Here is a 112,864-nt window from a genome sequence, read left to right as displayed (position 1 = left end):
AGGACGTCCGCGCCGTGGACCAGCGTGCCGCGTTCGACGGAGCGGTGGACGCCGGTGTCGAGCTCGTGCCTCCTCCGGACGGGTACCGGGCCGCCGTGAGCCGAGTTCGGAGCGGGGACCCCGGCGGCCGACAGGAATCTAGTCGAGGTCGGAGCCGGAACAGTCCTGCTCCGCACAGCGTTTGCGGTACTCATACGGCTGTTCCGCCGGTGCCGTCAAAGTCCCGTCAAACAGACCTGAAAGCTCGTCAGAAATCCGTCAATGCGAGCCGGCGGTGGCCGGAGCCGGTCGCAGACTGATCGGTGACGGGGGACGGGCGACCGTCCGTGGCGGGACCTCGGAGGGACCGTGACGATCACGGCTCGCCCAGCGCGGACACCTCGGAAGGGTGGCGCACAGCCGCGACGAACGGCGCTCCTCCCGTCGGAGGGCAGCCCTGGACCACGGCCAGGAGGGCAATCGCGGACGGGCGATCCAGGTCCAAGTCCAGGTCCGGGGCCGCGGTCGCGCCCGAGACAGCGGGCCGTGGCCGCGCGGGCCCCTGGACAACGGCCGTCCACTCGCGGAAAGAGAGTGATGATGTCGCCACAGGATGATCTCCCCTCCATGCCCGAGTGCTCGTCCCGGGAACTCGCGCGAGAGGTCCTCACCCGCTTTGACGCCTACGCCCGGATCCGTGGCGGCCGCGACAGCCTCCTGGCGGCTTCCCGCACCACCGCGCGGCAGGAGCACAGGGCTTTCGACGATCTGGCGGAAGCCGTCGGCCGTTTCCGAAACGCCGTCGGCCGAGGTGCCGGGCGGCTGCCGTCGGGGTGACGCGCCGCCGGCGGCGACCTGCTCGCCGTACACGTGGCCCGCAGCGACGGCCTGGCCGCCGGTGTCCCGCACGCCTCTCTGGCCCGACAGCGGCGGCTGGTGGAGGACCTCGGCGGCAGCTACCACTCCGTCGTCGGGGACGACATCGCCACCGCGCTGGTGGAGTTCGCCCGCGCCGAGAACGCCACCCAGCTGGTCCTCGGCACGAGCCGCCGGGGCCGGCTGGAGCGGTTCGTGACCGGTCCGGGCACGGGGGAGACCCTGACCGAACTGTCCGGCGACATCGACGTCCACCGGGTCACCCACGAGCGCGCCGGCCGCGGCACCCTGCTGCCGTCCCGGCGCCGCACCCCGTCCACCGCCCGGCTGATCGCCGGGCCGGTGACCGGTCCGGTGCTACCGGTGCTGCTCACCGCCGGCCTCGCCCAGGTACGCGGGACGGTCAACCTGACCAGTGAGGAGCTGCTGTTCCTGCTCACGGTGGTCGGCGTGGCCTGCACAGGCGGGGTCGTGTCGGCGCTGATCGCGTCCGTGACGGCGTCCCTGCTGCTGAACTACTGGTTCATCCCGCCCATCGGCGCCTTCACCCTGGACGATCCGGGCCACGGCGGCCGGCCCACCGATTCGGACCCGGGGCGTAAGAGTCCCGTCAAAGGTGCTGGGGCGCCGTAAGGGAGGCGTCAACGACCGCGGAATCCGGCCAGAAGGGCGGTTTCCTCTAGTCGTCCGCTCCAACCCGAACCTCACTCCAGGAGTTCGCGATGGCCGATCTGGCCTTCGTCGTCACCACAGTCGCGGTCTTCGCGCTGGTGGCTCTCGTCGCCAAGGGGGTGACGAAGCTGTGACCGTCGAAAACGCAGTCGGCCTGATCGTGGCCGTCGCCCTGCTGGGCTATCTCATCCTCGCCCTGATCTTCCCGGAGAGGTTCTGAGATCTGACATGGGTCCCGTACTCGCCGGCGTGCTCCCGCTGCTCGCGCTCATAGCCGCGCTGGCCCTCGCCTACGTCCCCCTCGGCAACTACATGGCCAGGGTCTACTCCTCCGACAAGCACTGGCGCGTCGAGAAGTGGATCTACAAGGGCATCGGCGCCGACCCGGACACCGAGATGCGCTGGCCCGCGTACCTGCGCGGCGTGCTCGCCTTCTCGGCCGTGAGCGTCCTCTTCCTCTACCTGCTCCAGCGGCTCCAGGGTCACCTGCCCGGTTCGCTCGGCTTCCAGGCCATCGACCCGGACCAGGCGTTCAAAACTCGGTCCACATCATCAAGGCCGTGAAACCGACCCAGATGGTGGCCATGGTGGCGAGGATCGCGTACCCCTGCTTCACCGAGCCGACCATGACCCCGAAGGTGCGGGTCAGCGCGAACGGGATCACCAGAATCAGAAAGATCTCGAAGAGGTTGGTGAAGGGGGTCGGGTTCTCGAACGGGCGGGCGGAGGCGGCGTTGAAGTAGCCGCCGCCGTTGGTGCCCAGCTCCTTGATGGCCTCCACCGCTTCCGCCAGGTTGGCGAAGACCACGGTCAGCCACAGCCAGGCGCGGCCGCCCGCCAGCCCGACGTGGTCCTGCTCGACGCCTCGGCGGGGCGGTCGTCGGGGCCCGCGCAGACGAGGAGGTCCGGCGCGCGAGGACCGCGCCCACGTCCATCTCCGTGAAGGTGCCGCCCCGGTAGGCCAGTTGCGCGGGGTCAACGCCACCCAGATCGTGCTGGGCGTCTCCCGCCGTAGGAGCTGGCAGTACGTCTTCGGCCCGGGCGTCGGCGCCACGGTCGCCCGTGAATCCGGACCCGACCTCGACGTCCACCTCATCACCCACGACGAGGCAGGCAAGGGGCGGGGACTCCCGGTCGCCCGCAGCGCACGCCTCGGCCGGTCCCGGCTGATCTGGGGCGGGCTGGCCGGCCTGGGCGGCCCGGTCCTGCTGACCTTGCTCCTGAACTGGTACTTCACGCCCCCGGTCCACACCTTCACCATCGCCGACCCGAAGAACATCGTCGCCATCGCGATCTTCGTCGGGGTCGCCGTGTCCGTCGCCTCGGTCGTGGACCTCGCTGCCCGCCGCACCCACCAGGCAGCGCGTCTGAGGGCCGAGTCGGAGATCCTCTCCTTCCTCGCCGGCAACGTCCTGCGCGGCGAGACCAGCCTGGAGGCGCTGCTCGACCGGGTCCGCGAGACCTTCGGCATGGAGTCGGTGGCCCTGCTGGAGCGCGACAGCGACGTGGCCCCGTGGACCTGCGCCGGCAGCGTGGGACCGCAGCCCTGCGCCGATCCCGAGGACGCGGACGTCGACGTACCGGTCGGCGACCACATGGCGCTGGCCCTGACGGGACGCGTACTGCCGGCGGAGGACCGCCGTGTCCTCGCGGCGTTCGCCGCGCAGGCGGTCGTCGTCCTGGACCGCCGGAGGCTGCTGGAGGAGGCGGACCGGGCGCGGGCGCTGGCGGAGGGCAACCGCATCCGCACCGCCCTGCTGGCCGCCGTCAGTCATGACCTGCGCACCCCCCTCGCCGGCATCAAGGCGGCGGTGACGTCCCTGCGCTCGGACGACGTCGAGTGGTCGGAGCAGGACCAGGCGGACCTGCTGGAGGCCATCGAGGAGGGCGCCGACCGACTCGACCACGTCGTCGGCAACCTCCTCGACATGTCCCGTCTCCAGACCGGCACGGTCACCCCGATCATCCGCGAGACCGACCTCGACGAGGTCGTGCCCATGGCGCTCGGAGGTGTGCCCGAGGGCGGCGTGGAACTCGACATCCCGGAGACGCTGCCCATGGTCGACGTCGACCGGGGGCTTCTGGAACGGTCCGTGGCCAACGTCGTCGAGAACGCGGTGAAATACAGTCCGGAGGACACCGCGGTGCTGGTGTCGGCGAGCGTCATCGCGGACCGGGTGGAGGTGCGGGTCGTGGACCGCGGCCCGGGGGTCCCCGACGAGGCCAAGGACCGCATCTTCGAACCCTTCCAGCGCTACGGCGACTCCCCGCGCGGCAACGGGGTCGGCCTCGGGCTCGCGGTCGCCCGCGGCTTCGCCGAGGCCATCGGCGGCACCCTGCACGCCGAGGACACGCCGGGCGGCGGCCTCACCATGGTGCTGAGCCTGCCGAGGGCGGCGAGCCACCTGCCGCCGGGGACGGAGCCGGACGTGTCCGTGACGGCGATCCCGTAGGACGGTCGAGCAGTGCACCACTCGGCGGTATGTGCCGCATGTTCACCACCGCCGCCGAACGCGGCACGATGCCCGTCCCCGCCCCCGCGAAAGCCCCCCGAACGGGTCGTGAGAGGCGCTGTGGGCAGCGTCCAGGATGTATCAGACGTCTTCGGCCGCAATAGTAAGCAGCGGCTCTGCGGACGCGAAGCCCGAGCCCGCATCGCTGGGCTCGAAACTGCGTGCGCACGACCTAGGTTCGTGCGCCCATGGTGACGTGATGAAAAGTTCCCGGCAGGCCAACCGGTTCCGCGTGTCCCGTCGTCGGCTGTTGCTCTCAGTGGTCCGATCCGTGGTGGCCGTGGTCCTGTGGGTCGTCGTCTATTACCTGATGCCGCTGGACCATGGCCTCGACATCGGTGCAGCGATCGCGCTGGTCGTATGTCTCGTGCTTTTCGCGGGCGTGGTCGTCTGGCAGATCCGGGCCGTCACGGCATCCCGGTACCCTCGGCTGCGTGCCATCGAGACGCTGTCCACCGCCGGGCCGGTCTTCCTGGTCATCTTCTCGGCAGCGTATGTGCTCCTGTCGGAGAACCAAGCCGACTCGTTCTCGGAGACGTTGGGGCGCACTGATGCCCTGTATTTCACCGTCACCGTGTTCGCGACGGTGGGTTTCGGGGACATCACCCCGGTGACCGGGACGGCACGGGTCCTGACCATGGTGCAGATGCTGGCCGACCTGATTCTGGTGGGAATGGTCGCGCGGATCCTTCTCGGCGCCGTCCGGATCGCAGAGGACGCCCGGTCGGCCGGCTCCGGAGAACCACCGGACTCTGAAGATCCGGTCGGTGGTGACGCGTAGGAGCCACCCACGTGGGCGGCGTTGAAATGCCTGTACGCGAACGGCGTGTCAGGCTCGGAACAGCGCCTCTCGCATCAGGTGGCGGAGCGTTCCAGGATCGTTGAAAGCGGCCGCTGAGACCATCGAGGAGGTCCGCATCGCGAGGAGGCGATACGCATGCCGGTCGCCAGGACTGGATCCGAGGCCGCGTCACCGCCGGACCCGCTGACGCTCCTTCGGAGCCGCGAGTACCTGGTGCTTCTGGTGATGGCCGCGCTGATCGGCGTGCCGGTGTCCGCGGCGGCGTTCGGCTTCCTCGCACTGGTCGGCGAACTGCAGCCACTGATCTACACGGATCTGCCCAAATCGTTGGGGTTCGACGGAACGCCGCCGTGGTGGCCGCTGCCTCTGCTCGCCGTCGGGGGGCTTCTTGCGGGACTGACGATCCAGTACCTGCCGGGAAAAGGCGGTCATGAGCCGACGGCCGGGTTCAAGGCCACAGGCCCACCCACCCCCATCGAGCTGCCCGGCATCTTTCTCGCCGCCCTGGCGACGCTCTGCTTCGCCGCTGTCCTCGGGCCCGAGTCCCCTCTCCTGGCACTCGGCGCCGGGCTCGCCGCCGGTGCCGTGCGGATGGTCAAACGGAACCCCCCGGAGCAGACGCTCGCGGTGTTGGGCGCGGCCGGCAGTTTCGCGGCCGTCAGCTCGCTGCTGGGATCACCGCTGCTGGGAGCGTTCCTGCTGATGGAAGCATCGGGGTTGGGCGGGCCGATGATGGCGCTGGTCCTGGTGCCCGGCCTGCTGGCCGCAGGCATCGGCGCACTCGTCTTCGTCGGACTGGGATCCTGGACCGGGCTGGGCACGTATTCGCTTGCACTGCACGACGTACCCGAAGCCATGCGCCCGACGGCGGCGGAATTCGGCTGGGCCCTGGTCATCGGACTGTCGGCCGCACTCGTGGGTTTGGGAATCCGATGGCTCGCCGTCCGGCTCAAGACGCACGTCGAGAGGCGACGGGTGCCGGCCACGGTGGTCATGGGCCTGGTCGTGGCGGGGCTGGCGATCGGCTACGCGAAAAGCACCGGCAAGGAAGCGACCGACGTGCTGTATTCGGGGCAGACGGCGCTGGATCCCTTCCTTGCTCACAGCGCCGCGTATTCGGTGGGAGCGTTGTCGCTGCTGGTGTTGTGCAAGTCTCTGGCCTATTGCGCCTCGCTCAGCAGTTTCAGGGGAGGCCCGATCTTTCCCGCGATGTTCGTGGGAGCGGCGGGTGGCATCCTGCTCTCGCATCTGCCGGGGCTGTCCCTGGTCGCGGGCTTCGCGATGGGCATCGGGGCGATGAGCGCCGCAATGCTGAGGCTTCCGCTGGTCTCCGTCCTGCTCGCCACCCTGCTGATCGGGGCGCAGGGGCTCACCGTCATGCCGCTGGTGATCGTCGCGGTCGTGGTCTCGTACGTCGCGACGGCGAAGCTGACGCCTCCTCCGCCAAAGCCCGGGGAGCAACCGGGGCCAGGCCGGCAGTAGCGGTCTTCAGCGGTCTTCACCGTGCCGGCGTTGCCCATCGCAGACGAACCCGGGCGGCCGGGCTGGCCCAGTCGTCGGGAGCGCCGCGAAGGCCAAGCCGGAGAAGGCTGGGCGGATGGCCCGCAAGGCCGCCGAGGCGGTGGCCGCCCTGGAGGAGGATGCCGCGTGATGTGTGTCCAATCCGTGCCAGGGAGCCGCACCTGAAAGGGCCGTCCCGCCGCACTGTTGTGGTGGGGCGGCCCCTGGTGCTGGCCTGGGTGCTCTCCCCGAGGGTTCGCCGCCTGCCCGACGACCGGCCCGTGCTGTTCCGGGCCGACGCGCCCGAACTGTTCGCCCTGGTGGATGAGGTGGCGCGGGCGGTCGGCACCCGTGGCGTGCACGCGATCGCCGTGGACGGGAGCATCAACGCCGGCGTCATGACGTACGGTGTGCGCGGTCGGCGGCTGCTGGTGCTGGGCATGCCGCTGTGGGAGGTCCTGACACCCGGGGAGCGGATCGCGCTGCTCGGCCACGAGCTGGCCCACTACGCCAACGGCGACACCCGCAACGGCCTGGTGGTGGGCACGGCGGTGCGGACCCTGTCCCTCTGGCATCACACCCTCCGGCCGCTTCCGCACCCGTCCGTGATCGAGATGGTTGTCAATGCTCTCTACGTGGTGCCACGCCTGCTGGTCCGGGGGTGCTGGTGCTGCTTGTCCGGCTGACGTCGCGGGCCGGGATGCGGGCCGAGTACCTCGCCGACCGGCTGGCCGCCCGCACCGCTTCCACGCAGGCGGCGGTGGGTCTCATGGACCGGTTGCTCATCACCGAGGCGCTCGGCGTCCTGCTGCGCAGCGAGGCCAGCCGTGCCGCCCTCGGCGGGGCGAGGTCCACCCGGGAGGCCACGGCCCGGGCCGACGAGCTGTGGGGGCTGCTCAGCGCGTACGCGGCATCCGTCCCGGAGCACGAGTACGAACGGCAGCGGCGCGCCGGAGCCCGGCGCGGGCACCAGGTCGACGCCACCCATCCGCCGACCCATCTGCGGCGCGCCTGCCTGCTCGTCGGGGAGCCCGTGGCGGCGGCAGTGGTGCCGCAGGCCCGCCGGACCGAGCGGATCGCCACGGAACTCGCCGCGGCCCGCACCGAGGTGGCCCGGCGCCTGCTGAGGGACGGCCTCGGAGACTGAGGCCCTCGCGGGCCCCTGCCACATCTGGGGGCCTCTCGTTCGGATCACCCGCCAGCCGCCCCTGCATCTGGCACTGCTGTGGCACGGTGACCCCTTCGTCCCGAAGCAACTTGCGCGGGGCTGCCTGCTTGGGCTGGTCCAGCTCTCACCTGCGTTGATGGTCCGCTGACGTCCGTACTCGTCCGTTGTTGTTCGTCAGCGTTGTCACGCAGTTAGACACTCAGCACGCTCCAGACACCTCCGAGACCAGGATGCCTTGGCGGCGGCTCTCATCCGCTCGGGCATGCGACTGACACGGCATGTCTGCCGAGAGGGGACCTGCTGGGCCACTGGCTCGCCAGCGCGTAGACGATCAAAGCTGACAGTAAGGTCGTTCCGGGAACGAACCGATCGACAGGGGGGCCATGTCGGGGCAACTGTTCACGTTGATAGGCGTGCTCGTCGGTGCCGCAGCGTCCTACGGGGGCGGAGCCCTCATGGAAAGGTCGCGCTGGCGTCGCCAACTCTCGACGCGATGGGATGAACGTCGTCTGGAGTCCTACCTCCGGTACGCAGACGCGATCAAGAGATTCACGTCCTTGGCGGGGCGCCTGGCTGCAGGCAAAGGGCTGTTTGATCTTCCCCAGCCGCTCGGACAGGAAGCTGGCTTGACGATGTTGGCTGACGCCGAACTGGAGCGGGGCTACGCGTTCGAGGCCGTCCTCCTCATGGGGGACGCTGAGACCATCTCGGCGGCCAGGGCGCTGCAGCGCCACGCCTGGGTGCTGGAGCAGTTCGCTCGTGATCAGCGCTCGGGAACACCGGAGGACTGGACGCGGGCTTTCAGACAGTTCCAGGAGAAACGTGACATATTCTACCTCACCGCTCGAAAGAGCTTGGGCGTAACCGCGGAGTTTCGCCTGCGGTCCGAGGACCCCGCCGCCCTGGGGACAGACCCGCGGCAGTTGTAGCAGCCGACGGAGTCGCGATGGGCAAGTGATGATCTGTCTTCTTACCCTGGGTCTTGCCGGGGATCTTGGTGACCTGGGTTTTTGCTGGTCAGGGGCGGTGGGCTCATGCGCCTGATGGTGGTCGTTGGTCGTCGTTGGCCACTGTTGAGCGCCCTCGGACGGCCCAGGGGCGGCCCAGGTTCCGCTCGTCGGTCGTCTCTCAGGGCGTCCAATCTGCCTTCAGCATGCGGACGTGTCCGCTCGCGGGGCAGGCGCGGTGGCACTTTGCAGCGTTTGGCCAGCGATACGAACGAACTCGTTGTAGGTCTCGGCTGCGGTTCTGAGGTCACTGCGATATTCGGTGCGCCAGCCGTCTAGCTCCTGCCGTCGTGCTTCCTCCTGACTTGCCGTGAGCAAGTGAGCCTGATCAGGTTCCCAGGCCACAGCATCGCTCCACGAGAACAGCGTCCCAGCAACGCTCTTGATGCGAGTCCTGAGCTCACCTCCGATGTCCTGCACTGACTGTGGCCCCCAGAGCGCCAGCTGACTTATCGCGGCTTCGAGGGCCACGACCGCGGCGCGAATGTCCTGCTTATCGGACTCACTGAGCGGTGTCACTTGCTTCAACTGCTTCGCAGCCGCCACCAAGTCCACTCCGGCCGCCACGTAGAGCTCTACGACTCGCGCGTACAGGGTCTGTCGCTGCTGCCGGACCCAGTGGGCGTGTTCGACGGCACCCTGATCCTGCACCTGCCGCAAGGCGGCCGTTGCTGCCGTCTCTGCTGCTCGCTCGCTACCGCGTGCGCTCATGAGTCCGCCACCGAAGGCTCCCACCACACCTCCGACCGCTGCAGCGGCGCCGGCGATCAATGCTGCTATCCCCTCATCCATCGCCTCATGATCCGCACTGATGGTGCTATATGCAGCAAAACGGCACGGTTGGTTGGCTGGCCGCCCACCATCAGCTTGGGAAGCTAAGGGTATCTAAGGCTGGCTCCGGGCCTGACCTGCGGCGGAGGGATGCAGACGCCTGGTGGACGGTCGACGGGTTCTCCGCTGTTCCTCGTGGTTCTCCGCACGATCTGGCACGCGTCTGGCACGAGTCATTCGTCGTCGCACCGCTCCAAGACCAGGCCTACGGAGCCTTCTTCGAGTCCATTGTTCTCCTCCAGGTGGAGATGAGCGCCGTCCGGTGTGCCGTCCTGGGCGAGTGTGAGGAGGTGGCCGGCCAGGGTCTTCAGCCCGGCTGCGTTGGCCTCGATGACGATCTCTCCGCCCAGGTTGCGGACCTCGATGCGTGAGCCTTCTTCCCACGTGAAGACTCTGGTGGTTCCGTCGGTCACCGCACTCACGTGAGTGGTCATCGACGGAGCAGCGATGGGTTCAGGGGCCATACACCAAGCATCGCGTACTCCAGGTCGGCCGCGACGGCGAGAACTGTACGGCGAGACATGGGTGATGACTTCTTCGTCCCGAACTCTCGGCTGGGAGGTCATCGGGGTCCGATGCGCTGGTCAGCCAGCCATTGGTGGCTGTTGGCGGTTGGCTGCGGTCACGAGGGTGGCTGTACTCCGCTGCTGTACCGCAGCACTCACTGCAGCCGCTCCGCCTGGTCGTACTCGGCTGCCCTGAACGTGGGCCAGTACGTGATCTGGGGCCGGGTGCGCTCGATCATTGCCAACAGAGCCTCACCATGCAGGATGCGCACACCGACCTCGGCGCCTTCTGCGCCTGCAAGATTGTCGACCACGTAGAGGTAGTAGTGCTCAGGGTTCGCCCTGGCGGCCTCCACCTGCCGGTGTTCCAGCGGCAGCGCTTCGCTGCGCGCCGTGCGGCTGAAGGCCTTCACCTCAATCAGGCGAGGCAGACTTTCCACGTCGTACGGGAGGCCCGAGGTACGGACGTCCTTCGGATCGCGGCCAGCGGCTCGTTCCAAGGCCATCACGTGCGTAATTGCGGCCTGCTCTATCTCCCTGTTCCCCACCATGCCTCCAATAGCCAGCCGACCATGGTGCCGTGAAGACCCTCATCTTGGGAAGCTGCGAGCATTTGCGGCCCGTTCGGGTGCTGACCTGGGCGAACGGTCGGGCTGCGGCGCCGGCGGGCTGGACTCCTTTCCCCGTGATTCCCCGCTGTTCCCCGCTCGATCTGGTGCGCTTGTGGTGCGGTCGGGCAACAGGCCATCGCGGGCGGCAGCGGCTTCGCGCCGTCTTCAGCCGACGACAGTCAGCCACGACGGCGGGTGCGCCGACCGACCAGGCGCTCCGGGCCGTCGCTCAAGTCGGCTGGCTCAGTGGTATGCACCCCGATGGCCCAGGTTCCATGCGACGACGTCCAAAACGCGCAGCACGCTCACATCGTCCGGGGCGCATCCCATCAGCGTCTTCCACGTATCCGGCTGCTCGTTTAGGTCGCGCGCCACGGCATCGCCGAGAAGTCGGAGGAACTGCGCCCAGGTGCGCCGGGGCGACTTCTTGATCGGATACCGAGGACCGGGTCCGCAGTAGCAGGCGTAGACCTGGGTGTCGTAGAGCGGCAGGAACAGTGGACGCTTGCGGTGCATGATCTTCATCAGAATCGTTCCGCCCACCCCACGGAGCGGGGCCGGACCGTCGAGCAGGCCGCCGATACGGCGCAATGGCTCCGTGTGCACGCCGGAGGCGACCGCATCCTGCAGCGTGAGCCTTGGTGGGATCGCTGCGAGCACTGCCTCCAGGTCCGGGCGCACAGCTTGGAGGTTCAGGACGGCATGTAGCTTCGGCGTGACGTTCAGCAGCACCGGTGCCAGCAGGTCCCCGTCGTTGAGTTCGTTCGGCCCGCTTCCGGTATCCATCCGGTCGTAGACCGGGAACGCATACGGTCTGCCCTTCGCGGCGACCGCAGCCGCCCGGTTCGCCTCAGCGTCGAAGTACTGCCATATCCACTGCGTGGCTTGGTCCAGCGCCACGCTTCGGCCGCCGACACGCACGGTCTCCCCGCTCATGTCCCTCTCCCTGTGCCGCACATGCGGCAGCGACTCGCGCAAGGGAGTGGTCGCCTCGATATGCCGCTGCTGGGCGTTGCCGTATCAGTCCTCGCCGAACCCGTACCGAATGTTCTCGTGGCCGCACGACGGACAATTGATGTACGCGTGCGAGTTGCTGCCGTCTTCATAGGGAAGATACGACGTGCCGCCCGACAACGACGACTGACACATCTCGCAACTGCTGCCACCGCCCCCGCGGTTGCTCCCATAGCCGTTGAGGTTGCCGTCTTCGATGCGGTACACGACGCCGTCAGCGCACGTCGGACACTCATAGCCTTGACCGTACGTGCCATCGCTCTTCAACGTGCTGCCGCACGATGGACACGACGGTCCTGAGCTACCGCCGATGCCGCTCAACAACTTGCCAAAGATTCCCACCGTTGCCCTCCCCTCATGCGCGCAATACGCACAGTAACGTGGCGATGTCATGAGCCGCGCGGTAAAGCGCCAGGTCGGTGGAACGGCTTTGGGGTGGCGCTGCTTTGGTGCGAGTGATCATGGCCCCGTAAGCTTGCGGCGCGTCGGGCAGTCTGTGGACCTGCGGAGTCATCCGTCAAGTGGCGACCCTCGCCCAGTTCGGCGACCTCAGCGGCTACGCACGGCAGATCCAACGCCTCGGCGGCTGCGAGCGGCGAACGCGCCCCCCGAAGCGGGCCACCCCCCTGCCTGACCCGGACACCGTCCTCGTCCTCTCGCACTGGCGCTTCGCCGGCACCGGTCTGACCGCCGCAGAGACCTGGCTCGCCACCTCGCGACGACCCGACACCCCCGACCCGGAATGAGAACCCACCCATACCTGACGAAGAGCTGCTGACGGTCCCGGACGTCATGGCCCGGCTCAAGCTCGGTCGCTCCACGGTCTACGACCTGATCCGCTCCCGGCGTCTGCCCTCGCTCACCATCGGCCGGTGCCGCCGCATCCCCGCGCGGGCCGTCCGCGAGTACATCACCAACGAACTGGAGGCAGCGGCCTGATGGCTCAGCAGCGCAAGCGGAACCCCAACGGGGCGGGCACCATCACCAAGCGCACTGATGGCCGCTTCCAGTGCGCGGTCTACGTGCTCCAGCCGGACGGCACCCGCGCCCGCAAGTTCGCCTATGGCAAGACGTGGGCTGAGTGCGACGCCAAGCGTCGGGAACTGCTCGACAAGGTGGACCAGGGCGTGCCCGTGCCCACCAAGTCGGCCAAGCTCTCCGAGTGGCTGCCGTACTGGCTGGACAACGTCATCAAGCCTCGGCGCAAGCTCAGCACCTTCGACAAGTACGAAGCGCACGTCTGCCTCTACCTCGTGCCCCTCCTCGGCGCCAAGCGGCTCGAATCCCTCGGCGTCGCCGACGTCCGCCGCTTCCTCGTCCGTCTGGAGAAGGAGACCACCGCCGCAACCGCCAAGGAGGCGAACCGAGTTCTGCGCTCGGCGCTGACCTCCGCCTGTCGTGAGGTACTCATCACGTGCAACGTCGCCAAGCTCGTCGAGCCGCCGCGCACGGACAATCTGGTTTGACCTCGACCTCGACAACCGCGTCCTCCACGTCCGCCAGCAGACCCAGCGTCGTCGCGGCGTCCTCTACGACGACGATCCCAAGAGCCGCCGCCGTCGTGTCGTCCCGCTGCCCGCGCTCTGCATTGCGCCCTTGCGCTGGCACTGGAAGCGGCAGGCAGCGTCTCGGACCAAGGCGGGGGAGACCTGGCAGGAGTTGGGCTATGTCTCCACCACCCGTACCGGCCGTCAGGTCGAGCCGCGGAACGTCTACCGCTCCTTCACCCGTGTAGCCGAGTCCGTCGGCCTCCGCGTGATCCGGCTGCACGACGCCCGGCACGGGTGCGCCACGCTGCTGACCGCTGCCGGGGTTGCTCCCCGCGTCGTGATGGAGATCCTCGGGCACAGCCAGATCAGCATCACCATGGACGTGTACACGCACGTCGTCCAGGACACCCAGCGGGAGGCCATCAGCCACATGGATCGGCTGCTCAAGAGGCGGCCGATCGTGAGTGACCGCCCTCGTTGATGTCAACGGTGGATGTCACCCACCTAGGAACGTTCCTAGGTGGGTGACGAAGGCTAGCTGGGAGCATGCTCCTAGCTGGCCTTTTCCCTTGTGCCCCCGGCAGGATTCGAACCTGCGACACCCGCTTTAGGAGAGCGGTGCTCTATCCCCTGAGCTACGAAGGCGGGGTGGATCGGTGGCAGGCCGGTGTGCGGCTGTGCCACCGTCCACAGTGTAGCGGCTGGTGTCGTCGGCGCCCGAGGGACGCTCGGCGTAGGGGTGGGGCCGGGTGGTCCGGGGTGGGATCGCGAGCCGTTCCGCTAGGGGCCGAGGGGGGCGGAGTGGTCAGCGGGCGGCCAGGATGTCCAGGTAGTGGCGGTTCTGCATGATGCCGAGGATGTTGCCGAAGGGGTCGACGACCGAGGCGCCGACGAAGCCCTCGCCGAACTCGCGGAGCGGCTCGTGGGGGGTGGCGCCCAGGTCCAGGAGGCGGGCCAGGGTGGCCTTGACGTCGTCGACGTGCCAGTAGGTGACCGCGCCGCCGGGCGTGTCGGTGTGGGCGCCCAGGTCCGTCATGAACTTGCTGTCCAGCAGGCCCAGTTCGTGCTGGTAGTCGCCGATGCGGAACTCGGCGTAGCCGGGGCGCTCGAAGTACGGCTCGATGCCGAGGAGTTCGGTGTACCAGCGCTTCGCCGCCTCCAGGTCGGCGGCGTGGAAGCGGACGGTGGTGAGGCCTCGCAGCATCGGTACTCCTTGGTCGAGCGGTGGGGGGATGGGGGGTGTGCGGTACGGGATGAGAGTAGGGGGGATATAGGTCGGGTTCTGTCCTAGATGGGGCCGGAGCGTGTCTTCGGTAGGCAAGTCGAGAAGGAAGGGTGATCGGAGCGGTCCTGTCCGTGCGGTGTTACCTCCGTAATCTTTTTGGAGGTAACAGGCTCACGACTCGCGGAGTCACGGACCCACAAGCCTCACGGGAGGGACCACCCGATGATCACCCTTGCCTCGCGTCACTACTACGAGACCCAACTGCCGCTGTCCGAGGACCCGTTGCTGATCGCGGCCCGGCTCGCGGACTCCGGTCTGCACGAGTCGTACGTCGTCTACGAGAACGGGGGGAGCTGGGCGTACGCGGGTGGGGTGCGGGCCGAGCTGACCCTCGACCGCGACGGGGCCCGGCTCGTGCAGGAGGGGCTGCCGGCGGCCGAGCTGCCGTGGAGCGCCCAGCCGCTGAAGCTGGTCTCCGAGCTGCTCGCCCAGGTCGAGGTGCCGTACTGGCGCGCCTACGGCTGGGCCGCCTTCGAGCTGTCGTACGCCAAGGACGGCGACCGCCGGCACCTCGGGGACCAGCGGCTGATGCACCTCGTCGTGCCGCGCGCCGAGGTCCGGTTCGGGGAGGGGCACGCGCTGCTGCGCGCCGCCGACCAGGAGACGCTCGACGCGCTCGTCAACACCATGATCGAACCCGCCGGGGCGGGGCAGGAGCGGCGGCCCCGGCCGCTCGACGTCCACGCCACCGACGGGACCCGCTACCGGGCCGCCGTACAGGGCGCCGTCGACGACATCAACGCCGGTGAGCTGCACAAGGTCATTCTGTCCAGGGTCGTGGAAGTGCCCGGGGAGACCGATCTGACCGCCACCTACGTCGCCGGGCGGCGCGGGAACAATCCCGCGCGGTCGTTCATGGTCAGTCTCGGCGACGTCGAGGCGATCGGCTTCAGCCCGGAGATCGTCGTCCAGGTCTCCGAGGACGGCCGTGTGGTCAGCCAGCCGCTGGCCGGGACCCGGGCGCTCACCGAGGACCTGCTGGTCAACGAGAGCCTGCGGGCCGACCTGTTCGGCTCGCCGAAGGAGGTCTACGAGCACGCCATCTCGGTCAAGGTCGGCGCGGACGAACTGGTCGACGTGTGCGTCGAGGGGTCCGTCGAGGTCCCCGAGTTCATGGCCGTACGGGAACGGGGCAGCGTGCAGCACCTCGCCTCGCGCGTCGCCGGGAGGCTGGCCCCCGGGCGTGAGGCCTGGGACGCCTTCGGTGCCGTCTTCCCCGCCGTCACCGCCTCCGGTGTGCCCAAGGCGGCGGCCTACGACTCGATCCGCCGCTACGAGACCGAGACCCGCGGGCTGTACAGCGGCGCCGTGCTCACCGTGGACCACTCCGGCGCCATGGACGCGGCCCTGGTGCTGCGCAGCGCCTACCGGCAGGGCGGCCGCACCTGGCTGCGGGCCGGCGCGGGCATCGTCGGACACTCCACGCCGGAGCGGGAGTTCGAGGAGACCTGCGAGAAGCTCGACAGCGTCGCCCGGTTCCTGGTGCCCGCGCAGCCCGGGGACGCGTGATGAGGGTCCCCGGGGACGTGCACCTGGCCGGCATCGGCAGCTGGCTGCCGGAGGCCGTCACCACCCAGGAGGCCGTGGACCGCGGCTGGTACGCCTTCGCCGACCGCGAGGGCTCCGGGATGCGGGCCGTACGGGTCGCCGGGGAGGTGCCCGCCCCGGAGATGGCCGTACGGGCGGGACGGACCGCGCTGCGCCGGGCCGCCGGCGCCGCCGGACTCACGCCGGACGACTACGGGGCCCTGCTGCACGCCGCCACCTACCACCAGGGACCCGACGGGTGGTCCGCGCCGCACTACGTGCTCCGGCACACCCTCGACCGGCCGCTCACCGCCGCCCAGATCGGGCCCGGCTGCCTCGGGATGCTCGCCGCGCTGGAACTCGCCGCGCACCGGCTGACCGCCGACCCGTCCCGGGACGCCGTGCTGATCACCTCCGCCGACAACTTCTCCGCGCCCGTGGTGGACAGGTGGAACTCCTCCAAGCTCTTCCTGCTCGCGGACGGCGGTGCGGCCGCCGTGGTCTCACGGCGGGGCGGGTTCGCCCGGCTGCTGTCCATCGGCTCCGCCTCCGCGCCCGCGCTGGAGGAGATGCACCGCGCCGGCGAGGAGCTCTTCCCGCCCGGCATCACCGTCGGCCGCTCGCTCAACTTCGAGGAACGCAACGCCCATCTGCGCCGCCGGTGGGAGCAGGGGACGGCCGCGCCCGCCGTGCACTTCGGGGACGTGGTCGCCGACACCGTCGACCGGGTCCTGGAGGAGGCCGGCACCAGCCTGGAGAAGGTGACCCGGATCTGCCACACCGGGTACGCGCGCGGCGCGCTGCACAGCATCTACCTCGCCCCGCTGGACGTCGAACCCGCGCTCGGGACCTGGGAGTTCACCCGGGACATCGGGCACGTCGGCGCCGCCGACCCGTTCATCGGCCTGGAGCACCTGTGGGCCCGGGGCGAGGTCGGACCGGGAGACCAGGTGGCGCTGCTCGCCGCCGGGCCCGGCATGGAGGTCGCCTGCGCGGTCGTGGAGATCACCGCCGGGCACCGCGAACAGACGGCGCACCCCGCCGACCGCCCCACAGCCGAGGAGGACCACCGATGATGCTCGAAGGGTGCACGCCCTGGCCCGCCGAGACCGCCGCGCGCTACCGCCGCGCCGGACTGTGGCGGGGCACCGACCTGGGCTCGCTGCCCCGCGCCTGGGCTGACGCGTACGGCTCCGCCACCGCGCTCGTCGCCGGGCGCGAGCGCCTCACCTACGCCGAGCTGGCCGACCGGGTCGACCGCAGGGCCGCCGGGTTCGTCCGCGAGGGGGTGCGGCCGGGGGACCGGATCGTGCTCCAGCTGCCCAACGTCCCGGAGTTCGTGGAGGTCGCCTTCGCGCTGTTCCGGGCCGGTGCCAAGCCGGTGTTCTCGCTCACCTCGCACCGGGCGCAGGAGGTCCGGCACCTGTGCGAGCTGTCCGGGGCGTCCGGGTACGTGGTGCCGGGCCGCTTCCGGGGCTTCGACCACGCCGGCCTCGGGCGACGGCTCGCCGCCGAACTTCCCGCGCTGCGGCGGGTGTTCGTGATGGACGGTACGGGCGTCACGGACGGCGACGACCTCGTCGTACCCCTGGAGCGGGTGACCGCCGACCCGCTGCCGCTGCCCGCCAACGACCCGTCCGACGTCGCCTTCTTCCTGCTGTCGGGCGGTACGACCGCGCTGCCGAAGCTCATTCCGCGCACCCACGACGACTACGCGTACCAGACGCGCACCGTGGCGGCGCTGGCCGGGCTCGGGCCCGGGGCGGTGTACCTGGCCGCGCTGCCCGTGGAGTTCAACTTCACCTGGGGCTGCCCCGGGGTCGTCGGGACGCTGTCGTGCGGGGGCACGGTCGTGCTCGCGCCCGATCCGACCGCAGACGACTGCTTCCGGCTGATCGAGGCCGAGCGCGTCACGCTGACCTCCGTGGTGCCCACCGTGGCACGGCTGTGGCTGGAGGAGGCCCAGTGGACGGACGCGGACCTGTCCAGCCTGCGGGTGCTGCAGATCGGCGGGGCCCGGCTCGAACCGGAGCTGGCCGCGCGGATCACGCCCGAGCTCGGCTGCCGGCTGCAGCAGGTGTTCGGGATGGCCGAGGGGCTGCTCACCATGTCCCGCCCGGACGACGACCCGCACTCGGTGCTGCACACCCAGGGCCGGCCGGTGTCGGACGCCGACGAGGTGCGGATCGTCGATCCGTCGACCGGCGCTCCGGTTCCGGCGGGGCAGGCCGGCGAACTGCTGACCCGGGGTCCGTACACCCTGCGCGGCTACTACCGGGCGCCCGAGCACAACGCCCGCGCCTTCACCGAGGACGGCTTCTACCGCACCGGTGACCTGGCCAGCCTCACCCCCGAGGGCCGGCTGGTCGTCGAGGGGCGGCTCAAGGACGTGGTCATCCGGGGCGGTGACAAGATCGCCGCCGGTGAGGTGGAGGCCCATCTCGTGGCCGTGCCCGGGGTCGCCGCCGCGGCGGTGGTGCCGGTGCCCGACGAGTTCCTCGGCGAGCGGATCTACGCCTTCCTCGTGGGCCGGGGCGAGGAGCCGCCGCCGGAGCTGAGCGTGCTCAAGGCCGCCCTGCAGGGGCGCGGGCTCGCCGACTTCAAGCTGCCGGACCGTGTCGAGTACGTCGCGGACCTGCCGCTCACACCGCTCGGAAAGATCGACAAGAAGGTCCTGTCGGCGGCCGCCGCCGACCCGGCGCGCTCCCGCGACTGGGGTACCTCCCGGGCCGACCGGGCCCCTGTCGCAGCCGCCCCGACACCGACGAGGTGAACCGCCATGACCGTACCCACCGCATCCACCACGACCACGACCGCGACAGTCTCCGGCGCGACGAGGACCGCGTCCGGCGTGACGGCGACGGCTTCCGGCGTGGGCCCCACGGCCGCCGCCGCCGCGACGGCGTCCGCCACGAGCACCGGTGTCCCGACGGCCACGAACCCGACGGCCACGAATCCGACGGCCCTGGCCCCGGCCCCGGAGACGACCGCGTCCGTGGCGAGCACGACGGCGTCCGCCGCGAGCACCGCCGTCCCGACCACCGGGAGCCTCCCAGCCGCCCAGGCCCCGGCCCCGGCTCAGGCCCAGGGCTCGGTCCAGGCCCCGGCCGCGCCCCCCTCCGCCACCCCCTCCTCCGTGGCCAACCCTTCCCGTACCCGTGCGCGGGTGCCGCGTCGTACCGTTCCGCTTTCCGTGGACGAGGTGCGGCGTGATGTGGCCACCGCGATCGGGCAGGCGCCCGAGGCGGTCGACGGGGACGTCAACCTGGTGCATCTCGGGCTCGGTTCGCTGGAGACGATGCTGCTGGTGACGCGGTGGCGCCGGCAGGGCGTGCCCGTCGACTTCGCCGCGCTGACCGCCTCCCCGACCCTGGACGCCTGGCACCGGCACCTCAACGAGGCCTGGGCCGCTCGGGACACGGCGGTGGCGTGATGGGCGCCCTGCTGATCAGAGGCGGGGTGCTCTATCCCGCCGACACCACCGACCGGGTCGTGCCGGACGGCGCGGTGCTCGCCGTGGACGGCGTGATCGTCGCCGCGGGGCCGCGCGCCGAGGTCGAGGCGGCGGTCGAGCCGCACCACCGCGAGGGCGGGCTGCGCACCATCGAGGCCCACGACCGGATGATCCTGCCCGGCTTCGTCAACGCGCACTGGCACGAGATGTTCGCGATGCGCTTCCCCTTCAAGGGGGCGCTGCGGACCGCCTCGGACCGCGACGACAAGCCCGTCTTCATGGCGCTGGGCGGTGACGTGCCGCAGATCTCCGTGGTCTTCGACGCCTTCCACGACCACGTGGACCGGCTCACCCCCGACGAGGCCCTGGCCATCGCCCGCTACTCGATGTGGACCCAGCTGCGCTCCGGCGTCACCGCTCTCGGCGACGTCGGTTCCCTCAACAAGCCGCAGGCGCTGGCCCGGGCGGCGCGGGAGCTCGGGATGCGCCTCACGGTGAGCACCTGGGCCGCCGACGCGGTCTGCGCGCCCGGCGACAGCCGGTTCCGGCGCACCCGTGACACCGACCTCGAACTCCAGCGCGTCGAGGAGCTGCTGGACGCGTGCGAGGCCGATCCGGAGGGTCTTGTCCGGGCCTGGCCGACCTCGGTCTACGGCACCAACATGAGCGACGAACTCGCGGCCGGTTTCGCGGAACTGACCGCGCGCTACGACGTGCCGTTCGCCACCCACGTGGGCGCGCTGCGCAACGAGGCCGACGTGATGCTCGCCTACTACGGGGCCACCCCGGTACGGCGGTTCGCGGAGGCCGGGCTGCTGTCGAAGCGGTTCATGGCGGTGCACTGCGGCTTCGCCGACCCGGGGGAGCGGGCGCTGCTGATCGACGCGGGCGCGCACATCAGCCACTCGCCCGCGAAGTACGGGCAGGCCGGCGAGTCCACGGTCTCCGAGACCCGGGCGATCCCCGAGTTCCGGCGGGCCGGCCTGGACGTGTCGGTGTCCACCGACGGCGCCGCCGTACCGCTGGGCGGCATGCCGGAGGCGATGCGGGCGGTGTGGCAGCTCTACAACGAGATGTACGCCGACCCCACCGAGGTGCTGCCCACCGACGCCCTGGCGATGGCCACCCGGCTGCCCGCCCGGGGTCTGGACCAGGGGGACCGGATCGGCAGCCTGGAGCCCGGCAAGCAGGCCGACCTGCTGCTCGTCCCCGCCGCCGACTGGCGCTACCTGCTCAACCCGCGCCCGCTGGAGGGCTTCCTGTCGCTCGGCGGCTCGATGGACGTGGAGACGGTGATCGTCGGGGGCCGGGTGCTCGTCGAGGACGGCCGGTCCACCGCCCTGGACGAGGACGCCCTGGAGGCGGAGTACCTGGAGGCGCTGGCCTCCTTCACGGTGCGCTGCCTGGGCGTGGACGCCGACGCGGTCGCGGCGAGCCTGCGCCGCCGTACCGAGACGGTCGACCGGCGCCGCCGGGCGGCCGCCGCACACCACACGGGATGGAGGGGACAGTCATGAGCGGCGCACACGCGGCTCTCGACGGCAGGACGGCCCTGGTCACCGGTGCCGCGGGCGGCATCGGGGCGGCGGTGGCCCGGCAGATCGCCGCCGCCGGCGCCGCCGTCGCGGTGCTCGACGCCGACCGGGCCGCTCTCGGGCCGCTGGTGAAGGAGCTGGCGGCGGACGGCGCGCGGGTGCTGGCGCTCACCGCCGACGTGCGCTCCAGCGCCGAGGTGGACGCGGCGGTGGACCGCGCGGAGTCCGAACTCGGTCCGCTGGACTGCCTGGTGAACGCGGCCGGGGTGCTGCGCACCGGTGAGGTCACCGGATACAGCGACGAGGACTGGGACTTCACCTTCGCGGTCAACGCCACCGGTGTCTTCCACGTGAGCCGGGCGGTCGTCGGCCGGATGGTGCCGCGGCGGCGCGGCGCGGTGGTGACCGTCGCCTCCAACTCGGCGGGCGTGCCCCGCTGGAACATGGCGGCCTACGCGGCGTCCAAGGCGGCGGCCACCAGCTTCACCAGGACCCTGGGCCTGGAGGTGGCCCGGTACGGCATCCGCTGCAACGTCGTCGCGCCCGGCTCCACCGAGACCCCGATGCTCACCTCGATGTACCCGGAGGGCGACTTCGCCCGGCCCTCCGTCGACGGCTCGGCCGCCACCTTCCGGGTGGGCATCCCGCTCGGCAAGCTCGCCCGGCCCGAGGACATCGCGCACGCGGTGCTCTTCCTCCTCTCCGAGCAGGCCTCCCACATCACCCTGCACGACCTCGTGGTGGACGGCGGCGCCGCGCTCGGCGCCTGAACCCCCCTTCCGGACTTTGGAGTTGACCATGGCGATCCCTCTCATCGACCCGTATCCCATGCCGGCCGAGGACGAACTCCCGCGCAACACCGCACCCTGGACGGTGGACCCGGCGCGCGCGGTGCTGCTCGTCCACGACCTGCAGAACTACTTCCTCAGCCCCTTCGGACACGGCGACCCCGACGCCGGCGGCCGGCAGCCGCTGACCGATCTCCTCGACCACACCGAGGCGCTGCGCGGGGCGTTCGCCGACGCCGGCGCCCCCGTCGTCTACACCGCCCAGCCCGGCGGCATGACCGATGAACAGCGCGGGCTGCTGAAGGACTTCTGGGGTGCCGGGATGAGCGCGGACGACGAGCACCGCGCCATCCCGGAGCGGATCGCGCCGGCGCCCGGCGACGAGGTGTTCACCAAGTGGCGGCCCAGTGCCTTCTGCCGCACCGACCTGCTGGACCTGCTGCGCCGCACCGGCCGCGACCAGCTGGTGATCTGCGGGGTGTACGCCCACGTCGGCATCCTGATGACCGCGCACGAGGGCTTCTCGCACGACATCCAGACCTTCGTGGTGGGCGACGCGATCGCGGACTTCTCGGCCGAGCGCCACCGGGAGACCCTGGACTACGTCGCCACCCGCTGCTCGGTGACCCTGCCGACGCGGGCCGTGCTGGCGGCGATGGACGGGGGGCGGTCATGACGGCCCATCCGGTCCTGGAACGCATCCTCGGTGCCGACCCGCCGCCGTTCGCCCTGCTGCACCGGCCCGACGCCACCGGGCCCGACCGGATCGACGTGCTGACCGGGCGGGTCGCCGTGCACGAACTGATCGCGGACATCCCGCTCGGCCCCGCCGGGGAGGGGGCCGGGGAGCGGCACGAGGTGCTGGCGCTGCTGCCGTACCGGCAGATCCGCGAGCGCGGGTTCGCCTGCCCGGACGACGGGGCGCCGCTGCTCGCCCTGGCCGTGGACGACCAGGCGGTGCTGCCCCTGGCGGACGTCCTGGAGCGGCTGCCCGACCTGCCGATCGACATGGACGAGGGCCGTTTCGACGCCGACGACGAGGAGTACGCGGCCCGGGTCCGCCGGGTGCTCGCCGAGGAGATCGGCCGGGGCGCCGGCGCCAACTTCGTCCTCAGGCGTACGTTCACGGCGCGCATCGAGGGCTGGTCGGCGCGGACCGCGCTGTCGTTCTTCCGCCGGTTGGCCGGCCGTGCCCCGGGCAGTCACTGGTCGTTCGTGGTGCACACCGGGGACCGCACCTTCGTGGGGGCCTCGCCGGAACGCCATGTGAGCCTGGACGCGGGCCGGATCGTCATGAACCCGATCAGCGGGACGTACCGCTATCCGCCGGGCGGCCCGGATCCGGCCGAGGTGCTCGGCTTTCTCTCCGACCCCAAGGAGGCCAACGAGCTGTACATGGTCCTCGACGAGGAGCTGAAGATGACCGGCCGGGTCTGCGACCTGGGCGGCCGGGTCACCGGGCCGTTCCTGAAGGAGATGGACCGGCTCGCCCACACCGAGTACCTCATCGAGGGGCACAGCTCCCTGGACGTACGGGAGATCCTGCGCGAGACGCTGCTGGCGCCGACCGTGACCGGGGGCCCGCTGGAGAGCGCCTGCGAGGTGATCAGCCGTCACGAGCCGGAGGGGCGCGGCCACTACGCCGGAGTCGCGGCCCTCATCGGACGGGACGCGGCGGGGCGGCGCCGGATGGACTCGGCGATCCTCATCCGCACCGCCGAGGTCGACGCGGCGGGCCGGGTGCGGATCCCGGTGGGCGCCACGCTGGTGCGTGACTCCGATCCGGCGGCCGAGGCCGCGGAGACCCGGGCCAAGGCGGCGGGGCTGATCGAGGCGTTGCGGGCGCCGGCGGGCGGGCGGCCGGGGGCGGCGGGTGAGCGGCGTACGCCGCTGTCCGCGCATCCGGCGGTGCGTGCGGCGCTGGCCGAGCGCAACCGGCCGCTGGCCGGGTTCTGGTTCCGGGACCCGCGGGAGCGGATGCGGCCGGACGCCGCGCTGTCCGGGCGCCGGGTGCTGGTGATCGACGCCGAGGACACCTTCACGCACATGGCGCGCCATCTGCTCCAGGCGCGCGGGCCGTACGTCGATGTCCGCCGCCACGACGAGGAGTTCCGGCTCGGCGACTACGACCTGGTGATCGTGGGGCCCGGGCCCGGTGACCCCCGGGACACGGCCGACCCGAAGATCGCCCGGCTGCGCGGGGTGACCACCGAGCTGCTGCGGCGCGGGATCCCGTTCCTGTCCGTCTGCCTGGGCCACCAGGTGCTCAGCACCCTGCTCGGGCTGCCGCTGGTGCGCCGGACGGTGCCCAGTCAGGGGGTGCAGCGGGTGATCGACTGCTTCGGGCGCAGTGAACCCGTCGGCTTCTACAACACGTTCGCGGCCCACAGCGCGGCCGAGCTGATCGACTGCGCCGACCGGGAGGGCCTGGTCCGGGTGTTCCGTGAGGCGGACGGAGAGGTGCACGCGCTGCGCGGGCCGGGCTTCGCCTCGGTGCAGTTCCATCCCGCGTCGGTGCTGACGCGGCGTGGTCCCGAGCTGCTCGCCGAGCTGATCGCGGACCTGCTCGGAGAGGTAACGGGACCTTATCGGGAGGCCGTTGTCCAGGACGCGATACCGGCATAGCGTTTTCAGTGGTAGCAGGGCCCGGTGCGGCGGGGCCCGGTTCAGGCCGGGCCGCCCGCCGCCCCCGTACCCCCGCGGCCGTCGTCTCCACCTGGTCTCCACCCCTCGTGGTCTCCACCTCTCTTGCCCTCTCCCGCCGCACCACCCCTGGAAGGAACCGTCCGATGCGCTTCGACAACATCTGGATCGCCGGCACCGGAGGCACCCTCGGCGAGTTCGAGCCGGTGGCCGCGGCGGTCGCCGACGGCCGGTACTCGGCCGAGGCCGCCGAGAGCACCGGCATGATCAGCTACGCGCGGGCCACCCAGGCGCCGCCCGAGATGGCGGTGACGGCGGGCCGGCAGGCCGTCAAGGACGCGGTGGAGAAGGGCGCGCGGATCGACACGGACACCGTGCTGCTGCACAGCCACGGCCACTTCCAGGGCATCGACCTGTGGCCCGCGGCCTGCTGGATCGCCCGTGAACTGCTCGGCGAGCACGTCGACTCCACGCCCACGACGGTCAACGCCTGGTCCAACGGCTCGCTCGCCGCGCTCGACGTCGCCGCCTCCACCCTCCTCGCCCGCCCGGACGTGCCGTCCGCGCTGATCACCCTCGCCGACCGCTTCGCGCCCCCCACCGACCGCTTCTACACCTCCCCCGGCATGGTCTTCGGTGACGGCGCCGCCGCCGGCGTGGTCACCCGCGACGCCGGGCGGCTGCGGCTGCGCTCCCTGGTGAGCCGCACCGACACCGTGCTGGAGGGACTCTCCCGGGGCGCCGAGCCGTTCCGCACCTCGCCCGAGGGGCAGCCCGACATGCGGCGCAGGACCCGTGAGTTCCTCGCCTCCGGCGAGGTCTCCCTGCGCGACGTGCACACCCGCGTCGCCGACTGCACGCGGCGGGTGGTCGCCCGCGCCCTGGACGAGGCGGGTGTCGGCGCCGACGGCATCGACTGGTTCCTGACCCCGTTCGTCGGCCGGACCCTGTACCGCGAGAGCTTCGTACGCCCCCTCGGCATCACCCCGCGCAACACCGTCCACGAACTCGGCCTGACCATCGGCCACCTCGGGCCCTGCGACCAGATGTACGGCCTCGACCACCTGCTGCGGAACGACCTGCTCGAGCGCGGCGACCGCATCCTCGTGATCGGCACCGGCATGGGCTTCACCTTCTCCGCGGCGGTCCTCACGGCCGACGGCGTCTGAGCGCCTGCACTCCACGCGTCCGTCCCGACGCGTCCCGCTCGAAAGCGTCCTCCTCGAAGAAACGGATCACGACCATGACCCCCTTTCGTACCGCGAGCGTCGCCCCCCAGCCGACGGCCACCCCGGCGCCCGGTCCGGCCGCGCTGCTGCCCAGCCCGGAGGCCCTGCGCGCCCGGATACCGCTGTCGGCCCTCGCGAAGAAGACCACCGCTCTGACCCGCCGCGACATCGCCCGTGCGCTGAACGGCCAGGACGACCGCCTGGTCGTCGTCACCGGCCCGTGTTCGGTGCACGACCCGGACGCCGCCCTCGGCTACGCGGAGCGCCTGTCCGCGCTGGCCGCCGAGACCCGGGACCAGCTGATCGTCGTCATGCGGGTGTACGTGGAGAAGCCGCGCACCCGGGTCGGCTGGAAGGGGCTGCTCAGCGACCCCCGCCTGGACGGCTCGGACGACCTGCCCAGCGGGCTCGGGCTGGCGCGCGGCCTGATGGCCCAGATCGCCGGCACCGGGCTGCCGGTGGCCTGCGAGTTCCTCGACCCGCTCGTCCCGCACTACCTGGCCGACGCCGTCGCCTGGGGCGCGATCGGTGCCCGCACCGTGCAGAGCCAGGTGCACCGTCAGCTCTCCAGCGGGCTCACCATGCCGATCGGGTTCAAGAACACCACCGACGGCGGGGTCCGGGACGCGGTGGACGCCGTCGTCTCCGCCTCGCGCCCGCACGTCTACCCGGGCATCGCCGGGGACGGCCGGGCCGCCGTCGTCGCGACCAAGGGCAACCCCGACGGCCACGTGGTGCTGCGCGGCGGGGCCGACGGGCCCAACTACGGTCCCGACGAGGTCGCCGCCGCCCTCGCGGAGCTGGCCGCGGCGGGGCTGCCGCAGCAGCTGATCGTCGACGCGAGCCACGGCAACAGCAACAAGGACCACGAGCGGCAGCCGCTCGTCGTCACCGACGTCGCCACCCGGATCGCCGCCGGTGAACGCGGCATCGCCGGCGTCATGATCGAGAGCTTCCTCGCGGCCGGCCGCCAGGACCTCGAACTCGGCCGCACCGACCGCCTCGTCTACGGCCAGAGCGTCACCGACGCCTGCGTGGACTGGCCGACCACAGCCGCCATGATCGACGAGCTGGCCACAGCGGTATCCACCCGCCGCTCACTCACCCCGACGACCCCCTAGGGGGTGTTTCGAAAGTCCCGCACAGCACCCGCGGCGCCCGGCACGCACCCTCGCCGCACCGGCCAAAGACCCAAGTAGCTCCGCTACGAGGGCCTTCGTCCAGCACGCCGAGGGCACGCACCGGACACCGCGGGCACCGCACAGGACTTTCGAAACACCCCCTAGCCCACCCCGACTCCCCGGCCCCCGGCCCCCGGCCCAAAGCCAACCCGGCCGCCGGCCCCCGGCCCACTAGGCCACCCCGGCTCAACGCCCCGCACGGCCACCCCGGGCTCCCGCCCCGCGAGACCCGCCTGGCTCCCGCCCCGCGCGGCGACCCCGCTTCCCGTCCCGCGAGACCCGCGTGGCTCCCGCCCCATGGGGGCAGGCGCGGACCCCGTCAGGGCAGGCCCGGCTCCGACCGGCGAGGCGCGGCGGGCTCCGGCTCCGCGAGGTACGCCCGACCACCGCCCTGCGAACTACGTCCCGACTGCCGCCCTACGAAGGTCACCGGGCCTCCGCCCCGCGAGGCAAGCCTGGCTCCGCCCCGCGAGGTACGCCCGACCACCGCCCCGTGAGGCAAACCCGACCACCACGCGGCGAGGCAGGGGTGCCCCCCCCGGCGAGGCAAGCCCGACCGCCGCCCCCTGAAGTGCGCCCCGTTCCGTGTCCCGTGGGTGTCGCCGGGGTCTTCGCATGGGGGCGGGGCGCTGATCGGCGAGGGATTGTTCGCCCCGTTTTCTTCCGTAGGTCAGAACCCGAGAGGAATCAATGCCGTGGCTGTCACCACGAGTTCGTCCCTGCCCCTGGCGCGTGTCCTGGACGGCGCCCGTACCGGTGAGCTGCACCGGCGTGTCATCGCGGCCCCCGCGGCCGTCGCCGAGCGGGCCGAGGTGTACGGCACGGCCGCGCTGGCCGCGCTCGTGCACCGGTACACCGGAGAGACCGATCTGCTGATAGGCCGCCGGCGGCAGCCGGGCCCGGCCGAGCCGCTCGCGTTGCGCGTGGACGGCCGGACCACCCTCGGCGAGCTGCTGCGGGCCGTGCCCGAGGCCCCCGTCGCGGCGGAGACGGGCACCGGCCGGCCGGCCCACGCCGCCGTCGACACCACCGGCCCCGCGTCCTCGGCGCTCGCCGCGCTCACCCTCTCGGTCACCGGTGACGGTTTCGAACTCGCCCTGGACGGGGACGAGTTCGACGCCACGGCCGCCGACCAGTACGCACGTCACCTGGAGCGGGTGCTCGCCGCGCTGGCGACGGCTCCCGAGGGCACCGTCCGGGACATCGCCCTGCTCACCGAGGAGGAGCTGCACCGCATCCTGGTGGAGTGGAACGACACCGAGGGCCCGGTCGGCCCGGCCTTCTTCCACGAGCTGGTCGCCGAGCACGCCCGCCGCACCCCCGACGCCCTTGCCGTGATCCTGCCCGGCACCCGGCTGACGTACCGCGAACTCGACGGGCGGGCCAACCAGTTGGCGCACCGCCTGGCCGCCCGCGGGGTGCGCCCCGGGAACCGGGTCGGGGTCTGCTTCCCGCGCGGCGCCGAGAGCCTGATCGCCCAGCTGGCCTGCTTCAAGCTGGCCTGCGCGGCGATCCTGCTGGACAGCGACTTCCCCGCCGACCGCGTCCGCTACATGATCGAGGACGCCTCCGCCGCCGTCGTGCTGACCCTCGCCGCCCACGTGGACAAGGTCGGCGGACTCGCCCCGGTCCTCGCCCTGGACACGGACGACTGGCGCACCGAGCCGGACACCGAGGTCAGCGAGCCGGTCGACGCCGACGACCTGATCCACATCTGCTACACCTCCGGCTCCACCGGCGCCCCCAAGGCCGTCATGGTCCGCTTCGGCGCCGCCCGCAACCTGATCCACAGCATGGCCGAGCTGACCGGCACCACCGGCGCCTCCCAGGGCACCTGGCTGGCCGCCCCCGGCTACGGCATGATCGAGGTCGAGTGCTTCCCGGTGCTCGCCCGCGGCGGCACCGTGCACATCCCCGACGTCTCGGTGGTCTCCTCCGAGCACCGTCTGCAGGAGTGGTTCCTGCGCGAGGGCATCACCACCACCCTGCTGATGAAGCCGATGGCCGAGCGGCTGTGGCGCCTGGAGTGGCCCGAGGACACCCCGCTGGAGAACATCCGGGTCTGCGGCGAGCGCATCCAGTCCTGGCCCCCGGCCGGCCTGCCGTTCCGGCTGATCAACCTGTACGGCTCCGCCGAGGCCACCGTCGTCGCCAGCTGCGACATCACCGGACTCGGCGAGCGCCTCGGCGCACCGGGCCGCGCCCGCCGGCTCCCGCCCATCGGCCGCCCCACCACCAACGTCACCACGTACGTCCTCGACGAGGAGCTGCGCCCGCTGCCGCCGGGCCTCGTCGGCGAGCTGTGCATCGCCGGCGTCAGCCTCTCGGCCGGCTACCTGGGCCGCCCGGAGGCCACCGCCGAGAAGTGGATCACCAACCCGATCGACCCGGCCCGCCACCCGGTCATGTACCGCACGGGCGACCTGGCCCGGTACTGGCCGGACGGCAGCATCGAGATCGTCGGCCGCACCGACAACCAGGTGAAGGTGCGCGGCAACCGCGTCCACCTCGGCGAGATCGAGGTGGTCCTCACCACCCTGCCCGGCGTCAGCCAGGCCGCGGTCCTCGCCCACCGGGACGGCCAGGGCGACGTCCAGCTGACCGCGTACATCGAGCCCGGCCTGGAACCCGCGCCCTCGGTACGGGACCTGCGCCGCGGCCTGTCCCAGCGGCTGCCGTCCTTCATGGTGCCGGCGGTGTACGTCATCGGCGGCCTGCCCACCAGCGTCAACGGCAAGATCGACCGGGCGGCGCTGCCCGAGCCGCCGCGTTCGCGCCCGGAGCTGGACACCCCGTACCAGGCGCCCGCGGGGGAGCTGGAGGAGGCGCTGCTCGGGCTGTGGACCAAGGTCCTGGAGCTCGACGGGGTGGGCGTCCACGACAACTTCTTCGAGCTGGGCGGCGACTCCCTGCGCGCCGCCAGGCTGACGACCCTGGTGCGCGAGGAGTTCACGGTGGACATCGAGATCGTCGACCTCTTCGACGAGCCGACCGTGGCGCAGATGGCGGCGCTGGTCGCCGCGCGGGTTCCGGCGGCGGCCTGACCCCGTCCCGTGACGCGCGAGTGCCCCGCCGGACCGGCCGGCGGGGCACTCGCGCGTGCGGGGATCACGCGGCGTTCGGCAGCGGCTCCGCCAGCCAGCCGTCGACCGCCGCCATGAAGGCCTCGTGGTGGCCGTACCAGGTGAGGTGGCCGGCGCCCTCGACGGAACGGACCTCCACCCCCTGCCGCCGCAGCGACTCGACCGCCTCCGGGGGCACGAAGCGGCTGGGCTCGGGACGGACCATCAGGGAGGGGACGTGGGCCGGCGGGGCGAACTCCCTCCCGGCGACAGAGGCGAACAGGCTCACCGAGGTGGCCACGTCGAACTGCTCGGCCGCCCGCGCCTCCACCTCCCGGTCGTGCCGCCGCCAGCCCGGTTCCTGCCGGTCGAGGGCGTCGAGCGTACGGCGGGCCTTCGCCTTGGCGTACACCGCGGTGAGCGTCCGCGGATCCGCGTCGAGACGGCTCGGGCCGAAGGGGGTGTCCACGTACACCACCCGGCGCGGGGCGATCCGGTCCAGGGCGGCGGCGAGGACGAAGGCGCCCATCGAGTGACCCATGGCGAGCGCGGGGGCGGCCGGTACCGACGTCGCCAGCGCGGCGGTGAAGTCGTCCAGGCCCGCGTCGGGGAAGGCGGGGGAGTGTCCGTGCCCGGGCAGGTCCACCGCCACCACCCGGTAGCCGCGGGCGGCCAGCGCCGGGCCGATCTCCCACCAGCACTCCGAACTGCTCAGCATTCCGTGGACGAGTACGGCGATCCGGTCGCCCGTGCCCCATTGGCGTAGGTGAAGAGTCATGCCCGGAAGGGTAGTTGCGGGCAATTCCCGGCGGTGGCGGCGGAAATGACGGTTGATTATGAGAACGAGAAGCCGCCGCCCTCGTGGTGAAGGGCGGCGGCTCGCGAATCCTTCCGGGTCTTGCCGGGTGCTTTCCGGGGATTCCCGGTGTTTCCCGGGATCTCCCGGTTTTCGCGGTTCTCTCCGGGGCTCAGCGGCCGGCGGTCGTCTCCAGCTGGTGCAGGATCCTCTTCAGCTGGAGCGCCCGGTTCTGCTCGCCGGCCGCTTTGAGGAGCGGCAGCATCAGCAGGTACCGGCCGGTGCGGTCCAGCCGCCCGAACCGCTCGGCCGCGCCGGGCCGTTCCGCCAGCGCCGCGGTGAGCTCGGCCGGCACCTCGGCGCGGGCCTGTCCCTCGTAGGCCGCGTCCCAGCGGCCGTCGGTCTGGGCGGCCCGGATCTCGGCGAGGCCGGGCTCCCGCATCCGGCCCGCCTCGATCAGCGCCTCGACCTTGCGGATGTTCACCATGGACCAGACGCTGCGCGGCCGGCGGGGGGTGAGCTTCTGCAGGAAGAACGTGTCGTCGTGCGACTGCCGCCGGGCCGGGATCCAGCCGTAGCAGAGGGCCACGTCCAGGGCCTGCGTCGCATTGACGGACGGGATTCCGGACCCCTTTTTGGCGATCTTCAGCCATACTCCCTCGGGGTTTCGGTGATGTTCTGCCAGCCAGTTCTCCAGGGCGTTCTCGTCGGGAAAGTGGATGGTCTCGGCGCCGTCGTTCGAAGGCATGCGGGAGGTCTCCCCGGGTCAGGTGCTGATGAAGTCCGTGGCGCCGTGCAGCCACGACACCGCGTCGTGCAGGTCCTCGGCCGAGTGCCCGGCGAGCAGCGCGTCGCGTTCGGCGGCGCGCGGGCCCGCCGGGTGGTAGAGCTCGCTGCCCATCCAGCGGGCGGTGCGCGTGGTGCGGGCGGTGCGCTCGCGCCGTACGCCGTTGTACTTCTCCAGGCGCTGCGGCACGTCGGCCGGGTCGCAGCGCAGCAGGGTGCCGAGGGCCACCGCGTCCTCCAGGGCCATGCAGGCGCCCTGGGCCGCGTACTGGAGCATCGGGTGCGCCGCGTCGCCGGCCAGCGCGACCCGGCCGTCCACCCAGGTGTCGACGGGGTCGCGGTCGCACAGCACCCAGATCCGCCAGTCGCGGCCCAGCTCCAGCAACTGGCGTGCGCTGTCGGCGAGTCCGCCGAACTCGGCGAGGACCTGGGCGCGGGTGGCGGGGGTGCCGGTGATCTCCCGGCGGGCGCCGTCGTCGCGGGTGGCGGCGAGGTTGAGGTAGTCGCCGCCGCCGATCGGGTAGTGCACGAAGTGCCATCCGGGGCCGGCCCAGAGGGTGACGGCGCGGGCCCGGAGCCGCTCGGGGACCTCGGACATCGGGATGACGGAGCGGTAGATGGTGTGGCCGGAGATGCGCGGCGGGCCGTCGCCGACGAGCTGCTCGCGTACGGCGGAGCGCAGTCCGTCGGCGCCGACGAGCACCTCGGCCGGGAAGCGGTCACCGGCCGCGGTCAGCGCGGTCACCTGCCCGCCCGACTGCTCGTAGCCGGTGACGCGCTGGCCGCCGAGCAGCCGCACTCCGGCGTCCCGGCAGCCGTCGAGGAGCGCCCGGTGCAGGTCCGCGCGGTGCACGACGGCGTACGGGTTGCCGAACCGGGTCCGGTACCCGCCGGTCAGCGGCATCGCCGCGACGCGCCGGCCGGTGGTGCCGTCCATGAAGCGGAGTTCGTCGATGAAGTCGGCGCGGCCGGCCACGGCGTCCCGGACGCCGAGGGCGTCCAGGGCGTGGAAGGCGTTGGGCGCGAGCTGGATGCCGGCGCCGATCTCGCCGAATTCGGGCCGGCTCTCCAGGACGGTCACCCGGTGTCCGCTGCGGGCCTGGCCGAGCGCGACGGCCAGCCCGCCGATGCCGCCGCCCGCGACGAGTGTGTGAGTCATGGCTCGTTCTGGTCCTCTCGCATGCGCCGGCGTGTGCCGGGACGGGGGGACGGCCGGCCCTCGGGGGGTGAGAGGGCCGGCCGCGTCGGGTGGGGTACGGACTACTTGGCGGCCGCCGGCGCCCCCGCGGGAGCGCTCACGCCGTCCGCCGCCGGGGCGGCGGTCTTCGGCGCGGCCTGGGCGACGGCCGTGCCGCGCAGCCCCAGGACCGAGACCGCGACGATGCCGGCCGAGAGGGCGCCGGTGAACCAGAACGCCGACTGGAAGCCGTCGATCGGGATGGCGCGGACGGCGCCGTCCGCCAGGCCGGCCAGGGCCACGCCGACCGCGAGGCACAGGCCGACGCCCAGCTGGCGGCCGGAGTTGTACAGGCCGGAGGCGAGACCCATCTGCGGGCCGCTGACACCGCTGGTGGCGGCGACGGCGGTGGTGATCATCATGACCGTGACGCCCAGGCCGAGCAGGACGCCGCCGGGCAGCACCACCAGCAGGTAGGAGCTGTCGGCGGTGACCTGGGCGAGCAGCGCGGAGCCGGCGGCGAGGAACAGCCCGCCGATGGTCAGCGTGTTGCGGGCGCCCAGCCGCTCGGTGAGGCGGATCACCGGGACGCTGGCGAGGAACACGGTGAACGCCTGCGGGAAGAAGGCGAGGCCGGTCTTGACGGCGGAGTAGCCGAGGACCTGCTGGAGGTAGAGGGTGATGAAGAAGGTCGACACCGACATCACACCGCCGGACAGGAACGCGATGACGTTGCCGGAGGACAGGCTGCGGTTGCGGAAGATCGACAGCGGGACGAGGGGGGCCGGGACCCGGGTCTGGACGATCAGGAACGCGATCAGCAGCACGGTGCCGGCGGTCAGCGAGGCGATGACGGCCGTGGAGTTCCAGCCCTCGTCGGAGGCGACGGTCAGGCCGTAGCTGAACGCGCACATGGCGGAGGTGACGAGGACGGCGCCGGGGATGTCGAGCCGGGTGGCGCGGGTGGTGTGGTGGTCGGCGGCGAGCTTCTTCGCGGCGAGGGCCACCAGGACGATGCCGACCGGCAGGTTGACCAGCATGACGGCACGCCAGCTGATGTACTCGGTGAGCAGCCCGCCGGCCGCCACACCGCCGGAGAAGCCGGCCGAGGAGACCGCGCCGAAGACGCCCATCGCCTTCACCCGCTCCTTGCCCTCCGGGAATCCGGCGGCGATCAGCGCGAGGACGGCCGGGGAGACGGCCGCGGCCGCGAGGCCCTGCAGCGCGCGTGCGGCGACGAGCACGAACGGCTCGGTCGCGAGCCCGCCGACCAGCGAGGCGAGGGTGAAGACGGTGAGTCCGGCGACGAACAGCCGCTTGCGGCCGATGACGTCGCCCGCCCGGCCGCCGAGCAGCAGGAAACCGCCGTAGAAGAGCGCGTAGGCGCCCACGACCCACTGCAGACCGCTGTCGGTGAAGCCGAGGTCACGCTGCATGCCGCCGAGGGCGACGTTCACGATGGCGAAGTCGAGGGCGAGCATGAACTGCGCGGTGCACAGCAGGAGGAGCGGCGGTCGCCCGCCGGTGGTGCCGGCCATGGCATTCCTTTCGAGGGATCAATGGGGGGATGAGGTGGTGCGGTGGTGCGGTGGTCCGGTGATGCGAGATCACGGAGTGGATACCGGTGAACGTGAGTGACCGGTACTGTCTGGGGAATGACAGGAAAATCGCGGGTGCGGCAGCCCGGGGACCGCGAGGTGGCGCCCGGCCGGCTCGCCCTGGTGCAGTCCTTCGTCAACAGCCTCAACGTGGAGTTCGGACCGGACGAGTTCGCCACCGTCGAGGGCTTCACGCGCTGGCTCGGGGAGTACGGCCCGCCAGGCGCCGCGAGCGAGGTCACCGAGGCCGACCGCCGGCGCGCGGTCGAACTCCGCGAGGCGCTCAGGGCGCTGCTGCGGGAGAACAACGGCGGTGAACCCGACCCCGCGGCCCGCGCGGCCGTCGAGCGCCTCGCCGCGCAGCTCCCGCTGGTCCTCGGCTTCGACGCCACCGGCCTGCCCGGTCTCCGGCCCGTCCACGACGGTGCCCGCGGCCTGATGGCACAGGTGCTGGGGATCGTCGTGGAGGCCGCCGGCGAGGGCACCTGGCAGCGGCTGAAGTCCTGCCACGACCACCGCTGCGAGTGGGCGTTCTACGACCGCGCCCGCAACCGCTCCGGCCGCTGGTGCTCCATGGCGGTGTGCGGCACCCGTTCCAAGATGACCGTGTACCGGCAGGGCCTGAAGGCGGCCGCCGCGAGCGGCTGAGCCCGGTCGGCTCACCACGGGCGCGGTCACGGCGCGTACTCCTTGCCCAGGACCAGCCGCGCCACGGTCATCTTCGTGGCCGCCGCGGTGCCGTCGGCGAGCTGGAGACCGATGACGTCCCGCAGCCGCTGCGCCACCGGCCCGTCCTCGCTCCAGCCCAGGTGCCCCATGGTCAGCAGCGCCTGGTGGGTGGCCTCCACGGCCGCCTTCGGCGCCCACCACTTCGCCATGTTCGACGGGATCCGCGGATCCTCGCCCCGGTCCGCCCGGCACAGCGCCTCGTAGGCGACCAGCCGTGCCGCGTGCAGCAGCGTGGTGTGCTCCACCAGCGGGAACGTCACCGACTGGAACCGTCCGAGAGGCTGCCCGAACGCGGTACGGCGGGTGGCGTGGGCGTACGCCTCCTCCAGGGCCGCGTCGCCGACCGCGATCGCCATCAGCGCGATCAGCGCCCGGGAGACGCCGAAGCCGCGCATCACGGCCGTGAAGCCGCCGCCCGGTTCGCCGACCAGCTCGCCCGGCCCGACCCGCAGCCCGTCCAGCACCAGCCGGCCCCGGCCGCCGGCCTTGCAGCCGAGGTCGGTCAGCCGCTCGCGCCGGACCCGGGTGTCGTCCAGGGCGACGTAGAAGGCGCTGATGCCGCGGGCGCCCTCTCCGCCGGTGCGGGCGAAGACCAGGGCGTGGGTGGCGTGCGCGGCGATCATGATCGAGGTCTTCTCGCCGGTCAGCACCCAGCCGTCCCCGTCCGGCCGCGCGGCCATCCGGATCCCGGCCGCGTCCGTGCCGTGGTCCGGCTCCGTCAGCGCCAGCGCGACCACGGCCTCGCCGCGCGCGATCGCCGGCAGCCAGGCCGCCCGCTGCTCGGGCGTGCCGTTGTCGGCGAGGACCCCGCCGATGAGGGCCGCGTTGAGCACCGGGAAGCACACCGACAGATCCGCGGCCGCCAGCCGCTCCAGCGCGATGCCCGCGCTGACCGCGTCCAGGCCGAGGCCGCCGTACTCCCCGGGGATCCGCAGCGCGAACAGGCCGGCGGCGGCCAGGTCCGCGATCAGGTCCGGGCGGTAGGTACCGGAGCGGTCCTGCTCCTGCCGGTGCGGGGCGATCCGGTCGGCGGCGAACTCGGCCACCCGCTTGGCGAGTTCGTCCTGCTGTGCGGTGAACGTGAAGTCCATGGGGCTGTGCTTCCTTCTCTCGGGGCGGGCGTCAGACGGAGGGGCGCCCGGCGGGGGACGGGCCGAGCGGGGCGCGTGGGCCGGACCGGTCGGACAGCAGGTCGCGCAGGACGAATTTCTGGATCTTTCCGGACGGGGTGCGCGGCAGCTCCGGCAGCGGTTCCACCCGCTCCGGCCAGTACGTCTTCGCCATCCCGAGGCCCGCCAGGTGGGCCCGCACGTCCGGGAGTCCGAGGACCGCGCCGTCGGTGACCAGGAAGGCGCAGGCGCGTTCACCGAGCCGCTCGTCCGGGTAGCCGACCACCGCGACGTCCTTGACCGCCGGGTGCCGCAGCAGCGCGCCCTCGACCTCGACGACCGGGATGTTCTCGGCGCCGCGCACGATCATGTCCTTGACCCGCCCGGCGATCCGGATCCCGCCGTGCCCGTCGTCCCGGGCCAGGTCACCGGTGTCGAACCAGCCGTCGGCGGTCACCGAGGCGGCGTAGACCTCCGGCCGGCGGAAGTAGCCCAGGCACTGGGCGGCGCCGCGCACCTGGAGCCGTCCGCTCTCCCCGGGCGCAACCGGGCCGCCCTCCTTGCCGGTGATCCGGACCTCCATGCCCGGCACCGCCGTGCCGTCGCTCTCGGCGGCCCGCAGCGGCGGCTGTCCGGGACGCGTGACGGTGACACAGCCGTTCTCCGTCATGCCCCACAGCGCGTACACCCGGCAGCCGAGCACCACGTCGGCGTCCTCCACCAGCAGCGGGGCGATCGGCGCGCTGCCGGTGGCGAAGCTGCGCAGCGCCGACAGGTCGTGCGGGGCGCGGCGCTGGGCGTCGATCAGATCGGAGAGGAAGGTCGGCGCCCCCATGAAGAACGTCACCCGCTGCTCCTGGAGGATGCCCAGCATCCGTTCCGCGTCCCAGCGGTCCACCTGCACCGCGGTCGCGCCGAGCAGCATCGGCATCACGAAGTTCCACGTGAAACCCGCCTGGTGCGTGGTGGGCGAGCCCATCGCGGTGATCTCGTCCCCGGTCAGCCCGAGCACGTCGGCCTGCGCCCTGTTCATCGCGTACAGGGTGTTGTGGCTGTGCACCACGCCCTTGGGCTCCCCGGTGGTGCCGGAGGTGAACATGATCTGCGCGGGGTCGTCGGGGCCGGCCTCGAGCGCGTCGAGGGAGGCGAGCAGCGCCGGGTCGGGCTCCGGGCCGTAGAGGTCGCGGGTGAAGTCCAGTGCGCCGGCGGTGAGTCCGCCGTCGCCGCCGAGGAGGACCCGGTGGCGCAGGGTGGGCACGGCCGCGGCGACCTCGGCACTCATCTCGTCGTAGGAGAAGCCCCGCACCTCGGCGGCGGCGATGTACACCGGGCTCTCGGTGAGCCGGGTCATGAACTCCACCTCGCGGCGGCGCATGGTCGGCACCACCGGCCCGGCGACCGCGCCGATCCGGGCGGCGGCCAGACAGAGCGCCACCAGCTCCCAGGAGTTGGGCAGTTGCAGGGTCACCACGTCACCGCGCCGCACGCCGAGCCGCAGCAGCCCGACGGCGAGCCGGTCGACCCGGCGGGCCAGCTCGGCGTAGCCCAGCGTCCGGGCGTCAACGCCGGAGTAGCAGACCAGGGCGGGGCGTTCGGGCCGCAGCGCGGCCCAGCGGCGCAGGTCGTGCAGGATCGTCTCGTCCCGCCACCAGCCGGCCGCGCGCCAGGCCTCGGCGCCGTCCACGGCGCCGTACGGCTGTGCTGTCGTCGTCATCGGGAGTCTCCCCGGGTGGTGTCGAGCGCCCGGCGGGCGCGGTCGGCGACGGCGAGCGCGCTGACCCCGCCCTGTTCGAGCAGCAGCCGCTGGCCGCCGGCGACCGGGACGAAGGCGTCCGGCATGGCGATCCGGTGGACCCGGACCGGCCGCACCGCGCTCAGCTCCTCGGCGACGGCGGAACCGAACCCGCCGGCCGCCCAGTGCTCCTCGACCGTGATCACCGTCCGCTGGTCGCCCAGCGCGTCGAGCAGGGCCGGGGTGTCGAGCGGCTTGACGGTGTGCAGATGCAGGACGTTCGCCTCGATGCCGTCCGCCGCGAGCAGCTCGGCCGCCTCCAGCGCGGCCAGGACCGGGTACGGCCCGCAGGCCGCGATCGTGACGTCGGCGCCCCGGCGCAGGATCTGCGCCCTGCCCAGGCGCGGCGGTTCGGCGCCGGCCGGCAGGGCGGGGGTGGCGCCGCGGCCGAGCCGGAGGTAGACCGGTCCGCCGCAGGCGAGGGCCTGGCGCAGCAGTTCCGCCGTCTGGGCGGGGTCGCCGGGCACCACGACGGTCATGTGCGGCAGCACCCGCAGCGTCGCCAGGTCCTCCAGGGCGTGGTGAGTGGGCCCGAGGTGACCGGCCGACACCCCGGAGTGGGTGGCCGCGATCAGCACCGGCAGGTTGTTCAGCGCGATGTCGAGCTTGACGGCCTCCAGCGCGCGGGAGGAGGCGAACGCGGCCATCGTGTTCACCAGCGGGATCCGGCCCTCGCGGGCGAGCCCGGAGGCGGCGCCCATCAGGGTGTGCTCGGCGATCCCGAGGTTGAGGTAGCGGTCGGCGGCGAGACCGAAGTCGACGCCGTTGAACAGCCCGGTGTCGCTGTCGAGCACGACCAGCCGGTCCTCGCGGGGCAGGAGCCGGGCGACGGTGTCGCGGTAGACCTCGCGGGCGGAACGGGTGTCGGCCTGCGGGGCGGCGGGGGCGGGTGCGGCCAGGGTGGTCATCGGCGGGCCTCCGCCTCGGCGCGCAGGGCCTTCAGCAGCTGGAGCTCCTGCCGGCGGCCCAGCCGGGCGTAGTGGCTGCGGGCCTGGCCCTCGATCTGCGGGACGCCCTTGCCCTTGACGGTGTGCGCGATCAGCACGGTCGGCCGGTGCGGGTCGGGGGCCAGGGCCAGCGCGGCGGTGAGCGCCTCGGTGTCGTGGCCGTCGGCCTCCAGGACCCGCCAGCCGAAGGCGCGCCAGCGGTCGGCCAGCGGCTCCAGGGCGGCGACCTTCTCGGTCGAGCCGCTGATCTGCAGACCGTTGCGGTCCACGATCGCGGTGAGCCGGCCCAGCCGGTGCGCGGAGGCCACCGACGCGGCCTCCCACACCGAGCCCTCCTGCAGCTCGCCGTCGCCCATGACGACGAAACAGCGCCGGTCGGACTCCTCCAGCCGGTGCGCCAGGGCGTACCCGACGCCGACGGCCAGCCCGTGTCCGAGGGAGCCGGAGGGCATCTCCACGCCGGGGATCCCGGGATGCGGGTGGGCGGTGAAGTGGCTGCCCGGGCGGGCGTACCCGGCGAGCTCCCCGGCCGGGAAGTAGCCGGCCTCGCACAGGGTCGCGAACAGGCCGATGCCGCCGTGTCCCTTGCTGAGCAGCAGCACGTCCCGCTCGGGCAGTCCCGGGAAGCGCGGGTCGTGCCGCAGCACCCGGAAGTAGAGCACGGCGAGGATCTCCACCAGGGACATCGACCCGCCCAGATGCCCGCCCTCGGGAGAGGCGCACATGGACACGACGTGCTCCCTGATCCGGGTGACGACCTCGGGCAGGTCCGCTTCCCGGCGGGGGTCGTCGGCGGTCGTTGCGGCCGGCGGCGGGGTGCCGCGCAGCAGGGGCGGGCTGCTCATGCCTGGTCCTTTCGGCGGGTGCGGTGGAGACGGTGTCGGGTGGCGTACGGCGGTGAAGGAGGCCGGAGGCCCGCTCAGTTGGGGTGCAGGCCGGTGAACTCCAGGCCGCGTTCCTCCGGTTCGCCGAAGCGGATGTTCATGCACTGCACGGCGTTGCCCGCGCCGCCCTTGACGAGGTTGTCCAGGGCCGCGATCACGGTGACGGTGGAGGCGCCGCGGTCCAGGGCGAAGCCCACGTCGCAGAAGTTGGAGCCGGCCAGGATCTTGGCGTCGGGGAAGCGGTGCATCCCGCGCCGGGCGGCGACGATCCGGACGAAGGGCTCGTCGGCGTACCGGGCCCGGTAGGTGGCGCGCAGGGCACGCTCGTCCACCCCGTCGGCCAGCCCCGCCCGGCACAGCAGCTGCACCCCGCGCACCGCCTCGACGCCGGTCGCCGTCATCCGCACGGTGTGCCCGGTCGCCTGGGCGATCTCGGCCTCGTGCCGGTGCCTGGTGGGGGCGAACACCCGCAGCGCGCCGCTGCGTTCGGCGTGCAGGTTCTCCGAGCCGGCCTTGGCGCCGGAGCCGCTGGACCCGGTACGGGCGTCCACCGTGATGTCGCCCTCGATCAGCTTGTCGCGGGCGAGCGGCTCCAGGGCGAGGATGCCGGCGTTGGCCATGCAGCCGGGCACGGAGATCCGGTCGGCGGTGCGCAGCCGTTCCCGGTGGAACTCGGGGATCCCCGGGGTGAAGCCGTCGATCAGGGCGGGCGCCTCGTGCGGGGTGCCGTAGTAGTCCTCGTAGACGGTCGTGTCGTGCAGCCGGAAGTCGCCGGACAGGTCGACGACGACGTGTGCGGCGGCGAGGTACTCCGGCATCCGCTGCATGGTCTCCCGGTGCGGGGTGGCCAGGAACAGCACGTCGGGGTGGCCGAGCTGGTCGTACGAGGAGAACGTCAGCCGGGTGCGGCCGCGCAGGTTGGGGTGGACGCTGTCCACCGGGCGCCCGCGCAGGGTGCGGGAGACGGCGTTGACGACCTCCACCTGGGGGTGGTTGACGAGCAGGCGGAGCAGTTCCCCGCCGATGTAGCCGGCCGCGCCGACGACGGCTGCCCGGATCATGCCTGTGCCTCCTTGATCAGCAGGGCGGCCATGGCGTCCGCTGCGTCGATGTCCGTGCCGTGGCACTGCTGCAGCCCCCGGAACTCCACCCGGTCGTTGACCTCCAGCACGGTCAGCCGGCCGTCGGGGTCCTGGAGCAGGTCCACCCCGGCGATGTGGGCGCCGACGGCGCCGGCGGCGGCCACGGCGAGCCCGGTGAGCTCGGGGTCGAGGGAGCAGCGCTCGCTGACCGCGCCGCGGGCGACGTTCGTCCGCCACTGGTCGCTGCGGCGGTACGTGGCCCCGACGGCACGGCCGTCCACCACCAGGACGCGGATGTCCCGGTCGGCCTTGGCCACCTCGCGCTGCACGTAGACGATGTGGGACTGCGGGGAGGGCAGCGCGGCCAGGTGCTCCAGGACGGCCGCGGCCATCGCCGGGTCGGTCACCCTCGTCACCAGGCGGCCCCACGAGCCGACCAGCGGCTTGATCACGGCCGGGTAGCCGAACCGCTCCAGGGCCTCCAGGGCCGCCTCGGGGGTCAGCGCCAGGGTGGTCTCGGGGGTCGGCAGGCCGGCGGCGACCAGGGCCGTCGTCGTCTGCCACTTGTCACCGCAGACCGCCGCGGCGGCGGCCGTGTTGAGCACCTTCGTGCCCGTCGACTCCAGGGCGCTCGCCGCGTACAGCGCCCGGTAGTGGCCGACCTCGCGGTTGAGGACGGTCCGCGGGCCGGTCCAGGGCGTGCCCGCCCGGACCGACAGCGCACGGGGGTCGATCTGCTCGCTCGCGACGCCACGCCTCTCCAGCGCTGCCAGGATGCATTTCTCCTCGAAGCGGACCCGCGAGGCGAGTACGCCGAGCCGCGGTGTCGCGGAACTCATCGCCTTGTTCTCCTTCCTGTGTGTCGGAGCTGCCGGTGGTGTCCGGTGGAGGCGGCCCGGGACTACTCGCCCCAGTCCTCCTCGACCTCCGGCGCGAGGACCAGACGGGGCGGCTCGACCGACTCGACCTCGAGTTCGACGGCACACTCCGGGCACTCGAGGATCTCGCCCACCCGCGGGTCGTTCTCCCACGGAACCTCGGCGTCGCATTCGAGGCATTCGGTGACGGTCAGGGTCTGGGACATGGGAATTCCCCTCACTGGATGGAATGGACGGAAGAGGACGGAACAAGACCGACTGTATCCCTGGGAATTCGCTCCGTTCGGCCGCTTTTCATGAGGGGCTCGAATGGGAGTGAACGCGGCTGCTTATCCTCCAGCGGATAGCCCTGCAACGCCTGCCGGAACGCCTTCTCGGCGATACGGGCGAAGTCCTCCGGCACGGCCCCGGGAGCCGTCGCGAGGGTCACCGGCAGCGCGGCCGGCGGCTCGGGCAGGCCCGGGAGCACGGCCCTGGCCAGTCCCCACAGCTCGTCGCCGTTGGCGACCAGGCAGGTCATGCCCAGACCCGCCTTGGCGGCCGAGCGCAGCCCGATCAGCTCGGGGCCCTCGTACGCGATCCGCCAGGGCACGCCCGCCTCGTCGAGGACCTGGCCGACGTGTGCGCGCAGGGTGCACGGTGTGGGGAACAGGGCCAGCGGAAGGGTGTCGCGCTCGCCGATGGCGGGGCGGCCGAACCAGGCCAGGCGCATCCGGCCCAGCTCCACGCGGTCCGTGCCCGGCTCCGGCGGGCCGGCCTGGAGCAGCAGCGCCGCGTCCAGCTGGCCGGTGCCGAGCTGCTGGGCCAGCGCCTCGCTCGCCCCGGTCCGTACCCGCAGCTGCACATGCGGCAGTCCGCGGTTGACCCGGCGCAGGAACTCGGGGAGGACCTCGGCGAGCTGGCTGGTCACGCCCACGGAGAGCAGCACCTGGCCGGCCTCCGGCACGAACCGGGCGACGGCCTCGTCGTTGAGTGCCACCATGCGCCGGGCGTACTCGAGCAGTTCCTCGCCCTGCGGGCTGAGCCGCATCTCGCGCCCCGTGGAGGCGAAGACCGGCCGCTTGATCAGGCCGCTCAGCTGGCGGATCTGCTGGCTGACGGCGGGCTGGGTGATGTGCAGGGCCTCCGCGGCCCGCCGGAATCCCCCGTGCTCGACCACCGCGACCAACGCCCTCAAGCGATTTATCTGCAAGTCGTGACGCATTCTCCCACCCCGTCTTCGGTCGAATTCCTGGCGCTGGCAGCAGCGTAGGACGGGCCTCTTCCGGGCTACCACGGCGCAGCTCACGGGATGGGTATGAGATCTTCATGATCGGCATGTGCAGATCTCCCGAAGGGGTGGGAGACCGGGAATCACCGTGCCTTATTCAGGCCATAAAAAACAGGTGTTGAATTTCTCCCCGCAATGCTTTCGGGAAGCCTACTGTCAATCCGTAACCAAGGCCCTTCGAGAGCTACTCAGGGAGAAGACATGCTGGCAGCCACCGCCTCTTCAGCAGTGACGCAGGGCGTACGGATACAGCTCGCCGATCCCGGTCTGGCCGAGCGCAGCCCGGGCGAGGAGTTCGCCTGGTCGGTGCGCGGGGCCGCGGCCGGCGAGGACCGTGTCGTACCGTTCCGCGCACATCTCCCGGCGGTGTTCCCGCTGTTCGCGACCCGCCCGCGGTACGCCGTCCGGCACCTGCTGAAGACCGCGTCGGTCGCCGACGCCCCGGTGCCGTACGTGCACGAGCCGGCCACGCGTCTCGCCGCCTCCGGCACCTCCTACCGGACCACCCCCGAGGGCTCCTTCACCTCCCGCGTGGAGCACGCCGAGCTGACCGACCTGACGGTGCGGGTGCCGCTGCCCGACGGGCTCCTCGACGAGCCGTCGCTGCTGGCCTCGTTCGTCGACTACCGGGTCCTGGTCCGGCTGTCGGTGGTGGAGAACCAGACCCTGCTGCACGGCAGCGACGACAAGGCCATCACCGGCCTGCTCGACCTGCCGGGCATCCGCCGGGGCGCCCTGGGCGACGACGTGTACGCGGCGATCACCGCGGCGGCCGCGGAGGTGGAGGAGACCGGCGGTTCCTGCGACGGCATCGTCGTCCACCCCTTCACCTACTGGGAGCTGGTGCACGCCGGCGTCCTCGGGCAGCTCGGCGCGGCCGGCATCACCGTCTCCCGCACCCGCATGATCCCGCGCGACCAGATCCTGCTCGGCGACTTCCGCGCCGCGGTCACGCTCCTCGTCCCCGACGTCGCCTCGCTCGCCCTGCTGCGCGGCCAGGGCCCGGACGGCTCCGACGTCGTCGAGGCCACCACCCGCGTCGGCCTCGCCGTCCACCTCCCCCAGCACTTCCTCCTGCTGAGCCGCGGCTGATCCCGCCCGGTCCGCCCACCCGCCGACGAAGGGAACCCCATGTCCGGCCCCCCTGTCCGGGTCCTCTACATCACCGGATGGATGCGCAGCGGCAGCACGCTGCTCGGTAACGTCCTCAACGAGCTGCCCGGTGTGCGGCACATCGGTGAGCTGCACTTCCTGTGGAAGAACGGTGTCCTCGGCGCCGGCACCAACTCCAGCTGCGGCTGCGGGCAGCCGCTGACCGCGTGCCCGCTGTGGGCCGAGGCGCTGGACGCCCTGCCCGCCGGGAACACGCGGGCCACCGCGCACCGGATGCTCGCCCTGCAGCGCGCGCTGATGCGCACCCGGCACACCCGGGACCGGCTCGCCGGGGCACGCGGTGTGCGGCCCGTCGACGCGGGCGTCGCCGAGCTGCTCGACCAGTCGGCCGCCGTCTACCGGCGGATGGCCGCCCACGGCGCCGACCGCATGGTGGTGGACGGCTCCAAGTGCCCGGCGGAGGCCGCGGCCCTGCTCGGCCGGGGCGACCTCGACGTCAAGGTGCTGCACATCGTGCGCGACCCGCGGGCCACCGCCCTGTCCTACCGCAGCGCCAAGGAGTACATCGACCCGATGTCCCCGGCCCGCTCCAGCGGCTACTGGACCGCCTTCAACCTCGCCTCCGAACTCGTCGGCCGGGAAGCGCCGGAGCGCTACCTGCGGATCCGGCACGAGGACCTGTCCAGCCGGCCCCGGGAGACCGTCGCCCAGGTGCTGCGGTTCGCCGGTCTGGACGACGAGGTCCCGGTCGACGCCTTCGGCCGGGTCACCCTCGGCGTCAACCACACCGTCACCGGCAACCCCGACCGGCTGCGGCGCGGGGTGACCCGGATCCGCCCCGACGAGCGCTGGCGCACCGCCCTGTCCGCCGCCGACATCGCCGCCGCGACCGTGCCGGCCCTGCCGCTGCTCGGCCGGTACGGCTATCCGGCGGTCCCCGGCCGGCCCTCCGCAGGCGGCCCCTCCGCCGGCACACCGTCCCCGGCCACGGACCGCGCCGGGGCGCCCGGCCCGGCCGACGCCCCGTCGCACACCGCCGCCCGCCGGGCCACCGTGGTCCGTCCCCTGTGGCCGGGTGAGCTCTGGTGAACCTCGGACTGTCCGGGCGGGCCGCCCTCGTCGCCGCCTCCAGCAGCGGCATCGGACTCGCGGTCGCCAAGGTGCTCGCCGCCGAGGGGGCCGACGTGTCGATCTGCGGCCGTGACCCCGGCCGGCTCGCCGCCGCCCACAAGGAGGTGGACGCCAGTGGCCCCGGCCGGGTGTTCAGCGGCGTGGTGGACCTGCGCGACGAGCACGAGGCCGCCGGCTGGGTGCGGCGGACCGCCGAGGAGTTCGGCGCGCTGCACGTCCTGGTCACCAACTCGGGCGGGGTGCCCTTCGGCCCCGTACAGGACTTCGAGGTCGCCCAGTACCGCGAGGCGGTGAACGACAACCTGCTGCCGCACGTTTCGCTGTCCCTGGCCGCCGCGCCGTACCTGCGGGAGGCCGGCTGGGGCCGGATCGTCATGATCACCTCCGAGTCGGTGCGCCAGCCCCACCCGGGCAGCGGGCTGTCCTCGGTCGCCCGGCTCGGCGTCCTCGGTTTCGCCAAGGGACTCGTCGAGGCCTTCGGCCCGGCGGGCGTCACCGTCAACGTCCTGGCGCCCGGCTTCCACCGCACCCCGATCCTCGACGTCCAGTACGGCGACCGTGTCGAGGAACGGCTCGCCGAGGTCGCCGCCCGGATCCCGCTCGGCCGGATCGGCCGCGCCGAGGACCTGGGCGCCCTGGTCGCCTTCCTCGCCAGCGAACAGGCCTCCTTCGTCACCGGCGGCGTGCTGGTGGCCGACGGCGGCAACACCCGCGGCATCGGCTGAGATCCGACGCACCCGACACCCGAAGGAGTACGCACATGCCCCCGGGAACCGCACCACCCCTGGGAGAAGTCGCCAGCGCCCGCCGGCCGGCGCTCTACGTCGTCAAGCTGGGCAGCGCCACCCTGGCCCACGGCCGGGTCTTCGACGAACTCCTCGCCCTGCGCGCCCGCGGCGCGCGGGTGCTCCTCGTCGCCGGGGGCGCCGCCGGCATCGCCGAGCACTACCGCCGCACCGGCCGCGAGATCCGCACCCTCCTCTCCCGCGGCGGCGACGAGATCCGCTACTGCCCGCCGGAGGAGATGCGGCACATCGTCGCCGCGTACGAGGAGGTCACCCTCCCGCTCGTGGAGGAGGAGCTCACCCGGCGCGGGCTGTCCGTGTTCGCCTCGGTGGCCCGGACCGGCTCGCTGGTGACGGCCAGGGCCAACGGCCCGCTGCGGGTACGGGACGGCGACCGGCTGCGCGTGGTCCGCGACCACCGCGCCGGCACCGTGCACGCCGTGGACGCGCCCCGTGTCACCGCGCTGCTCGACGCCTTCGACGTGGTGTGCCTCTCCCCGCCCGTCGCCGACACCGACGGCGGCACTCCGCTCAACGTCGACGCCGACGTCCTCGCCGCCACCCTGGCCCGCGCCCTGAACGCCGACCATCTGCGTCTGGTGACCGGAACGGCCGGACTGCTCGCCGACCCCGCCGACCCGACCAGCACCCTGCGCCACCTGGGCCGGGGCGACGGCGGGCGGTACGCGCGGGGCCGGATGCGGCAGAAGGTGCGGGCCGCCGAGATCGCCATCGACGGCCCCTCCGACACCGCGATCACCGGCCCGCACACCCTGTCCGCGACCGGCTCCACCCGGTTCTGGGCGGCCACCGAGCCGGCTTCCGACCTGACCCTGCTCTCGCGGAGCGTCCAGGTGTCCTCCGTCTCCCGCGACGAACGGGAACTCGCCGTCCTCCTCGCCGAGTGGTGCGCGGAGAAGGGCATCAAGAGCGAGATCGACGCCGTCGGCAACCTGGTGGCCACCAAGGGCGCGGGCGAGCGCCGGCTGATGATGCTCGGCCACCTCGACACCGTGCCCTACCGGTGGCCGGTGCGCTGGGACGGCGAGACCCTCTCCGGGCGCGGCTCGGTCGACGCCAAGGGGAGCCTGGTGGCGTTCCTGGAGACCCTCGCCGCCTACGACCCGCCGGAGGGCGTCGAGGTGCGGGTGGTCGGCGCCGTCGAGGAGGAGATCACCGCGGCCGGTGCCTTCCACGTCCGCGACAGCTACCCGGCCGACGCGGTGATCGTGGGCGAGCCCAGCGGGGCGTCCGCCCTCACCCTCGGCTACTACGGCCTGGTCAAGGTCCGGCTGCACACCCGGGAGTGCGTCGGACACACCGCCGGCGAAGGCGTCCGCACGGCCGGTGACCGGCTGGTGGAGGCGCTCACCGCCGTACGCGCCGCTGTCGCCGCCACCGCCCCCGACGCGCTCACCGCGACGCTCGGTGTGCGCGCCCTCAACGAGGGCGACGTGCAGTCCGGTGAGGCCGTGGTCGACGTACGGCTGCCGCCGGGGCACGCCGTCGAGACGCTGCTGGCCGCGCTGCGCGCCGCCGTGTCCGAACCGGTACGCCTCGACGTGCTGCGCGCCACGCCCGGCGTGGCCACCCCGCGCACCAGCTCCCTGGTGAAGGCCTTCCAACGTGCCTTCCGCACCGAGGAGTCGAGGCCCCGCTATCTGATGAAGAAGGGCAGCAGCGACATGAACACGCTCGCCACGACCTGGCACGGCGTCCCCATGGTCGCCTACGGCCCCGGCGACGCGAGCCTCGACCACACCCCCGCCGAGCACCTGTCCGCGGCCGAGTTCCGGCAGGCCCGGCGTCTGCTGACCGCCGCCGTCCGAGAATGGAGCACGATGTGACCCTGCAGACCACGGCCCCCGGGCCCGGCCTCGTCGCCCCGGCGCACGACCCCACCGCCTCCCCGTACTGCACCTGCTACCCCGGCGCGACCGTCTGGCTGACCGGACTGCCCAGCTCCGGCAAGACCACCGTCGCCCGGGCCACCGCCGACGTCCTGCGCGCCGCGGGCCGCCGCGCCGAGGTGCTCGACGGCGACGAACTGCGCCGGACGCTCTCCGACGGCCTCGGCTTCTCCCGCGAGGACCGCCACCGCAACGTGGCCCGCATCGGCCACGTCGCCCATGTCCTCGCCCGCAACGGCGTCCTCGCCCTGGTCCCGGTCATCGCCCCGTACGCCGACTCCCGCGCCGTGGTCCGCGACCTGCACCGCGGCAGCCGCACCCCCTACCTGGAGGTGCATGTCGCGGCCCCCGTCGAGGTGTGCTCCGTACGCGACGTGAAGGGCCTGTACGCGCGCCGGGCCGCCGGCGAGATCAGCGGACTGACCGGCGTCGACGACCCGTACGAGGCACCCCTGGCCCCCGATCTGCGCATCGACTCGCACACCGAGTCCGTGGACGGCTCGGTGGCCGCGCTGCTCGCCCTGCTCGCCGAAAGGGGCCTGGCATGACCACCCCCACCACGACCGCCCCGCTCACGGAGACCCCCGCGACGGCCGCCCCCGCGGCCCCCGCGCCCGCCGCCGGACCGGCCGCCGCGCACCCCTACGCCCTCTCCCACCTCGACACCGTGGAGTCGGAGGCCCTGCACATCTTCCGTGAGGTGGCGGGCGAGTTCGAGCGGCCCGTGCTGCTGTTCTCCGGCGGCAAGGACTCCATCGTCATGCTGCACCTGGCGCTGAAGGCGTTCGCGCCCGCCGCGCTCCCCTTCTCCCTGCTGCACGTCGACACCGGCCACAACTTCCCCGAGGTCCTCGACCACCGGGACCGCGTGGTCGCCCGTCACCGGCTGCGCCTGCACGTCGCCCGTGTCCAGGACTTCATCGACGACGGCCGGCTGCGCGAGCGCCCCGACGGCACCCGCAACCCCCTGCAGACCGTTCCGCTGCTCGACGCCATCACCACCGGGCGTTACGACGCCGTCTTCGGCGGGGGCCGGCGCGACGAGGAGAAGGCCCGCGCCAAGGAACGGGTGTTCTCGCTGCGCGACGAGTTCGGCGCCTGGGACCCGCGCCGCCAGCGCCCCGAACTGTGGTCCCTCTACAACGGCCGGCACGCCCCCGGCGAACACGTCCGCGTCTTCCCGCTGTCCAACTGGACCGAGCTCGACGTGTGGCAGTACATCCAGCGCGAGGACATCGAACTGCCCTCGATCTACTACGCCCACGAGCGCGAGGTGTTCGCCCGCGGCGGCATGTGGCTGGCACCGGGCGACTGGGGCGGCCCGCGCCCCGGCGAACGTCTCCAGCGCAGGCGGGTCCGCTACCGCACCGTGGGGGACATGTCCTGCACCGGCGCCGTCGAGTCGGACGCCGGCACCGTCGCCGCGGTGATCGAGGAGATCGCCGCCTCCCGGCTCACCGAGCGGGGCGCCACCCGCGCCGACGACAAGCTCTCCGAGGCCGCCATGGAAGACCGCAAGAGGGAGGGCTACTTCTAGCCATGCAGACCACCACCGGCACGACCACCCGGGACACCGGGGACACCCAGGGCGGCACGGACGCCGCCGCCACCCTGCGCTTCGCCACCGCCGGTTCCGTCGACGACGGCAAGTCCACCCTCGTGGGACGGCTGCTGCACGACTCCAAGTCGGTCCTGTCGGACCAGCTGGCCGCCGTGGAGGCCGCGTCGCTCGCGCGCGGCCAGGACGCGCCCGACCTGGCGCTGCTCACCGACGGCCTGCGCGCCGAACGGGAACAGGGCATCACCATCGACGTGGCCTACCGCTACTTCGCCACCAACCGGCGCCGGTTCATCCTCGCCGACACCCCCGGCCATGTGCAGTACACCCGCAACATGGTCACCGGCGCCTCCACCGCCGACCTCGCGCTGGTCCTGGTCGACGCCCGGCACGGGATCGTCGAGCAGACCCGCCGCCATCTCGCCGTGGCGGCGCTGCTGCGCATCCCGCAGGTGACGCTCGTCGTCAACAAGATGGACCTGGTGGGCTGTTCGGAGCGGGTCTTCGCGGACATCGCCGCCGAGTTCGCCGCCTGTGCCACCGCCCTCGGCGTGCCCCGGGTGACCGCCGTCCCCGTCTCGGCGCTGGACGGCGACAACGTCGTACGCCCCTCCGACCGGATGGACTGGTACGCCGGGCCCACCGTCCTGGAACACCTGGAGACCGTGCCCACCGGCACCGACCCGCGCACCGAACCGGCCCGCCTGCCCGTCCAGTACGTCATCCGCCCGCAGACCCCGGGCCACCCCGACTACCGCGGCTACGCGGGCCAGCTGGCCTCCGGGCTGCTGCGGGTCGGCGACCCGGTCACCGTGCTGCCGTCCGGCCGGGCCAGTGTCGTCGAGGCCATCGACACCCCGGCGGGGCCCGCCCGGGCCGCCTGGGCGCCGCAGTCGGTGACGGTCCGGCTCGCCGACGACATCGACATCGCCCGGGGCGACCTGCTGGCCGCGGCCGACGCACCGCCCCGCACCACGCGCCGGCTGCACGCCACGGCATGCCACCTCACCGACCAGCCGCTGCGGGCGGGCCGGCGGGTCCTGCTGCGGCACGCCACCCGGACCGTGCGGGCGGTGGTCGAGGAGATCGGCTCCCGGCTCGACCTGCACGACCTGACCGAACGCCCCGGGCCCGGCACGCTCGACGTCAACGACATCGGCCGGATCGTGGTGCGCACCGCCGAGCCCGTCGCCGTCGACGGCTACGCCGCGCTGCGCCGCACCGGATCGTTCCTGCTCATCGACCCGGACGACGGCAGCACGCTCACCGCGGGCATGGCGGACGCCCCCGACGGCACGGAAGGGGTGTGAGACCCGCCCTGGATGATCATGAAAACGTCATGTCGAGCCGGTGACACCGGCACTGTCGGCCCTGCCCCCGCCCCGGAAGACTTCTCCTCACCGAGAGAGAACACCCACCGCGAGGAAAGGGCCGACATGAACCTCAACGCCGCCACCAACGTGTTCCCCACCGCCGACGCCCCCGCCGCCGACGGCCTCGTCATCGAGGACCTCGCCGCGCTGGCCGCCGAGCCGTTCCAGCCGGGCACCTGCATCTGCTGGACGGAGGCCTCCGCGCTCGCCGAGTGACCCGCCGCGCAGACCGCAGCCGATCAGGGGGAATTGGGGGGAACGGCAGTGACGAAGCACACGGCAGTGACCGAGCACACGGCAGCGACCACACAGCACAGCGCACGACCCGGACTGGCCTTCAAGCACCATCTGACGGCCGAAGTGGTGCCGGGGGAGGGGGTGTTCCTGGTGTCCGAACGCGGCGTGACCGTGCTGCGCGGCGCCGGCGTCACCGAACTCGCCCCGCTCCTCGACGGCACCCGCACCCTGGACCAGCTCGCCGAGGAGACGCCGGCCGGACTGTTCCCGGCGCAGGTGCGCCGGATCGTCGGCGAGCTCCTCGACTCAGGACTGCTCACCCACCGGCCGCCGGCCGCCGGCACCCGCGGCGACGAGGCCTTCTGGGAACTCGCGGGCATGGACGGCCCCGCCGCCGCCCGCCGCACCGCCGGCGCCACCGTCACGATCGCCTCGGTCGGCACGCACGCCCGAGAGGCCGTCGCCGACATGACCGCCGCGCTCACCGCCGACGGACTGCGCCTGCACCGGCCCGGCCACGACACCGAACCCCCCGGTCTCGCCGTCGTCCTCTGCGACAGCTACCTCGACCCCGGTCTCGCGGCCCTGGACGTCCGCTACCGCGCCACCGGAACCCCCTGGCTGCTGGTCCGTCTGACCGGCGAACAGCCCTGGATCGGGCCGGTGTTCCGCCCGGACGGCGGCGCCTGCTGGCACTGCCTCGCCGAGCCGCTGCGCCGCAACCGCCCCGCCGAGGCCTTCCTGGGCGAGGCCCTCGGCCGCCCGGTCCGCACCCCGCCCTCCGCCCTCGCCGCCGGCCGCGCGGCCGGTCTGCACCTGGCCTGCCTGGAGGCCGTGAAGTGGCTGGCCGGACAGCGCCACCCGGGCCAGTCCGCGCTGTGGGCCCTCAACCCCCTCGACCTGACCAGCCGTCACCACCCCGTGCGCCGCCGCCCCCAGTGCCCTTCCTGCGGCGACCCGGGCCTGATGGAGCGCCAGGTCGACGCCCCCTTCGTGATCGCGTCCCGGCCCAAGACCGGGACCGGCACCGGCGAGCGCTCGCTGTCCCCGGAACAGATGCTGGAGCGGTACGGCCACCTCGTCGACGACCTCACCGGAGTGGTGAAGGAGATCCGCCGCGACCGCCGCGGCCCCGGCTTCCTCAACTGCTTCCACTCCGGGCACAACCCGGCCGCCGCGCCCACCGGTCTCGCCGGGATCCGGGGCGGCCTGCGCAGCCACAGCTCGGGCAAGGGCACCACCGAGACGCAGGCGAAGGTCAGCGCCCTGTGCGAGGCCGTGGAGCGGCACAGCGGCTGGTTCCAGGGCGACGAACCCACCGTACGGGCCGCCTACCGGGACGTCGCCGACCGCGCCGTGCACCCGGACACCGTGCAGCTGTTCCACCCCCGCCAGTACGCCGGCCGCGAGCGGTGGAACGCCGCGCACGGCCCGGCGCACCGCGTCTGCGAGCCCTTCGACGAGGACGCCCCCGTCGACTGGACCCCGATGTGGTCGCTGACCGGCGGCCGCCACCGCCTGGTGCCCACCGCGATGCTCTACTACAACGCCCCCGGCGACAGGGGCCCGTTCGCGGCCACCTCCAACGGTTCGGCGGCCGGCAGCTCCCGCGAGGACGCCGTCGTGCAGGGCTTCCTGGAACTCGTCGAACGCGACGCGGTCGCCCTGTGGTGGTACAACCGCACCCGGCAGCCCGGCCTCGACCTCGACGCCTTCGACGACCCCTGGGTCCGCCGGACCCGCGAGGAACACCGGGGCCTGGGCCGCCGGATGTGGGTCCTCGACCTCACCAGCGACCTCGGCGTCCCGGTCTTCGCCGCCCTGTCCGCCCGCACCGACAAACCGGCCCAGGACATCACCCTCGGCTTCGGCGCGCACTTCGACGCCCGCATCGCCCTGCGCCGCGCCGTCGCCGAACTGAACCAGATGCTCCCCCCGGTCGCCCAGGCGAGACCCGACGGCACCGGCTACAGCTGCGACGACCCGGCCGTCCTGTCCTGGTGGCAGACCGCCACCACCGACAACCAGCCCTACCTGCTGCCCGGCACGGCGCGGGCCCGCACCCCCGAGGACTTCCCGTACGCCCCGCGCCCCGACCTGGCCGACGACGTGGCCGCCGCCGTCCGGATCGTGCGCGAGCTCGGCAGCGAACTCCTCGTCCTCGACCAGACCCGGCCCGACACCGGACTGCCCGTCGTCAAGGTGGTGGTGCCCGGACTGCGCACCTTCTGGGCCCGCTTCGGCCCGGGCCGCCTCTACGACGTGCCGGTCCGCCTGGGCCGCCGGTCCACCCCCGTCCGATACGAGGACCTCAACCCGGTCCCGCTCTTCCTGTGACGGACACCGTCACCCCGTCCTCCCCGAGGTCTCGCCGATGAATGCCGCCGCCCCGTCCCTGATGCCGCTGTGGTCGCTGCGTGAGGACTGCGGATTCCGGTCCGTGCCCGGCGACCCGGGCGGCGGCGTCGTCAGCACCCCCTGGGAGGAGATCCGCCTCGACGCGCGCACCCCGGCCGTCGGCCGCGCCCTGGAACGCATGACGTACGGCCCGGTCTCCCTCGACAACGTGCTGCCCGGTTTCAGCGAGGGCACCGGGCCGGCCGAGGAGCGTCCCCAGTACGACGCGCTGGACGCCGTACTGGGACGGCTCCAGCACGTCGTGGTGCGCACCCTGGCGCTCGCCGGGGGCACCGACCACGTGACCGTCGTCCCCATCGCCCGCCGGGCCCGGTTCACGCCGCGCCGCCCCGACGCGCACGCCGTCCACCGCCTGTCCCGGTTCGTCACGCTCACGGCCGGACCGGAGGGCTGGATCGCGGAGTCCCCGCTCACCGCCCACCGCGTGGTCCTGCACACCCCGCAGGCGGGCTGGCTGGTCAGCTGCTACGCCCGTCCCACGGCCGTCGGCGAGGTGTCCCGGCTGCTCGGCCTGCCGGTCGCCGAGACCTCCCTCGTCGTCGGCTACCTGGAGGCCGCCGGCATGCTGGTCCCGGGCACCCCGCGCGAGGACGCCCCGGACACCTACTCCTTCGCCGAGGACGAGGACACCGTCCTCGCCTCCTGGTCACCGCGGGAACTGCTGGTCCACCAGCGCAGCAGGCCCGGCGCGCACGACGAACCGGTGGGGGAGTACGGCGACCCGGTGCGCCCGGGCGGCCCCGCCCGCCCCCGCGACAACGATGGCATCGCCGTGGCCCCGGCCGGCCACGCACCCGCTCCCGCCGCGGCCCCCGCCATCCCCCTTCCCGTGCCCGTGCCCGCGGGCGCCGGGGCCGGGCGGCGCGAACCCGCGCTGAGCGAGGTCCTCGCGGCCCGCCGCTCCGAGCGGCCCGACGACGGACGGCCGCTCTCCCTGGACCAGTTGGGCGAGCTGCTGCACCGGTCCGCCGCCGAACGCCCGGCCGGCGGGCGGCCCTACCCGAGCCTCGGCGCGCGCTACCCGCTGGAGCTGTACCTCACCGTCAGCGGGGGCGGCGACCTCAAGCGCGGGATCTACCACTACGACCCGCACGGCCACCGGCTGTCCCCGCTGGAGACGGCACCGGACCTGGTCGACGAGCTGCTCGCCGAGGCCGCCGGGAACGCCGGGCTGAGCCAGGAGCCCTCGGTGCTGATCAGCATGACGGCCCGGTACCGGCGTACGGCCGGCGCCTACCGGGGCACGGCCTACAGCGCCCTGCTCAAGGAGGTCGGCGCCCTGCAGCAGACGCTGTACCTGGTGGCCACCGCGATGGGCCTGGGCCCGTGTGCGCTGGCCTTCGGGGACACCGAGACGGCCGCCCGCGCCTTCGGCCTGGACTGGCGGGCCGAACCGGGCGTCGGCGAGTTCGTGGTGTCGGCGTTCCCCGGGGGCGCGTAGGGCCTGTTGTGGATGGCTGCTCGTCGTTTGTCCGGCCGGGATCGAGGGCGGCGACCCTATGCTGTACCCCGACCGAAATCGCATTCGAGTGGGGGGTTTCAGTGCGATGGTTCCGTCCTTTGGTGTCTGCCGGGCCGATGCGTCAAAGACCGGTCAGCAACGTCGAACTGGCCCCCAGGATGGCCTCCGCCATCACCACCGTCGTCATCCTCTGCTTCTTCGGCGTGGCCCTCACCTACGCGGCCAGCGGCGGTCTGGGGGCGCTGGGCCTCACGGCGTTCTGCGTCCTGATGGCGCTGCTGCTCGGTCTGCAGTTCTGCCACTCCTTCCCGGCCCGGGCGCCCCGCTGGGCCCGGCACAACCGGATCACCCTGGCCGCGCAGGCGGTCCTCACCTTCGGCCCGTTCGCGTTCTTCGGCGAGGCCTGGCTGGGCATGCCCGGCTTCCTGTGCTCGTCCTGTCTGCTGGTGCTGCGGCCGGCCCTCGCCTGGGCCGCGTTCGGCCTGGTCCTCGTGGCGACGGGCACCGTGCACTTCCTGGTCGGCTACGGCGCGGGCGAGCTGGCGTACAACATGGTGGCCACCGTCCTCACCGGGCTGGTGGTGTACGGGCTGAGCCGGCTGACCGGACTCATCGCCGAGGTGCAGGCCGCCCGTGACGAACTGGTGCGGGTCACCCTCGCCCAGGAGCGGGTGCGCTTCGCCCGTGACCTGCACGACCTGCTCGGCTTCAGTCTGTCCACCATCACCCTCAAGTGCGAGCTCGTGCACCGGCTGGTGCGGGTCGACCCGGAGCGGGCCGAGACCGAGATCACGGAGATCGTGCAGGCGGCCCGGCAGGCGTCCGCCGAGGTGCGCTCGGTGGCGGGCAGCTATCTGCGGATGAGCCTGGACCGGGAACTCCCGGCGGCCGCCTCGCTGTTGCGGGCGGTCGGCATCCACGCCGAGGTGCGGGTGGCGGCGGGCGAGGTGTCCCCGGCGGTCGACTCGGTGCTGGCCACCGTGCTGCGCGAGGGCGTCACCAACATCCTGCGGCACAGCAAGGCCCAGAAGTGCGTGATCAGGGCGGACACGGAGGACGGTTCCGTGCGTCTGGTCATCGCCAACGACGGTCTGCGGGACGCGCGTTCGGCCCACTTCGCCGACGTGCCCGGCGGCGCCGGGTGCGGCGGCAACGGCCTGAGCAGCCTGGCGGCCCGGGCGCAGGCCCTCGGCGGCCGGCTGACCTCCGGCGAACGCGCCGACGGCTGGTTCGAACTGGCCGTGACCCTTCCCGCCCAGGCGGAGGAGGACGCCACCGCCCGCCTCCCCGCCGACCCGGCCCCCGGCCGCTCCTGACGTCATCCGGGGCGCCGCGGTCCGGGCGGCCCACGGTGTGCCCTCCCGGACCGGCGCGCGGCTCGGCGGGGTCCGGGGGCAACCCCGGGCGCCGCAGGGGGTGGTGGGGCCGGGGCGGTCCCCCCGGTCAGAGCCAGCCGGAGTCGCGGGCGATCCTGACGGCGTCCATGCGGTTGCGGGCGTTGAGGCGGGTGACGGCGGCGGTCAGGTAGTTGCGGACGGTGCCGGCGGACAGGAACAGGGCGCGGGCGATCGCCGGTACCTCCTCGCCCTGCGCGGCCAGGCGCAGCACCTCCGTCTCCCGGGCGCTGAGCGGACTCTCCCCGGCCTGCAGGGCGCTGAGCGCCAGCTCGGGGTCGACCACCCGGCCCCCGGCGGCCACTTCCCGGATCGCCGCCGCGAGCCGGGCCGGCTCGGTGTCCTTCAGCAGGAACCCGCAGGCGTGCGCGGCGAGCGCGCGGCGCAGGTTGCCGGGCCGGCCGAGCGTGGTCAGGATCGCCGTCCGGCAGGACGGCAGCTTCTGGTGGAGCAGGCCGGCGGCCTCGATGCCGTCGATGCCCGGCATGTCGATGTCGAGCACCGCCACGTCGGGCCGGTGCTCCAGGGCCAGCGGCAGGACCTGGTCGCCGTTCCCCGTCTCGGCGACCACCTCGATGTCGGTCTCCAGCTCCAACAGGGAGGCCAGAGCCCGGCGGAGCATGACCATGTCCTCCGCGAGCAGCACTCGGATCACTGATTCCCCCCGGTTTCAGCGCGATGATCGATATCTGGCGTGAACTTTACGCGGGAACGCGCTTACGGGGCAGGGCTGTTGCCCTCTTCCACAGCAGGCCGTGACCGGGCGGGCAATCCGTTCGGTGCGGGAGGACTCGATGGGTGTTACACCCAAGTCCTGGTCAAGTACGGCCGAAAACCACGGGTTCAGGACAGCGGCACACGGGTGAACCGGGCGGCCACCCGCAGATCCGACTCGACGAGCGCGGCGGTCGCCGCCACTTCCGGCAGCAGGTCGCGCACGCACTCCTCGGCGGTCCGCCGTGCCGCGTGCGTCGCGACCCCGACCGCCGCGACCACCCGTCCCGCGCGGTCCCGCACCGGCACCGCGACCGACCGCAGCCCCTGCTCCAACTCCTCGTCCACGAAGGCGAACCCGTCGCCGGACTCGCCCGTCAGCACCCGCCCCGCCGCCGTCACCCGGGCCGGCCGCCGGGCACCCACCGTCACGTCCACGCTCATCACGTGGTGCGCGGGCACCCCGGCCGTGTACTGGATCTCGTCGCCCTCGTCGGTGAGGACCGCCAGGGCCGTCGACTCGTTCACCCGTTCCGCGAGCGCCGCGAGGTGCGGGGTCGCGATGCGGGGGAGTGTCGTACGGGACAGGGGCGGGAAGCCGAGGGAGAGCACCTGCGGGGTGAGCGCGAAGGTGCGCTCGGGCCCGCCGGGCGCCACCAGCCCCAGGTGCTCGAACGTGATCAGCGCCCGCCGGGCCGTCGCCCGCGCCAGCCCGGTCGCCCGGGCCACCTCCGCCAGGGTCGGTGCGGCGCGGCCCTCCCCGAACGCGGTGAGGACGGTCAGACCGCGCGCCAGGGACTCGATGAACTCCCGGCCCAGTTCCTGCTTCGACGCGCCCGTCCACAGGGCGAGGCCCGCGGACGGCGGGCCGGGATCCGCCGGCGGCGCCTGCCGCAGGTCCTCCTCCATGGCCGCCACCGCCGCCCGCAGCCGGGGCAGCAGGGTGTCGCGCAGGTCCGCGGCGCCGTGCCGGCTCGTGTGGCTCACCACGCTCGCCACGCACCCGACGCGCCCCGTCCCCGGGTCCCGCACCGGTACGGAGACCGCCACCAGGCCCGGCTCGATCAGCTGGTCGTCCAGCGCGCAGCCCTCCGCCGCCGCCTGCCCGGCCCGTCGTACGAAGTCCTCGTCCGGGGTCCGGTGCGGGGCGGCCGGCACGGCGGGGAAGCCGCGGTCCTGCGGGTCCGCCGCCCGGCGCGCGCGCCAGCGCGCCCAGTCGGCGTCCGTCCAGCCGGCCGCGAACAGGGCACCCGGCGCGGTCCGTTCGGCGGGCAGCAGATCGCCGATGCGGAAGCTCAGGGACATCGCGCGGCGCCGGGTCGCCTGGTGGATGAAGCGGATGCCGTCCCGGTCGGCGACGGCCAGGGACACCGACTCGTCGAGCTCGTCGGCGAGCGCGTCCGCCCGCGAGCCCAGCAGCGCCGGCAGCCGCAGGGCGGCCAGATAGGCGTTGCCGAGCTCCATCACGCGCGGGGCCAGCACGGCGTCCCGGCCCTCCAGCCGGACGTACCCCATGCGGGCCAGGGTGGCGGTGACCCGGTCCACGGTCGACCGGGCCAGGCCCGTGGCCCGCTCCAGCTCGCTCAGCCGCATCGTCCCGCCGGCCCCGGTCAGCTCCCGCAGGACGGCCACCCCGCGCATCAGCGGCACGACGGCCTCCTCGGGAACGGCCGCGGGGGCGCCGGGGGTGGTGGTCGTCTTCGCGGGCATCGGTTCTCCGTACGGCGGTCTGGGCAGCCCTACCGTAATGCGGGCCCACGGCCCCCGGCTCACCGCCGGGTGACCCGCACCCGGTAGACGCCCTTCAGGTCCGCGGCCGTCACCGAGATCCGGATGCCGCGCCCGGCGTCCGTGAAGGACTCGCCGGGGGCGAAGGGCGCGTCGGAGAGCTCGGCGTGGACGTTCGGGCTGCGGGTGCAGCCGCCGCTGTCCTCGGCGGAGTCGTACACCGTCACCGGTCCCATGCCGGTGTCGACGCCCGCGTCCACCTTGTAGACGAGGACGCCCGGCCGGCACACCGTCTCGTCGTTGCCGCCGCGGGTGCGCAGCTCGACGGCGTAGCCGGTGCGGCCGTCGACGGGCACGAGGACCAGCTTCGGGCCCCCGGCCTTCCACAGCGGGGTCAGCTCGTACTCCGCCGTCCCGCGCACCGCCGAGCAGGCGATCTGCGCCGCGTCCAGCCAGCCCAGCTTCCACTTGTGCCAGCCGAGCAGGTCGTTGTTGGCCCCCCAGTCCTCGCTCATGATGTCCCAGTGCCCGACCGCGCCCCCGCCCTCCTGGGTGTAGAGGTCGGGCAGCCCGAAGACATGGCCGTTCTCGTGCGGCAGGACGCGGTAGCCGGTGCGGTCGTAGGAGCCGGAGCCGTCGTCCTGACGGGAGTAGACGAAGGACGCGTTGGCCACCGCCACCCCGTCGGCGACCGGCGCCTCCGTGTTCCCGGCGAACGTCACCGACAGGACCGTGTCCAGTGCGGAGGGCCCCGCGTTCGGGGTCACCAGCACGTTCAGCAGGTCGTACGCCCGGAAGTCCACGGTCGGGTCGGCGGCGGCCACGATGTCGCGGACGAGGTCGCGGTAGCCGGGGTCGAAGGGCGCCCCGCGCTCTATGCCGTACGCCCGGAACGTCTTCGGCATCCGCAGCCAGTGCCGGACCGGGATGTCGGAGCGGTAGTCGAGACGGCCGTAGGACGCCGTGCGGAACCACTTCTCGGTCTGCGGGAAGAACTCGTGGTAGCGGTCGAGGGCGCTGCCCCGGCCCGGAGCGTCCGGGAAGTCGACCATCAGGGTGAGGGCGCGGACGGTCCCGGTGGAGCGGGCGTAGCCGCTGGGCGTCGGGACCCCTTCGGACATCTGGACGGTCGAGCCGCCGCTGATCATGCAGGGGGCGAGGGTGGAGGACCGGGCCAGGGAGACGGGGCCCGCCCCGGCCCGGGTCGGACCGAGGTCCGGGGGGAGGCGGCCGGTGCCGGCCGAGGTGCTGACCGCGAGGGTCAGCGCGGTCACGGAGGCGAGGGCGGCGGCGCGGCGCGGGCGTATCCGACGGCGGAGGGGTTCCGGGGCGGTGCGCACGGGCTGCATGCGGGGCCTTTCGCTCCAGGCAGCCGCCCGGTCACCGGCTGCACCCTCTCGATCACCCTGTGACGCGACGGGTGCGGGCGCGCGCTGGGAACGACCGATCGTGTGCATGTGGCCCAGGTCACACAAGGAAACTTCAGGATCCGGGAAATAACCGGGGACCCTCTCCCCGTTTAGCCCTGTGTCCGAGCGAAACGGGGAGAGCTTCCCCGGATCGCCCCACCGCTATCCGGAGGAGACGCCGTGCAGACCGCGACCCCCGCCGTGCGCAAGGCACCCCGGCCCCGCGCCGACGCCCTGCGCAACCGGGAGCGGATCGTCGCCGCCGCCCGCGAGATGTTCACCGAGCTCGGCCCCGACGTGCCGCTCGACGACATCGCCCGCCGGGCCGGCGTCGGCAACGCCACGGTGTACCGCCACTTCCCCGACCGCGACGCCCTGGTCCGCGAGGTCGTCTGCTCGGTCCTGGACCGCACGGTCCTGGCCGGCCAGGCCGCCCTCGCCGAGGCCGGAGACGCGTTCGCGGCACTGGAGCGCTTCGTGCACGCCTCCGCCGACGAGCGGATCAGCGCGCTGTGCCCGATGGTCTCCAGCACCTTCGACCAGCACCACCCCGACCTGGAAGCCGCCCGCGAACGCGTCGAGCGGATCATCGAGGAGGTCATGGACCGCGCCAAGGCGGCCGGACAGATGCGGACCGACGTCGGTGTGGGCGACGTGATGATCGCGGTGGCCCAGCTCAGCCGCCCCCCGGCGGGCATGGGCTGCCCGAGCGCCGACCGGTTCGTCCACCGCCACCTCCAGCTGTTCCTGGACGGACTGCGGGCCCCGGCCCCCTCGGTCCTGCCGGGCACGGCGGTGACCATGGAGGACCTGCGCCAGGCCTGAGCGATCAGAACGTCTTGAGAGAGCGGCCGGCCCCTTCACTCCGACCGCCGTAGGCAGACCCGTACCGAGCACGCCGTCGTCCTCGGCACGCCGTTTCTTCTGGTTTTTCCGTCACGAAGTCCCGAAGTGGGTATCCCCATGTCTGAAACAGCCGTCAAGGCTCCCGGCGTCCCGGACGCCAACCGCTGGAAGGCACTGGCGTTCATCGCCATAGCCCAGCTGATGGTCGTCCTCGACGCCACCATCGTGAACATCGCGATGCCGTCCGCCCAGCAGGACCTGGGCATCTCCGACGGCAACCGGCAGTGGATCGTCACCGCCTACGCCCTCGCCTTCGGCGGACTGCTGCTCTTCGGCGGCCGGATCGCCGACCTGTGGGGCCGCAAGCGCGCCTTCGTCGCCGGCCTCGGCGGCTTCGCCGCGGCCTCCGCGCTCGGCGGCGCGGCCACCAACGAGGCGATGATGTTCGGCGCCCGCGCGCTCCAGGGCGCCTTCGGCGCACTCCTCGCGCCCGCCGCGCTCTCCCTGCTCGCGGTGATGTTCACCGACGCCAAGGAGCGAGCCAAGGCGTTCGGCATCTACGGCGCGATCGCCGGTGGCGGCGGCGCCGTCGGCCTGATCCTCGGCGGTTTCCTCACCGAGTACCTGGACTGGCGCTGGACGTTCTTCGTGAACATCCCGTTCGCGGTCGTCGCCGCGGCCGGCGCCTACTTCGTCATCCGTGAGCCCGAGGGCGGCCGCAACCGCTCCTCCCTCGACATCCCGGGCGTCATCCTCTCCACCCTCGGCCTGGTCTCCCTGGTCTACGGCTTCACCCGCGCCGAGTCGGACGGCTGGAGCGACTCCCTGACCGTCGGCATGTTCGTCGCCTCCGCCGTCCTGCTGGCCGCCTTCGTGATCGTCGAGTCCAGGGTCAAGGCCCCGCTGCTGCCGCTGCGCGTGATCACCGAGCGCAACCGCGGCGGTGTCTACCTCTCCCTCGGCCTCGCGATCATCGCGATGTTCGGCCTGTTCCTCTTCCTGACCTACTACCTGCAGGTCGTCAAGGGCTACTCGCCGGTCAAGACCGGCTTCGCGTTCCTGCCGATGATCGCGGGCATGATCACCGGCTCCACCCAGATCGGCGCCCGGCTGATGACCCGGGTCGCGCCGCGGCTGCTGATGGGCCCGGGCTTCCTGGTCGCCGCGCTCGGCATGCTGCTGCTCACCCGCCTGGAGATCGGCTCCTCGTACGCGGCCCTGCTGCTGCCCGCGATGCTGCTGCTCGGCCTCGGCATGGGTACGGCGTTCATGCCGGCGATGTCCCTGGCCACCCTGGGCGTGGAGCCGCGTGACGCCGGTGTCGCCTCCGCGATGGTCAACACCTCGCAGCAGGTGGGCGGCGCGATCGGCACCGCCCTGCTGAACACGATCGCCGCGTCCGCGACCACGTCGTACATCAAGGACCACATCGCCGGTGCCACCTCCCGCCCCCAGCAGCAGCTCGTCCAGCTGGAGGGCATGGTGGAGGGCTACACCAGCGCCATCTGGTTCGCCGTCGGCATCCTGTTCGCCGCCGCCGTGATCGCCCTGACGCTCGTCAACGCCGGCAAGCCGGACATGGGCACCGTGACGGGCGCGAGCGCCGAGGACGCCGTCCCGGTGCCGGTGGTCGCCCACTGACGCGCGTAGCGTCGGCTGGTTAACGCAGCCAGGGAAGGTCGGCACCCGCTTCGTCCGGCTGGAGTCCCTCGGCGATGATCTGCATGATCTCGCCGAGGGACTTCTGCTGTTCCGGGGAGAGCCGGTCGAAGACCGCGTTGCGGACGGCGGTGACATGGCCCGGCGCGGCGCGCCGCAGCATCTCCAGGCCCTCGTCGGTCAGGACGGCGAACTGGCCGCGCTTGTCGTCGGCGCAGTCCTCGCGCCGGACCCAGCCGTTCTTCTCCAGCCGGGCGACGGCGTGGGAGAGTCGGGAACGCGTGATCTTCGCGTGCATGGCCAGCTCGGTCATCCGCAGCCGGCGGTGCGGGCACTCGGCGAGCTTGACCAGAAGGCCGTAGTAGATGTGCGGCATCCCGGCGTCCCGCTGGAGCTGCCGGTCCATGTGGTCCTCGAGGAGCATGCTCGCGTGCACGTAGGAGCGCCAGACGCGCTGTTCCTCGTCGGTGAGCCAGCGGGGCTCTTCGGCGGATGCGGGTGCCTTCTTCATGTACTCCACTGTAAAGGTCGGCTCCTTGAAAATTAAACCATCCTGGAATAAGCTCACGGGTGTCGTCGTTTTAGATTTCAATCAACACCGTCTCAGGCAACGCCTCCGGAGGGAGCCGCCGTCATGTCCGCCGCCACTCAGGAGCGCATGCCCGCCCTGTATCTCAGCCACGGCGCCCCGCCGCTCGCCGACGACCCGGTCTGGCCGGGCCAGCTCGCGGCCTGGTCCGCCGGCCTGCCCCGCCCCAAGGCGATCCTCATGGTCTCCGCCCACTGGGAGGAGGCCCCCCTCGCCCTCGGCGCCGTCGACCCCGTCCCCCTCGTCCACGACTTCTGGGGCTTCCCCGAGCACTACTACCGGGTGACCTACGACGCCCCCGGCGCGCCGGAGCTCGCCGAGAGCGTGCGCAAGCTGCTGCGCGCCCCCGGAATCCCCGTCCAGGACATCCCCGACCGCGGCCTCGACCACGGTGCCTACGTGCCCCTGGTCGAGATGTTCCCGGCCGCCGACATTCCCGTCCTGCAGATCTCGATGCCGACCCTCGACCCGGTGCGGCTCATGGAGATCGGCCGCAGGCTCGCGCCCCTGCGCGACGAGGGCGTCCTGATCGTCGGCTCCGGCTTCTTCACCCACAACCTCGCCGCCCTGCGCCAGGGGGGAGTGCCCACCTGGTCCGTGGAGTTCGACGACTGGGGGCGGCGCGCCATGGAGGCCCGCGACTGGGACTCCCTGCTCGACTTCCTCCACAAGGCCCCGGCCGGCCGCTACGCCCATCCCCGCACCGAGCACTTCGCCCCGCTCTTCGTGACGATGGGCGCCGCCGAGGTGTCCGGCGAACTGGACGCCCAGAAGTCGGTGATCGACGGGTTCTGGATGGGGCTGGCGAAGCGGTCCGTGCAGTTCGGCTGACCCGGGGCGGCCGCGGCCGGCCTACAGGTCCTTCTCGTACCAGGCCACGTCCCAGTAGCGGCCGAACTTGCGGCCCACCTCGCGGTACGTGCCGACGTACCGGAAACCGAAGCGTTCGTGCAGCCGCGTGGACGCTTCGTTCGGCTGTGCGATCCCGGCGTACGCCCGGTGGAGGTCCTCACCCGCCAGCGCCTCGAAGAGCGCCTTGTACAGCAGCGTTCCGACGCCGCGGCCGCCGGCGCCCGGGGCGACGTACACCGTCACCTCCACCGAGGTCGAGTAGGCGGCCTTCGGCCGGTAAGGGCTGGATGTGGCGTACCCGAGAATCTCCTGTGAGTCCGTGTCGACGGCAACCTTCAGCCGGTACGGGCCGTCTTCAGGGTGGGAGAGCAGCCAAGGACGGCGCTCTTCCGGAGTGAACACCGCGGTATCGAAGGTGATGGACGTCTCACGTACGTAGTGGTTGTAGAGGTCGGTGAGTGCCTTGAGGTCTCCCTCGACTCCTGGCCTGACCTGCACCTCTGTACGTTCCGACGACATCGCGTCTCCCCGTGTGGCCTGACGATGGCCGGACAGGGTACTGCATGATCAGAAAAATCGGGGTGCAGGTTGGGAATTCTGTCCTGATTCCAGTCGTTGTTTCCATCGGATGCAGGGCACCCGAGAAGAGTCCCGGATCAGTCCAGGGACGCTGAGCGAGTGCGCGGCGTCCAAGGACCACCCGCTGACCCCACCATCGCAAGGGAGCACGCATGGCAACCCGTGCCGTCGCCCGTCGTCAGTCCGCCACCGGCGGGACCGACGCGGCAAGCAGTGTTCGCGCCCATGGCGGCGAGATCGCCGACCGCGACCTGGTCGGCATGTACCTCGACGAGATCGCGCGCACGCCGCTGCTCGACGCCGCCAAGGAGGTCGAGCTGTCCCAGATCATCGAGGCGGGTGTGTTCGCGCAACAGGTCCTCGACGGGTACGAGGAGTCCAGGGCGGACGCCACCCGTGAGGAGCTGGAGGCCCTGGTCGCCGAGAGCGAGCGCGCCAAGGACGTCTTCATCCGCTCCAACCTCCGTCTGGTCGTCGCGGTCGCCCGCCGCTACCCCCGCAGCGGCCTGCCCCTGCTCGACCTGATCCAGGAGGGCAACGCCGGCCTGGTCCGCGCGGTGGAGAAGTTCGACTACCGCAAGGGCTTCAAGTTCTCGACGTACGCCACCTGGTGGATCCGCCAGGCCATCACCCGCTCGATCGCCGACCAGTCGCGCACCATCCGCCTGCCCGTCCACCTGGTGGAGGAGCTCGGCCGGATCCGCCGCGTCCAGCGCGAGTTCAACCGGGAGCACGGCCGCGACCCCGAGCCCCTCGAGATCGCCGCCGAGCTCGGCTCCACCCCCGAGCGCGTCATCGACGTCCTGGACTGGGCCCGTGACCCGGTCTCGCTGAACATGTCGGTGGACGACGAGGGCGAGACCCAGTTCGGCGACCTCCTGGAGGACACCTCGGCGGTGTCGCCCGAGCAGTCGGTGCTGACGCTGCTGCGCAGCGAGGAACTCGACGGCCTGATCGACCGCCTCGACCCGCGTACGGCCTCCATCATCAAGATGAGGTACGGCATCGAGGACGGCCGTGAGCGCACCCTCACGGAGGTCGGCAAGGAGCACGGCCTGACCCGCGAACGCATCCGCCAGATCGAGAAGCACGCGCTGCTGGAGCTGAAGAAGCTGGCGCGGGACACGGGGTTCGAGGCGGCCGCCTAGGCCCGCAGACCCTCACCCGGCACCCGGTCCGCCCGCGTGCGCCGGGTGGCGCGTCCCCGCGCGAACATGGCTTCACGACGCCGCTTCAACCCAGAGGACCGGGGAACAAGACTTCAGGGCACGGGAGTTCGCATCGCCGCCGGAGCCCTGAAGCCCTCGGCGGCAACCGTCCGCACCCTCACCAGGACCACGTCCCGACGCACATCCCCCCGGCGCCGGGACTCTCCCCGAGCCGGGCTTCGGCGCCTTCCCCCGGGCGCCGGAGCCCGGCTCGCCCTCCGGCGCGCCGGCTCGCTCCTCGCATGCCGAGGTGGGCGGGGCACCCCGTACCTGAACCACGGGGTGGCCCGCCCGGATGGCAGATTGTGCCACATGGGCATAGCCTGCCGACGTGACCAGCTCCACCCCCGCGACGGCCTCCCTGACCGAGCGGCGCAAGGCGGCGACCCGGATGGAGATCGCCAAGGCGGCGGCGGGTCTCTTCGCCGCCCGTGGCCTGAAGGCCACCCGTGCCGAGGACATCGCCCACGCCGCGGGCATCGCCCCCCGCACCTTCTACCGCTACTTCGCCACCAAGGAAGAGGCCGTCGCCCCCCTCTACGCGGCGGGCGCCCAGCGCTGGGCTCAAGCGGTCCGCGAGGCCCCGCCCGAACTCGCCCTCCCCGAGGCCCTGGCCCACGCCGTCCAGCACACCCTCGTGCCGGGCCGGGGCGTCTCGGCCGCCTCCTGGGACTGGGTCCGCACCCTGATCCGCCTGGCGGGCACGCATCCCGCCCTCGGCAAGGTCTGGGCCGAGGTCTGCCAGGCCTCGGAGGAGGCGCTGGCGGAGGTGCTGGCGGCCCGGCTCTCCCGGGACACCGGGATCACACCTCACCGGCGCTTCGCCGCCGCCGTCGCGAGCGCCGCGGTCCGGGTGGCCGTGGAGAGCTGGGCCGCGACCGACACCCCGGCCACCGGCCCCCGGAGCCCGGCAGCCCTGGCGATGAGCAATCTGGCGGCCTTGCGGGGGTTCGCCTGGGAGGACACGGAGGGGGAGCGGCCGGCGGACGAGCAGTGAGGGGGATGCGGGGGGCGGGCGACCACACTCGGGCACTCGGCGTGCGCCGGCCCCCAGGCGGGCGTCTGATGCGGCCCGCGTCTCCGCCGCCCTGGAGGTGCCTGACCCAGTCCGCCCCTCCGCCGCCCCCGGGCGCCTGATTCAGTCAGCGTCTCCTGTCGCCCTGAAGGTGTCTGATCCAGTCGGTGTCCCTCGCCCCCGGGGTGTCTGATGCGGCCCGCGTCCCCTGTCGCTCCGGCGCGTCTGATTCAGTCCGCGGCCCCGCCGCCTCCGGTGCGTCTGATTCAGTCCGCGGCCCCCGCCGCCTCCGGGGCGTCTGATTCGGACCGTGTCCCCGGCGCCCCCGCCCTCCCCAACCGTGCCCCCAACTCCCGCACGCACTCCGCCAGTTCCCTCGGCCCCCGTACCGAGAACTCGCATCCCAGCATCGCCAGCCGCAGCGCCAGCCAGTCCACCGGATCACTGGTCGACCCGCGCAGCCGGCTCCCGCCCTCGCCGTCCGCCTCCGGTCGCCCCATCCACGCGGGCAGCCGCGCCGCGACGGACTCCGGCGGCTCCTCGAAGGCGACGTCGAACTCGTACGTGTAAGCCTGCCCCTGAAGCGAGCGCCGCAGGTACTCCGCCGCACTGCCCGTCGGCAGCTCCCGCGGGGCGAACCGCGCGCCGGTCGCGAACGGCTCCCGCACCCGGTCCACCCGGAACGTCCGCCAGTCCGCCCGGTCCAGGTCGTAGGCCACGAGGTACCAGCGCCGCCCCGTCGACACCAGCCGGTACGGCTCGGTCAGCCGCCGCGACTCGGTGCCGTCCTTCGCCCGGTAGGCGAACCGCAGCCGCTCCCGCCCCGCGACCGTGGACGCCATCACGGTCAGCGTCTCCGGCGCGATGCTCGCCCCGTCCCCGCTGGTCAGCGGAGTGGTCGCGGCCTGGAGCGTGGCGACGCGGTGGCGCAGGCGGGCCGGCAGCACCTGCTCCAGCTTGGCCAGGGCGCGTACGGACGCCTCGTCGACGCCCTCCACCGCGTGCCCGGCCCCCGCCCGCAGACCCACCGCGATCGCCACCGCCTCCTCGTCGTCCAGCACCAGCGGCGGCATCGCCTTGCCCGCGACCAGCCGGTACCCGCCGTCCGCGCCCTTGCTCGCCTGCACGGGATACCCCAGCTCACGCAGCCGGTCGATGTCCCGGCGCACGGTCCGCCGGGACACCCGGAGCCGTTCGGCCAGCTCGCCGCCGGGCCATTCGCGGGGCGTCTGGAGAAGGGAGAGCAACTGCAGCAGCCGGGCCGGGGTGTCCGTCGTCATACGCCCGAGCATGCCGCAGAAGTAGGACGTGACCTGGCCTAATACGTCAGCTCGATGCCGCACCCCGAAGACCGGAAGTCCGTTCATGCCCGAATCAAGCCCGAAACTGTTTACTTTCCGGAAATCCGGGCGTAGCCTCGCAGCGAAACCACAAGTTCGGGCATGAGTCGGACACGACTCGGACATCGACCGGACGCCGGACACGAGTCGGAGGCGAGCGCGGACATGTACGCACCGGAGCGGCAGCAGGAGATCCTGCGGCTCGCCCGCGAGGGCGGCCGGGTGGACGTCCTGTCGCTGGCCGAGGAGTTCCAGGTCACCGCGGAGACGATCCGCCGCGACCTGAAGGCCCTCGACCGCGCGGGCCTGGTGCGCCGCGTCCACGGCGGTGCCATACCGGTCGGACGCCTCGACTTCGAACCGGACCTCGCCGAACGCGAGGGCACCTCCACCGACGAGAAGGACCGCATCGCCAAGGCGGCCCTCACGGAACTGCCCTCCGAGGGCACGATGATCCTCGACGCCGGCACCACGGTCGCCCGCCTCGCGGCGGCGATCCCGCTGGAGGCCGAGCTCACCGTCGTCACCCACAGCCTGCCCATCGCGGCCCGCCTCGCGGACCACCCGGGCATGCAGCTCCACCTCGTCGGAGGGCGCGTCCGCCACCGCACGCGCGCCGCCGTGGACGCCTGGGCGCTGCGCGCGTACGGCGAGATCCGCGCGGACGTCCTGTTCCTCGCCGCCAACGGCTTCTCCGCCGAGCACGGGCTGACCACCCCCGACCTCGCCGAGGCCGCGGTCAAGCAGGCGGCCGTCGCCGCCGCGCGCCGGGTGGTGCTGCTCGCGGACTCCTCCAAGCACGGCCAGGAGCACTTCGCCCGCTTCGGCGGCCTGAGCGACGTGGACCTGCTGATCACCGACAGCGGGCTGAGCGACGACGACGCGGCCGCCATCGAGCGCGGCGGCACGGAAGTGGTACGAGCATGAGCAGCGCAGGCGTGATCCTCACCGTCACCCCCAACCCCTCCCTCGACCGCACCTACGAGGTCCCCTCCCTCGACCGCGGGGAGGTCATCCGCGCCACCGGCGAGCGGATGGACCCGGGCGGCAAGGGCGTGAACGTCTCGCGCGCCGTCGCGGCCGCCGGACGGCGCACGGTCGCCGTCCTGCCCCTCGGCGGCGCGCCGGGCGCGCTCGTCGCCGACCTGCTCGACGCGCAGGGCATCGAGGTCGCCCCGGTCCCGGTCACCGGAGCCACCCGCTCCAACATCGCGCTCGCGGAGTCCGACGGCGTCCTCACCAAGATCAACGCGCCCGGTCCCGAACTCTCCGCCGAGGAACAGGAACTGCTCCTGGAGACGGTGCGCGAGCAGTCCCGTGACGCCGACTGGATCGCCTGCTGCGGCAGCCTGCCCCGGGGCCTCGCCCCCTCCTGGTACGCCGAGGTCGTCGCGCGGGCGCACGCCGGCGGAGCGCGCATCGCGCTCGACACCTCGGGCCGCGCCCTCCTCGAAGCCCTGCGCGAGCAGCCCGACGTGGTGAAGCCGAACGCCGAGGAACTCGCCGAGGCCGTCGGCCGCCCTCTGGCGACGGTCGGCGACGCGGTGAAGGCGGCCGAGGAACTGCGGCAGATGGGCGCCCGCGCCGTCCTCGCCAGCCTCGGCGCCGACGGCCAGCTCCTCGTCGAGGACACCGGGACCTGGTTCGCGAGCGCCCGCGTCGACGTCGTACGCAGCAACGTGGGAGCGGGCGACTCCTCCCTCGCCGGTTTCCTCATCGCCGGCGGCAGCGGCCCGGCGGCGCTCGCCTCCGCCGTCGCCCACGGCGCGGCAGCCGTCCAGCTGCCCGGCAGCGTGATGCCGACCCCGGGCGATCTGGACCCGGCGGCGGTGACGGTCACGGCGGAGGTGCCGGTGGACCGCGAACTGAAGGAGCCGGTGTCATGACGACCGTCCTGTTACTCACCGCCTCCCCCCTCCCCGCCCCACCCCCCACTCCCGTCCCCACCCCCAGCCCCGCCCACCCCACGCTCCGGGCGATACGCGTGCGAAGGAGCCCGCGATGAGTGACATGATCACCTCGGACCTGGTCGATCTCGACCTGTCCGCCGACACCAAGGAAGCCGCCGCGCGGTCCCTCGCCGCACGCATGGTGGCCCTGGGCCGGGTGACCGACCTGGAGGGCTTCCTCGCCGACGTGGCCGCCCGCGAGGCCCAGATGCCCACCGGTCTCGACGGTGGCATCGGCATCCCGCACTGCCGCAGCGAACACGTCACCGAGCCGACCCTCGCCTTCGGCCGCAGCGCCGCCGGCATCGACTTCGGCGCGGCGGACGGACCCGCCGACCTGATCTTCCTGATCGCCGCTCCCGCCGGCGCCGACGACGCCCATCTGACGATCCTGTCCTCCCTGGCCCGCCAGCTGATGAACGGCGAGTTCACCGATGCGCTGCGGTCGGCCGGGGACCCGGCCGCCGCGGCGGCCCTGATCCGCGGGGACGAGGCCCCCGCCGCGCCGGCCGCCCCGGCCGAGAGCGCTTCCGAGGGCACCAAGACCGCGAGCACCAAGACCGCGGGCACCACCAAGGACTCCGTGGCGGCGCCGGCGGCGGCCTCCGCCGGCGCCGCCACGGCCCCCGCCCCCGTCCCGGACGACCGGCCCTTCCGGATCGTCGCCGTCACCTCCTGCCCCACCGGCATCGCCCACACCTACATGGCGGCCGAGTCCCTGGAGAACGCGGGCCGCGAGGCGGGCGTCGAGCTGACCGTCGAGACCCAGGGCTCGGCCGGCTTCACCCGGCTCGACCCGGCCGTCATCGCCGCCGCGGACGGCGTGATCTTCGCCCACGACGTCCCCGTGCGCGAGAAGGACCGCTTCGCCGGCAAGCCGACCGTCGACGTCGGCGTGAAGGCGGGCATCAACCGCCCCGCCGAACTGATCACCCAGGTGCGCGAGAAGGCCGCCCGCGGGGAGGTGACCGCCCCGGCCGGAGCGGGCTCCACCCCGGTCGAGCGCGCCGGCGACCCCGGCGACAGCTACGGCACCAAGCTGCGCAAGTGGCTGATGACCGGCGTCAGCTACATGGTCCCGTTCGTCGCGGCGGGCGGTCTGCTGATCGCCCTCGGCTTCGCGATCGGCGGCTACCAGATCAACGGCGCCAAGCCGGTCACCGAACACTTCGACTGGGGCCAGGTCGACAGCTGGGGCGCGCTGCTGTTCCAGATCGGCGCGGTCGCCTTCGGCTTCCTGATCCCCGTCCTCGCCGGATACATCGCCTTCGGCATGGCGGACCGGCCCGGCCTCGTGCCCGGCTTCGTCGGCGGCATGATCTCCGTCAACATCGGCGCCGGCTTCCTCGGCGGCCTGGTCGCGGGTCTGCTGGCCGGTGGCGTGGTCCTCGCCATCCAGCGGGTGAAGATACCGCCGGTACTGCGCGGCATCATGCCGGTGGTCGTGATCCCGCTGGTCTCCTCGATCGTCGTCGGCTTCCTGATGTTCATCGTGATCGGCAAGCCGATCGCCGAGGCGCAGAAGGCGATGACGGACTGGCTCAACGGCCTCTCCGGCACCAACGCGATCCTGCTCGGCGTCCTGCTCGGCCTGATGATGTGCTTCGACCTGGGCGGCCCGGTCAACAAGGTCGCCTACGCCTTCGCCACGGCCGGCATCGCCGTACAGAACCCCAGCGACTCCGCGATGCAGGTGATGGCCGCCGTGATGGCCGCCGGCATGGTGCCCCCGCTGGGCATGGCCCTCGCGACCACCGTCCGCAAGAAGCTGTTCACCCCGGCCGAGCGCGAGAACGGCAAGGCGGCCTGGGTCCTCGGCGCGTCCTTCATCTCCGAGGGCGCCATCCCGTTCGCCGCGGCCGACCCGCTGCGCGTCATCCCCGCCTCCATGGCGGGCGGCGCGGTCACCGGCGCCCTGGCCATGGCCTTCGGCTCGACCCTGCGCGCCCCGCACGGCGGCATCTGGGTCACCTTCCTCATCGGCAAGCCGTTCCTGTACCTGCTGGCCATCGCCATCGGGACCGCCGTGACGGCGGGCCTGGTGATCGTCCTCAAGGGTCTGGGCAAGCCGGCCGACGGCACCGCGGCCACCGCGACGGAGGACGCGGCCACCCCGGCCACCGACGCGAAGCAGCCCGTCGCCGCGTAATCCCCACCCGGCACCGGCCCGAGCGGCCGGCCGCGGCCCCCCACGCGAGGGACCACGGCCGGCCGCTCGGCACGTCCGCGGGCCCGCGCTGTCCGGTGACCGTGCGGTCAGGAGGCCACTGCGGTCAGGAGACCACTGCGGTCAGGAGACCCGCGCCGCCCGCCGCTCCATCGCCTCCCGGGCCTCCGCCTCCGACGGATACACCTCACACATGTGCCGTCCGTCGGGCGTCGCCGTGTGCTCGACCTCCCACAGGGAGATCTCCTGGCCGTCCCGCAACAGGAACGCGTGCTCGTAGAGCGAGAAGCCCAGACCGATACGCCCCGCCCGGCACGGGCGCCCGAAGGCCTGGGTGATCTGGTGGGCGAACGCCGACCGCAGCAGCTCGGCGGTCTCCGAGCCGGGCCGGTCGCTGTTCTCCGCCCGGCGCAACAGCCGGCGCGCGTGGTCCGCCGAGTCGTCCGGCACGTACACATGCCGGGGCGCGGGGACCTGCGCCAGCGGAACCAGCACCGGCAGCTCGAAGTCCGGCTCGTCCGGGGGCAACGGCAGCCGTGCCGTCGCGGTGCGCAGCTCCTCCTCGTCCACGTACACCTCGTGCTGCGGCTCGCTGCCCGGCGCGGTGTTGTGCACCAGCTCCCACAGGGTCAGCGCACAGCCGTCGGCCAGCAGCCAGGTGTGCCGGTACGTCTCTCGGTGCAGACCCGCGCTGTGGTGCGCCGAGTGCAGCGAGCTGTCGTGTGCCAGCGCGCAGTCGAGCCGCCGAAGCACGTCGTCCGGCAGCTCGAACGAGTTCAGGGCACGACCGAGAAGCCGCGCGAGGTGCTCCTCCGGAGACTCGGGCGACTCGGCTGGTTCGTACGCTGCCGTCTCGTACGGAACGCTCAAGGTTTCTCCCGGCGTTGCTGCATGTCACCTTGTGGGTGCATACCGTAGCCCCTCGGTCGGACATCATGTCCGGGAACCGAGAAAACGTACGCCGGGAAAAACGTCCGGGCCGTACGGAAAATTCCCGTACGGCCCGACGCTCCGTCAGAACCCGCCGGTGGGGGGCCGGTTGGCCCGAAGGCCCGTCCGGCCCGGACGGCGCTCCTCAGGCGGCGCTCCCGGCCGTCCACTCGGCCCACGGCATGTTCCAGCCGTTGAGCCCGTTGTCCGGCGCCACCGTCTTGTCGGGGGAGTTCTCGACGATCACCACGTCCCCGACCAGCGAGTTGTCGTAGAACCACTGGGCGGGAGTGTCGCCCTGCGCGCCCTGCGTGTCCGCGAGGCCCACGCAGCCATGGCTGGTGCCCACCCGGCCGAACGGCGGATTGCCCTTGTCGTACCAGTAGTTGCCGTGGATGAACGTGCCGGACGTCGTCAGACGCATCGCGTGCGGCACGTCCGGGATGTCGTACTCCCCGCCCAGCCCGACCGTCTGGCTGTTCATCCGCGTCTGCGTGAACTTCTCCGAGATCACCATCTGGCCGTTGTACGTGGTGTGCTGCGGGCTGCCCGAGGAGATCGGCACCTTCTTCAGTACCTGCCCGTCCCGCACCACCGTCATCATCTCCGTGTCCACGTCGACCGTGGAGACCTGCGAGCGCCCGATCGTGAAGGTCACCGTCTTCTTCTGCACCCCGTAGACGCCGTTCGCGCCCTCGACCCCGTCCAGGTCGATCTTCATCGTGACCTTGGAACCGGCCTTCCAGTACTCCTCGGGCCGGAAGTCGAGCCGCTGCCCCCCGAACCAGTGCCCCACCACCTGCTGCCCGCTGCTGGAGGTCACCGTGATGTGCGACTGCACCGCCTTCTTGTCGCTGATCACCTTGTCGAACGTGAACGACACCGGCATCCCGACGCCGACCGTCGTCCCGTTGTCCGGCGTGTACGTCCCGATGAAGCTGCCGGCCGAGGTGACCGTGGTGAAGACGGAGTTGGCGGCGGCCACCTTGCCGTTCGCGTCCTTCGCGGTCGCCGATATCTCGTACTTCGTCCCGCGCTCCAGCTGCTCCTTCGGCTTCCAGCTGCCGCCGTCCGCCGACAGAGAGCCCGGCACGGTCTGCCCGGTCCCGGCCACCGTCATCCTCACCTCGGTCAGCCGGCCGTCGCTGACCTTCACCCCGGTCGTGTTGATGGACGCGCCCGTCGAGCCGTCCTCGGCCGAGATGACGATCTTCGCGGTGGACGTCTTGGGCGAACTCCCCTTGCCGCCCTTGGCGTCGTCCTTCGCGTTGGCGCTTCCGCCACAGGCGGTCAGGGTCAGGGCGCCGGCCACCAGGACGGCACAGGCTCCCAGGACGCGACGCGCTGCTATGTCCGGCGTTGTCACGGGCTGCTCCAGCTTCATGTGATGTGCGAGATCCGCTCGGGTACGTGAACAAGGAGGGCCCCGGCCACCGGCGGGGTTCCCTCCCCGACGCACTGAACGCCATCACGTGACAGAACCGCGACAATCCCCCTGCCCTCGACGGCCGTTGCGCCCGCACCGGGGCGGCGGCCGTGCGCACGACGCCGTGGTCAGCCCCCGTACAACTCCGTATAGGACGGCCACGCCCCGCCCGGCCCCTCCACCGACCCGGCCGCGCGGACGGCCCGCACGATCGCGCGGGTCACCGCGTCCGCGCCCGCCGCGAGGATCTCGTTCAGGGCCAGCGGGTGCTCCGAGGCCGGCGGGCGGGCGCCCGTCGCCAGGGTGAACACGGTGTCCCCGTCGTGGAGCAGGTGCACCGGACGCACGGCGCGCGCGATGCCGTCGTGCGCCGTGCCGGCCAGCTTCTGCGCCTGCGCCTTCGTCAGCTCCGCGTCGGTGGCGACCACCGCGAGCGTCGTGTTCAGCGGGGGAGGGGCGTTCTTCGCGGCGCTCTCGGCGAGACGCCGGCGCGCTTCCTCGTGCACACGCGCCTCCGGGTACTCGACGCGTCCCTGGAACAGCTCCCCGTACAGCACCCCCGTCTCCGGATCCGTCACCGAGCCCACCGCGTTGGCCACCACCAGCGCGGCCACCGTGATCCCCGAGTCGAGGAGGACGCTCGCGCTGCCGACGCCGCCCTTCATCGGTCCGACCGCCGCGCCCGTCCCGGCGCCCACGCACCCCTGCGGCACCGGCGCCCCGGGCGCGCTCGCCGCCGCGTCCTCGACCGCGGCCCGGCCGAGGGCCGCGTCCGGACGGGCCCGGAAGTCACCGCCCCGCGCCAGATCGAAGACACACGCGGCGGGCACCACCGGCACCACGTGCGCGGGGTCCGCACCGACGGGCACCCCGCGCCCCCGCTCCTCCAGCCAGGCCATCACACCGGACGCCGCGTCGAGCCCGTACGCGCTGCCGCCGGTCAGCACGACCGCGTCCACCCGCTGCACCACGTTGCGCGGGTCGAGCGCGTCGGTCTCCCTGGTGCCGGGACCGCCGCCGCGCACGTCCACGGCGGCGACGGCACCCCCCTCCGGCGCGAGCACGACCGTGGTCCCGGTGAGCCAACCGCCGCCGGCCCGGGTGGCATGCCCCACCCGCACGCCCGCGACGTCCGTCAGAGCGTCAACTGTCATGGCAGACAGTCTCGCCCAGCCCGGGACGCGGTACGAGCATGCTGGTGGCCCGGTGGCCCGGTGGCCCGGTGGCCCGGTGGCCCGGTGGCCCGGTGGCCGGGCGTCGGGGGCCGCAGGGCGGCAGGGACGTCCTCGTGCGTGCGCGGGGCCGTACCCTGGAGGCATGAGCACCCCCGCCGCCCCCGAGCCGCGCGCCCCCGAGCCCGCGCTGGTCTTCGACGACCCGCTGGACCAGCAGTCCTCGGACGACACGGACCGCGGGTGGGGCGAGCGTCCGGCCGCGTCCGGTGACAGCGCGGCCGACCTCAGGCGCTTCCTGGACGAGAAGCCGCCGCACCACCTCTGAACCGCCGGCGAGGAGCGGGTGACTACCGCTCGCCGGGGGCGGGCCCGCGCTGGGCGACCAGCGCGTCGCGGATGTCCTTGAGCACCTCCAGCTCGGTCACCTCGATGACCTCCTGCGTGGTCTCCCGCGCCTTCCTGCGGGCCTCCACCCGTGCCAGGTACTTCGCCATGGGCAGCACCATCAGGAAGTAGACCACCGCAGCGGTGATCACGAACGTGAGGGTGGCGCCGAGGACCGAGCCCCACAGGATGCGGACGCCCGTCGCGCTGTCGCCGGTACCGGTGCAGGGGCCCTTGATGCAGGCGCTGTAGCCGTCCAGGTTCTTCGTGCCGATCGCGCCGATGACGGGGTTGATGATCCCCTTCACCACCGAGTTCACGATGTTCGTGAAGGCCGCGCCGATGACCACCGCCACTGCCAGATCGACGACGTTCCCGCGCATCAGGAAGGCCTTGAAGCCCTGCAAGACGCTCGGTTCCTTCTTCTTCTCGCTCACCTCGGGGACTCTCCTCATCTGCACGGTCCGTGGAACACGGTGGGGAACGAACAGCTCCGCAACCTACGTCACCCTGAGCCGCCTGTGCCCCGTTCGGCGGTACCGACGACGGACTTGACCTCTTCTTCACCCCACCGTCACCGCCAGCCGGCCCGTCGCGCTCGCGCCCGCCAGGCGCGCAGCGGCTGAGCGGGGCACCGACAGCACGACGAGCGCGCCGCCGTCACCGGCGCCCACGGACGGCTCCAGCGGCTCCGGCACCTTCGTCACGAGCGCCCCGCGCGCGACCACCCGGGCCTGGCCCTCCGCCGCCGTCCGCCCGGCGGCGGTCACGGCGATGACGTCGACCCGGTCACCGGGCCGGAGCAGCCGCACGGTCTCGGCGTCGGCGATCCGCACCGGCGCCGTCACCTTCCCGGCCGCGGGACGCCCGTGGACCGGGCCGCCGGCCGGCGGGTGGGCACGGGCGTACGGGCCCGCGTCCGGGTGCCCGCGCGCGGGAGCCGGATCACCGCCTCCCGGCCCCGCGGCCACGAGCGCGGCGGCGGTGACGGCGAGGCCGAGCGCGACGGCCCGCTGCCGGTTCCGCACGAGCCGGTCCAGCCGGCACCACCCGCTCCCGACCCGGACGGGAGCGAACTGCGGCACCTCGTGCGGAGGAGGGACGGGGTGCGCGGGAGGACGAGGGGACATCGGGACCACCACCTGCGGAGAGGGATCGGCTTGCCCGACCACGATGGCCCTTCGCGCCGCCGCCCGCCGGAGCCGGTGGACCGTCCACGGGTTGTGGAGAACTCGCTCGCCCGAACGGCGGGTTCCGCTACGGCAGCTCGAACCCGGGATCCATCCCGCCCAGCGCCCCGGCGCACGCGCAGTCCCGCTCCTCGTTCGGCGGCAGCGCGGCCACCGCGTCGAACAGCACGCCCCGCAGCCGGTCCACGTTCGCCGCGAACACCGTCAGGACCTCCTCGTGCGACACGCCCTCACCGGTCTCCGCGCCCGCGTCCAGGTCGGTGACCAGGTTCAGCGACGTGTAGCACAGCTCCAGTTCACGGGCGAGCGCCGCCTCGGGGTGGCCCGTCATGCCCACCACCGACCAGCCCTGCGCCCGGTGCCACAACGATTCGGCGCGGGTCGAGAACCGCGGCCCCTCGACCACGACCAGCGTCCCGCCGTCCACCGGCTCCCACTGCCGTCCGCGCGCCGCCTTCAACGCGGCCGCCCGCCCGGCCGGGCAGTAGGGGTCGGCCAGGGACACGTGCACCACGTTGGGCACGCCGCCGTCCGGCAGCGGCAGCCCGTCGAAGTAGGTCGCGACCCTGGACTTCGTACGGTCGACCATCTGGTCGGGCACCAGCAGCGTGCCGGGCCCGTACTCGGGGCGCAGACCGCCCACCGCGCACGGCCCCAGGATCTGGCGCGCCCCGACCGAACGCAGCGCCCACAGATTGGCCCGGTAGTTGATCCGGTGGGGCGGCAGGTGGTGCCCGCGTCCGTGCCGGGGCAGGAAGGCGACCCGCCGGCCGGCGATCTCGCCGAGGAAGAGGGAGTCGCTGGGCGACCCGTAGGGGGTGTCCACCTGGACCTCGGTGACGTCGTCGAGGAACGAGTAGAAGCCCGAACCGCCGATGACGCCGATCTCTGCCGCGCCGCTGTCTGCCTTCACCATGGCCAGCACAGTAGCCGGAATCGAACACGGCCTGTCACCGGTCCCGGAAACACCGAGGACCCTGCCGTCGGACGACGGCAGGGTCCCGGGCGAAGCCTTACGCGGCGGAGGTGCCCGCCGAGGTGCCGGAGCTGGACTTCGAGTCCGAGGAGGACGTCGAAGACGAGGAGGAAGAGGTCGAGGACGAGGAGTCCGAGGAGGTCGAGGACTTCGACGACGACGCCGGCGAGCTGCTCGACGAGGAGCCGCGGCTGTCGTTGCGGTAGAACCCGGAGCCCTTGAAGACGATGCCGACCGCGGAGAACACCTTCTTGAGGCGGCCACCGCAGTTGGGGCACTCCGTCAGAGCGTCGTCGGTGAACTTCTGCACCGCCTCGAGGCCCTCGCCGCACTCGGTGCACTGGTACTGGTAGGTCGGCACTGTCTTCCTCCTGGCACTCTCACTCAATGAGTGCTAACGACGATCCATAGTGACGCATTCCCGGGGATCAGTCCACTGTCAACGGCACGCGGTGACCGACGCCACGTGCGACCGTACGGCCCCGGGGCCGCGCCACCAGCCGCGATCGCAGCGCCAGCAGGGTGGCCAGCGCCAGCAGCGTGCCGCCCATCGGCACCAGGAACCCGGCGCCGCCCCAGAAGCGGTCCTCCAGCTGCCCGGCGACCGTGACGGCCGCCGCCTGCCCGAGCGCGACCGCGCCCGTCAGCCAGGTGAACGCCTCGGTGCGCGCCCCGGCCGGGACCAGGCTCTCCACCAGCGTGTAGCCGGTGATCAGCGCGGGCGCGATGCACATGCCGACCAGCAGGCCCAGGCCCGCCAGCACGAGCACCGAGTGCGCGGCCCACAGGCCGGAGGCCGTCAGCGCGAGCGCGGCGTACCCGGCGACCAGGCGGTGGCGCGGGGCGGTCTTCCAGGCGATGGCGCCGCAGACCAGGCCGGAGAGCATGTTGCCCGCGGCGAACGTCCCGTACAGGACGCCGTTCAGGCCCGGCTCGCCGATCGACTCGGTGAACGCGGCCAGTGAGACCTGCATGCCGCCGAAGACCGAGCCGATGCCCAGGAAGGTCACGATCAGGACCCGCACCCCGGGGACGCGCAGCGCCGAAGCGTGCTCCACGCGCGTGTTCCCGGTGGCGGCGGGCTGCGGCTGGGTGCTCTTGCGCGCGGCGAACAGCAGACCGCCGAGCAGGGTCAGGGAGGCCTCCGTCAGCAGTCCGGCGGCCGGGTTCACGGCGGTGCACAGGGCGGTCGCGAGCAGCGGGCCGACGACGAAGGTCAGCTCGTCGGTGACGGACTCGAAGGCCGCCGCCGTGGTCAGCAGCGGGGAGTCCTTCAGCTTCACGCCCCAGCGGGCCCGCACCATGGGCCCGATCTGCGGCACCGAGGCGCCCGTGGGGACGGCTGCCGCGAACAGCGCCCACAGGGGCGCGTCGGCCAGGGCGAGCCCCGTCAGGGTCAGGCCGGCCACGGCGTGCACGAGGACGCCGGGGATCAGCACCGCGCGCTGCCCGTAGCGGTCGGCGAGGCGCCCGCTGTAGGGCGCGAACAGCGCCATGGAGACACCGGTGACCGCGGCGGCGGCACCTGCCGCGCCGTAGGAGCCGGTGGTGTGCTGCACGAGCAGCACGATGGAGAGGGTGAGCATCGCGAACGGCTGGCGCGCCGCGAAGCCGGGCAGCAGGAACGTCCATGCGCCGCGGGTGCGCAGCAGCTGTCCGTATCCGATGGAGACCGTGGACGCCACGGCCCGTGCCTTTCTGCCGCCTGGTAGCGCGACCCCACTGTGCGGGCGAGGGGCGCCGAGAGCTGTCCTCTTGCGCTACTGCGGTAGATACCGGGCCCCTGAGGGAGGTGTGCCGGCCGCCATGCGTTCGCGCCAGCTCTGCGTCAGGCAGAGTTGGTTCGATCAAGGTGCGCCTTCATCGTACAGGGGGCTTGGCCTTGCCGACCTGTGAAAATGAGCACGTCGGGGCTGGCCCGCCTCTGATTGAACGGGGTGTGAACGGTACGAAACGCGGACTTAACGTGCCCCGTCGGTGCCCAGCCAGCCGGCCAGCTTGCCGCCGTGGCCCACGGCGCGCAGGCGTTTCTCGGCCGCGTCCCGGACGGGGTCGGTGGCGACGACGAGGAGTTCGTCGCCGTGCCGCAGCACGGTCGTCGGCAGCGGAACGAACGACTTCCCGTCGCGGACGACGAGGGTGACGGCGGCCCCGGCCGGCAGCCGCAGTTCGTTGACCTCCACGCCGTGCATCTTCGAGCCCTCGGGGATCGCCACGGACAGCAGGTGCCCGCGCAGCCGCTCCAGGGGCGCCGACTCGACCCCGAGGTCGGCGGCCTCGGAGTCCTCGCCCAGGCGCAGCCGGCCGGCCAGCCAGGGCAGCGTCGGCCCCTGGACCAGCGTGTAGACGACGACCAGGACGAAGACGATGTTGAAGATGCGCCGGCTGCCCTCGATGCCGCTCACCATCGGGATCGTCGCCAGGATGATGGGGACCGCGCCGCGCAGGCCCGCCCAGGACATCAGCGTCTGCTCCTGCCAGGGCACCCGGAACGGCGTCAGGCACAGCACCACGCTCAGCGGACGCGCCACCATGGTCAGCACCAGGCCGATGACGAGCGCGGGCCACACGTCGTCCCCGAGCTCGTGCGGGGTGACCAGCAGGCCGAGCAGGACGAACATGCCGATCTGGGCGATCCAGCCGAGCCCGTCGGCGAACCCGCGGGTGGCGGGCCAGTGCGGCAGCTTCGCGTTGCCCATGACCATCGAGGCGAGGTAGACGGCGAGGAAGCCGCTGCCGTGGGCCAGGGCGCCGGCGGCGTACGCCGTGACCGCGATCGCCATGACGGCGATCGGGTAGAGGCCGGAGGCGGGCAGCGCGACGTGCCTGAGGCCCCAGGAGCCCAGCCAGCCCACCGCGAGGCCGACGGCCGCTCCGATGGCCAGCTCCAGCGCTATCTCGCCCAGCAGCGCGTACCAGTGCTCGACGGGGCCCGTCTGCGAGAACGCGACGACCAGGATGACCACCGGGGCGTCGTTGAAGCCGGACTCGGCCTCCAGGGTGCCCGTCACGCGCGCGGGGAGCGGGATCCTGCGCAGGACGGAGAAGACCGCGGCCGCGTCCGTCGAGGACACCACCGCGCCGATGATCAGCGCCTGCCGCCACTCCAGCCCGGTCAGGTAATGCGCGCCGGCGGCGGTGACGCCGACGCTCACCGCGACTCCGGCGAGGGCCAGCACGGAGGCGGCCGGAAGTGCCGGTCCGACCTCCTTCCACTTCGTGCCCAGACCACCCTCGGCGAGGATCACGACCAGGGCCGCGTACCCGATGACCTGCGTGAGTTCCGCGTTGTCGAACTGGATGTCGCCGATGCCGTCCTGGCCCATGAGGACGCCGATCCCCAGGTACACGAGCAGGCTGGGGAGCCCGCTGCGCGAGGAGATCCGGACCGCTGCGACGGCGACGAGCAGGACGAGCGAGCAGACGAGCAGGAGCTGGTTGAGGTGGTGGACAGTCAGCGGCGGTTTCCTTCCCTGGCGCGCGGCTCGCGCGCGGGCACACACGTACAGGGGACACGAAGCGGTGCGCTTCGGGTCCAACTACTTCGTTACCTTACCTAACTCTTGACGATTTCTTGACGCTCGGCGAGGCAGGATCGAACATCCTTCCGTGCTGGTACCCGACTCCGCGTCAAGTGGCGCGGACCCCTGCGCCTATGGTTGCTCCAGCACTCCAGGACCGCCTGCCGCTCGCGTTAGGACAGCAAGGACAGCGATGCCCCCCAACACCACCGCCACATCGGGTGACAAGCCCGGCAAGTCCGGCAGGAAGAAGGGGCGCAAAGCCCGTCTGATCGTGCTCGTACTGGTGCTGGCCGTCATCGGTGGCCTCGCCTTCGGCGGCTACTGGTCCATCAGCACCGTCCGGGCCTCCTTCCCGCAGACCAAGGGTTCGATCACCCTCGAAGGCCTGTCCGGGCCCGTCGACGTGAAGCGCGACGGCTACGGCATCCCGCAGATCTACGCGTCCTCCGACGAGGACCTGTTCATGGCGCAGGGCTACGTCCAGGCGCAGGACCGGTTCTACGAGATGGACGTGCGCCGCCACATGACCTCCGGGCGTCTGTCGGAGATGTTCGGCAAGGGCCAGATCGACAACGACGAGTTCCTGCGCACCCTGGGCTGGGACCGGATCGCGAAGAAGGAGTACGACGAGAAGCTGTCGGACTCCACCAAGAAGTACCTGAAGGCGTACGCCGACGGAGTCAACGCCTACCTCAAGGGCAGGGACGCCGAGGACATCTCCCTGGAGTACGCGGCGCTCGGCTTCGCCAACGACTACACGCCGGCCGAGTGGACCCCGGTCGACTCGATCTCCTGGCTGAAGGCGATGGCCTGGGACCTGCGCGGCAACATGCAGGACGAGATCGACCGCGCCCTGATGACGAGCCGCCTCGGCCCGCAGCAGATCGCCGAGCTGTACCCGGAGTACCCGTACACCGTCGACGGCCAGTCGAACACGATCGTCCAGCAGGGCGAGTACAACGAGCTCACCGAGGCGTTCGAGCAGGGCGACGGCACGAGCGGCTCGGGTGCCGGGTCCACGAGCGGCACGACGGGCACGAGCGGCACGACGGGCGCGAGCGGCACCACGGGCACGAGCGGCACGACGAGCGGCTCCAGGACCTCCGGGACCTCGGGGGACACCACGGGCCTGCAGAGCCAGCTGGAGGGCCTCTACAACGTCCTGGAGGACCTGCCCACGGCCGTCGGCGTGAACGGCAACGGCATCGGCTCGAACTCCTGGGTCGTCTCCGGCGACCACACGATCACCGGCAAGCCGCTGCTGGCGAACGACCCGCACCTGTCGGCCTCGCTGCCGTCCGTCTGGTACCAGATGGGCCTGCACTGCCGGACCGTGTCCAGCACCTGCCAGTACGACGTCTCGGGCTACACCTTCGCGGGCATGCCCGGCGTGATAATCGGCCACAACCAGGACATCGCCTGGGGCATGACCAACTCCGGCGCCGACGTCACCGACCTCTACCTGGAGAAGCTCTCCGGCGACGGCTACCTCTACGACGGCAAGGTGAAGCCCTTCACCTCGCGCACGGAGACCATCAAGGTCGCCGGCGGCGCGTCGAAGAAGATCGTCGTCCGGGAGACCCAGGACGGGATGCCCTTGCTGTCCGACCGCAGCAAGCAGCTCGTGAAGGTCGGCCAGAAGGCCACCGTCGACAACGCGGCACCGGACCGGGGCGACGGCTACGGCGTCGCGCTGAAGTGGACCGCGCTGGAGGCCGGCACCACCATGGACGCCGTCTTCGCCATCGACAAGGCGAAGGACTGGGACGGCTTCCGCGACGCGGCCGAGTCCTTCGACGTGCCCTCGCAGAACCTGATCTACGCCGACACCGACGGCAACATCGGCTACCAGCTGCCCGGAAAGATCCCCACGCGCGCGAAGGGCGACGACGGCTCCGTCCCGGTCGCCGGCTGGGACTCCGGGAACAAGTGGACCGGCGACATCCCCTTCGACGCGCTGCCCTACGAGTACAACCCGAAGCGCGGCTACATCGTCACCGCCAACCAGGCCGTCGTCGACCCCGACACCTACCCCTACACGCTCACCACGGACTGGGGCTACGGCACCCGCAGCCAGCGCATCACCGACCTGATCGAGCAGAAGATCAAGGGCGACGGCAAGATCTCCACCGACGACATGCGCCAGATGCAGACGGACAACAGCAGCGAGGTCGCCAAGCTGCTCGTCCCGGCCCTGCTGAAGATCAACCTCGACGACCCGGACGTCCGCGAGGCCCAGGACCTGCTGCAGGGCTGGGACTACGTCCAGGACGCCGACTCGGCCGCGGCCGCCTACTTCAACGCGGTCTGGCGCAACATCCTCAAGCTCGCCTTCGGCAACAAGCTGCCCAAGGAGCTGCGCGTCGAGGGCCAGTGCCTGTGGGTCGACCCGGCCAAGAGCACCAGCCCGGTCGACGACACCGGCAAGGTCCGCGAGTGCGGCCAGCGCGACGCGGACCAGGCGCAGCCGGACGGCGGCGACCGCTGGTTCCAGGTCGTGCGCAACCTGATGGACAAGAAGGACAGCGACTGGTGGACGACGCCCAAGTCGGCCAGCGGCCGCCTGGGCGCCGTCGCCAACCGCGACGACCTGTTCGAGCGCGCCATGATCGACGCCCGCTGGGAGCTGACCGCGAAGCTCGGCAAGGACATCGACACCTGGAGCTGGGGCCGGCTGCACCGCCTGTTCCTGAAGAACCAGACCCTGGGCACCAGCGGCCCCGGCTTCCTGCAGTACGTCCTCAACCGCGGCCCGTGGAAGCTCGGCGGCGGCGAGGCCGCGGTCGACGCGACCGGCTGGAACGCGGCCGGCGGCTACGGCGTCGTCTGGGTGCCGTCGATGCGCATGGTGGTCAACCTCGACGACCTCGACAAGTCGAAGTGGATCAACCTCACCGGCGCCTCCGGACACGCCTTCAGCGCCCACTACACCGACCAGACCGGCAAGTGGGCCAAGGGCGAACTGCTCGACTGGTCCTTCTCGGAGAAGGCGGTCGACAAGAGCACCAGCGACACCCTCGTGCTCAAGCCGTGAGCGACTGAGGAAGGGGCCCTCCACACGCGTGTGGAGGGCCCCTTCCCATGAGCCCGTGAGTTCCCATGAGCTTCCGTGAGTTCCCGTCAGCCCATGAGTTCCCGTGAGCTTCCGTGAGTTCAGGTGAAGCGCCGCACCCCCGACGGCGTCACCACGGCCCGCACCGGCAGATCGTGCGCCTCCGCGGGGACCCGCTCGACGACCTCGGTGTCGTACAGGAGCACCACCAGGGAGGGGTGCGCGCCGGCCCGTTCCAGACGCGCCAGCACGCGGTCGTACGACCCTCCGCCGCGCCCCAGGCGCATCCCGCGCGCGTCGACCGCGAGACCGGGCAGCAGCACCACGTCCGCGCCCGTGACGGCGTCCGGGCCGAGCCGCTCGCCGACGGGCTCCAGCAGTTCCATCTTCTTCCCGTGCCGGACCGGCGCGAGGGAGCCCTCGCCGTCGTAGGCCGCCCAGTCCAGGTCGTTGTCCGGCAGCAGCGCGGGAAGCAGGACGCGCACACCCCGGGCCCGCAGGGCGTCCAGCAGCGCGAGCGTGCCGGGCTCGGTGCCCACGGAGACGTACGCGGCCACCGTGCGCGCGTGCGCCAACTCGGGCAGTTCCAGGGCGTGCCCGGCCAGTGCGGCCGCCGCCGTCCGTACGTCGTCCGCCGTCAATCTGTTCCTCATGTCGAGGAACCCTCGTCGCAACATATGTTTGTCAGAGTCCGGTCTGCCGTTGTCCCGGCCCATGGGTCGCACCGCACTGCTCCAATGCACTCAAATGAACACGTATTAACCGGAGCTACAGATTCCTCTCAAAGCCACCGGATATGGTTGCGGACATGACTCAGTCTCACCCCAGGATCAGCAAGGCTGTCATCCCCGCAGCCGGCCTCGGCACCCGGTTCCTCCCGGCGACCAAGGCCACTCCCAAGGAGATGCTGCCGGTCGTGGACAAGCCCGCGATCCAGTACGTGGTCGAGGAGGCCGTGTCCGCCGGCCTCGACGACGTCCTCATGGTCACCGGCCGCAACAAGCGTCCCCTTGAGGACCACTTCGACCGCAACTACGAACTCGAGTCGGCGCTCCAGAAGAAGGGCGACGCGGGGCGCCTCGCCAAGGTCCAGGAGTCCAGCGACCTCGCCACCATGCACTACGTCCGCCAGGGCGACCCCAAGGGCCTCGGCCACGCCGTGCTGTGCGCGGCCCCGCACGTCGGACAGGAGCCGTTCGCGGTCCTGCTCGGCGACGACCTCATCGACCCCCGCGACCCGCTGCTCCAGCGGATGATCGACGTCCAGGAGCTCTACGGCGGCAGCGTCGTCGCGCTCATGGAGGTCGCCCCCGAGCAGATCCACCTCTACGGCTGCGCGGCCGTGGAGACCACCCCCGACAGCGACGTGGTCAAGGTGTCCGGCCTGGTGGAGAAGCCGGATGCGGCCGACGCCCCCTCGAACTACGCCATCATCGGCCGCTACGTCCTCGACCCGAGCGTCTTCGACGTCCTGCGCGAGACCGAGCCCGGCCGCGGCGGCGAGATCCAGCTCACCGACGCCCTCCAGCTCCTCGCCCAGGACGAGAAGGTCGGCGGCCCCGTGCACGGTGTCGTCTTCGACGGCCGCCGCTATGACACCGGCGACCGCGGCGACTACCTGCGTGCCATTGTCAGACTCGCGTGCGAACGTGAAGATCTGGGTCCGGACTTCCGGTCCTGGCTTCGCAGTTACGTCACCGAGGAGATGTAGCCACTTTGAGCACCGCCGCGCCCCGCCCCACCGGACAGGAGCACCTCTGGTCGGTGGACGAGCACCTGGAGGACATCCTCGCCACCGTCCGCCCTCTCGAACCCATCGAGCTGCAACTGCCCGACGCCCAGGGCTGTGTCCTGGTCGACGACGTCACGGTGCCGGTCTCCCTGCCGCCGTTCGACAACAGCTCCATGGACGGGTACGCGGTGCGGGTCGCGGATGTCGCGGGCGCGAGCGAGGAGTTCCCGGCGGCCCTGGAGGTCGTCGGGGACGTCGCGGCGGGCCAGGCGGCCGATCTGCTGTACGTGGGGCCGGGCCAGGCGGCCCGGATCATGACCGGCGCCCCGCTGCCGGGCGGCGCCGAGGCCGTCGTCCCCGTGGAGTGGACCGACGGGGGCCTCGGCGAGGGCCCGGTCAGCGGGATGCGCGCCCGCAGCCTCGCCCCCGAGCAGTCCTCGGGGCACGTACGCGTGTACCGGCCCGCCGCGGCCCGCGCGCACGTGCGCGCGAAGGGCAGCGACGTGAAGGCCGGGGACCGCGCCCTCGAGGCCGGCACCGTCCTCGGGCCGCCCCAGATCGCCCTGCTCGCCGCGATCGGCCGCGGCACCGTGCGCGTGCGCCCCCGCCCGCGTGTCGTCGTCCTGTCCACCGGCAGCGAACTCGTCCAGCCCGGCGAGGAACTGCGCGCCGGGCAGATCTACGACTCCAACAGCTTCGCCCTCACCGCCGCCGCCCGCGACGCCGGCGCCATCGCCTACCGGGTGGGCGCGGTCGCCGACGACGCCGAGACCCTCCGCTCCACCATCGACGACCAGCTGGTCCGCGCCGACCTCCTCGTCACCACCGGCGGCGTGAGCGTCGGGGCGTACGACGTCGTCAAGGAGGCGCTGTCGCACGTCGGCGACGAGGACGAGGCGGGCAGCGGCATCGAGTTCCGCAAGCTCGCCATGCAGCCCGGCAAGCCCCAGGGCTTCGGCTCCATCGGCCCCGACCACATCCCCCTGCTGGCCCTGCCCGGCAACCCGGTGTCGTCGTACGTCTCCTTCGAATTGTTCGTCAGGCCCGCGATCCGCACCCTCATGGGGCTGAAGGACGTCCACCGTCCCACCACGCGTGCGCGGTTGGCCGCCGACAAGGCGCTCACCTCGCCGAAGGGGCGCAGACAGTTCCTCCGCGCCACCTGCGCCGACGGCGTCGCCCGCCCCGTCGGTGGCGCCGGCTCCCACCTGGTGGCGGCCCTCGCGCAGGCCGACGCGCTGATCGTCGTCCCCGAGGACGTGGAGTCGGTCGAGCCGGGCACCGAGGTCGAGGTGGTCCTGCTCGGCTGAGCACTCCCGGTTGGGGGTACCGTGTCGCGCACAACAGGCCCGGACCGGGAGTGCCGACACAGCATGAGTACGCAGGACCGACTGACGCACATCGACGACGCCGGCGCCGCCCGTATGGTCGACGTGTCCGGCAAGGACGTCACCGCCCGCACCGCGCGCGCCAGCGGACGCGTCCTCGTCTCGCCGCGCGTGGTCGAGCTGCTGCGCGGCGAGGGCGTCCCCAAGGGCGACGCGCTGGCCACCGCGCGGATCGCGGGGATCATGGGCGCCAAACGCACCCCTGACCTCATCCCGCTCTGTCACCCGTTGGCCGTCTCCGGTGTGAAACTGGACTTGTCGGTGGCGGACGACGCCGTGGAGATCAGCGCCACGGTGAAGACGACGGACCGCACGGGCGTCGAGATGGAGGCGCTCACCGCGGTCTCCGTCGCCGCGCTCACCGTGATCGACATGGTGAAGGCGGTCGACAAGGGAGCGGTCATCACGGACGTGCGCGTGGAGGAGAAGACGGGCGGCAAGTCGGGCGACTGGAGTCGGGCATGACGGCGGACACGGACACGGGGTACCGGGCACTCGTCGTGACCGCCTCCAACCGGGCCGCGGCCGGCGTGTACGAGGACAAGGGCGGCCCGCTGATCGCCGAAGGGCTCCGGGGCTTCGGCTTCACGGTCGACGGGCCCCGGGTCGTGCCCGACGGCGACCCGGTGGAGGCGGCGCTGCGCGCGGGCGCCGAGGCCGGTTACGACGTGATCGTCACCACCGGCGGCACGGGCATCTCGCCCACCGACCGCACCCCCGAGGCGACCCGCCGCGTGATCGACCACGAGGTGCCCGGCATCCCCGAGGCCATCCGGGCCCACGGCAGGGAGAAGGTGCCCACGGCGGCGCTCTCCCGGGGCCTGGCCGGAGTCGCGGGCCGCACCCTGATCGTCAACCTGCCCGGCTCCACCGGCGGGGTGAAGGACGGCCTCGCGGTCCTGGAACCCCTTCTGCGGCACGCCGTGGACCAGATCCGGGGCGGAGACCACCCCAGACCCGCCGCCAGTACAGGGGGTGCGAGCTGAACGGCGCATCCTGGCCCGTCGAACTGACGGAGGGCGACATCGTCCTGCGGCCGATAAAGCTGCGCGACCAGCGGGTGTGGCGCGAGGTGAACCAGCGCAACCGGGACTGGCTGCGCCCCTGGGAGGCGACCATCCCGCCGCCCGCGCCCAGCGGGCCGATCGCCCACCGGCCGACCTACCGCCAGATGGTCCGCCACCTGCGCTCCGAGGCGCACGCGGGACGGATGCTGCCGTTCGTCATCGAGTACCAGGGGCGGCTCGTCGGCCAGCTGACCGTGGCCGGAATCACCTGGGGGTCGATGTGCTCCGGGCACATCGGCTACTGGGTGGACGAGTCGGTGGCCGGCCGCGGAGTGATGCCCACGGCCGTGGCGCTCGTCGTCGACCACTGTTTCCGGACCGTCGGACTGCACCGCATCGAGGTCTGCATTCGCCCCGAGAACGGGCCCAGCCGCCGGGTCGTGGAGAAACTCGGATTCCGCGAGGAAGGGCTGCGGCCGCGCTATCTCCACATCGACGGCGCCTGGCGCGACCACCTCGTCTTCGCGCTCACGGCGGAGGAAGTGCCGGAGGGTCTGCTGGGCCGGTGGCGGCGCGCCCGCTCCCAGAACGCGTCCAATTAAAAGGAGTCCCGAAAGTTCCGGAAGGCTCCGAATAAACGTTCGAAAATGATCGCCTGATCGCATCGGTCGCAAAAAAAGCTCGAAATATCAGCCAGATCGTGCGACACACCGGCCCAATTGGCGGATGGCCTCATGCGGATCCCTCTACCGTGTGAGCGTGAGCAGCAGCGGCCTCATCTACGCAGTCATCGTCGGGGCCTGGGCCGCCTACTTGGTGCCGATGTGGCTCCGTAGGCAGGACGAGCTGAACGAGGCCCGTCCGACCGAACGCTTCAGCACCGCCATCCGGCTGCTGTCCGGAAGGGCGGGCATGGAGCGCCGGTACGCCAGGGACCTGCGGGCGCGCTCCACCGAGGAGGGGGAGCAGGACGCCGACGCCCCGGACGCCGTCACCGAATCGGTGGACGTCCGGGCCTTCGCCATGCCTCCGACGCGTCCACAGGCGAAGGCGCCGGTGCAGGAGCGAGGGCAGGAGCGCGGCCAGGGCCGTCCGGAGGGGGCGCGCGATCCGGCGCGCGAACCGTCGGGCAAGCCCTCGCGCGACCAGGCACCCGACTCCGCGCCCGCGCAGGATTCCTCGCCCGGGGGAAGCGCTCGCCCGGCCCGCCAGCAGGTGCCGGCCGCTCGACGCAACCCCGGCGCGCAGGCGGCCGCGGCGCGCGCCCAGCGCTCGAAGGCGCTCGCGCGCCGTCGGCGCACCACGATCATGCTCTTCCTCGCCTTCACCGCCGGGGCGATCGTCGCCGCCGTCGGGGGCCTCGCGTTCCTCTGGGCGCCCGGTGTCCCCGCCGTCCTGCTCAGCGCGTACATCGCCTACCTGCGCGCCCAGGAGCGGCGGCGCTTCGCCTTCCAGATGGACCGCCGCCGCGCCGAGGTCGCCGCGCAGCGCCTGCGCGAGCGCCAGCCCCGCCGCCGCGCCCCGGCCCCGGCCGCCGCGAGCGCCGACCCCGGACCCGAGGCCGGTGCGGAGGAGCCGCACGCCGGCCCCGAGCCCGAGACCGACCCCGGTCTGCTGGCCCTCGCCGCGGACCGCAGGGCGCTCGTCGAGCAGACCGACCACGCGGAGTGGGTCGACCAGCAGCGCGAGCGGCAGCTCCGGCCCGGCCACGGCGACAGCTGGGACCCGGTCCCGGTCCCGCTGCCCACCTACGTGACCGCCCCCGTCGCGCCCCGGGCCACCACCGACGTGGACCTCGGCGCCCCGGACGCGTGGAGCTCCGCCCGGTCCAGCCCCGTCGCGCCGGAGCAGGACACGGCGGACGCGGACGACGTGTCCGGCGCGCAACCGGAGGACCCGGACGACGCGGACGCCCGGACGGCGGACGGCGACGAGCGCAGCGACGCCCGGCGCGCGGCCTCGGCCCGCCGCTCCCGCGAGCGCGGCCGCACCCCGCTCTTCGACCAGTACGAGGACGGCGAGCGCCCCCGGGCGGCCAACGAGTGAGCCACCCGGCCACCCCACGCGCGGCCCCCGGGCCTCGGGGAACGGATTTCCAAGCACGCCGATCGGGGTGCTAGAGTTTCACTCGTTGCAAGGGCCTGTGGCGCAGTCCGGTAGCGCACCTCGTTCGCATCGAGGGGGCCAGGGGTTCAAATCCCCTCAGGTCCACGCAGCATAGAGCCCCGTCGGCTTCGAGCCGACGGGGCTCTATCGTGTTCGTCGCCGGGTGCGCAGGGTCACCGCCGCCGGTGTCAGGGCCGCCGCCACCGCGATTGCCGCGCAGGCCGCCGTCGTCCCGGCGAGGGCCGCCCAGGGCATGAGGAGCGTCGGCGGGGCGCCGACGAGGTGCAACGCGCCCCACATCCCCGTCAGGTTGACGGCCGTCACCAGCAGGCCCAGGAGGCCGCCGAGCGAGACGACCGTCAGGGCCTCGGCGGCGGTGAGCCGCAGGAGCTGCGCGCGCGTCGCCCCCGCCAGCCGCAGGGCCGTCAGGTCCCGGCGACGGCCGGCGGCCGCCATCACCATCGTGTTGGCGAGCGAGATGCCGGTGTAGAGGAGCGCGATGCCCAGCACCAGGAACACCCCGAGCCGTGTCGTCCGGTTGGTCCGCGGGGAGGCCGCTGCCACCCACTGCGACCTGCTCAGCACCCGCACCCCCTCGACCGCCCGCAGCCCGGCCGCGACCGCCGCCGGATCGGCGCCCGCCCGCACCCGGACGTCGGCCCGGTCCACCCCGGCGCCACCCGAGTTGGCCGCGCTGACGTACACCCCCTCGCCCCCCGTCCCGGTGGCCAGCACGGCGGCGATCCGCAGCGACCTGGCCGTACCGTCGCCCAGCCACACCTGCACCCGCTGCCCCACCCGGTGCCGCGCCCACTCCTCGGTCACCACGATCGAACCGTCGTCCAGGTCCGCGACCCGCCCTGCCGTCACCGGCAGCCGTGCCGTCCCTTCGAGCGGCCCCGGATCCACCGCCCGCGCCTCGGACTTCACCAGCGCCACCCCGTCCTCCAGCGTGTACACCGCCGTGGCCGCACCGGCCGCGACCGAGGCGCCGGAAACCCGCCGCAGCCGCTCCACCGTGTCGGGCGCCAGCGTCGAACCGCTCTCCGGCGTCACCACGAAGTCCGCCGCCGTCCGCTGCCGCACCTCCGCCGTCCGCGCCGCGTTCAGCGTGCCCGTCGCACCCAGCAGGGAGCCCGCGAGCGCCACCGTGACCAGCACGGGCGCCGCCACCGCCGCGGTACGGCGGACCCCGGCGGCCGCGTTCTCCCGCACCAGCAGCCCGATCACACCGGGCAGCCGCGGCACCAACGGGCGCACCAGCGCGGGCGAGAGCAGCGCCACCGCCGTGATGAGGAGCATCGGACGACTGACATACGTCTTGCGGTGCAGCAGATCACCGGGGTCGGTCAGCAGGGTGTACGCCAGGGTTGCGCACGCCGCGACGAGCAGCGCCGCGCCGCACCACCGGCGTCCGCGCGTCAACGCGCGCCCTTCGCCGGACGCCTCGCGCAGCGCCTGCGCCGGCGCGGTCCGCCCGGCCCGCCGGCTCGCCGCGGCCGCCCCGCACAGGGCGACCACCAGCCCCGTCCAGAAGGCCAGATGGTACGGCCAGACGGGGCCGCCGCCGATCGCGTACCAGGTCGGCGCGAGACCGCCGCCGACCGCCGCATCGGCCAGCCGCGGGGCGCCGTACGCCCCCAGCGCGCAGCCCGCCGCCGAGGCGAGCGTGCCCACCAGCAGCGCCTCCGCCAGAACCGTCCGGCGGATCTGGCCCGGCGTGGCGCCCGCGGTGCGCAGCAGCCCGAACTCGCGGCGCCGCCGGTCCACCGCGAAGGCGAAGGTGGAGGCCACGACGAACACCGAGACGAAGGCGGTCACTCCGCCCGCCGTGCCGAACAGGGCGTTCAGGGCGGTGAGCGCCTCGGCGTCCCGGCCGGGGTCGGCGTCCGCGAACCGGCGGGCCTCGCCCGTCAGCACCTCCGCACCGTCACCGGCCGCCGCGCGCACCGCCGCCGCATCCGCCTTCACCACCAACTGCCGGCACACCGGGTCTAGTTGGGCGGCGCGCGCGTCGGTGTAGAACACGGCGTCCTCGAACTCCGGGACGCCCCGCGCCCGTACCGTCCCCACCACCCGCACCACCCCGTCCCCCGTGTGCAGCCGGTCGCCCACCGCCGCCCGGTCCCCGGTGGTCACCACCTCGCGGGCCGCCCGGGGCGCGCGGCCCGCGCTCAGCTCGTACGGAGCGAAACGCGCGGTCGACCAGGGGTGGCCGACTGCGCTCGCGGCAACGCCGCCCGCCTCGACCCGGACCGGGAAGGACCGGTCCCTGGTGACCGGCCCGACGGCGCGCAGTGCCGCGACGGTGGCGGCCGGGATCGGACGCGGGGTCGCCAACTCCGCTGTCCGCACCCCGCTCGCGGTGGTCACCCGAAGGGTGTCCACCCCCCGCACCACCACCGGCGCCATCGCGAACCGCTCCGGCGCGCGCTCCGGCGCGTCCAGCGAGGCGGCCAGCGCCTGCCCCATCACGGCGAGCAGCCCGACCCCCAGCGCGAGGGCGACGAAACTGCCGGCGAACGCGGTCCACCGCGTGCGCAGGGTCGAGAGCGAGACGCTCAGCACGGTGCGCCCTCCGGGGCGGGGCGGTTGACGCCCCCCGTCTCCAGCCCGGCCATCCGTGCCGCCACCGTCTCCGCGTCCGCGCCCGCCAACTCGCCGTGCACGCGCCCGTCGACCAGGAAGACCACCCGGTCCGCGTACGAGGCGGCCACCGGGTCGTGGGTGACCATGACGACCGTCTGGCCATGGGCGTCGACCAGGGTGCGCAGCAGGGTCAGCACCTCCCGGCCGGTCGTGGAGTCCAGGGCGCCGGTCGGCTCGTCGCCGAACAGCACCTCGGGGCGGGTGATCAAGGCACGGGCGAGGGCGACGCGCTGTTGCTGGCCGCCGGAGAGCCGGGTGGGCCGGTGTCCCGCGCGTTCGGCGAGGCCGACCCGGTCCAGCGCCTCCCGCACCTCCGCCTTCGCGGGACGACGGCCGGCCAGGCGCAGCGGAAGAGCGACGTTCTGCTCGGCGGTGAGGGCCGGCAGCAGGTTGTACGACTGGAAGACGAATCCGATCCGCTCCCGCCGCAGCAGGGTCAGCCGGCGCTCGCTCAGCCCGGTCAGCTCGGTCCCGCCGATCCGCACCGACCCGGACGTGGGCCGGTCGAGCCCGGCGGCGCACTGCAGCAGCGTCGACTTGCCGGACCCCGACGGGCCCATGACGGCCGTGAACGAGCCGCGGGGGAGCGCGAGCGTGACGTCGTCGAGCGCGGTCACACCGGCGCCCGCGGATCCCCACCTGCCTGCGGGTCCCCGCCGGCCCGCGGGTGTTTGTCGGTCCGCGGATCCCTGTCGGCTCGCACGTTCCTTTCTTCCGGCGGGTTCTTGTCGGCCTGCGGGCCCGTAGCGCCTGGATACGGCGGTGAGTTGGACGGCGTAGTCGGTCATGGCTCCACGAAACCGCGCGAGGTGGGCCAGGTCGTTGGGGCAGGGGCGAGAGTCGGGGTAGGGCAGGCCATACCCCCGGGAGTCGGTCTGAGGGGATGGCCCGGCCCGCGCGGCCCTCCTACGGTGATCCGCATGCATCCCCGACGCCCAGGGAACGTGTGGCAGGCCCTGTCCCGCCCGCGCTACCTGCTCTCGCCCTGGCCCTGGCGCGCCGCCGCCTACCTGCTGACCGGGGCGGTCTCCGGCGCCGTCGTCCTGGTGGGGCTGGTGGCATGGGTGGCCGTCGGCGCGATCCTCTCGGTCGTTCTCCTGGGGCTGCCGCTCCTCGCGGCCACCGCCTTCGCGGGGCTGCCTGTGTCCGCACTGGAGCGCCGCCGCCTGAGGTGGGTCGACGCGGACCGTACGCCCGGCGCGCGCGCCGATCCGCACGCGCCGGGCGTCGGCGTTCGCCCTCGTCCGCCGAGCCCGCACCCGGAGCCCCACGCGCCGGGCGTACGCGCCTGGTTGACCACCCGTCTGCGGGAGCGGGCCACCTGGCGCGAGCTCGGCCACACCCTCCTCACCGCCTGCCTCCTCTGGTCGGCCGAGGCGCTGGTACTGACCGTCGCCCTGGTCTCGCCCCTGACGGTGATCGCGACCCCGGTGCTGCTGGCGACGGTCGGCGGCGGACGGGAGGTGAAGGTGCTGAAGGTGTGGACGGTCACCGGTCAGCCCACGGCGTTCGCCACCGCCGCGCTCGGGGTGCTGCTGCTGGCCGCCGGGGCGTACGTCCTCGGCGCCGCGGCCGGTGCCCGCGCCGCGCTGACCCGCCGCCTGGTCGCGCCGCCCGACGGCGGCCCGCGGGCCAGGGTCGTCGAACTCACCCGCTCCCGCGCCCGCCTGGTCGACGCCTTCGAGGCGGAGCGGCGCCGGATCGAACGCGATCTGCACGACGGCGCCCAGCAGCGCCTCGTCGCCCTCACCATGGCCCTGGGCCTGGCCCGGCTCGACGCCCCTCCCGGCGGCCCGCTCGCCGAACAGCTCACCCGCGCCCATCAGGAGGCGGGGGCGGCCCTCGCGGAACTGCGCGAGCTGATCCACGGAATCCACCCCAAGGTGCTCGCCGACTACGGCCTGGAGGCGGCCGTCGCCGACGCAGCCGACCGCTCGCCGGTCCCCGTGGACGTGGAGTTCGCGCTGCCGCCGCCCCGGCTTCCGCAGGCGGTGGAGGCGGCCGCCTACTTCGTGGTCCGCGAGGCGCTGGCCAACGTGGCCCGGCACAGCGGGGCGGAACGCGCCCGCGTGCGGGCGGAGTTCGCGCGGTACCGGGACGGGCGGCTGCTGGTCCTGGAGGTGACCGACGACGGCCGCGGCGGCGCCGACAGCGCGCGCGGCACCGGCCTCACCGGTCTCGCAGACCGGGTGTCGGTGCTGGATGGAAGACTGTCCGTGACCAGCCCGCCGGGCGGACCGACCCTGCTGCGTGTGGAGATCCCTTGCGAGCCGAGCGAGTTGAGCAGCCCGGGCCGCCCGAGCGCCCCTGGGGGTGGCCCGAGCGAGCGCCTTCGCCCGGACACACCGGCCGCCTGCGCCTAGTCCTCGCCGAGGACAGCGTCCTGCTCCGCGACGGACTGACGGCCCTGCTCACCCGCTTCGGGCACGAGGTCGTGGCGGCGGTAGGCGACGCGCCGGCACTCCTCGCCGCCGTCGCCGACCTCGCGCCCGACGCCGTCGTCACCGACGTCCGCATGCCCCCCGGCTTCCAGGACGAGGGCCTGCACGCGGCGGTCCGGCTGCGGGCCGAGCGCCCCGGTCTGCCCGTCCTCGTCCTCAGCCAGTACGTGCAGCGCGCCTACGCCGCCGAGCTCCTCGACTCCGGCGACGGCACCGGTGTCGGCTACCTCCTCAAGGACCGCGTCGGCCAGGTCGAGGAGTTCGTGGACGCCCTGCGCCAGGTCGCGGCCGGCGGCACGGTCGTCGACCCCGAGGTCGTACGGCAGCTGCTGCGCCACCGCCGCGACCCGCTGGCCCGGCTGACCGCACGCGAACGGGAGGTGCTGGCGCTGGTGGCCGAGGGGAGGTCCAACGGCGCGATAGCCAGGACGCTCGTGGTCTCGGAGGCGGCCGTCGGCAAGCACATCGGCAGCATCCTCACCAAGCTGGACCTGCCCCCGGCCGACGACACCCACAGGCGGGTCCTCGCGGTGCTGGCCTACCTCAGAGGCTGAACCGGCTCACGGGGTGAGCGGCTTGGCGAAGCAGCGGCTCGACTCGTACTCACGGTAGTAGCCGAACTTCGTGCACGGCTCGTACCCGCTGGAGGTGTAGAGGGAGATGGCCTCGGGCTGCTCGGTGCCGGTCTCCAGCACCATCCGCAGCCGCCCGGCCGCCCGTGCGTGCTCCTCCAGCGCGGTGAGGATGCGTCGGGCGATGCCGAGCCCGCGCATCTCCCGGATCACGAACATCCGCTTCAGCTCGGCGTCGCCGTCCTCGTTGCCCTCGCCGTTGCTGTCCTGGCTGCGCCAGCCGCCGGTGGCCACGGGCCGGTCGCCCTCGTCGTAGGCGATGAAGTAGACCCCGCGCGGCGGTTCGAAGTCGGACGGCTCCAGGACCGTGGCGTCGCCGCCGTCGCCGTAGCGCTCGTGGTACTCCGCCTGGACCTCGTCGTTGAGCTTGACGGCATCGGGGTGGTCGAAGGACACGCGGCGTATGTTCATGCTGCTCACAGTACGTCTATGCAAAATCTTGAGGAAAGCTGGTTTCTGGACCTGGTCCAGTGTGCCGGTATCGTGCCCGGGTGCTGACTGTGACCTCCGTCAATGTGAACGGTCTGCGCGCCGCCGCGAAGAAGGGCTTCGTGGAGTGGCTCGCCGACACCTCCGCCGATGTGCTGTGCCTGCAGGAGGTGCGCGCCGAGCCGGAGCAACTGCCCGAGGCGGTCCGTGCGCCGAAGGGCTGGTACGTCACGCACGCTCCCGCCGCCGCCAAGGGGCGCGCCGGAGTCTCCCTCTACTCGCGCCGCGAACCGGACGCCGTGCGGACCGGCTTCGGCTCGACCGAGTTCGACGGCAGCGGCCGCTATGTCGAGGCCGACCTGCCCGGTGTGACGATCGCCTCCCTCTACCTGCCATCCGGCGAGGTCGGCACCGACCGCCAGGACGAGAAGGTCCGTTTCATGGACGAGTTCCTGGCCTACCTCAAGGACCTGCGCGAGCGTGCCGCCGCCGACGGCCGCGAGGTCCTGGTCTGCGGCGACTGGAACATCGCCCACCAGCGGGCCGATCTGAAGAACTGGCGCTCCAACACCAGGAACTCCGGCTTCCTGCCGGAGGAACGCGAGTGGCTGACCCAGGTCCTGAGCCCCGAGGCCGGCGGGTACGTCGACGTCGTGCGGGCCCTGCACCCGGATGCCGACGGCCCGTACACGTGGTGGTCGTACCGGGGCCGGGCCTTCGACAACGACTCGGGATGGAGGATCGACCTCCACGTGTCGACGCCCGGGCTCGCCGGCAAGGCCGTCAAGGGACTCGTGGAGCGCGCCGCCACCCACGCCGAACGCTGGTCGGACCACGCTCCGGTGACGGTGGTCTACGACCTCTAGGGCGGGCTGCGACAGTGCCGCCCGCCGCGGGACGCCGGCCCGCTCCAGGCCGACAGGCCGACAGTCCCTAGGACTCGGGAGCGTCCTTGCGCAGCCGGCGGTCCAGGGCCAGGGAGAGTTCCGCGTCCACCACGCTTCGGGCGAGGGGGCGCAGGCGGGGGAGGTCCTGTTCGCCGGCGTGGCGCAGGACCAGGGCGGTGAAGAGGTCGGCGAGGGCGTCGGCGTGTTCGCGGACGCGGGCGCCTGCCGCCAGGACCTCGGCGAGCGGGATGCCCTCGCCGACCAGGGCGGCGGAGACGTCCAGCAGGCGGCGGCTGATGTGGACGATCTCGTCGCCGTCGGTGCCGAGGTAGCCGAGGTCGAGGGCGGCGGCGAGGTTCTCGGGGGTGACCTGGCCCTCGAAGCGGGCGGCGAGCTCTTCCGGGGTGAGCCGGATCGGCTCCTCCTCGGTGGGGCCGCCCCCGCCGACCAGCTCGGCGACGTCGCGGCCCTGGTCCAGGGCGTCCGCCAGCTCCGCGATGCCGGTCAGGGTGTGGCCGCGTTCGAGGAGCGCGGAGATCGTCCGCAGCCGGGCCAGGTGATGGTCGTCGTACCAGGCGATACGGCCCTCGCGGCGGGGTGGTGCGAGCAGTTTGCGCTCGCGGTAGAAGCGCAGGGTGCGCACTGTGATGCCGGCCTTCCTGGCCAGCTCCTCCGTCCGGTACTCGCGCTTGTCCGCCACGGCGGAAGCCTATGTCGTACTGCCGGTAACTTTCCCTCCCCCGCCCCCTACCGCTCGGTACGGAGCTGCTCTACAGTCCGATTGCGCCAGTGTTCACTGGCAGAGTCGAGCAGGGGCGCGCACCGGCGCGCACAGTCGCACGGCAGGAGGTGTCGGCATGACCGAACACGTACGGGTGGCGGTGATCGGATCCGGCTTCGGCGGGCTGGGGGCCGCCGTGCGGCTGCGCCGGGAGGGGATCACCGACTTCGTCGTCCTGGAGCGCGCCGGCAGCGTCGGCGGCACCTGGCGGGACAACAGCTATCCCGGGTGCGCCTGTGACGTGCCCTCCCACCTGTACTCCTTCTCCTTCGCGCCCAACCCCGACTGGCCGCGCACGTTCTCCGGGCAGGAGCACATCCGCGCCTACCTGGAGCACGTCACGGACGTCTTCGGCCTGCGGCCCCACCTCCGCCTCGACTCCGAGGTCCAGCGGATGACCTGGGACGGGCAGGAGCTGCGCTGGGACATCGAGACGAGCCGGGGACGGTACTTCGCGGATGTCGTCGTGTCGGCCACCGGGCCGCTGTCCGACCCGAAGATCCCGGACATCCCCGGCCTCGACACCTTCCCCGGCAAGGTCTTCCACTCGGCCCGCTGGGACCACGACCACGACCTCACCGGCAAGCGCGTCGCCATGGTCGGCACGGGTGCCTCCGCGGCCCAGATCGTCCCCGCCATCCAGCCGGCCGTCTCCCGGCTGACCCTCTTCCAGCGCACCCCGCCGTGGGTGATGCCCCGCGTCGACCGGCCCATCAGCGGCGCCGAGCGTGCCCTGCACCGCGCCCTGCCCGTCACCACCCAGCTGCGGCGCGGGCTGCTCTGGGGCATCCGCGAGCTGCAGGTCCAGGCGTTCACCAAGCACCCGAACGAGCTCGGCTTCGTCGAGCGGCTCGCCCGGCGCAACATGGCCCGCGCGATCAAGGACCCGGCGCTGCGCGCCAAGCTCACCCCCGACTACCGCATCGGCTGCAAGCGGATCCTGCTGTCGAGCACCTACTATCCCGCCCTCGCCCAGCCGAACGTGGACGTCGTCGCGAGCGGGCTGAGCGAGGTCCGCGGATCCACGCTGGTCGCCGCCGACGGCAGCGAGGCCGAGGCCGACGTGATCGTCTTCGGCACGGGCTTCCACGTCACCGACATGCCGATCGCCGAGCGGGTGGTGGGCGCCGACGGGCGGACCCTCGCGGAGAGCTGGAAGGACGGGATGGCCGCCCTGCGCGGCGCCTCCGCCGCCGGCTTCCCCAACTGGATGTCGATCATCGGCCCCAACACCGGGCTCGGGAACTCCTCGATGATCCTGATGATCGAGTCCCAGCTCGCCTACATGGCCGACTACCTGCGGCAACTGCAGGTCCTCGGCGGGCGCGCCGCCCTCGACGCCCGGCCCAGCGCCGTCAACGCCTGGAACCGGCGGGTGCAGGAGCGGATGAAGCGCACCGTGTGGAACACCGGCGGCTGCACCAGCTGGTACCTCGACGCGAGCGGCCGCAACACCACCATCTGGCCGGGCACCACGAGCGAGTTCCGGCGTGCCACGCGCCGGGTCGACCTCGCCGAGTACGAGATCCTGCGCGCACCGGCCCGCGAGCTCACCGGGCGCGAGGTGACCGCGTGACCACGGCCGCCGTCCGCGAACTGACCGCCGTCTCCGCCGACGGCGCCCGTCTGCACGTCGAGGTGCACGGCCCGAAGGACGCGCCCCCCGTCGTCCTCGCCCACGGCTGGACCTGCTCCACCGCCTTCTGGGCGGCCCAGATCCGCGACCTCTCCGCCGACCACCGGGTCATCGCCTACGACCAGCGCGGCCACGGCCGCACCCCGGCCTCGCCGGTGTGCAGCACGGACGCGCTCGCCGACGACCTGGAGGCCGTGCTGGAGGCCACCCTCGCGCCCGGCGAGAAGGCCGTGATCGCCGGTCACTCGATGGGCGGCATGACCGTGCTGGCCGCCGCCGCGCGCCCCAAGGTGCGGGAGCACGCCGCCGCCGTCCTGCTGTGCAGCACGGGCGCCTCGCGGCTGGTCGCCGAGTCCACCGTCGTACCGCTGCGCCCCGGCCGGCTGCGGACCTGGCTGACCCGGCACGTGCTCGGGTCCAGGGCACCCCTCGGGCCGGTCACGCCGGTCGCGAAGCGGATCCTCAAGTACGCCACGATGGGCGCCGGTTCGGCCCCGCACCTGGTGGAGACGTGCGCCCGGATCGTGCACGCCTGTCCGCGCCGGGTGCGCCACGCCTGGTCGCAGGTGCTCAGCCTGCTCGACCTCGACCACGCCGTGAGGGAACTGACGGTGCCGACGGCCGTGCTGGTCGGCACCGCGGACCGGCTGACCCCGCCGGTGCACGCCCACCGGATCGCGGCGGCCCTGCCCCGCTGCCTGGGGGTCACCGAGCTGCCCGGCCTCGGCCATATGACCCCGGTCGAGGCGCCCGGGCTGGTCAGCGGCAGGATCCGTGAACTCGTCAGCACGTACACGCAGTTGAAGGAGGGCGCATGAGCAGGGTGAGCCTGGAGGGACAGGTCGCCGTCGTCACCGGCGCCGCGCGGGGCGTGGGCGAGCTGCTCGCCCGCAAGCTCTCCGCGCGCGGCGCGAAGATCGCACTGGTGGGCCTGGAACCGGACGCGCTCAAGCAGGTCGGCGAGCGGCTGCACGGCGACAGCCACCACTGGTACGCCGACGTCACCGACCACGAGGCGATGACCCGGGTGGCGGCCGAGGTGAAGGAGCGCTTCGGCAAGGTGGACATCGTGGTCGCCAACGCCGGTGTCGCGACCGGCGGCCCGTTCGCCGACTCCGACCCCGAGTCCTGGCGCCGGGTCATCGAGGTCAACCTCATCGGCTCGGCGGTCACCGCCCGCGCCTTCCTGCCGGTGCTGATGGAGAGCCGGGGCTACCTCCTCCAGATCGCCTCCCTCGCCGCGATCACCCCGGCGCCCATGATGACCGCGTACTGCGCGTCCAAGTCGGGCGTGGAGGCGTACGCGCACAGCCTGCGTGCCGAGGTCGGACACCGGGGCGTGCGGGTGGGCGTGGGCTATCTGTCGTGGACCGACACCGACATGGTGCGCGGCGCCGATCAGGACGAGGTGATGCGGGAGTTGCGGCAGCGGCTGCCCTGGCCGTCGAACAAGACGTATCCGCTGGGCCCGGCCGTGGACCGGCTCGTCGCCGGCATCGAGCGGCGTTCGGCCCATGTGTACGGGCAGTGGTGGCTGCGGGGCATGCAGGGCGTACGCGGGTATCTGCCCGCGCTCATCGGGACGGTGGGCGGGCGGGAGATGAAGCGGTTCGCGCCCAGGCTGCAGGGCATGCGGACGGGGCTGGTGGGGGCGGGCGGCGCGGCCGACGAGGAGGCCCGCGCTACGCACCGTAGTTGATCGAAATGCGCCGCATGTCCTCCCGTGTGAATCTGGTCGAGGCCCCACCACGGGGCCCCAACCCCCCTCATCTCCCTACAGGAGTGAACCCACATGGGTATGAAGGACAAGTTCCAGGAGCAGTCCGAGCAGTGGCAGCAGCAGGCCAAGCAGAAGGCCGAACAGGCCCGGGAGCAGATGCCGCAGCGTGGCCGCCGCCGTGACACCGACGAGGACTCGGAGCGCATGCGGCGCGAGGACGAGGACCGTCTCGACCGGGACTACGACGCCTAGCCGCTCCGCTCGGCCTCGGCCTTGACCGGTCACGTGGGGTGCCCTTCCTTCCGGGAGGGCACCCTGCGCCGTCCTGTGCGTCAGGAGCGCGGCGGCAGCTTCGGGCGGGAGCGGTTCGGGACGTTGCTGTGGTCCGGAGGCGAGGCCGGGGGATTGCTGGTGAGAAGGTCCAGGGCCAGGTGCACCGCGTCGGCCAGTTGGGCGTGGCGGCCCTCCGCCCAGTCCAGGGGGGTGCGCAGGATCTCCAGGTCGGGGAGGACGCCGTGGTTCTCGATGGACCAGCCGTACGCGTCGAACCAGGCGGCGTTCATCGGCACGGTGATGACGGTGCCGTCGCCGAGCTGGTGGCGGCCGGTCATGCCGACGACCCCGCCCCAGGTGCGCTGCCCGACCACCGGGCCCAGTTCGAGCAGCTTGAACGCGGCGGTGATCATGTCGCCGTCCGAGGAGGTCGCCTCGTCGGCGAGGGCCACCACGGGCCCGCGCGGGGCGTTCGAGGCGTACGACACCGGCTGGGCGTCCCGGGTCAGGTCCCAGCCGAGGATGGTGCGGGTCAGCTTCTCCACGACCAGTTCGCTGATGTGGCCGCCCGCGTTGCCGCGCACGTCCACGATCAGCGCGGGCCGGGAGACCTCCATGCGCAGGTCGCGGTTGAACTGCGCCCAGCCGGAGCCGCCCATGTCGGGGATGTGGAGGTAGCCGCACTTGCCGCCGCTCAACTCCCGTACCACCTCGCGCCGTTTGGCCACCCAGTCCTGGTAGCGCAGGGGGCGCTCGTCGATCAGCGGGACGACCGCGACGCGCCGCGCGTGCCCGGTCCGGCCCTCCGCCGGGGTGAACGTCAGCTCCACCGTCGTACCGCCCGCCCCCGCCAGCAGCGGGTAGGGGCCCGTCACCGGGTCCACGGGCCGTCCGTCGACATGGGTGAGCACCGCGCCCTCACGGATCCCGGTGCCCGCCAGCGGTGAACGCGCCCTGGAGTCGGAGGAGTCGCCGGGCAGGATGCGCTTCACCGTCCAACCGTCTTCCCGGCAGACGAAGTTGGCGCCCAGCAGACCCTGCCGGCGCTGGTAGTGCGGAGGCCCCTCGTTGCGGCGGGCGGGGGTGACGTACGCGTGCGAGGTGCCCAGCTCGCCCAGCACCTCGCGCAGCAGATCCGCGAACTCGTCGGGGGAGGCGACCCGTTCGACCAGCGGCCGGTACTGCGCCAGCACCGCGTCCCAGTCGATCCCGCACATCCCCGGATCCCAGAAGTAGGCGCGGATCAGCCGGCCCGCCTCCTCGTACGACTGACGCCACTCGGCGCCCGGGTCCACCTCGTGCATGATGCGCCGCAGGTCGATCCACACCGTCGTGTCGAGGTCCCCGGACTCGCTGGACGGCACCGCCCGCAGATCGCCCTCGTCCACCACCACGAGCCGGGTCCCGTCCCCGCTGACCGCGAACCAGTCCAGATCGCCGACGAGTTCGGACTTCTTGGCCTTGCTGATGTTGAAGTACTCCAGCGTCGGCCGCCCGCTCATGTCGTCCGGGTTGGCGAAGGTCTCGCCGAGCGCGCCGGAGATCGGCCAGCGCAGCCACACCAGTCCGCCGCCCGCGACCGGGTACAGCGCCGAGTACTTGGAGGCGGTGACCGGGAAGGGGGTGACCCGGTTCTCCAGGCCCTCGACCTCCACGGTCACGGTCCCGTCGCCGCCCCCGCCCTCGTCCTCCTCCACGGGGTCCAGGCCCCCGGCGGCCGGCCGGCCCTCCGGGTTCACCGCGAAGGGGGACGGGGTCGCGGAGGACAGCGGCACGAGGTAGGGGCGGCAGCCGAGCGGGAAGGACAGGTCGCCGGTGTGGACGTCGTACACCGGGTCGAAGCCGCGCCAGGACAGGAAGGCCAGATAGCGCCCGTCCCGCGTGAACACCGGGTTCTCGTCCTCGAACCGGCCGTTCGTCACATCGACGATCAGCCGCTCACCCTTCCCGAGACCGGAGATCCGGGCCATCTTGATCTGCCGCAGCGACCGCCCGATCCCCGGATGCGACCACGTCAGCCAGTTTCCGTCGGGCGAGAAGGCGAGGTCGCGGACGGGCCCGTTGACCGAGGCGATCAGTTCGGTGACCTCGCCTCCGCCGGACTCCGTCCGGTCGGTGCCCCTCTCTTCCCCGGACTCCGGCCGGCCGGTGCCCCCCTCTTCCCCAGGCCCCGTCCGGCCGGTGCCCCCGGAGCTTTCGGCCGTGTCGACGAGCAGCAGCCGTCCGTCGTGCGAGGCGATCGCGAGCCGTTCGCCGTCGGGGTCCGCCACCATCTCCAGGACCCGCCCGAGCCGGCCGGACGCCAGCCGCCGCGGCTCCCGGTCCCCGCTGGCCCGCGGCAGGTAGGCGATCTCGACGGCGTCGTCCCCCTCCGCGTCGGTGACGTAGGCGACCTGCCCGCCGGGGCCGAGCATCTCCGGCAGCCGCACCCGCACCCCGGGCGTGTCGGTGATCGTCCGGGCGGGGCCGTCGCGATGCGTCAGCCAGTACAGGCTCCCGCGGACGACGACGGCGCTCGCCCGCCCGGTCTCGTCGACGGAGAGCCCGTCCACGTGCTGGGCCGCCGGGATCTGGTACGCGCGCCGCCCCGCCCTGGGGCCGCCCATGCGCACCTCCAGGCGGCGCGGTCCGGCGTCCGCGGCCAGGTCGTCGACGATCCACAGGTCCCCGGCGCACTGGTACACGACCCGGGTGCCGTCGGTGGCGGCGTGCCGGGCGTAGAAGGCGTCGTGGTCGGTGTGCCGGCGCAGGTCGGAGCCGTCGTGGGCGCAGGAGTAGAGGTTGCCGACGCCCTCGTGGTCGGAGAGGAAGGCGATACGGCCGCCGACGAACATCGGCGCGTCGAGGTGGCCGTCGAGGCCTTCCAGGAGGCGCTGCCCGTGCAGCCACAGCCGGCCCGTGGCACCGCCCCGGTAGCGCTTCCAGGCGGCGGGTTCGTGCGGGGGAGTGCCCGTGAGCAGCAGGGTCCTGCGGTCGCCGTCGAAGTCGGCGACCTGGATGTCGGAGACCGGCCCCCAGGGCAGCTTGCGGCCGGGGGCGCCGTCGGTGGGGAGTTTGTAGGCCCAGGTGAAGTAGGAGAAGGGCTCGCCGTGGGAGGCGACGGCGAGGATGTCGGCGTGGTTCTCGCCGTCGGGCGGGGTCCACCCGCGCACCTGGGTGTCCGGGCTGCCCCAGTAGGTCAGCCGCCGTCCGGGACCGCCGTCCACCGCCACCAGGTGGATCTCCGGGACGACACCGCGCCAGCTCGTGTACGCGATGTGCCGGCCGTCGGGGGAGAAGCGCGGGTGTCCGGCCTTGGCGCGGTCGACGGTGAGGCGCCAGGCGCGGCCCGGACCGTCGAGGGGGGCCAGCCAGAGGTCGTCCTCGGCGACGAAGCACAGGAGGTCACCGCTGAGATGGGGCAGGCGCAGATAGCTCACCTCCCCATGCTTTTCCGGGGGATGGACCGGAGCAACTTATGACATGCGGGGCGGCGTGATCCAGCACACGTACGAAACCGTTTCGTTTCGCTGCGGGCTGCGCTACATTCGTCGTGTACGAACGAAACCGTGTCGTTCGGAGTGGGAAGGTGAACGCCATGACTGAGGTCGCGACCCCGCGTCGCAGTCGGATCACCCCTGAGCGCGAGGCCGAGCTGTACGAGGCCGTGCTCGACCTGCTCCGCGAGGTCGGCTACGACGCCCTCACCATGGACGCCGTCGCCGCTCGCACGCGGTCCAGCAAGGCGACCCTCTACCGCCAGTGGGGCGGCAAGGCCGAGCTGGTCGCCAAGGCGGTCCGGCACGACAAGCCCTCCGCCTCCGCCGACGACCTCGACACCGGGTCGCTGCGGAGCGATCTCCACGCCCTCACACTGCGTTCGGACGACTGTGACATGGAGCAGACCTCCGCGCTGATGCGTGGTCTGGCCATGGCGATCCACGGCAATCCGGACCTGCTGAAGGCGTTCAAGGAGCATCTTGTCGAGCCGGAGATGGCGGAGTTCCGCCGTGTGCTGCAGCGCGCGGTCGACCGGGGCGAGGTCCGTGCGGACAACCCGGCGATCGCGTTCGTGCCGCACATGATGATCGGCGCGTTCGCCGCCCGCACCATGCTCGACGAGCAGCCGCCGACCCAGGCGTTCCTCCTCTCGTACATCGACGCCGTGGTCCTCCCCGCCCTCGGCGCGCCCACCACCTGAGACTCCCCGCACTCAGCACCTGACGCGACCGCTCACGTCGTCGGGCCGATCACCCCTGCCTCCCCGCCGGGCTGATCACCCCTGCCCTCGGGGCCCGTGCCGGGCCCCCACACCCCACGACCTGACCGGGAGTACGCCCCCTGTGGCCACGTTCCTCTACAAACTCGGCCGGTTCTCCTTCCGGCGGCGGCACATCGTCGCCCTGTTCTGGACGGCCCTGCTGGTGCTCGCGGGCATCGGCGCCGCCTCCGCGCCCGCCGCGGGCTCCAGCTCCTTCTCGATCCCCGGCACCGAGGCCCAGAAGGCCTTCGACCTGCTCGAACAGCGCTTCCCGGGATCCAGTGCCGACGGCGCCACCGCGCGCGTCGTCTTCAAGGCGCCCGACGGGGAGAAGATGACCGACGCCGCCCACCGGGCGACCGTCGAGAAGACCGTCGGGGAACTGGGCGACGGCTCCGAGGTCGTCTCCGTCACCGACCCGTACACGACCCACGCCGTGAGCAAGGACGGCACGGTCGCCTACACCTCCGTGAAGTACAAGGTCTCGTCCGTCGAACTGCAGGACGCCTCCAAGGAGGCCCTGGAGACCGCCGCGGACCAGGCCAGGGACGCCGGGCTGACCGTGGAGACGGGCGGTGACGCGCTCCAGGCCCAGGCCGGACAGGAGGCCACCGGCGAGATCATCGGCCTCGCCCTCGCCGCCGTCGTCCTCGTCGTCACCCTGGGCTCGCTCGTCGCGGCCGGACTTCCGCTGCTGACGGCGATCATCGGAGTCGGCATCGGCGTCTCCACCATCACCGCCCTCGCCAGCGCGCTCGACCTCGGCGACACCACCTCCACCCTGGCCCTCATGATCGGGCTCGCGGTCGGCATCGACTACGCGTTGTTCATCGTCTCCCGCTACCGCGCCGAACTCGCCGAGGGCCGGGGCCGTGAGGAGGCCGTCGGCCGGGCCACCGGCACCGCAGGCTCGGCGGTGGTCTTCGCCGGGCTCACCGTCGTGATCGCCCTGGCCGGTCTCTCGGTCGTCGGCGTTCCCATGCTGACCAAGATGGGTCTCGCGGCGGCCGGCACGGTCGTCGTCGCCGTCCTCATCGCGCTCACCATGATCCCGGCGCTGCTCGGCTACGCGGGCCGCAAGGTGCGGCCGGCCGGTGAGAAGGGCAGGCTGCCGGGCCGCCGCACCGGGAAGGACTCCGCGAAGAGCTCCACGAAGGGCTCCGCGACGGACTCCGTCACGGGCGCGGGCGTCGCCAAGCCCAACATGGGCGCCCGCTGGGCGAGCTTCGTCGTCCGCCGTCCGGCCGGCGTGCTGCTGCTCGGCGTGCTCGGCCTCGGCGCGATCGCCCTCCCGGCCACCCAACTGGAACTGGGCCTGCCCGACGACGGCTCGCAGCCGACGTCCACCACGCAGCGCCGCGCCTACGACCTGCTGTCCGAGGGCTTCGGCCCCGGCTTCAACGGCCCGCTGATGCTCGTGGTCGACGCCAAGGGCAGCGCGGACCCCGAAGCCGCGGCGACCGCGGTGACCGACGAGGTCAAGGACCTCGACGACGTCGTGACGGTGACCCCCGCGACCTTCAACAAGACCGGCGACACCGCCATGATCACGGTCGTCCCCGACTCGAAGCCGTCCTCGACCGAGACCGAGGACCTGGTGCACGCCATCCGTGACGCGGGCGCCGGCGTGACGGCCGACACGGACGCCAAGGTGCTGGTCACCGGCACCACGGCGATGAACATCGACTTCTCCCAGAAGCTCACCGACGCGCTGATCCCGTATCTCGCCCTGGTGGTGGGTCTCGCCTTCCTGCTGCTGATCGTGGTCTTCCGCTCGGTCCTGGTCCCGCTGAAGGCGGCCCTCGGCTTCCTGCTCAGCGTGCTGGCCGCGCTCGGCGCCGTCGTCGCGGTCTTCCAGTGGGGCTGGCTGTCGGGCCTCCTCGGCGTCGAGGAGACCGGCCCGATCATGTCCATGATGCCGATCTTCATGGTGGGCGTGGTCTTCGGCCTGGCCATGGACTACGAGGTGTTCCTCGTGACCCGGATGCGCGAGGCGTACGTCCACGGGGAGAGCCCGGGCCAGGCCGTGGTGACCGGGTTCAGGTACAGCGCGCGGGTGGTCGCCGCCGCCGCGGTCATCATGATCGCCGTCTTCTCCGGCTTCATCGGCTCCAGCGAGTCGATGATCAAGATGATCGGCTTCGGCCTCGCGATCGCCGTCTTCTTCGACGCCTTCGTGGTCCGCATGGCGATCGTCCCGGCGGTCCTCGCCCTGCTCGGCAAGCGGGCCTGGTGGCTGCCGGCGTGGCTGGACCGCGCCCTGCCCAACGTGGACGTCGAGGGCGAGGGGCTGCGCACGCCGGGTGACACCGCTCCGCGGGACGAGGACAAGGAACTGGTGCGCGTCTGACGCACCGCTTCCGAAAGGCCGCCGGTGAGGGCTCCGTGGGGACGGGGCGCCCTCACCGGCTCTTTTCTTCGTGACCCACTTTCGGGTGAGGCCCGATCGGCGGGAGGTCCCGGAGGGTAGATCTGACAACGGTTCAGTGCGTTCAGTACATAGATGGACGAAGAAGCCTACTGTCACCGGAATATGGATGATTCGTAACGTGAGGCGTCATTCGGGTACTTACGCCCCGTGTGGTGGTCAAGTGTGGGTTCTGCGGCCGATGTAGCCGCAACTCGCACAAAGCAAGGAGACCTTGTGTCCGTTTCCGTTGTTTCCGCCCGTCGTCTGGCCGCCGCCACGCTCGGGGCCGCCGCCGTGATCGGGGCCGTGGCGATCCCGGCGTCCGCCGCCGGCCACCCGCGCGCCGACTGGCCGAAGGTGGAGATCAGCGCCGTGCAGTACGACGCGCCGGGTCGCGACGACCGCTCCAACCGCTCGCTGAACAAGGAGTGGGTGGAGCTGACCAACACCACCCGCCACGCGGTCAACCTGGACGGGTGGGTGCTGTCGAACGAGGACGGCGACACCTACACCTTCGACCACTTCCGCCTGGCCGCCCGCGCCACCGTCCGGATCCACACCGGTGAGGGCCGCGACACCCGCACCGACCTGTTCCAGGACCGCCACCGGGAGGTGTGGGACAACCGCTCGGACACCGCCACCCTGCGCAACGACCGCGACCGCCTCGTCGACGAGGAGTCGTGGGGCCACCGCCGCCACCACGGCGGCGACCGTCACCACGGCTGGGGCCGTCACCACGACGGCGACCGTCACCACGGCGGCGACCGCCACCACGGCTGGGACCGCGACGGCCGCTAGGCCCGCCCACGGCTGAGCACCGCACCCGGAACGGCGGCGCGCCCGACCCCCGCACGGGGGCCGGGCGCGCCGCCTTCGGCATGGCGTCATCCGGGCCCGGACGCCCGCGCCGGGAAGGCGGTCAGGCGCCGCGCCCCGGCCCCACGCCCGGACCCGTCGCCACGTGTCCGGCCGGCGGAGAGGGGCCCCGAACCGGCCGTGACCCCGTCGCGAGCCCCGTACGGCGACCGCTAGCGTGCGGTGCATGACGACCACAGCCGGCGCCCATCCCCGTTTCGCCGAGGCCCTCCACGACCTCGGGCTCGACGAACTGCACTCCCGTGTCCGCCGCTTCCCGGACGCGACACGCACCGCCGCCGAGGCCGCCGCCGCGATCGGGTGCGAGCTGAGCCAGATCTGCAAGTCGCTGATCTTCGCCGCGGACGGGGAGCCGGTGCTGGTGCTGATGGACGGGGCGTCCCGGGTCGACGTGGAGCGGGTGCGCACGGAACTCGGGGCGCGGAAGGTGACCCGGGCCGCCGCCGACGTCGTGCGGGAGACGACCGGGTACGCCATCGGGGGAGTGCCGCCCTTCGGGCACCGCACGCGCACCCGGGTCCTCGCCGACCGGAGTCTGCTCGCCCACGACATCGTGTGGGCCGCGGCCGGCCACCCGCACGCCGTCTTCCCCATCGCCCCCGACGCCCTTGTCGCCCACTCCGCCGCCACCCTCGTGGACGTACGCGAGCGCACCTCGTGACGCCTGCGGTCACCGCGGCCGTCCTGCTGGCCGCGGTCACCCACGCCGGCTGGAACGCCATCGCCCACCGGATCACCGACAAACTGGTCGGCTTCACGCTGATCGCCGGCGGCGGGATGCTCATCGGGCTCGCCCTCGCCCCGTTCGTCGCCCTCCCGGCGGCCGGGGCATGGCCGTACCTGCTCTGCTCCGCCGTCATCCACATCGCGTACTACGCGCTGCTGATGCGGTCCTTCCGGCTGGGCGACTTCGGCCAGGCCTACCCCATCGCGCGCGGCTCGGCGCCCCTCGTGGTGACCGTCCTCGCCGCCGTCTTCGCGCACGAGGTGCCCGACGGCTGGGCGGCCGCCGGCATCGCGCTGTCCTGCGCGGGCCTGACCGGCGTCGCCCTGTGGGGGCTGCGCGGCCGCCGGCCCGACTGGGCGGCGATCGGCGCCGCGCTGGCGACCGGGCTGACCATCGCCGCGTACACGGTCGTCGACGGCCTCGGCGTCCGCGCCTCCGGCTCCTCCCTGGGCTACATCGCCTGGCTGATGGCCGTTCAGGGCGCGGTGATCCCCGCGTACGCCGTCACCCGCCGGCGCGCCGGGACCGTCGCCGCCCTGCGCCCCTTCGCCACCCTCGGCCTGATCGGCTCCGCCCTGTCCGTCGCCGCCTACGCCCTGGTCCTGTGGGCCCAGACCCGCGCCGAACTGGCCCCCGTGGCCGCGCTGCGCGAGTCGTCGGTCAAGCCGGGCTCATACAGTAATAACCTCGCTGGTCAGGGAGTTGGCTGAGGCGATTCCGTCCACACGGCCTCGTCCCGCGCCATGAATCCTCAGCAAGGTTGAAGTCGTGTCCCGGGGCATGTCGGGATTGCTCACCCGTAGGCGCCGCAGTTGGCTGACCAGGCGCGTCGGGTACGCGTGTGGAAGGTTACGCACTTCCCCATCAGCAGCATCAGCTTCCCCAGCCAGGCGTTCGAGCACGGCGACGGATGTTGTCTGTGCTCTCGCCCGGAGATAATCGCTGAGACGGCCTGCGGCATCCTCCGTATCTTGGCGCCATGACGAACCAGGGAGAGCCGACGCTCCATGTGAACCGCTGGGGCGACACGTCGGACCCGGCCCCAGGACGGCGCGGGTCCTACAGGGACATCTGCTCTTGCTTCGACCAGTCCAGGCCTCGTCCGCGAGCCCGTATCGGATTTCACGCCGAGCGGCAGGACACCTCCGCTCCGGGGTGGCAGCATCTGCTGGAGCTGATCGACGAGGCCGCCGCCGACAGCGCGAGGAGTTCCGCCCCCTGACCGAACTCAGCCCAGAAGAGCGACGGCAGATCATCACCCTGCCACCGAGCATCGCCACGCTGACGGCGGTCAAGCACCTCGTTGCTCTACGGCAGCAACCTGGTCCGGATCCCGCCCGAGATCGGGGCCATGACCAGCCTGGAGGAGTTCACCCCCTACACCTCCTACCGGCTGCACTGGTTCCCCTACGAGATCACCCGATGCCGGAAGCTGACCCGCAGCACCGTGAGCACGCGCGCGTTGTTCGGCAACTACAAGGCGCGACCGCCGTTCCCGCGTCTGCAGCCTTCCCCGGACTCCGTCACGGACCTAGATCTGGGGAACCTGGATCCCCGGCGCTGGGGCGCCAACGCCATCCGCAGTTGCAGTGTCTGCGACCAACCGATCGGACAGCGCGGATTCCATCAGGTGTGGATCTCACTGCGCGTGGCCACTGATGTATTGCCGTTGCTGGTCAGCGCCTGCTCATCGGCGTGTGTCGCCACGCTGCCCGGCGGTGCTCGCAACTACATCGCTACACCGCACAAGGGCGGCCGAGTCGACCAGCCAGCGTCCGACTGGGACTGAGCCGAACACCTTGCCCGCTGTTCGCCGGAGAAACGACCCCACAGCTACATGCCTGAAGCTCGAACGTCTGGGCGGGGAAGCTGACGCTGTCGATGGGGAAAGATGTGGTCGTCGACGGCGTGGACTGCTTGCGTCTTGCCAGGGTGCAGGTTTCACCGTGCCAGTCGACGTCCGTGCTCCTGGCGACGTATCCGGGAACCGAGGTTGGGCGCGGAGCTCAGGATGTGCTTAGTACTCCAGCAGCGGTTCGTGTCCTGAGCTGCGTTTTCGGTAATGACAGCGGCGGGCGACGGCCTGGCGGCGTCTTCTCCAGGCCGACCACTTCAG

At 72.6% G+C, this 112,864-nt stretch carries 99 protein-coding genes, 2 tRNA genes and 5 pseudogenes; 66 read left to right on the top strand and 40 right to left on the bottom strand.

Going from position 1 to position 112,864, the window contains the following annotated elements:
• Positions 1–816: 816 nt before the first annotated feature.
• From ACFY2L_RS28320 to ACFY2L_RS28310, 3 genes and pseudogenes are all read left to right on the top strand, one after another.
• Positions 817–1,416, top strand: a pseudogene (locus ACFY2L_RS28320) (DUF4118 domain-containing protein); the annotation flags it as partial.
• A gap of 241 nt (positions 1,417–1,657) precedes the next feature.
• Positions 1,658–1,747: a K(+)-transporting ATPase subunit F gene (gene kdpF / locus ACFY2L_RS28315; protein ID WP_390823807.1), complete on the top strand. Its 90-nt coding sequence runs from the start codon at positions 1,658–1,660 to the stop codon at positions 1,745–1,747.
• Between the two features lie 8 nt (positions 1,748–1,755).
• Positions 1,756–2,076: pseudogene (locus tag ACFY2L_RS28310) on the top strand (potassium-transporting ATPase subunit KdpA); the annotation flags it as partial.
• Here ACFY2L_RS28310 and ACFY2L_RS28305 read toward each other — a convergent pair.
• Positions 2,063–2,305: pseudogene (locus ACFY2L_RS28305) on the bottom strand (potassium-transporting ATPase subunit KdpA); the annotation flags it as partial. The pseudogenes ACFY2L_RS28310 and ACFY2L_RS28305 sit on opposite strands and share 14 nt — an antisense overlap.
• Positions 2,306–2,492: 187 nt before the next feature.
• Between ACFY2L_RS28305 and ACFY2L_RS28300 the strand changes: the two are divergent.
• From ACFY2L_RS28300 to ACFY2L_RS28275, 6 genes and pseudogenes are all read left to right on the top strand, one after another.
• A pseudogene (locus ACFY2L_RS28300) lies at positions 2,493–3,980 on the top strand (ATP-binding protein); the annotation flags it as partial.
• Between the two features lie 259 nt (positions 3,981–4,239).
• Entirely contained in the window at positions 4,240–4,821 is a 582-nt protein-coding gene (locus ACFY2L_RS28295) for a potassium channel family protein (protein WP_390823806.1), read from the top strand.
• A 156-nt stretch (positions 4,822–4,977) separates the two neighbouring features.
• Positions 4,978–6,324, top strand: a complete 1,347-nt coding sequence (locus ACFY2L_RS28290; RefSeq protein ID WP_390823805.1) for a chloride channel protein — start codon at positions 4,978–4,980, stop codon at positions 6,322–6,324.
• A 230-nt stretch (positions 6,325–6,554) separates the two neighbouring features.
• Positions 6,555–7,028, top strand: coding sequence for a M48 family metallopeptidase (locus ACFY2L_RS28285; RefSeq protein ID WP_390823804.1), 474 nt, complete (start codon positions 6,555–6,557; stop codon positions 7,026–7,028).
• Positions 7,004–7,489 carry a hypothetical protein gene (locus ACFY2L_RS28280; RefSeq protein ID WP_390823803.1) on the top strand — a complete coding sequence of 162 codons (486 nt, stop codon included), beginning with the start codon at positions 7,004–7,006 and terminating at the stop codon, positions 7,487–7,489. Before ACFY2L_RS28285 ends, ACFY2L_RS28280 begins: the two co-directional genes overlap by 25 nt.
• 404 nt (positions 7,490–7,893) lie before the next feature.
• Positions 7,894–8,439 (top strand): hypothetical protein, encoded by a 546-nt coding sequence (locus tag ACFY2L_RS28275; protein WP_390823802.1) that lies wholly within the window; start codon positions 7,894–7,896, stop codon positions 8,437–8,439.
• A gap of 219 nt (positions 8,440–8,658) precedes the next feature.
• On the opposite strand, the gene ACFY2L_RS28270 is transcribed toward ACFY2L_RS28275, so the two are convergent.
• The 4 genes from ACFY2L_RS28270 to ACFY2L_RS28255 form a co-directional block, all read right to left on the bottom strand.
• Positions 8,659–9,309: a hypothetical protein gene (locus tag ACFY2L_RS28270; RefSeq protein WP_390823801.1), complete on the bottom strand. Its 651-nt coding sequence runs from the start codon at positions 9,307–9,309 to the stop codon at positions 8,659–8,661.
• Between the two features lie 212 nt (positions 9,310–9,521).
• Positions 9,522–9,782, bottom strand: a complete 261-nt coding sequence (locus ACFY2L_RS28265) for a hypothetical protein (protein WP_390823800.1) — start codon at positions 9,780–9,782, stop codon at positions 9,522–9,524.
• Positions 9,783–10,009: 227 nt separating this feature from the next.
• A complete protein-coding gene (locus tag ACFY2L_RS28260) occupies positions 10,010–10,405 on the bottom strand; it encodes a DUF3883 domain-containing protein (protein WP_390823799.1) in 396 nt (131 codons plus the stop codon).
• Between the two features lie 303 nt (positions 10,406–10,708).
• Complete coding sequence (locus ACFY2L_RS28255) at positions 10,709–11,401, bottom strand: DUF6308 family protein (protein ID WP_390823798.1); 693 nt, start codon at positions 11,399–11,401, stop codon at positions 10,709–10,711.
• A gap of 599 nt (positions 11,402–12,000) precedes the next feature.
• Between ACFY2L_RS28255 and ACFY2L_RS28250 the strand changes: the two genes are divergently transcribed.
• The 3 genes and pseudogenes from ACFY2L_RS28250 to ACFY2L_RS28240 all read left to right on the top strand — a co-directional run bounded on the left by ACFY2L_RS28250 (position 12,001) and on the right by ACFY2L_RS28240 (position 13,450).
• Positions 12,001–12,225 carry a hypothetical protein gene (locus tag ACFY2L_RS28250; RefSeq protein ID WP_390823915.1) on the top strand — a complete coding sequence of 75 codons (225 nt, stop codon included), beginning with the start codon at positions 12,001–12,003 and terminating at the stop codon, positions 12,223–12,225.
• A 10-nt stretch (positions 12,226–12,235) separates the two neighbouring features.
• Complete coding sequence (locus ACFY2L_RS28245) at positions 12,236–12,418, top strand: helix-turn-helix domain-containing protein (protein ID WP_362265463.1); 183 nt, start codon at positions 12,236–12,238, stop codon at positions 12,416–12,418.
• Positions 12,418–13,450 (top strand): annotated as a pseudogene (locus ACFY2L_RS28240) (tyrosine-type recombinase/integrase). The gene ACFY2L_RS28245 and the pseudogene ACFY2L_RS28240 overlap by 1 nt, the downstream one beginning before the upstream one ends.
• 91 nt (positions 13,451–13,541) lie before the next feature.
• On the opposite strand, the gene ACFY2L_RS28235 reads toward ACFY2L_RS28240, so the two are convergent.
• Together ACFY2L_RS28235 and ACFY2L_RS28230 are read right to left on the bottom strand one after the other, a co-directional pair.
• Positions 13,542–13,614: transfer RNA gene (locus ACFY2L_RS28235), tRNA-Arg, on the bottom strand.
• A 160-nt stretch (positions 13,615–13,774) separates the two neighbouring features.
• Entirely contained in the window at positions 13,775–14,173 is a 399-nt protein-coding gene (locus ACFY2L_RS28230) for a VOC family protein (protein ID WP_390823797.1), read from the bottom strand.
• 243 nt (positions 14,174–14,416) lie between these two features.
• On the opposite strand from ACFY2L_RS28230, the gene ACFY2L_RS28225 reads away from it, so the two are divergent.
• From ACFY2L_RS28225 to ACFY2L_RS28175, 11 genes are all read left to right on the top strand, one after another.
• Positions 14,417–15,763, top strand: coding sequence for a salicylate synthase (locus ACFY2L_RS28225; protein ID WP_390659197.1), 1,347 nt, complete (start codon positions 14,417–14,419; stop codon positions 15,761–15,763).
• A complete protein-coding gene (locus tag ACFY2L_RS28220) occupies positions 15,763–16,857 on the top strand; it encodes a ketoacyl-ACP synthase III family protein (protein ID WP_390659196.1) in 1,095 nt (364 codons plus the stop codon). Before ACFY2L_RS28225 ends, ACFY2L_RS28220 begins: the two co-directional genes overlap by 1 nt.
• The gene (locus ACFY2L_RS28215; protein WP_390823796.1) at positions 16,854–18,554 is read left to right on the top strand and encodes a (2,3-dihydroxybenzoyl)adenylate synthase; all 1,701 of its coding nucleotides are present in this window, start codon (positions 16,854–16,856) and stop codon (positions 18,552–18,554) included. Before ACFY2L_RS28220 ends, ACFY2L_RS28215 begins: the two co-directional genes overlap by 4 nt.
• A gap of 6 nt (positions 18,555–18,560) precedes the next feature.
• Complete coding sequence (locus tag ACFY2L_RS28210) at positions 18,561–19,214, top strand: phosphopantetheine-binding protein (protein ID WP_390823795.1); 654 nt, start codon at positions 18,561–18,563, stop codon at positions 19,212–19,214.
• Positions 19,214–20,752 carry an amidohydrolase family protein gene (locus tag ACFY2L_RS28205; RefSeq protein WP_390659193.1) on the top strand — a complete coding sequence of 513 codons (1,539 nt, stop codon included), beginning with the start codon at positions 19,214–19,216 and terminating at the stop codon, positions 20,750–20,752. The genes ACFY2L_RS28210 and ACFY2L_RS28205 overlap by 1 nt, the downstream gene beginning before the upstream one ends.
• Positions 20,749–21,540, top strand: coding sequence for a 2,3-dihydro-2,3-dihydroxybenzoate dehydrogenase (locus ACFY2L_RS28200; RefSeq protein ID WP_390823794.1), 792 nt, complete (start codon positions 20,749–20,751; stop codon positions 21,538–21,540). Before ACFY2L_RS28205 ends, ACFY2L_RS28200 begins: the two co-directional genes overlap by 4 nt.
• A gap of 28 nt (positions 21,541–21,568) precedes the next feature.
• Positions 21,569–22,234 carry an isochorismatase family protein gene (locus ACFY2L_RS28195; RefSeq protein WP_390659191.1) on the top strand — a complete coding sequence of 222 codons (666 nt, stop codon included), beginning with the start codon at positions 21,569–21,571 and terminating at the stop codon, positions 22,232–22,234.
• The gene (locus ACFY2L_RS28190; RefSeq protein ID WP_390659190.1) at positions 22,231–24,183 is read left to right on the top strand and encodes an anthranilate synthase family protein; all 1,953 of its coding nucleotides are present in this window, start codon (positions 22,231–22,233) and stop codon (positions 24,181–24,183) included. Before ACFY2L_RS28195 ends, ACFY2L_RS28190 begins: the two co-directional genes overlap by 4 nt.
• A gap of 164 nt (positions 24,184–24,347) precedes the next feature.
• On the top strand, positions 24,348–25,370 hold the full coding sequence (locus ACFY2L_RS28185; protein ID WP_390659189.1) for a ketoacyl-ACP synthase III family protein: 1,023 nt from the start codon (positions 24,348–24,350) through the stop codon (positions 25,368–25,370).
• 74 nt (positions 25,371–25,444) lie between these two features.
• Positions 25,445–26,551 (top strand): 3-deoxy-7-phosphoheptulonate synthase, encoded by a 1,107-nt coding sequence (locus ACFY2L_RS28180; protein ID WP_390823793.1) that lies wholly within the window; start codon positions 25,445–25,447, stop codon positions 26,549–26,551.
• Positions 26,552–27,306: 755 nt separating this feature from the next.
• Positions 27,307–29,655 (top strand): amino acid adenylation domain-containing protein, encoded by a 2,349-nt coding sequence (locus ACFY2L_RS28175; protein ID WP_390659187.1) that lies wholly within the window; start codon positions 27,307–27,309, stop codon positions 29,653–29,655.
• Between the two features lie 64 nt (positions 29,656–29,719).
• Here ACFY2L_RS28175 and ACFY2L_RS28170 read toward each other — a convergent pair whose 3' ends face one another.
• From ACFY2L_RS28170 to ACFY2L_RS28155, 4 genes are all read right to left on the bottom strand, one after another.
• Positions 29,720–30,451, bottom strand: coding sequence for an alpha/beta fold hydrolase (locus ACFY2L_RS28170; RefSeq protein ID WP_390659186.1), 732 nt, complete (start codon positions 30,449–30,451; stop codon positions 29,720–29,722).
• Between the two features lie 190 nt (positions 30,452–30,641).
• On the bottom strand, positions 30,642–31,217 hold the full coding sequence (locus ACFY2L_RS28165) for a YdeI family protein (RefSeq protein WP_390823792.1): 576 nt from the start codon (positions 31,215–31,217) through the stop codon (positions 30,642–30,644).
• A gap of 18 nt (positions 31,218–31,235) precedes the next feature.
• A complete protein-coding gene (locus ACFY2L_RS28160) occupies positions 31,236–32,414 on the bottom strand; it encodes an FAD-dependent monooxygenase (RefSeq protein WP_390823791.1) in 1,179 nt (392 codons plus the stop codon).
• A 101-nt stretch (positions 32,415–32,515) separates the two neighbouring features.
• Positions 32,516–33,970, bottom strand: coding sequence for an MFS transporter (locus ACFY2L_RS28155; protein ID WP_390659183.1), 1,455 nt, complete (start codon positions 33,968–33,970; stop codon positions 32,516–32,518).
• Positions 33,971–34,087: 117 nt separating this feature from the next.
• On the opposite strand from ACFY2L_RS28155, the gene ACFY2L_RS28150 reads away from it, so the two are divergent.
• Positions 34,088–34,678, top strand: a complete 591-nt coding sequence (locus ACFY2L_RS28150; protein WP_390823790.1) for a CGNR zinc finger domain-containing protein — start codon at positions 34,088–34,090, stop codon at positions 34,676–34,678.
• A 26-nt stretch (positions 34,679–34,704) separates the two neighbouring features.
• On the opposite strand, the gene ACFY2L_RS28145 is transcribed toward ACFY2L_RS28150, so the two are convergent.
• The 8 genes from ACFY2L_RS28145 to ACFY2L_RS28110 form a co-directional block, all read right to left on the bottom strand.
• A complete protein-coding gene (locus ACFY2L_RS28145; RefSeq protein ID WP_390823789.1) occupies positions 34,705–35,850 on the bottom strand; it encodes an acyl-CoA dehydrogenase family protein in 1,146 nt (381 codons plus the stop codon).
• A gap of 31 nt (positions 35,851–35,881) precedes the next feature.
• A complete protein-coding gene (locus tag ACFY2L_RS28140) occupies positions 35,882–37,582 on the bottom strand; it encodes an AMP-binding protein (protein WP_390659180.1) in 1,701 nt (566 codons plus the stop codon).
• Positions 37,579–38,568, bottom strand: a complete 990-nt coding sequence (locus tag ACFY2L_RS28135) for a transketolase family protein (RefSeq protein ID WP_390659179.1) — start codon at positions 38,566–38,568, stop codon at positions 37,579–37,581. The genes ACFY2L_RS28140 and ACFY2L_RS28135 overlap by 4 nt, the downstream gene beginning before the upstream one ends.
• A complete protein-coding gene (locus tag ACFY2L_RS28130; protein ID WP_390659178.1) occupies positions 38,565–39,452 on the bottom strand; it encodes a transketolase in 888 nt (295 codons plus the stop codon). Before ACFY2L_RS28130 ends, ACFY2L_RS28135 begins: the two co-directional genes overlap by 4 nt.
• A 74-nt stretch (positions 39,453–39,526) precedes the next feature.
• Positions 39,527–40,552, bottom strand: a complete 1,026-nt coding sequence (gene argC / locus ACFY2L_RS28125; RefSeq protein WP_390659177.1) for an N-acetyl-gamma-glutamyl-phosphate reductase — start codon at positions 40,550–40,552, stop codon at positions 39,527–39,529.
• Complete coding sequence (locus ACFY2L_RS28120; RefSeq protein ID WP_390659176.1) at positions 40,549–41,412, bottom strand: RimK family alpha-L-glutamate ligase; 864 nt, start codon at positions 41,410–41,412, stop codon at positions 40,549–40,551. The genes argC and ACFY2L_RS28120 overlap by 4 nt, the downstream gene beginning before the upstream one ends.
• 62 nt (positions 41,413–41,474) lie before the next feature.
• Complete coding sequence (locus ACFY2L_RS28115) at positions 41,475–41,657, bottom strand: lysine biosynthesis protein LysW (protein WP_390659175.1); 183 nt, start codon at positions 41,655–41,657, stop codon at positions 41,475–41,477.
• Positions 41,658–41,668: 11 nt separating this feature from the next.
• The gene (locus ACFY2L_RS28110; RefSeq protein WP_390823788.1) at positions 41,669–42,628 is read right to left on the bottom strand and encodes a LysR family transcriptional regulator; all 960 of its coding nucleotides are present in this window, start codon (positions 42,626–42,628) and stop codon (positions 41,669–41,671) included.
• A 294-nt stretch (positions 42,629–42,922) separates the two neighbouring features.
• Here ACFY2L_RS28110 and ACFY2L_RS28105 point away from each other — a divergent pair, with 294 nt between their 5' ends.
• The 11 genes from ACFY2L_RS28105 (at position 42,923) to ACFY2L_RS28055 (ending at position 56,024) form a co-directional block, all read left to right on the top strand.
• The gene (locus tag ACFY2L_RS28105; RefSeq protein ID WP_390659173.1) at positions 42,923–43,813 is read left to right on the top strand and encodes a family 3 encapsulin nanocompartment shell protein; all 891 of its coding nucleotides are present in this window, start codon (positions 42,923–42,925) and stop codon (positions 43,811–43,813) included.
• Positions 43,814–43,852: 39 nt separating this feature from the next.
• Positions 43,853–44,923, top strand: coding sequence for a sulfotransferase (locus ACFY2L_RS28100; protein WP_390823787.1), 1,071 nt, complete (start codon positions 43,853–43,855; stop codon positions 44,921–44,923).
• Positions 44,920–45,690 (top strand): SDR family NAD(P)-dependent oxidoreductase, encoded by a 771-nt coding sequence (locus ACFY2L_RS28095; RefSeq protein WP_390659171.1) that lies wholly within the window; start codon positions 44,920–44,922, stop codon positions 45,688–45,690. The genes ACFY2L_RS28100 and ACFY2L_RS28095 overlap by 4 nt, the downstream gene beginning before the upstream one ends.
• Before the next feature lie 35 nt (positions 45,691–45,725).
• Positions 45,726–47,597, top strand: coding sequence for a M20/M25/M40 family metallo-hydrolase (locus ACFY2L_RS28090; RefSeq protein ID WP_390823786.1), 1,872 nt, complete (start codon positions 45,726–45,728; stop codon positions 47,595–47,597).
• Positions 47,598–47,695: 98 nt separating this feature from the next.
• Complete coding sequence (cysC, locus tag ACFY2L_RS28085) at positions 47,696–48,208, top strand: adenylyl-sulfate kinase (RefSeq protein WP_390659496.1); 513 nt, start codon at positions 47,696–47,698, stop codon at positions 48,206–48,208.
• On the top strand, positions 48,205–49,197 hold the full coding sequence (cysD, locus tag ACFY2L_RS28080) for a sulfate adenylyltransferase subunit CysD (protein ID WP_390659169.1): 993 nt from the start codon (positions 48,205–48,207) through the stop codon (positions 49,195–49,197). The genes cysC and cysD overlap by 4 nt, the downstream gene beginning before the upstream one ends.
• 2 nt (positions 49,198–49,199) lie before the next feature.
• Complete coding sequence (locus tag ACFY2L_RS28075; protein ID WP_390823785.1) at positions 49,200–50,528, top strand: sulfate adenylyltransferase subunit 1; 1,329 nt, start codon at positions 49,200–49,202, stop codon at positions 50,526–50,528.
• Between the two features lie 126 nt (positions 50,529–50,654).
• Positions 50,655–50,807 (top strand): hypothetical protein, encoded by a 153-nt coding sequence (locus ACFY2L_RS28070; protein ID WP_390823784.1) that lies wholly within the window; start codon positions 50,655–50,657, stop codon positions 50,805–50,807.
• A 48-nt stretch (positions 50,808–50,855) separates the two neighbouring features.
• On the top strand, positions 50,856–53,165 hold the full coding sequence (locus tag ACFY2L_RS28065) for a TOMM precursor leader peptide-binding protein (RefSeq protein WP_390823783.1): 2,310 nt from the start codon (positions 50,856–50,858) through the stop codon (positions 53,163–53,165).
• Between the two features lie 37 nt (positions 53,166–53,202).
• Positions 53,203–54,687 (top strand): SagB family peptide dehydrogenase, encoded by a 1,485-nt coding sequence (locus tag ACFY2L_RS28060; RefSeq protein WP_390823782.1) that lies wholly within the window; start codon positions 53,203–53,205, stop codon positions 54,685–54,687.
• A 137-nt stretch (positions 54,688–54,824) separates the two neighbouring features.
• A complete protein-coding gene (locus ACFY2L_RS28055; RefSeq protein ID WP_390659164.1) occupies positions 54,825–56,024 on the top strand; it encodes a sensor histidine kinase in 1,200 nt (399 codons plus the stop codon).
• 127 nt (positions 56,025–56,151) lie between these two features.
• Here the strand turns inward: ACFY2L_RS28055 and ACFY2L_RS28050 are convergent, their stop codons facing one another.
• The 3 genes from ACFY2L_RS28050 to ACFY2L_RS28040 all read right to left on the bottom strand — a co-directional run bounded on the left by ACFY2L_RS28050 (position 56,152) and on the right by ACFY2L_RS28040 (position 59,893).
• Positions 56,152–56,757 (bottom strand): DNA-binding response regulator, encoded by a 606-nt coding sequence (locus ACFY2L_RS28050; protein ID WP_390659163.1) that lies wholly within the window; start codon positions 56,755–56,757, stop codon positions 56,152–56,154.
• Between the two features lie 188 nt (positions 56,758–56,945).
• Positions 56,946–58,526, bottom strand: coding sequence for a helix-turn-helix domain-containing protein (locus ACFY2L_RS28045; RefSeq protein WP_390823781.1), 1,581 nt, complete (start codon positions 58,524–58,526; stop codon positions 56,946–56,948).
• Positions 58,527–58,585: 59 nt separating this feature from the next.
• Positions 58,586–59,893, bottom strand: a complete 1,308-nt coding sequence (locus ACFY2L_RS28040; RefSeq protein WP_390823780.1) for a M6 family metalloprotease domain-containing protein — start codon at positions 59,891–59,893, stop codon at positions 58,586–58,588.
• 240 nt (positions 59,894–60,133) lie between these two features.
• On the opposite strand from ACFY2L_RS28040, the gene ACFY2L_RS28035 reads away from it, so the two are divergent.
• Positions 60,134–60,778 carry a TetR/AcrR family transcriptional regulator gene (locus ACFY2L_RS28035; RefSeq protein WP_390823779.1) on the top strand — a complete coding sequence of 215 codons (645 nt, stop codon included), beginning with the start codon at positions 60,134–60,136 and terminating at the stop codon, positions 60,776–60,778.
• Positions 60,779–60,916: 138 nt separating this feature from the next.
• On the top strand, positions 60,917–62,440 hold the full coding sequence (locus ACFY2L_RS28030) for an MFS transporter (protein ID WP_390823778.1): 1,524 nt from the start codon (positions 60,917–60,919) through the stop codon (positions 62,438–62,440).
• A gap of 19 nt (positions 62,441–62,459) precedes the next feature.
• Here ACFY2L_RS28030 and ACFY2L_RS28025 read toward each other — a convergent pair whose 3' ends face one another.
• Positions 62,460–62,969: a MarR family winged helix-turn-helix transcriptional regulator gene (locus tag ACFY2L_RS28025; protein ID WP_390659158.1), complete on the bottom strand. Its 510-nt coding sequence runs from the start codon at positions 62,967–62,969 to the stop codon at positions 62,460–62,462.
• Between the two features lie 123 nt (positions 62,970–63,092).
• Between ACFY2L_RS28025 and ACFY2L_RS28020 the strand changes: the two genes are divergently transcribed.
• Positions 63,093–63,878 carry a dioxygenase gene (locus ACFY2L_RS28020; RefSeq protein ID WP_390823777.1) on the top strand — a complete coding sequence of 262 codons (786 nt, stop codon included), beginning with the start codon at positions 63,093–63,095 and terminating at the stop codon, positions 63,876–63,878.
• Between the two features lie 21 nt (positions 63,879–63,899).
• Here ACFY2L_RS28020 and ACFY2L_RS28015 read toward each other — a convergent pair whose 3' ends face one another.
• Positions 63,900–64,418 (bottom strand): GNAT family N-acetyltransferase, encoded by a 519-nt coding sequence (locus tag ACFY2L_RS28015; RefSeq protein ID WP_390659156.1) that lies wholly within the window; start codon positions 64,416–64,418, stop codon positions 63,900–63,902.
• 212 nt (positions 64,419–64,630) lie between these two features.
• Between ACFY2L_RS28015 and ACFY2L_RS28010 the strand changes: the two genes are divergently transcribed.
• Positions 64,631–65,626 (top strand): RNA polymerase sigma factor RpoD/SigA, encoded by a 996-nt coding sequence (locus tag ACFY2L_RS28010; RefSeq protein WP_390659155.1) that lies wholly within the window; start codon positions 64,631–64,633, stop codon positions 65,624–65,626.
• A gap of 451 nt (positions 65,627–66,077) precedes the next feature.
• Entirely contained in the window at positions 66,078–66,683 is a 606-nt protein-coding gene (locus ACFY2L_RS28005; protein ID WP_390659495.1) for a TetR/AcrR family transcriptional regulator, read from the top strand.
• A gap of 284 nt (positions 66,684–66,967) precedes the next feature.
• Here the strand turns inward: ACFY2L_RS28005 and ACFY2L_RS28000 are convergent, their stop codons facing one another.
• On the bottom strand, positions 66,968–67,981 hold the full coding sequence (locus ACFY2L_RS28000) for a helix-turn-helix transcriptional regulator (RefSeq protein ID WP_390823907.1): 1,014 nt from the start codon (positions 67,979–67,981) through the stop codon (positions 66,968–66,970).
• A 225-nt stretch (positions 67,982–68,206) separates the two neighbouring features.
• Here ACFY2L_RS28000 and ACFY2L_RS27995 point away from each other — a divergent pair, with 225 nt between their 5' ends.
• From ACFY2L_RS27995 to ACFY2L_RS27985, 3 genes are all read left to right on the top strand, one after another.
• Positions 68,207–68,968 carry a DeoR/GlpR family DNA-binding transcription regulator gene (locus tag ACFY2L_RS27995; protein WP_390659493.1) on the top strand — a complete coding sequence of 254 codons (762 nt, stop codon included), beginning with the start codon at positions 68,207–68,209 and terminating at the stop codon, positions 68,966–68,968.
• Positions 68,969–68,979: 11 nt separating this feature from the next.
• A complete protein-coding gene (gene pfkB, locus ACFY2L_RS27990; protein WP_390659492.1) occupies positions 68,980–69,927 on the top strand; it encodes a 1-phosphofructokinase in 948 nt (315 codons plus the stop codon).
• 115 nt (positions 69,928–70,042) lie between these two features.
• On the top strand, positions 70,043–72,139 hold the full coding sequence (locus ACFY2L_RS27985; protein ID WP_390823776.1) for a fructose-specific PTS transporter subunit EIIC: 2,097 nt from the start codon (positions 70,043–70,045) through the stop codon (positions 72,137–72,139).
• Between the two features lie 141 nt (positions 72,140–72,280).
• Here the strand turns inward: ACFY2L_RS27985 and ACFY2L_RS27980 are convergent, their stop codons facing one another.
• The 3 genes from ACFY2L_RS27980 to ACFY2L_RS27970 all read right to left on the bottom strand — a co-directional run bounded on the left by ACFY2L_RS27980 (position 72,281) and on the right by ACFY2L_RS27970 (position 75,667).
• The gene (locus ACFY2L_RS27980; protein WP_390823775.1) at positions 72,281–73,027 is read right to left on the bottom strand and encodes a DUF6227 family protein; all 747 of its coding nucleotides are present in this window, start codon (positions 73,025–73,027) and stop codon (positions 72,281–72,283) included.
• 205 nt (positions 73,028–73,232) lie between these two features.
• A complete protein-coding gene (locus tag ACFY2L_RS27975) occupies positions 73,233–74,453 on the bottom strand; it encodes an Ig-like domain-containing protein (RefSeq protein WP_390659152.1) in 1,221 nt (406 codons plus the stop codon).
• A 188-nt stretch (positions 74,454–74,641) separates the two neighbouring features.
• The gene (locus ACFY2L_RS27970; RefSeq protein WP_390823774.1) at positions 74,642–75,667 is read right to left on the bottom strand and encodes a P1 family peptidase; all 1,026 of its coding nucleotides are present in this window, start codon (positions 75,665–75,667) and stop codon (positions 74,642–74,644) included.
• Between the two features lie 163 nt (positions 75,668–75,830).
• Here ACFY2L_RS27970 and ACFY2L_RS27965 point away from each other — a divergent pair, with 163 nt between their 5' ends.
• A complete protein-coding gene (locus tag ACFY2L_RS27965; protein WP_390823773.1) occupies positions 75,831–76,013 on the top strand; it encodes a hypothetical protein in 183 nt (60 codons plus the stop codon).
• 22 nt (positions 76,014–76,035) lie between these two features.
• Here ACFY2L_RS27965 and mscL read toward each other — a convergent pair whose 3' ends face one another.
• From mscL to ACFY2L_RS27935, 6 genes are all read right to left on the bottom strand, one after another.
• Positions 76,036–76,527, bottom strand: a complete 492-nt coding sequence (gene mscL, locus ACFY2L_RS27960; RefSeq protein WP_390659149.1) for a large conductance mechanosensitive channel protein MscL — start codon at positions 76,525–76,527, stop codon at positions 76,036–76,038.
• 108 nt (positions 76,528–76,635) lie between these two features.
• Positions 76,636–77,202: an RcpC/CpaB family pilus assembly protein gene (locus ACFY2L_RS27955; RefSeq protein ID WP_390659148.1), complete on the bottom strand. Its 567-nt coding sequence runs from the start codon at positions 77,200–77,202 to the stop codon at positions 76,636–76,638.
• Positions 77,203–77,329: 127 nt separating this feature from the next.
• Positions 77,330–78,178, bottom strand: coding sequence for an S-methyl-5'-thioadenosine phosphorylase (locus tag ACFY2L_RS27950; protein WP_390659147.1), 849 nt, complete (start codon positions 78,176–78,178; stop codon positions 77,330–77,332).
• 97 nt (positions 78,179–78,275) lie between these two features.
• Entirely contained in the window at positions 78,276–78,599 is a 324-nt protein-coding gene (locus ACFY2L_RS27945; protein WP_390659146.1) for an FmdB family zinc ribbon protein, read from the bottom strand.
• A gap of 67 nt (positions 78,600–78,666) precedes the next feature.
• Positions 78,667–79,923 (bottom strand): MFS transporter, encoded by a 1,257-nt coding sequence (locus ACFY2L_RS27940; protein ID WP_390659145.1) that lies wholly within the window; start codon positions 79,921–79,923, stop codon positions 78,667–78,669.
• Positions 79,924–80,199: 276 nt separating this feature from the next.
• Complete coding sequence (locus tag ACFY2L_RS27935; RefSeq protein ID WP_390659491.1) at positions 80,200–81,741, bottom strand: potassium/proton antiporter; 1,542 nt, start codon at positions 81,739–81,741, stop codon at positions 80,200–80,202.
• Positions 81,742–81,952: 211 nt separating this feature from the next.
• On the opposite strand from ACFY2L_RS27935, the gene ACFY2L_RS27930 reads away from it, so the two are divergent.
• The gene (locus ACFY2L_RS27930; RefSeq protein WP_390823772.1) at positions 81,953–84,796 is read left to right on the top strand and encodes a penicillin acylase family protein; all 2,844 of its coding nucleotides are present in this window, start codon (positions 81,953–81,955) and stop codon (positions 84,794–84,796) included.
• Positions 84,797–84,915: 119 nt separating this feature from the next.
• Here ACFY2L_RS27930 and ACFY2L_RS27925 read toward each other — a convergent pair whose 3' ends face one another.
• Positions 84,916–85,467 (bottom strand): 5-formyltetrahydrofolate cyclo-ligase, encoded by a 552-nt coding sequence (locus ACFY2L_RS27925; RefSeq protein ID WP_390659143.1) that lies wholly within the window; start codon positions 85,465–85,467, stop codon positions 84,916–84,918.
• Between the two features lie 155 nt (positions 85,468–85,622).
• On the opposite strand from ACFY2L_RS27925, the gene galU reads away from it, so the two are divergent.
• From galU to ACFY2L_RS27890, 7 genes are all read left to right on the top strand, one after another.
• Entirely contained in the window at positions 85,623–86,525 is a 903-nt protein-coding gene (gene galU / locus ACFY2L_RS27920) for a UTP--glucose-1-phosphate uridylyltransferase GalU (RefSeq protein WP_390659142.1), read from the top strand.
• Positions 86,526–86,530: 5 nt separating this feature from the next.
• Entirely contained in the window at positions 86,531–87,856 is a 1,326-nt protein-coding gene (glp, locus tag ACFY2L_RS27915) for a gephyrin-like molybdotransferase Glp (RefSeq protein WP_390659141.1), read from the top strand.
• A gap of 63 nt (positions 87,857–87,919) precedes the next feature.
• Positions 87,920–88,399 (top strand): cyclic pyranopterin monophosphate synthase MoaC, encoded by a 480-nt coding sequence (gene moaC, locus ACFY2L_RS27910; protein WP_390659140.1) that lies wholly within the window; start codon positions 87,920–87,922, stop codon positions 88,397–88,399.
• On the top strand, positions 88,396–88,920 hold the full coding sequence (locus ACFY2L_RS27905) for a molybdenum cofactor biosynthesis protein B (RefSeq protein ID WP_390659139.1): 525 nt from the start codon (positions 88,396–88,398) through the stop codon (positions 88,918–88,920). Before moaC ends, ACFY2L_RS27905 begins: the two co-directional genes overlap by 4 nt.
• Positions 88,917–89,543, top strand: a complete 627-nt coding sequence (locus ACFY2L_RS27900) for a GNAT family N-acetyltransferase (protein ID WP_390659490.1) — start codon at positions 88,917–88,919, stop codon at positions 89,541–89,543. Before ACFY2L_RS27905 ends, ACFY2L_RS27900 begins: the two co-directional genes overlap by 4 nt.
• 157 nt (positions 89,544–89,700) lie before the next feature.
• Positions 89,701–90,987, top strand: a complete 1,287-nt coding sequence (gene glpR, locus ACFY2L_RS27895) for a gephyrin-like molybdotransferase receptor GlpR (protein ID WP_390823771.1) — start codon at positions 89,701–89,703, stop codon at positions 90,985–90,987.
• A gap of 91 nt (positions 90,988–91,078) precedes the next feature.
• A tRNA-Ala gene (locus tag ACFY2L_RS27890) sits at positions 91,079–91,152 on the top strand.
• Between the two features lie 39 nt (positions 91,153–91,191).
• Here the strand turns inward: ACFY2L_RS27890 and ACFY2L_RS27885 are convergent.
• On the bottom strand, positions 91,192–93,615 hold the full coding sequence (locus ACFY2L_RS27885) for an FtsX-like permease family protein (RefSeq protein ID WP_390823770.1): 2,424 nt from the start codon (positions 93,613–93,615) through the stop codon (positions 91,192–91,194).
• Positions 93,609–94,484: an ABC transporter ATP-binding protein gene (locus ACFY2L_RS27880; protein WP_390823769.1), complete on the bottom strand. Its 876-nt coding sequence runs from the start codon at positions 94,482–94,484 to the stop codon at positions 93,609–93,611. The genes ACFY2L_RS27885 and ACFY2L_RS27880 overlap by 7 nt, the downstream gene beginning before the upstream one ends.
• A 132-nt stretch (positions 94,485–94,616) precedes the next feature.
• Between ACFY2L_RS27880 and ACFY2L_RS27875 the strand changes: the two genes are divergently transcribed.
• Complete coding sequence (locus tag ACFY2L_RS27875) at positions 94,617–96,059, top strand: sensor histidine kinase (protein WP_390823768.1); 1,443 nt, start codon at positions 94,617–94,619, stop codon at positions 96,057–96,059.
• Entirely contained in the window at positions 96,050–96,691 is a 642-nt protein-coding gene (locus ACFY2L_RS27870) for a response regulator (RefSeq protein ID WP_390823906.1), read from the top strand. The genes ACFY2L_RS27875 and ACFY2L_RS27870 overlap by 10 nt, the downstream gene beginning before the upstream one ends.
• 6 nt (positions 96,692–96,697) lie before the next feature.
• Here ACFY2L_RS27870 and ACFY2L_RS27865 read toward each other — a convergent pair whose 3' ends face one another.
• The gene (locus ACFY2L_RS27865) at positions 96,698–97,180 is read right to left on the bottom strand and encodes a GNAT family N-acetyltransferase (RefSeq protein WP_390659136.1); all 483 of its coding nucleotides are present in this window, start codon (positions 97,178–97,180) and stop codon (positions 96,698–96,700) included.
• 80 nt (positions 97,181–97,260) lie between these two features.
• On the opposite strand from ACFY2L_RS27865, the gene ACFY2L_RS27860 reads away from it, so the two are divergent.
• The gene (locus ACFY2L_RS27860; protein WP_390823767.1) at positions 97,261–98,064 is read left to right on the top strand and encodes an exodeoxyribonuclease III; all 804 of its coding nucleotides are present in this window, start codon (positions 97,261–97,263) and stop codon (positions 98,062–98,064) included.
• Between the two features lie 67 nt (positions 98,065–98,131).
• Here the strand turns inward: ACFY2L_RS27860 and ACFY2L_RS27855 are convergent, their stop codons facing one another.
• A complete protein-coding gene (locus ACFY2L_RS27855; RefSeq protein WP_390823766.1) occupies positions 98,132–98,785 on the bottom strand; it encodes a MerR family transcriptional regulator in 654 nt (217 codons plus the stop codon).
• A gap of 157 nt (positions 98,786–98,942) precedes the next feature.
• On the opposite strand from ACFY2L_RS27855, the gene ACFY2L_RS27850 reads away from it, so the two are divergent.
• The 4 genes from ACFY2L_RS27850 (at position 98,943) to ACFY2L_RS27835 (ending at position 102,474) form a co-directional block, all read left to right on the top strand.
• Positions 98,943–100,442, top strand: a complete 1,500-nt coding sequence (locus ACFY2L_RS27850; protein WP_390659133.1) for a flavin-containing monooxygenase — start codon at positions 98,943–98,945, stop codon at positions 100,440–100,442.
• On the top strand, positions 100,439–101,320 hold the full coding sequence (locus ACFY2L_RS27845; protein ID WP_390659132.1) for an alpha/beta fold hydrolase: 882 nt from the start codon (positions 100,439–100,441) through the stop codon (positions 101,318–101,320). The genes ACFY2L_RS27850 and ACFY2L_RS27845 overlap by 4 nt, the downstream gene beginning before the upstream one ends.
• Positions 101,317–102,201 carry an SDR family oxidoreductase gene (locus ACFY2L_RS27840; protein WP_390659131.1) on the top strand — a complete coding sequence of 295 codons (885 nt, stop codon included), beginning with the start codon at positions 101,317–101,319 and terminating at the stop codon, positions 102,199–102,201. The genes ACFY2L_RS27845 and ACFY2L_RS27840 overlap by 4 nt, the downstream gene beginning before the upstream one ends.
• 93 nt (positions 102,202–102,294) lie before the next feature.
• Complete coding sequence (locus ACFY2L_RS27835) at positions 102,295–102,474, top strand: hypothetical protein (RefSeq protein ID WP_390659130.1); 180 nt, start codon at positions 102,295–102,297, stop codon at positions 102,472–102,474.
• Between the two features lie 80 nt (positions 102,475–102,554).
• On the opposite strand, the gene ACFY2L_RS27830 is transcribed toward ACFY2L_RS27835, so the two are convergent.
• Positions 102,555–105,914: a S41 family peptidase gene (locus ACFY2L_RS27830; RefSeq protein ID WP_390823765.1), complete on the bottom strand. Its 3,360-nt coding sequence runs from the start codon at positions 105,912–105,914 to the stop codon at positions 102,555–102,557.
• Positions 105,915–106,072: 158 nt separating this feature from the next.
• On the opposite strand from ACFY2L_RS27830, the gene ACFY2L_RS27825 reads away from it, so the two are divergent.
• From ACFY2L_RS27825 to ACFY2L_RS27795, 7 genes are all read left to right on the top strand, one after another.
• The gene (locus ACFY2L_RS27825; RefSeq protein ID WP_390659128.1) at positions 106,073–106,675 is read left to right on the top strand and encodes a TetR/AcrR family transcriptional regulator; all 603 of its coding nucleotides are present in this window, start codon (positions 106,073–106,075) and stop codon (positions 106,673–106,675) included.
• A 142-nt stretch (positions 106,676–106,817) separates the two neighbouring features.
• A complete protein-coding gene (locus tag ACFY2L_RS27820) occupies positions 106,818–109,085 on the top strand; it encodes an MMPL family transporter (RefSeq protein WP_390659127.1) in 2,268 nt (755 codons plus the stop codon).
• Positions 109,086–109,379: 294 nt separating this feature from the next.
• A complete protein-coding gene (locus ACFY2L_RS27815; protein WP_390823764.1) occupies positions 109,380–109,943 on the top strand; it encodes a lamin tail domain-containing protein in 564 nt (187 codons plus the stop codon).
• 244 nt (positions 109,944–110,187) lie between these two features.
• Complete coding sequence (locus tag ACFY2L_RS27810; protein ID WP_390659125.1) at positions 110,188–110,682, top strand: YbaK/EbsC family protein; 495 nt, start codon at positions 110,188–110,190, stop codon at positions 110,680–110,682.
• Positions 110,679–111,458, top strand: coding sequence for an EamA family transporter (locus ACFY2L_RS27805; protein WP_390823763.1), 780 nt, complete (start codon positions 110,679–110,681; stop codon positions 111,456–111,458). Before ACFY2L_RS27810 ends, ACFY2L_RS27805 begins: the two co-directional genes overlap by 4 nt.
• A gap of 269 nt (positions 111,459–111,727) precedes the next feature.
• A complete protein-coding gene (locus tag ACFY2L_RS27800) occupies positions 111,728–111,970 on the top strand; it encodes a hypothetical protein (protein WP_390823762.1) in 243 nt (80 codons plus the stop codon).
• Positions 111,971–112,099: 129 nt separating this feature from the next.
• Positions 112,100–112,537 carry a hypothetical protein gene (locus ACFY2L_RS27795; RefSeq protein ID WP_390823761.1) on the top strand — a complete coding sequence of 146 codons (438 nt, stop codon included), beginning with the start codon at positions 112,100–112,102 and terminating at the stop codon, positions 112,535–112,537.
• Positions 112,538–112,864: the final 327 nt, after the last annotated feature.

The organism is Streptomyces sp. NPDC001381 (assembly GCF_042895685.1).
Lineage (GTDB): Bacteria > Actinomycetota > Actinomycetes > Streptomycetales > Streptomycetaceae > Streptomyces.
This window is presented reverse-complemented; position numbering and strand designations above follow the sequence as displayed.

Excerpts from the sequence above, each read along its gene's own strand:
- ACFY2L_RS28295 (WP_390823806.1), top strand. The coding sequence starts at position 4,240 with ATGAAAAGTTCCCGGCAGGCCAACCGGTTCCGCGTGTCCCGTCGTCGG.
- ACFY2L_RS28290 (WP_390823805.1), top strand. The coding sequence starts at position 4,978 with ATGCCGGTCGCCAGGACTGGATCCGAGGCCGCGTCACCGCCGGACCCG.
- ACFY2L_RS28275 (WP_390823802.1), top strand. The coding sequence starts at position 7,894 with ATGTCGGGGCAACTGTTCACGTTGATAGGCGTGCTCGTCGGTGCCGCA.
- ACFY2L_RS28270 (WP_390823801.1), bottom strand. The coding sequence starts at position 9,309 with ATGGATGAGGGGATAGCAGCATTGATCGCCGGCGCCGCTGCAGCGGTC.
- ACFY2L_RS28265 (WP_390823800.1), bottom strand. The coding sequence starts at position 9,782 with ATGACCACTCACGTGAGTGCGGTGACCGACGGAACCACCAGAGTCTTC.
- ACFY2L_RS28260 (WP_390823799.1), bottom strand. The coding sequence starts at position 10,405 with ATGGTGGGGAACAGGGAGATAGAGCAGGCCGCAATTACGCACGTGATG.
- ACFY2L_RS28255 (WP_390823798.1), bottom strand. The coding sequence starts at position 11,401 with ATGAGCGGGGAGACCGTGCGTGTCGGCGGCCGAAGCGTGGCGCTGGAC.
- ACFY2L_RS28230 (WP_390823797.1), bottom strand. The coding sequence starts at position 14,173 with ATGCTGCGAGGCCTCACCACCGTCCGCTTCCACGCCGCCGACCTGGAG.
- ACFY2L_RS28225 (WP_390659197.1), top strand. The coding sequence starts at position 14,417 with ATGATCACCCTTGCCTCGCGTCACTACTACGAGACCCAACTGCCGCTG.
- ACFY2L_RS28220 (WP_390659196.1), top strand. The coding sequence starts at position 15,763 with ATGAGGGTCCCCGGGGACGTGCACCTGGCCGGCATCGGCAGCTGGCTG.
- ACFY2L_RS28215 (WP_390823796.1), top strand. The coding sequence starts at position 16,854 with ATGATGCTCGAAGGGTGCACGCCCTGGCCCGCCGAGACCGCCGCGCGC.
- ACFY2L_RS28210 (WP_390823795.1), top strand. The coding sequence starts at position 18,561 with ATGACCGTACCCACCGCATCCACCACGACCACGACCGCGACAGTCTCC.
- ACFY2L_RS28205 (WP_390659193.1), top strand. The coding sequence starts at position 19,214 with ATGGGCGCCCTGCTGATCAGAGGCGGGGTGCTCTATCCCGCCGACACC.
- ACFY2L_RS28200 (WP_390823794.1), top strand. The coding sequence starts at position 20,749 with ATGAGCGGCGCACACGCGGCTCTCGACGGCAGGACGGCCCTGGTCACC.
- ACFY2L_RS28195 (WP_390659191.1), top strand. The coding sequence starts at position 21,569 with ATGGCGATCCCTCTCATCGACCCGTATCCCATGCCGGCCGAGGACGAA.
- ACFY2L_RS28190 (WP_390659190.1), top strand. The coding sequence starts at position 22,231 with ATGACGGCCCATCCGGTCCTGGAACGCATCCTCGGTGCCGACCCGCCG.
- ACFY2L_RS28185 (WP_390659189.1), top strand. The coding sequence starts at position 24,348 with ATGCGCTTCGACAACATCTGGATCGCCGGCACCGGAGGCACCCTCGGC.
- ACFY2L_RS28180 (WP_390823793.1), top strand. The coding sequence starts at position 25,445 with ATGACCCCCTTTCGTACCGCGAGCGTCGCCCCCCAGCCGACGGCCACC.
- ACFY2L_RS28170 (WP_390659186.1), bottom strand. The coding sequence starts at position 30,451 with ATGACTCTTCACCTACGCCAATGGGGCACGGGCGACCGGATCGCCGTA.
- ACFY2L_RS28165 (WP_390823792.1), bottom strand. The coding sequence starts at position 31,217 with ATGCCTTCGAACGACGGCGCCGAGACCATCCACTTTCCCGACGAGAAC.
- ACFY2L_RS28160 (WP_390823791.1), bottom strand. The coding sequence starts at position 32,414 with ATGACTCACACACTCGTCGCGGGCGGCGGCATCGGCGGGCTGGCCGTC.
- ACFY2L_RS28155 (WP_390659183.1), bottom strand. The coding sequence starts at position 33,970 with ATGGCCGGCACCACCGGCGGGCGACCGCCGCTCCTCCTGCTGTGCACC.
- ACFY2L_RS28150 (WP_390823790.1), top strand. The coding sequence starts at position 34,088 with ATGACAGGAAAATCGCGGGTGCGGCAGCCCGGGGACCGCGAGGTGGCG.
- ACFY2L_RS28145 (WP_390823789.1), bottom strand. The coding sequence starts at position 35,850 with ATGGACTTCACGTTCACCGCACAGCAGGACGAACTCGCCAAGCGGGTG.
- ACFY2L_RS28140 (WP_390659180.1), bottom strand. The coding sequence starts at position 37,582 with ATGACGACGACAGCACAGCCGTACGGCGCCGTGGACGGCGCCGAGGCC.
- ACFY2L_RS28135 (WP_390659179.1), bottom strand. The coding sequence starts at position 38,568 with ATGACCACCCTGGCCGCACCCGCCCCCGCCGCCCCGCAGGCCGACACC.
- ACFY2L_RS28130 (WP_390659178.1), bottom strand. The coding sequence starts at position 39,452 with ATGAGCAGCCCGCCCCTGCTGCGCGGCACCCCGCCGCCGGCCGCAACG.
- argC (WP_390659177.1), bottom strand. The coding sequence starts at position 40,552 with ATGATCCGGGCAGCCGTCGTCGGCGCGGCCGGCTACATCGGCGGGGAA.
- ACFY2L_RS28120 (WP_390659176.1), bottom strand. The coding sequence starts at position 41,412 with ATGAGTTCCGCGACACCGCGGCTCGGCGTACTCGCCTCGCGGGTCCGC.
- ACFY2L_RS28115 (WP_390659175.1), bottom strand. The coding sequence starts at position 41,657 with ATGTCCCAGACCCTGACCGTCACCGAATGCCTCGAATGCGACGCCGAG.
- ACFY2L_RS28105 (WP_390659173.1), top strand. The coding sequence starts at position 42,923 with ATGCTGGCAGCCACCGCCTCTTCAGCAGTGACGCAGGGCGTACGGATA.
- ACFY2L_RS28100 (WP_390823787.1), top strand. The coding sequence starts at position 43,853 with ATGTCCGGCCCCCCTGTCCGGGTCCTCTACATCACCGGATGGATGCGC.
- ACFY2L_RS28090 (WP_390823786.1), top strand. The coding sequence starts at position 45,726 with ATGCCCCCGGGAACCGCACCACCCCTGGGAGAAGTCGCCAGCGCCCGC.
- cysD (WP_390659169.1), top strand. The coding sequence starts at position 48,205 with ATGACCACCCCCACCACGACCGCCCCGCTCACGGAGACCCCCGCGACG.
- ACFY2L_RS28075 (WP_390823785.1), top strand. The coding sequence starts at position 49,200 with ATGCAGACCACCACCGGCACGACCACCCGGGACACCGGGGACACCCAG.
- ACFY2L_RS28070 (WP_390823784.1), top strand. The coding sequence starts at position 50,655 with ATGAACCTCAACGCCGCCACCAACGTGTTCCCCACCGCCGACGCCCCC.
- ACFY2L_RS28060 (WP_390823782.1), top strand. The coding sequence starts at position 53,203 with ATGAATGCCGCCGCCCCGTCCCTGATGCCGCTGTGGTCGCTGCGTGAG.
- ACFY2L_RS28055 (WP_390659164.1), top strand. The coding sequence starts at position 54,825 with ATGCGTCAAAGACCGGTCAGCAACGTCGAACTGGCCCCCAGGATGGCC.
- ACFY2L_RS28045 (WP_390823781.1), bottom strand. The coding sequence starts at position 58,526 with ATGCCCGCGAAGACGACCACCACCCCCGGCGCCCCCGCGGCCGTTCCC.
- ACFY2L_RS28040 (WP_390823780.1), bottom strand. The coding sequence starts at position 59,893 with ATGCAGCCCGTGCGCACCGCCCCGGAACCCCTCCGCCGTCGGATACGC.
- ACFY2L_RS28030 (WP_390823778.1), top strand. The coding sequence starts at position 60,917 with ATGTCTGAAACAGCCGTCAAGGCTCCCGGCGTCCCGGACGCCAACCGC.
- ACFY2L_RS28025 (WP_390659158.1), bottom strand. The coding sequence starts at position 62,969 with ATGAAGAAGGCACCCGCATCCGCCGAAGAGCCCCGCTGGCTCACCGAC.
- ACFY2L_RS28020 (WP_390823777.1), top strand. The coding sequence starts at position 63,093 with ATGTCCGCCGCCACTCAGGAGCGCATGCCCGCCCTGTATCTCAGCCAC.
- ACFY2L_RS28015 (WP_390659156.1), bottom strand. The coding sequence starts at position 64,418 with ATGTCGTCGGAACGTACAGAGGTGCAGGTCAGGCCAGGAGTCGAGGGA.
- ACFY2L_RS28010 (WP_390659155.1), top strand. The coding sequence starts at position 64,631 with ATGGCAACCCGTGCCGTCGCCCGTCGTCAGTCCGCCACCGGCGGGACC.
- ACFY2L_RS28005 (WP_390659495.1), top strand. The coding sequence starts at position 66,078 with ATGGAGATCGCCAAGGCGGCGGCGGGTCTCTTCGCCGCCCGTGGCCTG.
- ACFY2L_RS28000 (WP_390823907.1), bottom strand. The coding sequence starts at position 67,981 with ATGACGACGGACACCCCGGCCCGGCTGCTGCAGTTGCTCTCCCTTCTC.
- ACFY2L_RS27995 (WP_390659493.1), top strand. The coding sequence starts at position 68,207 with ATGTACGCACCGGAGCGGCAGCAGGAGATCCTGCGGCTCGCCCGCGAG.
- ACFY2L_RS27985 (WP_390823776.1), top strand. The coding sequence starts at position 70,043 with ATGAGTGACATGATCACCTCGGACCTGGTCGATCTCGACCTGTCCGCC.
- ACFY2L_RS27970 (WP_390823774.1), bottom strand. The coding sequence starts at position 75,667 with ATGACAGTTGACGCTCTGACGGACGTCGCGGGCGTGCGGGTGGGGCAT.
- ACFY2L_RS27965 (WP_390823773.1), top strand. The coding sequence starts at position 75,831 with ATGAGCACCCCCGCCGCCCCCGAGCCGCGCGCCCCCGAGCCCGCGCTG.
- mscL (WP_390659149.1), bottom strand. The coding sequence starts at position 76,527 with ATGAGGAGAGTCCCCGAGGTGAGCGAGAAGAAGAAGGAACCGAGCGTC.
- ACFY2L_RS27955 (WP_390659148.1), bottom strand. The coding sequence starts at position 77,202 with ATGTCCCCTCGTCCTCCCGCGCACCCCGTCCCTCCTCCGCACGAGGTG.
- ACFY2L_RS27950 (WP_390659147.1), bottom strand. The coding sequence starts at position 78,178 with ATGGTGAAGGCAGACAGCGGCGCGGCAGAGATCGGCGTCATCGGCGGT.
- ACFY2L_RS27930 (WP_390823772.1), top strand. The coding sequence starts at position 81,953 with ATGCCCCCCAACACCACCGCCACATCGGGTGACAAGCCCGGCAAGTCC.
- ACFY2L_RS27925 (WP_390659143.1), bottom strand. The coding sequence starts at position 85,467 with ATGAGGAACAGATTGACGGCGGACGACGTACGGACGGCGGCGGCCGCA.
- galU (WP_390659142.1), top strand. The coding sequence starts at position 85,623 with ATGACTCAGTCTCACCCCAGGATCAGCAAGGCTGTCATCCCCGCAGCC.
- moaC (WP_390659140.1), top strand. The coding sequence starts at position 87,920 with ATGAGTACGCAGGACCGACTGACGCACATCGACGACGCCGGCGCCGCC.
- ACFY2L_RS27905 (WP_390659139.1), top strand. The coding sequence starts at position 88,396 with ATGACGGCGGACACGGACACGGGGTACCGGGCACTCGTCGTGACCGCC.
- ACFY2L_RS27880 (WP_390823769.1), bottom strand. The coding sequence starts at position 94,484 with ATGACCGACTACGCCGTCCAACTCACCGCCGTATCCAGGCGCTACGGG.
- ACFY2L_RS27875 (WP_390823768.1), top strand. The coding sequence starts at position 94,617 with ATGCATCCCCGACGCCCAGGGAACGTGTGGCAGGCCCTGTCCCGCCCG.
- ACFY2L_RS27865 (WP_390659136.1), bottom strand. The coding sequence starts at position 97,180 with ATGAACATACGCCGCGTGTCCTTCGACCACCCCGATGCCGTCAAGCTC.
- ACFY2L_RS27850 (WP_390659133.1), top strand. The coding sequence starts at position 98,943 with ATGACCGAACACGTACGGGTGGCGGTGATCGGATCCGGCTTCGGCGGG.
- ACFY2L_RS27840 (WP_390659131.1), top strand. The coding sequence starts at position 101,317 with ATGAGCAGGGTGAGCCTGGAGGGACAGGTCGCCGTCGTCACCGGCGCC.
- ACFY2L_RS27835 (WP_390659130.1), top strand. The coding sequence starts at position 102,295 with ATGGGTATGAAGGACAAGTTCCAGGAGCAGTCCGAGCAGTGGCAGCAG.
- ACFY2L_RS27825 (WP_390659128.1), top strand. The coding sequence starts at position 106,073 with ATGACTGAGGTCGCGACCCCGCGTCGCAGTCGGATCACCCCTGAGCGC.
- ACFY2L_RS27810 (WP_390659125.1), top strand. The coding sequence starts at position 110,188 with ATGACGACCACAGCCGGCGCCCATCCCCGTTTCGCCGAGGCCCTCCAC.
- ACFY2L_RS27800 (WP_390823762.1), top strand. The coding sequence starts at position 111,728 with ATGACGAACCAGGGAGAGCCGACGCTCCATGTGAACCGCTGGGGCGAC.
- ACFY2L_RS27795 (WP_390823761.1), top strand. The coding sequence starts at position 112,100 with ATGACCAGCCTGGAGGAGTTCACCCCCTACACCTCCTACCGGCTGCAC.